Below are 81,409 nucleotides of genomic sequence, written 5' to 3' on the forward strand. Positions count from 1 at the left end.
TAAGGAAGAAAAGAAGAGAACTCAGAGGGGTTGCCCTGCAAACTTCCCAAAGAGAGGTCTACAGGGCAGAAGAGGTGGTGCCTCACTCAACGTGTCGTTCGATGCTTGATAAGATTGCCGTAGCAACGATATCGGTTTGGTGAACGATAGGCACCTTTTCTACGGCGTCATTCTGATGTTATGAGCGCAAATTGCGGTAAAACCGCCGAGGCATTTATAACTAATTGAATGAGCAACCACAGTGAATATAGCAGGAATCGTGCCAACTTATAATATAAATTTTAAACGTCTGGTTTTAAATGATTAATTTTTTTAAAAGCTGTTGAGCTGTTTTTTACAGTACTTTTTTTCGCTGTAAAATCCAGCGGTTAGTCTCCAAAGAGAGACGTTTTATCCAGCAAAAAACTGAATCTATAAATATCAATGATTTAAATGTCTCTATTTGGCGACAGATAAGTTAGCCGTTGTCGCCAAACAAAGACAGTATTAATGCTCGTCGTATCCTTCAGTACCAGGTTTTAGTTCGGTCAACTGGCAGGCAGGGCTACTCTTGTTCTTTTCATCCTGACAATCTGTAGCATCATCTTTCACAAATATATGATCGAGTATCGCGCGCATTGTCGGCCCGGCAACCACTCCATCACCGCCGCCGTTTTCCAGAATCAGAGCCACGGCAACTGTTGGATGGTCAAACGGAGCAAAGGCAGTATAGAAAATATGGTCACGCAGGCGGACCGGTGTCATTTTGGCATTGTAGTTCTGATTTTCACGCAGGCTAAATACCTGAGAAGTTCCCGATTTAGCGGCAATCTTATACGGCGCAGTGTGGAACAGCTTGTAGCCGGTGCCGTTTGGCGCATTGGCCATGCCAAACATCGCATTTTTCACAATCGTCCAGTACGGTGATTTTGGATCGCCAATCTGCGAGGTTTCCGGCATCTTGAATGGCGTAATGACCTTGCCAAGCTGCATTGAATCCATCAGATGCGGAGTCATGATCTTGCCGTTATTGATCAAAATTGTCAGCGCCTTGACCATCTGGATAGGCGTGGCAACCCAGTAGCCCTGACCGATACCGACAGAAACTGTATCGCCTTGATACCATTCCTTTTTGTGGACCTTCATCTTCCATTCACGGCTAGGCAGGTTGCCGTAATATTGTTCGTCGAGGTCAATTCCCGATGATTTTCCGTAACCAAACTTGCTGAGCCACTCGTGGATACGATCGATACCCATTTCATAGGCGACCTGATAGAAGAAGGTATCCGCCGATTCCTCAATCGCCTTGGTGACGTTCAAATAGCCGTGACCGGTTTTCATCCAGTCGCGATAATGGCGATCGGTACCCGGCAGCGTCCAGGTCGGCGCGCCAAAGAAGGTAGTTTGCGGGGTGATAACCCCGGCAAACAGCGCCGACATCGCCATGTAAGGTTTCACCGTTGACGCTGGCGGGTAAAGGCCCTGCGTCACGCGGTTAATCAGCGGTAAATCTGGATTTTTCAGCAATGCGCTATAGGCCTTGCCCGAGATGCCGTTAACAAACGGGTTAGGATCATAACTCGGGCTGGAGACCATCGCTCGCACAGCGCCATCGCGCGGGTCAACCACCACCACGGCGGCACGCTGGCCTTTTAACAGCTGTTCGATATATTGCTGCAGGCCGAGATCTAAAGTCAGCTTGATATTTTCCCCAGCCTGCGGTGGAGTTTCCGTCAGCAGGCGCACCACGTGCCCATGGTTATCAACTTCAACTTCCTGATAACCGGTTCGGCCATGCAGCTCTTTTTCGTAATATTTTTCAATGCCCTGCTTGCCGATATCATCGTCGGCCGCGTAGTTCTCGGCCAGCCCCTCTTCAGAAAGCTCTTTGTCATCGCGATCGTTTATCTTGGAAACATAGCCAACCACATGCGCCAGCTCTGCACCATAAGGATATCTACGCTGTTGATAGCTACTGATAGACACGCCAGGGAAATTGAACTGATTTACCGAGAACCGCGCTACTTCTTCGTCAGTTAACGCCAGCTTAAGCGGTATTTCATTGAATTTGCGACCGTGATACATGGCGTCTTTGAAATTGGCCAGATCGTCCGGCGTCAGATCGACAATCGGGGTCAGTGCTTTGATAGTCGCCTGTAAATCAGGAACTTTGCCCGGGATCACCTGAATCTGATAAAGGGTAATGTTCTGCGCCAGAATCACGCCATTGCGATCCATGATCAGCCCACGGCTCGGCGCGATCGGCAGCATTTTAATATCATTCTGATTGGAGCGGGTCTGATAGAAAGAGTGCATGCCCACCTGCAGGTGGTACAGGTTGAATCCAAGCACGCCAAACAGCAGCACCACCACCACAAAGGCGATGACAGCACGACGGATAAAGAGCAGGGACTCAGCCGTATGGTCGCGGATTTCTTCGTTCAATAGGGCCATTACCGGGGGATTACCTTTCTTGTCAAACGTCAGAGCTTATGCGAAAAATGCGGGGATACAGAAAGTGCGAAAGGATAACGCTTATCGCTCAGTCCGACCATAAGAACTGTGCTAAACGGCGAAGAGTAATGTTTCTATTTATGAATAAGTAAGGAAAATGCAAAGTTAAGCCATGGGGCAACAAGCAGCAAGATTTTAGCCCCAAACCCCGGTGAATTGGGCTGAGGCGGCAGGCATATTATTTGGTGTCTATTTTTACACAGTCTGCGTAAATATAGCCTTCGGTTTCATTGGCAATCACAAAGCTGTTTTGAACGTGAATATACATTAGGTGATTTGCCGTCCCTGCCTTCATTGGCTGATTATTCTGCCCAATTATATCGGTCAGCTCCGGGCTGGTAATGGTTTTCATTCCGTCTGGCGAAACGGTAAAGGTATTCCCCGCATCAGTGACTCTGGCGTCTTTATTCAGGACTTCAGCCGAATCATCGCCATCCGGGCGCTGAATGCTGTGGGTCAAAACGCATTTATAGTGAGTATCCGCAAACGCTGTATAAGAAGTTAAAGTCAGTAATACCGCAATGAAAGCGACGAGCCTGGCCATTGAAAAATCCCAACTAAGAAAAGTGAGCCACATCCTATCACTTGGCAATATTATAGAAAGTAGGTGGCAAAAAAATAGTCATAAACATTCTCTCAAGAGCTGTAATAAAAAAAGGCCCGCACAACAAATAGCGGGCCGCAATAAAGAGTCAATGCAAAAAGAATGCTAAAAAATCCAAAATTTATAATAACAAACAAGGCATTAAGCCGTTTTCACTAGAAATTTTTCGATAATATCCATTCTTGGTTCAACGCCTAATCCCGGACCCGACGGCAGGAAGGCGTAGCCATCGGTAATTTTCACCGGCTCTTTAGCCAATGAACGACTAATTTCACCCGGCTCCACGCAATATTCCATTACCAGAGCATTTTCAATCGCACAAAGGAAATGTAGTGACGCAGCGGTATTAATATCGGTAGTGAAATTATGATTACACACTTTACGGCCACGGCTGTGAGCATATTGCGCAATCTGCATCGCCTGAGTAAATCCAGTGCGCGTCACATCTATTTGAACAATATCAATTTGCCCTTCGTCGATCAGTCGCTGGAAGCCGACTACCGTGCACTCTTCCTCCCCCGCCGCAATATGTTGGGAACAGCTCTGCGAAACTTTGCCATATCCGGCATAGTCGTCCGGATGCAAAGGTTCTTCAATCCAGAACAGGCGATAGGGTTCAAACAGCTGGGCGCGGCGAATGGTGGTTTTAGCATCCCAGGCCAGCCCAACGTCGAGCATAAAATCAACGTCGTCACCTATCGCGTGACGGATGGCTTCTACGTATTCGATATCGCGTTTTTCATCGAGGCCAAACGGTTCCCAGCCAAATTTAACACCGGTATGCCCGGTATCCACAGCGTGACGAGCTCGCGCCACGGTATCTTCGATGCTGAACTGGAACATGTTTGAGGAGTAAACGCGCATGCGATCGCGCATTGCTCCACCCAGCAATTCAACAATCGGCTTGTCTAACGCTTTACCTTTAATATCCCACAGCGCGATATCAATCCCCGCCATAGCCTGAATAACTGCCCCATTACGACCGTAATAAATTGTTGCGCGATGCATTTTTGCCCACAGGCGGCCAGTCTCCAGCGGATTTTCGCCAATCAATAAAGATTTCAGACCGGTGACCATGGTGTGCGAATAAGGTGCTTCAATAATCGCTTTAGTGACGTAAGGACTGCCATCGACCTCGCCCCAGCCTACCACGCCCGCATCGGTGGTGATTTTAATCAGCAGGGCATCCTGAGAGCTGTCGGTGCGCGCTTCAATATTGGGAAGCCGCAAATAAAAGGCTTCTACATCTGTTATTTTCATGGCTTAACCTTATATTTATTCTGCCGCAGACGCCGCCCGGCGTCGGTCAGCAATAATTTTCTGATAGTCCACGTCCAAAGCCTGCACGCGAACGTGTAATTCAATTTCTTGAGTCATTTGCGCAATATCTCCGGCTGCAAAAACCTGAGTTAATTGGCAATGCTCTTCTACGATGGCGGCCATGGATTTGCCCATTGTTGACAGCCCGAAAATCACTGTGAGCTGGCGAGCTATCGATTCCCATAGATTGCTCAGCACGGGGTTTTCCGCGAAGCTGCACAATACGCGGTGAAAATCGGTATCCGCCGAGGCAAAACCGTAGACATCTCCACGCTGCATCATCAGTTCCAGCTCTTTGACGCTTGCCTCAAGTCGGGTAATTTGCAGCTTGCCGTTGCGGCCGTTCTCAATCGCGCGACGACAAGCCAGCGTTTCCAGCGGAATACGCACGTCGATGATCTGCTCCAGCCGCTGCTGGGAAATATCCATCAGGCGAATACCTTTATACGGCTCGCTGGAGACGATGCCCTGACTCTCGAGGATGCGCAGCGCCTCACGAATCGGCACCCGACTCATACCCAGCCGCATCACCAGATCCGGTTCAGAAACGCGATCGCCGGGCAGCAGCAAACCGCGCGACGCAGCAGAGAGAATGGCGTCAACCGCGTGATCTACCAGCGTGCGAGGTCTGGCCGCCTGCCACTGAACACCCTCCTCGCCAGCGGCCTGCATCAGCGGTGACACCTCGGCGTCGGCTTTATTTGCAGACTGTTTGCCCAGCGTTTTTTTTATCACCTGTTTTGCTGCCATGATGCTTCCTGATGCCCTTTCCAGGACGAATAGTTTGGATATTATTGGCTTATCGCCCGAGTGATAAACTGTCCAAAGCCCGGCTCGACCTGGGTCTTGCCATCCTTATAAACCATGACCCCACGGATCATCGTCATCGCAACCTTACCCTGACAGTTCAGCCCCTCAAACGCGCTCCACTTGCCGAGTCCGTAAAAATCGGCACCTTTTACCGTCCAGACCTGCTGCGGATTGTAAAACGCCAGATCGGCATCAGATCCTATCCTAATCGCCCCTTTTCGTGGATAAAGGCCGAAAGTTTTCGCCGGACCCGTGGCGGTCATGCGGGCAAATTCCGTCAAGCCAAGACCTCGCTTGACGTGCCCTTCGCTAAAGAACATCGGCCCCAGCGTTTCAACGCCGGTCAGCCCCATGCCCGCATCCCAGATGGATTCGTTGCCCGCCGCTTTTTGTTCCGGCAGGTACGGGCAGTGATCCGAGGCCAACATGTCCACCTCGCCGTCGAGTACCACTGACCACAGCGCATCCACAACCGGACGCGGGCGGATCGGCGGCCCGCAGCGCGCGTTAGGGCCAATGCGTACCAAATCTTCTTCATCAAGGATCAGATAATGAGGACAGGTTTCGAATGAGACCCGCGCCCTGCCGCGAGCCTTGACGATATTTTTTGCGGCCCGCGCCGAACTGACATGTACTATGTGACAACGCGCGCCGGTCTCCTCGGCGATGGTCAGTACACGATTGACAGCCTCAACCTCGGCAATTTCAGGGCCAGCCAGCGCGTGGGCGCGAATATCTTTGCGTCCGGCACGGCGCAATTCAGCCCCTGCTCCGATCAGAATGTCGTGATTCTCGGAATGAATGCCGATCAATCCGTCGAACTCGCGCAACGTTTGCATAGCGCGCAGCAGGCCGTCATCGTCAAGGCGCGGCAGCCCTTTCGGGTCAGTGGCACCGCCATCGGGATCGCCGCTGCATAAAAAGGCTTTAAACGCGATCGCGCCGGCAGCATCCAGACTCGCCAACTGATGCAAATTTTTGCCGTCCAACCCGGCCCACATGGCAAAATCCACCGTAACATTGGCGTCCAGCAGGCCGCGCTTCCAGGTGAAATTCTCCAGCGTAGTGGCTGGCGGCAGTGAATGTGGCATTTCTACCACCGTGGTGACGCCGCCCGCCGCCGCTCCCTGTGTTCCTTCGCGCAGTTCCTGCTCGGGGAAATCGTGCGAACCGGTAAAGTGCGTGTGTACATCGATGGCACCGGGCATCACGATAAGCCCGCTGGCGTCGATCACCTCATCGGCCTGCGGCAATAGGCAATCTGGCGCAAAAATACCGACAATTTTACCCTTGTCGATGGCCAGTTCGGCCCGCAGCTCGCCGGTTTCGGTCACCAACAATCCGCCGATAATCAAGGTTTTCATCAGTTTTGCTCCTTTATTAAGCTGCTATCTACCAGCGCGGCGTAAGGTGCAGCCTGCTTTAGCCAACCTGCCTGCTGTAGAATGTCCGAGAAGTGGCGAAAATCTTGTTCCGCGATCGGGGTGGATGAAGCAAAAGTCTGCGAGGCTTGATAGCCGCGGACGGCTTCTATCAATCCTTCGGCAGGATAATCAGGATAGAAAGGCGCGATAACCTGGCTCACTTGCTCGGCTGACTGTTCGCACAACCAGTTCAGGGCCAAACCAATAGCACAGTTAAAGGCTGAAAAAGCCTGATGTTTTGCAGCAATAATCTCTGGCCGGGCAATATAGGCGCTCCAAGGCACCGGGCCGGTTGCGGCCGACAGGCTTTGCACTAAGGCAAGTTGGCCGCTGGCGATAGTCGGAGCCAGTGCGTGCAACGAGTGCAAGGCATAGTCAATTTCACCTGCGGCAACCGCTGCAAAATCTTGCTGCGGATTGCCACTGCCGGGGATCAGCTTCAGTTCGTTTTCACCGATACCCTGCTGACGCAACAACCAGCGAAAACAAAGGGTTGCGGTGCCAACATTGCCAACGTCAATGACCGTGCAACCGCGCAGCGACGCAAAACTAAAATCCGGCTGAGCACTCGCAGCAGCCAAATACCACGGATTACCGGCCACCGCAGCACAAAAACATTTAAGCAACGGGCCGTTTTCTTCGTGATTTTTCATGATAACCATCGGCCCACCGATTGTCAGATCAGCCTCTCCGGCGATAACGGCCGGAACCTGCCCTCCCTGAATGGTGTGGCCGCCGGACTGGGCGGTAGTGAATTCGATTTTCACTCCTGCGCGGGCAAAAAAGCCCAGACTCTCAGCGATAAAATGCGCACAGTAATAAACTCGCGCCTCACTGGCATCGCCCTGATTAAGGCGCAAAGTCGGTAATGCCAAAGGATTACTGCTCATGACTGGCTCCCATAATGGCTACATAATCCGCGTTAAGCTCGCAGATATCGCTGACCCCGCACCAGCTGCACAAAGCCGTTATTTCATTGATTAACCCGTCGAGTAAAGACTCAACGGCCTGTTCGCCACCGGCGGCCAAAGCGGCGATTACCGGGCGCACCATGACGGCAAGCTCAGCTCCGAGGCAGCGCGCGACCAGCACGTCCGCGCCGCTGCGTATCCCGCCGTCGATGGCGAGTAAACCAGTAAAAGCAGGACCAATTTGGGCCATCGACTCAACCGGTGTTACCCAGCGCGCACTTTGCCGCAGGCCGATATTTGATACCATCAGTGCCTGTGCGCCAGATTGCGCAGCCAACATAGCGTCTTCTGGATGCAGAACGCCTTTAACCATGACGCTCAAACCTTTAACCGTCGCGTGTTGAATCACGGTTGCCAATTCTTGCCATGACCAGGCAGGAAATGCGGGTAGCGGATGCACGCCCGCTGCCGTCGAACCGATAGTTTTCCAACCCCGACGCAGTAGCTCGTCGCCAATCGAAAACCCGCCCGGTTGCAGGCCATGAACCGGATGAACCGGTGCCAGCACGGTAAGAATAATTCCCTGCGCTCCGCAGTCGGCGGCATTAGCCATCAAATCCAAGAGGCGATCCACCGGCCCGGCGGCACGCAGCTGTAGCCAGCAGTCATCGTGTTCAGCACAAATATCTGCCAACGGGGTTACGGTTTCTTCGGAAACAAACAGTGGCAGCTGCAATCGCTGGCAGACCCGTGCAATCGGCAGCAATCCTTGCGGATGAAATACCCGATCGCCAGCGAATGCGCCGACCGCCAACGGAGCGGACCAGTGACGCTTAAACGGCTGGCTGCTGATATTCAGGCTCTGACAACCTCGCATGACTCGCGGCACCAGTCGATATTGTTGCAGAGCTGCGGCGTTGGCATCGTCTGCGCCTGCAGGCAAGTCTTTGGGCTGGCCAAGCATGTAGCGAAATAGCGCCTCGCCCAGCTTTTCGCGCGCCTCGATAGCGTGCGGTAAGCCCTGTAAATGGTGATCAGCTATTTTCATGAGTCAGCTCCTGTTGCAGGAAGGCGGAAAACGCTGTTGTAGTTGGATGTTGCAAAATTTCTGGCCCGCCCTCCTCCACCAGCACACCGTCTTGCAGGAAAACAATGCGATCGGCGACGGTGGCGGCAAATGCGATGTCATGAGTGCTGATTAGCAGTGTCATGCCCGTTTTCGCCAGCGAACGGATGGTTTGATTGACCTCGCGCACCAGCTCAGGATCCAACGCCGAGGTCGGTTCATCAAACAGCAAGATACGCGGTTCGGCAGCCAGCGCACGGGCGATCCCGACCCGCTGCTGTTGCCCTCCGGAAAGTTCGTGTGGTAAAGCCACCTCAAAATTCTCGAGCCCGACCAGCTTCAACGCGCGTTTGGCCTTGAGCCGCGCCACGTCTTTTGGCATCCCCTGCACCAGCAAGGGAATGCTCATCGTGTTTTGCAGCGCGGTCATGTGATCAAACAAGGCAAAGTGCTGAAATACGATACCAATCCCGGAGTCGGCGCGATTGCCGGGCAAAAGGCGCTCGGCCAACAGCTGCCCTTTCGCGTCACGGCCCATCAGGTGACCTTCTGTTTCTATACTGCCTCCAGCTCGCGGCGTCAGCGCCAGAATGGATTTCAGCAAGGTACTTTTACCGGAACCGGAACGGCCCAGCAGGACCACCACTTCCCCACGGCGAACCTTTAAAGTCAGCCCTTTTAGCACCGCTTTGCCCGCGTATTCCACCAGCAGATTTTCTATGTCCAGCACCACGGCGGCATTTTTGCTTTCCCAATGCTGTTTCGGCAGCAGTGCCTGAGTTTCCTCAATCGGCACTTCGACGGCGTTTTTCACCAGACGCGCGCGCCGTGCCCGTTCTTCGAGATTGAAATGCTTTTCAAGCCAGTATTGGATACCTGCAAGGCCTGAAGACATGATCATATAAATGCCGCCAGAGGCAACAAGCACAGGAATAAACAGAAAGTTTTGCGAAACGATGGTTTGCCCACGCATCGTCAGTTCATTAACCCCGACGACGGAGGCCAGCGAGGTGGATTTCAGCAATCCGACGGCTTCATTGCCCAGCGTCGGCAGAATGGCGCGCAACGCCTGCGGAATAACCACGTGGATCATTTCTTTGGTGCGCGAAAAGCCAAATGCCTGCGCGGCGGTGCGCTGGTTGCGATCGGTGGCTACGATACCACCGCGAATAATCTCGGCGCAAAACGCCGTTTCATTAATCATCATCGCCAATAAAGCGCTGGAAAATGGGCTAAAACGTAGACCAAACTGCGGCAACACGTTGTAGAGCAAAATCAACTGCAACAGCACCGGCGTGCCGCGCAAAATATAGATGTAAATCTGCACCGGAAGGCGAATTATCGTATGACGGGAAGTGCTGGCGAGCGCCAGAAAAAATCCGATGATAATCCCCCCAGTTAGAGCACCGACTAACAGTTCGACGGCGATTACCGCACCCTGCCATAAATACGGCAGCGTGAGGTATTGGAAAAAATCTTGCATATCGTCGACTCCTGACGGTCAGACTGGGCATTCAAAAAATCTACTGCATAGGGGAAAACTGGGGCGGTCACAATCAGCTGCCCCAGCTCCAGGCTTTAGCCTTTATCAACTGCGGGACGTTCGGCACTGCCGCCCTGGCCCCAGAAATCCAACAGTTTTTTCTGCGCGCCGCTGCTCTGAATCACTTTCATGGCGTCCAGCACCGCGTGGCGCATCACAGTGTTGTCTTTGGCAATAGGGAAACCGACCATGATTGGCAGATCGACAGTAAATGAAGTTTGCAGCGAGGGATCGGCCTTGGCGACTTCACGCGCCGATCCGGCCTCAGTGAGATAAATATCGGCACGATCGCTTTTGATCGCCTGAATGCTGTTATCGGTGTTCTGCACCATCAGCATATCGATCTCGGGCTTGCCTTCTTTCTTACAGATAGCATTTTGCTGAGGAACCAGTGTCGCAGCTTCATAGGTTCCTGCCGCAGCGGCCACGGTTTTACCGCACAGGTCATCTACGGTTTTAATATTTTTTGGATTGCCTTTTGCTACCAGCGATCCGTCCTGCACCTGCACCGAGGCGACAAACGCTATCTGTTTCAGGCGCGCATCAGTAACGTAAAGCATCGGGCCGATATCCGCACGACCGCTGGTGATCGAGGTTAGCAGCACGTTAAAGGATCCATTTTGATAAGTGTGAGTGAAACCAAGACAGCCACCAAGACGATCGAACAGTGAAGGATCCAACCCTTCAATCACTGAAGGATCCTTTGCCGACGGAGCCTCAAAACCTTTGGTATATCCGCCAAGGCCGACCACCACCTGCTTGCCGACCAGAGAAGGATACTTGGCCTGCAAGGTTTTACATTGGGCCATAGCGGCAAAGTCTTTGGCCGAGGGTTTGATGTCATCTGCAGCCTGAGCTGCAGATATGGAAGAGAGCATAATTGCGGTGAATCCCGTCATCCAAACAGCCAGTCGCAATGCATTGTTCATGATTAAGTTCCCCTGGTGCTGAAAAAATAGGCTTTCGCCTGTGATTTATAATTTTTTAAAATAATTGCCGCTGCTTGTTATTTTGCAATCTGACGCATCGCTGTAGCTTCCATTTCCACCAGCAGATCGGGATGATTCAGCGTAATACCTACCGTGGCACGAGCAGGATAGGGAGCGGAGAGCACTTCGCCATAAACTTCATTCATGCCGGCAAACTGTGAAAGATCGGTGAGGTAAATTGTTACGCGAACCAGACAGTCCAGCGTCATATCGGCCTGCTTGAGCAAAGACTCAATGTTCGCTAAAACCTGACGTGTCTGGGACGCAATATCACTGCCAACAATATTGCCGCTGTAAGGATCAATGGCGACCTGTCCAGAAATAAACAGCATCGGTTCAGATAAAATGGCGGCTGAAAGAGGAGCAGGCCCCATTGATCGGTCTTCAGTTCCCAACCCAGGATAGGTAATCGCGGTCTTCATTGGTCATTTCCACAGCAAATCAACATGAGACCAATTTCGTATACGATTATACGAAAGTCAATCTAACCGCTTACTTTGTGAGCGGCGATATTGTGATGAAAATCACTTTTTATGACTGACGTTTTTTAGAAAATTAAACAAATAAAAACAGACAGTTAAGTTGAATTTTGAGTCTGATTTCTTGACTTTTAATGCAGTAATTAGCCTGTTTAAGCTGGGTGATTTTTATCCATACGGATTTATTATCATACAAAAGCAGAATTGTATTTTAGCGGGAGGATTAACGATTTTTGCGGTATGTTAAGTCGTACAATACAGGGGCTCAGGCCCAGCCGATGCCTTTCGGCCGTGCCATAATAAAGACTTATTGATTAGGTTTTTTTACTCAGTGCATGATTCAATTTTTCGGCAGTGAAATATGGCCAATTTGATAGTTTTGGCTGGTTGAGGCTACCTCTTGCGGCAATGTTTTCCACAGACTCAAGCCAATCAGCTGCCAATTTTGCGGATCCCAGGCAACTAAACGCGCCAACTCTTCTCCTATTTTTACTGGCTCACCTAGTGAAGAAAGACTGCTGTAAGGCCTGATTGGCTCAATCTTCCGGCAGGCGAATTTAGCCTGACGGATGTCAGGCGATAATGCCGCCGAAAGCACGGGATAAATCTTGACCTCTGGCCTGCCGAAAGCCCGCGATACCGCCGCAAACCCCGGACTTAACAGAAAACTGTTCAGGCTTGCGGCGTCCTGCCAAAGATAGAAAGGCGCATAGAGATTCTCGTCATTGGCGGTTAACCCGTCGTTCTGAATCGCATAGAGATAAGTTTTAAAAATCAGCCCCGGATAACCATCCAGCAGATGACCGTTATCGGCGATACGACGCTCGATAATGGTCATATCGTAATCGGCCGGAAGCGTGAAACTATACTGCATCGCCAGCATGTTCTTCTCCTTAAGGTCGTGGAATATCAGAGACCTTAAACAGCTTTCCACTGCCGAAAGACCAGTCTTCAGGCTGAGTAAAAGTAATCACTACCATCACGTCCTGCGGCTTGATACCTATGGATTGCCCAAGCAGTTCCACCAACTTCAAATACAATTTCTGTTTCTCCTCTGGTCCACGCGGTCTGCCTGCGGTTATCTGAAACAGCAGAAAATCCTCACTGCGGCCCTGCTCAGATCCAGATAAATAGTGGCGGTCAAAGATGCGTTCCTCCGGCTGATAGCGGTCAAAAAGTTGAAAACAGTCGGTTTCGGGGATGTCAAAACTGCTAACCAGAGTCTGTTGCAGCGCACGGGAAATTGCGTCGCGCCAAAGTGTGAATCGCTGTTCCGGGATCGCAATACGGGTCATAGGCATGATTATCTCCTGCTATTACGTTACTCAAAAAGTGTAATAAAGAAGATAAGCGCCTATGATGATTTATAAAATCAGATATAACAGCACTATCATTCCCTAAAAACAGGATGATTAATCATGGCAAAACGCCCTCTGACATTTGATGCAGAAGCATTGCGGACTTTTGTAACCGGCATTGAGTTGGGAAGCTTTGTATTGGCCGCCGACCGGTTGGGTCGTTCAACCTCGGCCATCAGCGCGCAGCTTAAAAAGCTGGAACAGCAGGCAGGCACGGCACTGATGCAAAAATCTGGTCGCCATCTGGCATTAACCGCTCAGGGCGAAATTTTGCTGGGATATGCGCGCAGATTATTGAATCTCAATGATGAAGCCTGCGCGGCAATGAGCGCCAGCACCGTTGCCGGCGAAATTCGTTTGGGTTTGCAGGAGGATTTTGGCGAAGCACTGCTACCGGCTATTCTCGGCCAGTTTTCTCGTATCCACCCAAAGGTGCAAATCTCGGCAACCGTGACTCGCAATGGCCCATTGCTTAGTGCTATCAGGCAAAACGAGCTCGATTTAGCCCTGAGTTGGCAGGGGGAAGAAACCACGCCTTTCAACCAATCATTAGGCAGCCTGCCGCTGCAATGGATTAGCGCGACTGATTTCGAAATTACGCCTTATCTGCGAGAAGGAACTCCCTTACCGCTTCTGGTTTTCGATGCGCCTTGTATTATGCGCACTCTCGCCATCGCCGCTCTGGATCATGCAGGCATCCCTTGGCGCATTGCTTTTACCAGCCGTAGCCTCAGTGGAATATGGGCGGCCGCATCTGCAGGATTGGGAATGACTTTGCGTACCGAGATGGGCATGCCAACCAGACTAAAGATCATTGATCGACCTGAACTGCCTGAGATGGGCAATATTGGCATTGCCCTGCATCAGTCAAATAGCCATCTTTCAGAAGCTACCGGTTACCTGCATAAGACCATTTGCGAAGTCTTTCCGCTGGCTTTATGAGAGTTTTATTTGGTCAGGATCAGCCTTAACCCAAGCGCCGCCATCACTCCACCACTGATACGGCTAATACTTTTCTTATAGCGTAAATAAACACGCTGTGGCTTGGCCGATGACAAGACATAGGCCACAAAGGTGTACCACAGTGAATCAATGGCAAAGCCCATTACCGGTAAAAGCCAATAAAAGTAGCCGGGGATATCGCGAGGGGACAATGCAGCAAAAATACCGGCCAGGACTAAAACCGTCTTGGGATTACATAGTTGGGTAATCAATCCGGTCATAAAGGCTTTTTTGAAACCAATCCTTGCCGATTCCCCCCCTTCTCCCAACGTTAGTTTCTGACTCGCCCCCCGGAAAATCTTGATTGCCATATAAAAAAGGTACAGGCCGCCGCAAATCTTCAGCGTGAGATAGAGCCAGGGAACGGTAACCAGCAAAGTATGTAGCCCGGAAAAAGCGATTAGAACCAGTATTGCGCAACCGATCCCCATACCCAACGCGGTCGCCAGACCATCGCGACGTGAGGAAGCGATAGCCGTTTTTGCCACAAAAATAAAACTGGGGCCGGGGCTCATCGCCCCAACCGCCAGCGCTACAGCAATGGAAAATAGAGAAAGCAGTTCCGCATGCATCATAACCTCCATGGATAATTTCACCCCGTAAGTGCGGTAACAGAAAGCAGGCATCATCTCGGGCGCGAGTTATCGATAACGAATAGGTAAGAAATAACCTATGATTTCTCCTAATGTAAATCAAGAAATTCTGCTTTGCCTGTCGCTCAAAAATCAATCAGCCGGCAAATTTAATGAATACAGGAAGTTATGAAAACCCTAAATCAAATGTTTGAATACTTTATATTTAGAAAGTGGATTGCTTAACAAGTACTCAATATGCTCACACTTACAACAAACAGGAAAGAATTAGCATCTTTAAACAATTTACTCTATTTCCAATTAAAAAAATCGAGAGTAGTATAACTTCGTTAAGATTAATCCTAACGAAGTTATATTAAAACCTTGGACACACGAAAATGATGCAAATTAAAAGCATTGATAATTGTGATTTTATAATCAGCATTGCTGAAATCTATTTAATTAAAAGCAATGGCGATAAAACGGTTTTTTTCCTTCGTGGATTTGAAAAACCTATCTACACAGAGCACAACATAAACGAAATGATCGCTTTTCTAACACAGCGCGGTATATTGAAAGGTTCAGCGCCGATAGCGAACACTCAAGAAAATTTACCAGGCAATCATTTGAAATACATTAATTTATAGTCATCTACTTTATTTTCGTATCAAGCATGATTAATTAACAATTCATCAACGAAATTCAAACCTCATAACAACTGGAGATGAAGATTAACTTAACGTCTCGAAGCACGAAATCTGCTCTAAGTTAAATTTTATCCGAAGATAGCTATCGTTCATGGGAACGGGGCCTAACAGACCAGAAACCCGGAACTGCATTGACAAATTTTTTTAACCAAAGGTTGTGAGTTGTTTTGATTGAGGAAAAAGCAAAACATGCCGCAGGCAAAGCTTTGCAGCTCTCAAAAATCGTTTTTGGTAGCGAGAATGTATGAGATATGTGACGGGAATTCTTGATCTAACGGCCTTCATAAGCCTATATTGATAAGATTATCTCAAGTGATTGGCCGTGCGTAGACCGATGAATATGAGGGTAAAGTCCCTAAAATTAGTAGGCAAACCTCATTCAAAGCATCAAGTTTGTCTGAATGTATCTAAGTAAATAAAATACGAGAGGCTATATATGATATTAACATTGGATATGATGATTCATGGAATCGCTACTTATGAAGCACCTGAGGACTTCTTTCAGTATGTTAAAACAGAACTGCAAAAACAAGTCGAGCCTGATGCATATAGAGAAGTCACCATGGAAAATGTCGTCAAGAAAACAACTATTGCGATAGACTTCTTTATAAAAGAGCTAATTGTTGATAAAGCTGTTGCTGAGACTGATAAAAGTCGAAGTGAAATTGAAAGCATAATTAATAAGATTGAAGATTATTCATTAAACTAACAATGAATACAATCAGTCAAATGATGAACACAGGGATGAAGGATAGCCATAATGTTAATATTTTTTAGCCAGCAACTTTATTATTTAGATTCTGCATGTTTTTTTAAATCATTCAACACCGATTAAGTTTTTTGAGCGCTTTCGTTGATCTAAATCAATAAAAGCGCTCAAAAAAATAATCCATTGCAGGAAATTACCATTTTCCTGCAAAGCATTTTTATTACTCGTAAACTTAAAATTAGAACGCAGCTCCCGCACTTATCGTACCCGATCCTTGAATCTTGGTATCACCTGAAGGACTCTGATACGCACAGCCGTTTAGAGTGGCTAAAATCAGGGCTAGAAGGCAGGTTTTTGCGTAAATACACTTTATGCTATTCATAAAAGTTGTTCCTTAACGTTGATAGTTTACTTTTCGACCCAGTCTATCAACGTTAGTTTCCACCTTTACTTAACGTTTTCAATTCTAAACTTTCAATTTCAACCTTCAGTTCTCACAAAAGGCTAACGTTAACCCGAGTCCATGCCCGACCTGCGCAAGGATTCGCCCCCTAACCTCGGTAAAGTGAATCTCACCGCGCTGTAAACTTTGCCGCGTGGTTTCCAGCGAATAGGTGCCAAAACTCAGCGCTATCATTTTTGCCTCATCACAATCATCCGATAGCGTGATGCCGAAAACAGCCTGAGCTTTCTCAGGAGTGATAAAGCGCACCTTGGCACCTCCGGCCTGCAAGGCAACTTCCTGAGGATCTATCTCATTAATGTGCTCCTTACCAAAAATGTCCACATACAACTGTGCAGCATGGCGGATATCTCTGGCAGAAATCACAAATTCACTAATATGCGAGACCGCATTAGGATGGGTTTGCCATTCGGCACGCCAGACCAGTTCAGGGGTTAAGTGCTGACAAAAAAAGCTCCGACCATGCGGGATGCGAGAGGCTTTAACCGGCACGGTTTGAAATCGCGCGTTGGGTTCGGTGCCATCGTTGAGCTTAACCGGGCGGAAAAAAGCTTTGGGTTCGGCTTCGGCCAACTGATGCTGCGCTAGCTGCTGATACACAGCAGCGGCGTCCCGGGTTTTCCACACCAGCCCATTAAGCCCCAACGGCGCCTGATACAGTTCCTTACGCTGTAGCGTATTGCGGTCTTCATAACCGAGTAACTCAAGATAATTATCATTGAAGATGGCTAAATGATTGCTCGATCCAAGCGAGTGATGGCCGCGAGTTGTCAGGTTGAATCCCAACCGGCGAAACAGCTGCTCTGACAGGTTAAGACCCTCGGCAACATTTATAACAACGTGATCAAGATAAGGCACCAAATCCGACATAACGCGCTCTCTTTAAAAATTTTTTCCAATAGCTTGCAGAGTAATAAGAAGGCCCCTTTTCCAGAACGAAGTTTTCTGCAAAACCAATCCCTGTTTTGAGCTAAACAAACTCATCGCTGTGCTTTTGACGTTTTTCAGATAGCAGACAGCAAACCTAACTACGTTGTTGATGATGTAGATCAACTAAAGCCAGGCACCAAGCGGCCTGACAAAACAGATTTAAGCCAAATTACCCTCTGTAAAAAGGACACTTTAGGTCATTCATACCACTATTAACGCACTTCATTCCACTTCAAAGGCATCTCATGCCTGAATCGATTCATGTCCTCAAATAAGACTTATCATAACGCCAATCTAATTGAATCAATCTCGCTCGGGAGAACCCACTATGAGTGATAAATCAGGCCTTAAAAAAGCGGCCGTCCAGCAAAGCGCTGCGATACCCAATCATAATCGCACCCGCTGGTTTACCTTGTTTGGTACCATTATCACCATGTTTGCACTCGGCTCGGTTTATACCTGGAGCCTGTTCAACGGGCAGCTTTCCGCCAAACTCGATGAACCCATCAGCCGCGTTGCCTTCTCATTCGGTTTATTAAGCCTGGGCCTGGCCGTAGCCTCTTCTGTCGCCGGTAAATTACAGGAACGCTTCGGGGTAAAAAAAGTCACCATCGCCTCAGGCATATTGATGGCCGTTGGATTCTTCCTCACCGCCCACTCGACGAATCTCGTGATGCTTTACCTCAGCGCAGGCGTGCTGGTCGGTCTGGCCGATGGTGCCGGTTACCTGATGTCCCTTTCGAACTGTGTAAAATGGTTCCCGGAACGCAAAGGCGTGGTTTCAGCCTGTGCCATTGGCGCCTACGGTTTTGGCAGCCTGGGATTTAAGTTTATCTGTGGCTACCTGTTAAGCATCGGCACGCTGGAACATACCTTTATTATCTGGGGTTTGTTAGCGATGACGATGGTGATTATCGGCGGCCTGATGATGACCGACGCACCAAAACAGCAAGCCAGAATGATTGACAATCACCAGGAGCAGCCGCGTGATTTCAGCCTGGCCGAAGCCATTCGCGTCCCACAGTATTGGATGCTGGCGCTGATGTTTTTGACTGCCTGCATGAGCGGACTGTATGTCATTGGGGTGGCCAAAGATATTGGCCAAGGACTGGTGCATCTCAGCGCGATGACCGCTGCCAACGCCGTTACCGTTATTGCTATCGCCAATCTTAGCGGTCGCCTGGTTCTCGGCGTGCTTTCAGACAAAATGGCGCGTATTCGAGTGATCTCGTTAGCTCAGGTTATCTCTCTGATTGGCATGAGTATTATGCTATTTACTCATATGAATGAAACGTCGTTCTATGTTTCCGTAGCCTGCGTAGCCTTTAGCTTTGGCGGCACGATCACCGTCTATCCTTCATTGGTCAGCGATTTCTTCGGCCTTAACAATCTGACCAAGAACTATGGCCTGCTTTATCTCGGGTTTGGCGTCGGCAGTGTTTTAGGCTCATTGATTGCCTCAATCTTTGGCGGCTTTGCCATAACCTTTAGCTTCATTACCGTGCTATTAATTATCTCACTCGCGATTTCTGCCACGATTCGCCTACCGAATAAAGAAATCGAGGAGCAAAATACGCTCCAACATGTGTAGACCCTTGTTCTGATCCTTTCTGCATGATCAACGGGAGCCATGGCTCCCGTTTTTTATTGCCAGCCTCACAGCCTCTACACAAGCAAGCAGACAATCAAACTCCCAACACCTCATGGCCAGCTCATGCCAGGTGAACAGGCGTTAACCTTAAGATTCTCGGACATACCTAAAATGACCAGCAGTAAAGTTCTACTCGCAGCAATGGTGCTTGCGGGCGCAGCATTCGGCACACAGGCTTCAGAAATTCCAATGAACACCAGTTCACAGCCTTGCGTTGAGCATTCATCATTTAACAATGTTGCGGATGCTCGCGATATGATGACCTCACCACAGCGCCCGGCTCATCAGTCGGCGACGCATTGCCTGACCAGTATCCAAAACAGCAACAGCAATAAGCTTTTTGGCAATAACGAGCTGTTTAAATAACAACCTATTAGTTGCTTATCCTGAATCAGTAATGATTAACTGATTCAGGTCCATCAATACCGTTATTAACTCCGCAAATGCATTCCAATATTGCCCGTAAGGCAGTTTCTACCTGTTGAGAAACAGAGTTTTAAATCAAATTTCCAGCCGCTATGGCCATCATTATAAGAAACCAAAAAATCTAATTTAATAATATTCATCTTAGAGTGAAACTTGGCAATTCAAGGGAAATAAGGATTATGCTACTCTCTTGCCTGAATTTTTAAGCATGAAGCATGGCCTGAGCAATGAATAAAATTTTGATTAATCTATATATTTACCAGCAGCCCGTATCTTTATCGAACATGAAAGAAATTAGCCATATATTCAGCCATAGGTTATCAGAATCACGGACATTCATACTGCTCGTGAGTATCATCCCGCTATCCAAATTCTGTCTCATTAGTATGATGCCAGTTTTTAATATTGTGACTCAGTCTCTCGCAAGAGATGATTAAATTTTGTTCACCAGAGGTTTTATGAGTAATTCTCAAGTTGACGTACTTGCCACGGAAAATACCGACGAAACAGGTGCATGGCGCAAAACGGATACCACATGGATGCTGGGACTGTACGGAACGGCAATAGGCGCGGGCGTGCTGTTTTTGCCAATTAACGCTGGGATTGGTGGACTTATCCCGCTGATTATCATGGTTATTCTTGCGTTCCCCATGACATTTTATGCCCACCGTGGACTAACACGCTTCGTATTGTCCGGGAAGAATGCAGGGCAGAATATTACCGACGTTGTAGAAGAACATTTCGGTATTACCGCAGGTAAACTAATTACCTTGCTCTATTTCTTCGCTATTTTCCCGATATTATTGGTTTATAGCGTAGCTATTACCAACACTGTCGAAAGTTTCATCACCCATCAAATGCATCTGCCTGCTCCACCGCGAGCGATATTAGCGCTAGTGCTGATTCTGGCATTAATGACACTGGTTCACTTTGGTGAGCACCTTATTGTTAAAACAATGAGTGTTCTTGTTTATCCATTTGTTGTTGTGCTGATGGCGTTAGCGCTTTACCTTATTCCGCACTGGAATGCCTCTATTTTTGAGCACGCTCCAGCGGCAACTGGAGGTACTGGTAATGGCATGCTGATGACCCTGTGGCTGGTTATTCCAGTGATGGTTTTCTCGTTTAACCATTCGCCAATTATCTCATCATTTGCCGTCGCAAAACGTAAAGAATATGGCGACGATGCCGAGAGAAAATGCTCTAAAATCCTGACCTTCAGTACTTTGATGATGGTTGTAACGGTGATGTTCTTCGTGTTCAGCTGCGTGCTGAGCCTCTCCCCGGCGGACCTGATGGAGGCCAAAAATCAGAACATCTCGATTCTGTCCTATCTGGCCAACCATTTCCAAACGCCGGTAATTGCCTATATCGCGCCAGTAATTGCCTTCATCGCCATTACCAAGTCGTTTCTGGGTCATTACCTGGGTGCTCGCGAAGGTTTTAACGGTATCGTGAGCCAATCGCTGCGCAGCCGTGGCAAAAACATTTCTCTGCCGAAAATGAACCGCATAACCGCAGTATTTATGCTGGTTTCGACCTGGGCCATCTCTACCTTGAATCCAAGCATTTTAGGAATGATTGAAACCCTGGGCGGCCCAATTATCGCCATGTTGCTTTTCCTCATGCCGATGTATGCAATCCGCAAAGTTCCGGCAATGAGAAAATACAGCGGCCATATCAGCAACGGTTTCATTGTTATTGTGGGTTTAGTTGCGATGTCGGCAATTGTTTATAGCCTGTTCGGCTGATCAATTACCACTGCTGCATAGTCGCGGCTGGTTACTCGAGGCTTACCCTGAAAAGTAAGCCTTTTTTAATCGCTAATACAAATGTTGGAAGGTAAAGACGGCGCTTTACACATCGATTCTAAAACTTACCTGACGATGACAAAACCATACATTGGCTTTGGTATCTTAAACCCATCGAGAGAAAGTGATGTCCCTGTGTAAATCTGTAGAACCCTGTAGAAACCCTGTTGTGTAGAAACCCTGTAGTACCCCTGTTATTTGCCCGCCTCTGAGCGGGCTTTTTTTTTGCCTGCTTTTCAGTGAAAACCGAGCCCTTTCTGTTCAGAGTAATTTTAGTAAACTACAGACGGCAAAAAGCCCTGTTGATCAGACAGGGCTTTCTATTTATCCCCTTTCCCGGCGCTTATCTCCGGCACTCGTTTTAAACGGTGTTAGCTCTGCAAGGCGATGAAGTGATAATACGCTTTTGTCGGAACAAGAATTAACAATTCTTGCTCTGCTAATAGTAACCTACATTATTATCACTTCAGCCTGATGAAAACAGCACTCAACGCTTAAGCAATTTTTTTACTGCCAGTCCTGCAGCAAGCACCGGGTTTATTATCGCTATAGAAGTATAAGGAGCCACCAGCGCCGCCACATCCGTTGTCGCCATGCCGGTACAAGCTAAAGCAATGACTTTTGCCCCATCTTTCTCACAGGCCAGTACCGCTTCGATAATAGCCGCTTTGCCATCCTCGGTATGGATATCGTGCGTATTGTTCACGCCTTTTGGCTGGCGATAGGTGCGCAGCCGGTCATGCAGAACTTCGTAGAATATTGCCGGTGCTCGAGGTTCGATACCAATTGCCCCGACACTTTGGCTAACAGTTAGCGCTTGCTCACAACAGGCTTGTCCGACCCCGACGACCGGTATGCTCAGCAGTTGGCGCAGCTGTTTAACCGCCGGATCCGAGGCGCAGCTTACCAGCAAAATATCGTAGTTTTTTTGCAGCTCAAGTCCCATAGCAACCAGCTTAGGCACTGCCAGCTCAAACGTTTTGGCATCGTGAATGCCATCATATTGATCCGCAAGGCAATAAGTCGTCATCGCCAATTCAGGCTGTTCAGCAATAATCAGCTGTTGATGGATATCCAGAAAACTCTGGTCCTCAGAGGTCACAACGCGAATTAATGCCACGCGCGCCTTGGTTTCTTGTTGGAGTAATTTTTCTGTCATGCTTATTTCCCCGGTTAAAACGCAAAAGGTACGGAGTTCAACCTGCTGCTCAGCGGGCCAAACCCTGTACCTTTATCACACAATTTTCCGGATTACTTTAGCGTTTTAGCGCAGCGCCATTGCTTTCAATGACGCTTTTATACCAATAGAAGCTTTTTTTACGTCGACGCTCAAGGGTACCGTTGCCCTGATCATCGCGATCGACATAAATAAAACCGTATCGTTTGGAGAATTCTGCTTTCGAAGCACTAACCAGATCGATAGGCCCCCAACTGGTATAACCCAGCACTTCAACCCCGTCAGCAATCGCTTCACCAATCTGCACCAGGTGGTCGTTCAAATAGGCAATACGATAATCGTCGTTAATCGTGCCGTCGGCATCAGGTTTATCGAAGGCCCCCAAACCGTTTTCCACGATAAATAGCGGGATCTGATAGCGATCATAAAGCTCGTTCATCAGAATACGAATCCCCTGCGGATCAATCTGCCAGCCCCAGTCAGAACTCGCCAGATGAGGATTTGGCACCATAGAAAGAATATTACCCCGCGCTTTCTGATTAAGTTCTTCATCAGTCGTGACGCAACCCGTCATGTAGTAACTGAAGGAAATAAAGTCGATAGTCGATTTCAGCGCCGCCTTGTCTTCACTGGTGACATTAATCTCGATGCCACGATCGGCGAAGTAACGTTTCATATAGGCCGGATAACTGCCGCGCACCTGCACGTCGCCAAAGAACAGCCATTCGCGATTTTGTTGCAGGGTTTCCATTACGTCTTGCGGCTTTGTCGTCAGCGGATATAGCAAACCACCCAACAGCATATTGCCGATTTTAGCGTCAGGAATAATCTCGTGACAGGCTTTGACCGCCTTGGCACTGGCTACCAACTGATGGTGAATTGCCTGATAAACTTGCTGTTTGCTGCTGTCTTCAGGCAGGCCGACTCCAGTCAGCGGCGCATGTAATGACATATTTATTTCATTGAAGGTCAGCCAGTATTTTACCTTGTGCTGATAACGCTGGAATACCGTCCGGGCATAGCGTTCAAAGAATTCGATAGTCTTGCGGCTGCCCCAACCGCCGTGTTTTTTTACCAGCCCGTAAGGCATCTCATAGTGCGACAGCGTCACCAACGGCGTGATGTTATATTTCGCCATTTCATCAAACAGGCGATCATAAAATGCCAGCCCCGCCTCGTTAGGCTCCAGTTCATCGCCTTGTGGAAAAATACGCGTCCAGGCAATAGAGGTGCGTAGGCAGCTAAAGCCCATTTCGGCAAAAAGTTGCATATCTTCTGGATAACGATGATAAAAATCGATTGCAACGTCTTTAATGCCGCTATCTCCGGCAACTCGCTCGACTACGCCGCCGAAAATACCTTTCGGCTGCACGTCTGAGGTCGACAATCCCTTACCGTCGGTCAGATAAGCCCCTTCAACCTGGTTAGCGGCAACTGCACCGCCCCATAAGAAATTTTTCGGAAACTGTTGGCTCATGGTTTTTCTCCTGAATTAGCGAATCAATGTCAGTAATGAAGTATTTTCTACAATTTCTGCGCTGTCGTTCACATCGACATCGGTAAACTCATCGCTGTTGGTGATAAGCACCGGAGTATCGAGGCTATAACCCGCAGCACGGATTGCCTCGGCATCGAACTCAAGCATTAACTGGCCACGCACCACGTCGTCGCCTTCGCGGACGTGGGGAGTAAAATATTGTCCATCGAGTTTGACCGTATCGATGCCAACGTGGATCAGAATCTCAGCCCCCAATGGCGACTCCAATCCGATGGCATGAAAGGTTTTAAACAGTGACGCAACCTTGCCATCGATCGGCGAGACAACACGGCCACCGGTCGGTGAAATGAATGCGCCTTTTCCGAGCAGGCCACCGGCAAATATCGGATCACTGATCTGTTCCAGAGGTTTAAGCGCCCCGCTCAACGGACTGTAAATAACCTCCCGCGCCTTGGCATTTTGCAGCGAAAGGTTACTGGCAGTTGAGACAGGATTTAGCTCGTTGATATTTAGCGCAGCGGAGTTGTCATTTTCGACAGCATGTCCAGCCGCAGCAGGCAGCTCTTGCTCGACAGCTCGTGGCGTGGCAAAGCAGTAGGTTAATCCGGTGGAGATAATCAACGATATAATGATACTCACAATCACTGCCACGACGGTCATATCAAAACCGCTAGGTGGAATGACCTGAGTCAGGCTAAAAATCCCAGGAAATCCAAAGGAATACACTGCACTATGGAAATAGCCGACCACGCCCGCCCCGGCTGCTCCACCGAGACTTCCGAAGACAAACGCGCGACGATTAGGCAAGGTAATGCCATAAACGGCAGGCTCGGTGATACCGCAGATCCCGGCGGCCATAGCAGAGGCTGCGTTGCCTTTGAGTTGAGCATCTTTACTACGCAGGAAGATCCCCAGCGTTGCGCCAACCTGACCAAAAATTGCCGGCACCAGCAGCGGGATTAGTGTGTCATGGCCAACAACGCTGAGGTTGTTCATCATGATGGGTACAATCCCCCAGTGGATGCCAAACATCACGCAGACTTGCCACAATCCGCCCATCAAAACGCCGGCTATTACTGAATTAAAGCCGTAAATCAGCTCATATCCCTGAGCAAGCATATTACTTAGCCAGGTAGCCGCAGGCCCAATCAGCAGAAAGGTCAATGGAACTACCACCGCCAGGCAAATCAGCGGCGTTAAAAAATTACGCACCGCGCTGTGTAAACGTGGATGAATCGCCCTCTCAATTTTTGACGACAGCCAGCTGGCTAAAATAATCGGGATCACCGTTGAGCCATAGTTAATCATCACCACCGGAATGCCCAAAAAATGATGCGGTTGCGCGCCTGGAAGCTGAGATGCGGTAAACGCCGCCAGCATCATTGGATGAGTCAGTGCTCCGCCAATCGCCATGCCGACAAACGGACTTCCGCCGAATTTTTTGCAGGCGGAATATCCTAAAAAGATTGGCAGGAAATAAAACATCGCATCACTGGCGGCGAATAAAATCTGGTAAGTATCGGTTTTCTGGGTCGTCCATCCGATGGCGAGTGCAATGGAAAGCAGCCCCTTTAGTACACCACCGGCAATCAGAATGCCGATAAACGGCGTGAATACTGCAGAAATAATGTCGATCAGACGAGCGAAAAGCCCCTCTTTCGACTGAGCATCGCCCGGCAGTGTTTCGGGGAGACTGCCTTCAAGCCTGGCCGCGATTGGCGTATAAACCTGACTGACATCATTACCGATGACAACCTGAAATTGCCCGCCGCTCTCGACCACCATGATAATACCCGGCGTCTTTTTTAGTGCCTCAGTCTGCGCTTTGCTGCTGTCACGCAGTTTGAATCGCAAGCGGGTCGCGCAGTGAACCAGGCTGATGACGTTTTTTGGGCCGCCGACCTTTTCCAGCACTTCTACGGCTAATTCATTATATTTCATGTTATTACCCTTCTTCCCTGTGCAGCACAATGCTCTGATACGAGAAAAAACCGGAATTCAGGCCAAAAAAAACCTAAACCGATTTTTGGTTACGGGCCTAAAAGCGCCATAACAAAAAAATCGGTTTAGGTTTTGCCTGCTTACCAGTAACAATCCTAAGCTCTGATTTGCAGAATGCCCTGCTACAGGGGTTTACTCAAGGCCGTGTTTAATCGGTATTAAAAATTTGTGAGCAATATCTCGAATTACTCAGATTGTAGCCGTGAAGGATTCAGCGTTTCTTTGCGCACACGCTCTATGTGGATAGCCAGAAACATTTTCTCCTCCTTGGTCAGTGCATAACCATAGGTTTGCTGAATGTGATGCTCGACTTTTTGCACACACTTCCAGGCTTGGGGATAGGAATTCATCACTTCATCATGCAGTGATTCATCTTCGTTTCGCACAAGCTTGCTGCTCAGCATCCGTTGGGCGAAAAATTTCAAATGTGTAATAAATCGATGATAACTAAGGGTATCCTCCCGATAATCCAGCCTCAGCTGATATTTCACAATATGCATGATTTGCTGAATTATTTTAGTGACTTGCACGACCTCCGACATTTCCCCCTTCAATTGCCCCTTAACAAGATGTTGTGCGATATAACCGGCCTCGTCCTCCGGCAGGCGCACGCCCAGACGCTGTTCAATAATATCTAACGCCTCAAGACTGACGGTAAATTCGCGGTGATAAACACGCTTGATATCCCACAGCAGCCCATTGGGTAGAGAAATTCCCTGCTTGAATCGTTCAATGGCAAAATGGCAGTGATCGGTCAGGGCAATATACAAATTATTGCTGAGTCGTTCGCCAAGTCGGGCTTCGGCGAGATCAATAATTTTTTCAGTGGTCGTGAGCACGTCGAGAGGTATTTCAGCCAACAGCTCGCTCAGACGGCCATTAAGCGCGTTATTTTTTAATGAGAAAACTTTCTCGACCAGCGCCACGTCCAGCAGTTCGCCGACTCTTTTTTGGAATGCCAAACCTTTACCCATCATGACTTGCTCGTGCAAGGTCTCATCGACGGCGATCACGGCATTATTATTTAAGATTTTTATAATTTTCATCGTGTTCCCTGAATGAAAAAGGACAAAATCGCGGTGTGCTTCCCTATCTGGCCTGATAGCGCATTCGTAAATTCTGCTGATAATAGCTGCTATTATTTGGATAATCCGCAGGAAAAAGCGAGGACTCGTTTCTTATTGGCTGAAATTGGGGTAGGGTTTGCCTGTTTTAAACAGGAGGCTGAAATGAGCGAAGAAAATTTATCCCAAAGAATCGATCAACTGGAACGCGTTAACCGCGAACTGTTGGTTCAAGTGTCGGCAATGCGCATTTTATTTGGCAGCGTAGGCAACACGATGAACACAAAGTTTGAAAATAGCTTCACGACAGGGGTTAAAACCTTCGTTGAGCGTGAAAAAGAAGCGCTGAACGCCAGCGAAATGGAAGAAGCATCAAAGAAATTCCGCACAGATGTTCTGAACTGCGTTTCGTCACTGCTGCCAACCGTACTGTAAAAGCACGGCTCGGCGAGACTATCCTGCATTGACAATCGTGCAGGATAGTCGCTTTCAGGCTAGCGCGACAGACAACGTTCACGACGCTGATCGACCCGCTGGGCAAACCAGGCTGTCGTCAGATTACGTGTAATTTTCGGGCTGTTAAGTTCAATTGCCGGCAGCATTTCACGCGGTACTGGCTTGCCAGCCGTTTTATCTGCTAAAGCGAAGACCTGCTTCCAGGTCGGGGTTTGCTCGAAATCAATCGACTCTCCCTGCTTCAAATCTCGTGATATCTCCGAGTCACTGAGATCCAGCCTTTTACCCAATTTTCGCACCGCCATCTCAGTTTTTCCCGGCGTGTCGCTATAGCTGACTACATCGCCGTCCAATGCTAGCAGGACGCCAGTCAAACGGTGTACTTGCTGCTGGAAGGCCGCGTTGCGACTGGCATAAAAACCTGCGTTGTAATCCACAAAGCGGTAAAGAGGCTCGGTGTAATGTGTCGGATATCCCAACAAATGAGCGATACCAAAGTACACACCGCCGCGACGAGTAAAAACTTCCTGACGGACGGTGCCGTCGATTTTATAAGGATAACCACGGGCTTTGCTTTCGGCAAAAGCAATACTGACCTGCATTGGACCACCTGTGTGCACCGGATTCAGGTTACCAAACAGTTGTTGACCCATCGGTACCATGCCAATGAAATCATCGAATATCGCACTTAACTCTTTTTCGCTACGAACGTTATCCAGACGATCGCTGTAAGATTTACCGTTAGGGGAATTGATTTTCAGGGCGGTATGCACCACGAATGCAGGGATATGCACCTCACCCGCTCGACGATCGATCTCTTTCCAGGCGATCTTACCGAGTCCGGGGATCGGTGCATTGACGTTGAAATTAGATTCCTGCTCGGTTACCGCCAAAACGGCACAAATGTTTTCTTTTGAAGGATCAATATCCTGCGCACTAAAAGCCGTACTGATATCCTTGGCCCAACCCTGCTTGTCAGATACATAGGGTGGCATCAGGCTGGCGATATCAGCACGAACTTCCTGCGGACTTTTGTTACTTACAGGCGCTTTATGTGAGCTGCAACCTGCTAACAATGTCATTAGCAGCATGCCAGCCAAAGGCACAGCCTGAAACTTTTGCTTAAAAAGCTTCGGCCGCGAAGTGGTGAAAGGTAATACGGCAATGTTAGGCGTCATCAGGTCCCTGAATAATCAAATCAATCTACTGCTCAATTATTCACAGATTAACCCGCAACAACCAGCTTTAATCTCACAGGTTCCACTGATTAAGCCGCCAGCTCGGAGTAATAGCTCAATACTTCACAGCCGACTCCCACTTCAGGGGTAGCGATTACCTTGCGTTGAGCAATATCGATGATACTTACTGTCCCGTCTTTTTCATTAGCAATCAGCAGCCGTTTATTATCCGGGCTAAAGCAGCCATCCATCGGTTTATTGCCCACGCTAAAGCAGGCAATTTCGTTAAGCTCCCCGTCGAATAAGGTAGCCACTGGTTCCTGATCGCCAATTGCAATTAAAAACTCACCTCCCTGGCTAAAGCGGACGATTTGCGCGCCTTTTTTATGTCCACGTAGAGGAATGTTTTTTATAATTTTATGTGTTTTGCTATTAATAACAATCAGCTCAGGTTTGTCAGCATTACTGGTTATTATTGACCTGCTATGAGGAGCTGCAGCAATACCATTAACAGCGCCCGGCATGGCAATATTATCAATTACTTTTCCTTTATTATCGGCTAATTCAACCACTGTTACGCTGGCATCCTCCTCATTATCGGTGAACAGTTTATCGCCCTGCGGGGTGATGCTCAGGCGATGAGTATTAGTAGAGGGAACCTTAATTTCTCGGACTATTTTATCTGTCACCGGATCGATTACCACAATGGTGGCACTGTTTTCACAGCATAAATAAACCTTACCGTCGTTGCCTAATCGACCGGTATGCGGGGATTCCAGTGGGCTAAGATCAATAAAGCCGCTAAGCTCGCGTTTGCTGAGATCTATCACGGCAATCTGATGCTGGGGATGCGGATTATCGCCATGGATCCCGTCACCAAATATCGGAACATACGCTTTGTTATGCTGTGGAATAATAAGCAACTCGTGAGGATTAGGTGGGAAACCGGTTAAAGTCTTTTCGACCTTTAGCGTATCTGCGTTAAGGAATAAAACTTTACCACCTTGCTTATCGACGGCAATAATACCGTAATTTCTTTTATTAATTTCTGAATCATCTGAGTACAACATATCAACTCCGCGATATTTAAATAAGAGACGATAATGGCAGTTCTGTCTTCATACCATTGCTAAAAACCTATATTTTAAGGTTAGTCGCTTATTACCATTATTGCGAAGTTGGTCACAGTCTAAAGGCATTATTCAGAGCAATCCGTTGCCTTACCAGTAGCCTGTCAAAGTCATTTACCGGCTTGTTTACCCGGGAAAAACAGAGTGAAGCGTGTGACTCTTTCATTGCTGGTGACCTGCCAATTTCCCTGATGCAGCCCCATGATACTGCGAACAATCGACAGCCCCAAGCCACTGGCATGCGCGGAAGTATTTCGCGAAACATCGGCTCGGTAAAAGCGATCAAACAGGCGATTAAGATGCTCGGGATCGATTGTCGGCCCGAGATTCGTAACGTGGATCCTTGTTCCCGTTGGCTCCTGCTCAGCCAGTATCGCTATCTCGCTGCCTGAATCTGCATAGCGAACCGCATTAGCTAACAGATTAGCCAACGCGCGGCGCAGTAAATTAGCATCGGCCCAAACCTCACCTTCGGCCTTTACTGTCAGTCGAACATCTCGTTCATCGGCAGGACCTTCAAAATATTCACTGACTCGCTCAAACTCTTCGCTTAACTTGAGCTGAGTACGCTCAATAGCGTGATCGGCATTTTCAGCGCGGGCTAGAAACAGCATATTGTCTGTCATTTTCGAGAGCCGCATCAGCTCTTCAAAATTTGACCCCAATAGTTTTTCATAGTATGGCGCAGTTCGCCGCTGGCTGAGTGCCACCTCGGTTTGCCCCAATAAGTTACCAATCGGCGTACGTAAGTCATGCGCCATATCGGCAGATACCTGGCTGAGTTGAGTAAAGCTAATCTCAAGCCGATCGAGCATCTGGTTAAAACTGTCGATCAGCGATAATAGTTCTCGAGGTGCCTGAGTGTTATCAATCCTGACTGATAGATTGCGAATGCCAATCGATGCAGTTTGTCCGGCCAACCTTTGTAGCGGGCTTAATCCACGACGAGCAATCCAGTAAGACATTAACGCAGTCAAAACTGCCGCCGCCGCCGCGAGCAATATAATCTGCTCGCGATAAACTTCAAGAATGCGCGTCCGCTCGGTCATTAAACGCCCACTAATAATCTCAAGCTGGTGCGGAGCATCAGAAGTTTGTGCTGAGGCGGCTACTGAAATAAACGGCGTATCATCTCGTGACATACTGTGCTGAACCGCAGCCAGTGTCAGATCTTCATTGGCTGGAACTGGGGGAACATTGGGTATCGGCGAGTGCCCTGGATTGACCTCAATCAGCGGCGGCTGCCCGGGAAAACGCACCACTAACAGAGCTTCGTGATTGCCCAGCATATTGGCAAAAAGCTGAGGTTTATCATGGATAAGATTGATGACATCTTCATCACGCAGCAGCGTGCGAATCTGCTGTACGCGAGTCAATAACGCGCCATCATCGCGAATACTAATCTGCTTTTCGAGTGTGTTGTAAAGCGTAAAACCGACCAGCGCGATGACGACAAAAGACAACAGCGCAAAAATCAGTGAAAGCCGAGTGGTGAGGGAAATTCTCCGCACATTGAGAGGGTACCAACGAGGCCTCATGATTCATTTTCACAACGGTAACCCACGCCGTGTACAGTGTGGATTAGCTTGATTTCAAAGGGATCGTCAATTTTTTGCCGCAGTCGACGCACGGCGACATCCACTACGTTGGTATCACTATCAAAATTCATATCCCAGACCCTTGAGGCAATTACCGATCGTGACAATACCTGCCCTTCATGCAACATAAAAAGATGTAGAAGGTTAAATTCTTTATTGGTAAGAGTAATACGATTCCCATCGCGAATAACTCGGCGCTTGGGAATATCAATCTGCAAATCGGCTAGCTCCAGCAGCTCTTCTTGTTTGATCTGAACGCCACGACGCAGAGCAACGCGAATACGCGCAAGAAGCTCGGCGAAAGAAAAAGGTTTGACCAGATAATCATCGGCACCGAGATCCAGCCCTTTGAGTTTATCTTCCAGAGTGCCGCGCGCGGTCAGAAAAAGCACCGGCGTTTTGACCTGTTTATCCAGCCTTTTCATGACCTCCCAGCCATCCATTTCCGGCATCATCACATCAAGAAGGATTAAGTCGTAAAGAAATTCCTGCGCCAGATGCAGCCCGTCAAGACCATTGGCCGCCACATCTACTACATATCCCGCCTCGGTCAGGCCATTGCGCATATATTCGCCGGCTTTAGGCTCATCTTCAATAACCAGAATTCTCATGTGATCTCCTACGAGCCGATAACAGCGGGCGCAAACGTTGCGCCCAGCCCCCAATCATCATCAACAATATTATTTCAGCGCGTGTTGCGCAGCCTGCTCGATCAACGCAGCAACCTCTTTCGGATGTGATTCATATACTGAATGGCTTGCACCAGGAATTTCCACCTTATGGCTGTGAGCGCGGGCAGCATACATACGCTCCAGATTCGGGTTAATAATTTTGTCGGACTCAGCCACCATATACCAACTCGGTTTTACCTTCCACGCCGGGTCTGGAATATTGGCAGTAAACACGCTGGCATTAGTTGGCATCTGCGCATGTGCTTCAAATTCTGCCTCTTTTAACGGCAGATCGGCGGCGAAATCAGCCGGGAAATTTTCTGGCTTGATGGTTAAATATCCATCGGGGGATTTAACAAAAGGCCGCGCGGTATTGGGAAATTTTTTGCCATTGCTGGCTTCTGTTTCACCGGCATCCAGAGCATGCGCAGCAATATAAACCAGCCCTGCAACGTGAGAATCATTACCGGCTTCAGTAATTATCGCGCCGCCGTAGCTGTGTCCAACCAGGATAGCCGGGCCATTTTGCTCATCAAGAATTCGTTTGGTCGCGGTAACATCGTCAGGAAATGAAGTCAGCGGCTCTTGCACCAGAGTGACGTTATAACCGTCTTTGGTCAAAATATCGTATACCGGACGCCAGCCTGAACCGCCAACAAACGCGCCATGCACCAGGACAATATTTTTAACCGGTGCTGCCAGTACGGGAGCCGCTGCGCCAGCCAATAAAAGCGCAGTAATAGAAGAGGTAATCAGACGTTTTTTAAATGAAGTTTTCATGATTTTTCCTTAATGACAGTTGATGTTTAGGTTGCTGCTGCACCATGGGGGCCAGTGTATGGACCTGGCTCCCACACCAACATGACTCAATCATTACAAAAAAATGACGACTATTGCGGGTGGATCAAAATTAACAATTTGCACTCCTCTGTTACTGTCCTCTACAAGTCTGCTGTTAAAATCCGTGTTACGCTTTAAGGCTTTTTTAGCAATTAACGCTTTTCGCAGAGGAATACTTTGCTGCCTTGGTTACTTTTCCTGGAGATCTAAAGTTTGATTAATATTCCACCAGGAACCCGACACAATATCCTGTTAGCCCTTTGTTGTTTACCGGCAATTATGCTGATTCTCGCCCTGGGTTTTTATTTTAATAGGCAGCCGCAGGCTACGCTGATGGCCAGCGGCGCACTTTCTTTATCCTTTGGTGCCAACAAAACCTGGAAAGGATCGACCTTCGTGGTACTGATGGCCACCGCTTTCGGCCTCAGTATTGCCGCGATATTAGGTAGTCTGGCAGGCAATTCTCATATGTTATATATGGCTGGTGCGGTGCTGTTGACGGGGTTTTACATAGTAATTTCGGATATCAACAGCAGCGTTGGATGGATTTTTTTACAGTCCAGTATCGCTTTTCTGGTAGCAGGATTTTTCCCCGGTTCGTTGCAACAGGCAGCAGATCGCGCAGCCTTGATGGGAATAGGCAGTGTATTGCAGATTTTCTCTCTAGGACTGTTCTTTCAGGGGCTACGATTTAACCGACATGAACTGAGCAGCTTCAAGTCTCTTCGTTTTCCCAAACAGTTGAGCCTGTTGAACCAGCATCGTATTCATCTTAAATGGTCAATTACGTTTGGCGTTATTGCCATGGGCCTGACAATTTTTATCGATCGCACCATAAGTATTCAGCATAGCTATTGGGCTGAAATGACACTCCTGATTTGCCTGCGTAATGATTACCATGAATCCCTACTCAGAGTTCCAGCGAGAATTATGGGCACATTCATTGGCGGATTAGCGGCTGGGGCATTAAGTACTTATTGGCAGCAGCCAATAATTATCGTAGTAGCCTTTCTTGCCTCGGCTCTCATCGCCATCAGCATGTCTTATTCCCTGACGCCAAAAGTCTACGCTATTTTCACATTTTTCATTACGATGATGATTATATTCATGCTTTCAAGCATTAGTATCGCGCAAGGCAATATCGCGGAACAAAGAATGGAGGCAACGTTATTAGGCGGGATAATGGCATTGGCTTCTGTGGTGCTTACCAAGCTGGTGACTTATCAGCATATTAATCAGGCAAGGCAAAACACTTAAATCATCTTTTTCCAAAATGCAAAAACCCGCCATTGGCGGGTTCTTTAGCTTGGGCTTACTTAACTGCTCGGGCTATGCCGTCATCGCTACTGTAAGTATGCCGCGCTGTTCACTTATTACAGTGCAACAACGTTTACTGCTGATGGGCCTTTAGCGCCGTTCTCGATAGAGAACTCAACTTTTTGACCTTCATCAAGAGTTTTGAAATCGCTGCTCTGGATTGCAGAGAAGTGAACGAACACATCTTTGCTGCCGTCTGCAGGAGAAATAAAACCAAAACCTTTACCAGCGTCAAACCACTTCACCAAACCAGTCATTTTAGTAGACATAATAATTTCCTTTCAATATTTAGCCGCCATAGGGGCGAGGGAGGTCTGTTTTTTTAGTTGTGATACTTATGGGGCACTAAAGAAGGAAATTCGCGGTGAAGAGATATCTAGTGAGGATAACGCTAATACAGTGAACTACTTTACTAAAATTGCTTTCATAAGGTCTGTACTACAAACCGAGGAGTGCATTAACGCACGTAGGAAAAACTTACGCAAGCATTATTTTATTTAACATACTTGCGTAGTCTTGTTAAAAAATATGAAAGCTTCTTTTGCCGAGTTTGATCTACATCACGACATAATGTCCAAATTAACGCCACTATTTGTCAAACAAATGGAGGGGTCAAAAATGAACATCGCACACATTAAAACGCAAAGCAGAGTCACCATTCAAGACGTTGAAGTGATGGTCGCCATGCTGGCAATCGTTGCCATCATCGTTTGGGAATTGATGTTCTGATCCTAAACGGTGCTCCTGAGGGTGGTTTTAAAAACCACTCGATTCCAGTACAAACGGCAGGTCAATCACTAGGTTGGCCAGCAGTACCGCGAGGCTGGAATAAATAACCAATTTCAGCATACGAACCTCAGAACAAAGATAAGGGAGCAGTCGCCCTCCTGTAACCTGGTTTTTTGCTACCTGCGCTATTAACAGTAAGTCCATATTTGTGATTAATGCCAGACTTACCGCACTAAAACATGCAAAAAAACCTTTAAAATCAAAACAATGAAAGCAAGCCAAAAGAAATCCGTCTCGCATAAAATAGAGGGGAATCTTAGGACGCTTCAGCCTCAAATTTTGCAGCTACCAACATTGGCGCTAGTAATAACAAAAAGCTTAAGTGTGATCAATATCACGTTTAATAAATGAGCACTTTTTAGCTGTTTGTTAAGCCCAAATTCAACTTCCGAGCACTCCTGTTGTTCCTCCCCCTCTCCTGATGCACAATGCCTGCGAGAACGTTAAAAGATTTTCCATTTATTTGTCATTATGCAATGGCTATCAAGACCATGCCTATCAAGGAGCCTCAGTGACCAAACTAAACCAGCAGCAGTGCATTATCCTCACCGGTTTTACCGGCATCCTGCATGGCGAATTTGAATGGTTTCATACCGATTTGGAAACCCGACTGGGTCGCGAAGTACAAACTTCTGAATTGGGCTATCCCGAATTTATGGAGCAGTGCAAGGCACTTTATGAAGAAGACTTCAACGCCCTGATGCCTGACTAAATTTTTGCAAGCTTGCTGGCCAGCTGCCCCAGCTGGTCGCAATCTCACCCTTAAATTTTCTTTTTATTCCTGATAATTATTTAAAAATTAATTAACTTCTTGTCGATATTAAACATTTACCAACGACTAGGACGAGTACGGAAATCCTTCATAACGGGTAAATATCGTTGTAAACCATTCTGCTTTGCTATTTAATACTTCTAGTTTCACAATCGAAGGTTATCTTAAAACCCTTATTTAAATGATATTAAGAGGGGTCACTCATCTTATACCTTCGTTTATTTTATTTTTAGTTTTTTGTTTATTAAAACTTAATCTAACCATTCGGATAATCACGTGAACACAAAATATCAAGTTCCTTCTATTTTATTAAATGAGCCCTTTGCAGACTTTTCGGAGATCGAATGTAAAGGAAATAAAATGACCATCAACAGTCAGTGTTTTGAAATCACGGAAAAACACAAACGATTAGTTATTTGCCTGCTTAAAGGTATTACTCAAAAAAATGATATAATAAATATCGTCTGGTATGAACAGGCAGGTATGGTCAGCGATAATAACTATCACCAGCTGATTCATAAGTTTCGTAATTTATTAGTGGAAAATAACCTTCCCAAAGCGATGCTGCGAACCATACCAAGGCATGGTGCAATGCTTGACCTCTCGTTATTACCGAAAATAGAAGAAACTGTCCAGCCAATAACGATCAGCCAGGCCAAGAAAACTTTCACTCTTGCAGCGCTAGGCGCTTGTTTTACTGCAGCTCTTTCTATGGTGACTAAATCACTTTACCGTTAATTTATTAGATTGAGTCATTCTATCCATGAAGACTGTATACTTAAGATCTCGTGAGCCTGCGCTCACGTTACCCAAGAGATAGTCTAATGATTAAATGGACTTTTCCACTGAAATGGTTGCTGTTTTGTGTTTGCTATTTTTCTCTGGCTTTTCTTTGTCTTGAAACAAGAGACAATGGAAGTCTTTCATCTGCCATTTGGCTTCCTGCAGGGCTAACGCTAGGCGTACTGTGTTCCGCTCCAATATCTCGTTGGCCGCTATGGCTGGTCAGCACTGGGATACTGCACATTTTAGTCAGTATTCTGCATCAACGTCCGATGAATATTTCCCTAGTCTTTGCACTAAATGATCTTATTATTCTGTGTTTAAGTGCGCATATCTGGAAAATAATTCTTAAAGACAGCGGCGTGACGAGTAGATTAAATCTGACAGCAATATTTATTGCCATCGTTCTGATTGCCAGTATGTTCGGAGGTATCTCCACCTTTTATTCATTACGCATACTTGGCTATCCAACCCTATTTTCTCATTTCATTATCTGGAGCATTTCAAATGCAACAGGATGCCTGGCATTTGCACCATTTTTTGCTATAAAATCATTGAGCTCTTCCTTTAGTCCAGATTCAAATCCTAAAAGCAGCCTGCTCCTGTTAATAGTAATCCCAGCGCTTACTCTGGTACTATTTTCACCGAGAATGGAAGACCTTCAGAATGCTACATTGGTTGAACCAATGATCTATTTCCTTTTTGGCTTTACTTTGCTTTCTTCTTTGTTTATTTCCACATCAAAGCTTTCGCTCCTATTTATATCTCTTGCCTTTATCATCAGCCTAACTAAAATTTATAATCAAGGAATCTTTGCGGCTGACGATTATACCGGTAATAGCGGGATCACCGCTTCACAACTCTATCTTTTAGCAATATTTATTTTCTCTACGCTGATACGCGCCGGGACAAACGATATTCATCTTTCGAGAGCACAGAGCGACCAGTTAATGCTGCTGAGCCATTGTGTGTCTTCTCATCAACGACGCTATTCTTTTCGTGTAAACATTACCCAGCAAAAATGGGTGTGGACAGAACTCATAGACAGTATTAATAATTTTCCGATTAACAATCTGACTACACCGTCGCAAATGTTAGGCAGGATGCATCCTGAAGACCGGGATATCCTCCTGCCCTGGTTTAATGGAATAAACAAAACCGGAGCGACTCCGTTCTCGCGCTCCGTTCGTCTCATATTGGATGGCACTGCTTTCAGTCAGGCTTACATTGCAATGCTCAGTGACCAGCACAGTAATGCTAATAAGATGTTGAATGGCATATTAATTGCCCCAGAGCACATCCCTTCTTCGCCTACAGGGCACATAATATGAAAACAGTCCTGATTGCCGACGATCATCCAGTCTATTTACTTGGGCTAAAAACGTTGCTGGAAACACAATTTGCCAATGATTATCGTATTATTGGTACCGCAAGCAATGTCGATGAGCTGCTGGCATCACTTAAAAGTTCTCAACCCGACCTGTTATTAACTGATTTCACCATGCCGGGTACGCAGCATACGGACGGCCTGCATCTCATCCAGTTCCTACGCCGTAATTACCCTAATTTGCCGATTATTGTGATCAGCGTTTTATCAAATCAGGCAATTGCCAACGTTATGCTTAAATCAGGAGTCATCGCGGTAATCAATAAGCAAAGCCTTAGTACCGAGCTTCATCTCTGTCTTAAATCTTTATTGCAAGGCATGGATCTGGCACGAAATAGCAAAGCTCAGCTGGCAAAAACATTGGCTGCCACAGGTTATTCGCAAAAATGGCAATTGAGTCCTAAAGAGACTGAGGTCATGCGTTTAATGAAACAGGGCCAAACTGTGAACCAGATTGCGCAGATGTTGCACCGCTCCAAGCAAACCATCAGCGGGCAGAAAAAGAGCGCAATGAATAAATTAGGATTAACTACCGATGCGGACCTGTTCGAATATCTTCTAAAGATCGACCTATGAAACTCAGGTTTGCAGTGTTGCTCCTGGCGCTGATGCCATGCCTTTCCCATGCGGAGGTGAATTTACGCGTGGCGATAGATGCCGTTAACCCTCGCTATAGTGAAATCAATACTCAAATCCAAAATGATGATACTCAACCGAGCCTGATTTCTCTGCTCAATGAAAATCTTAAAAATAGCCAGCTGAGCCTGTCTCCAAAAAATGTTGCAGCGAATTTATTAAAAAATAGCCTGCTGGAACAACACAAAATTGATGCTTTCTTTGTCGAGGGAGTCGTCACTGAAGCTGCGGCGGGTGACGTCGAAACGCAACCGCTGTATAGCACACATTGGCGAATGCTTTCACTGGCCAACCGCAGCCCTGCACTGGAAGACGACCTCAATGACTTGAATGATATAAGAATTGTGGTTGTCAGCGATGCGCCGATTCAGGCCCTGAGGCAGCGCTATCCGAAGATAACCCTTATTTTTAGCCCTTCACTAAGCGAAGCAGTGTCCCTGCTTAAAGCGGGTGCCGCCGAAGGCGTATTCTGTCGCCAGGCGGCTGCTAATGTATTGAATAATAATATTTTCCCCGGGCAGCTTAGGGTTAATAACGTGGATACTCTGGTTACTTGGACCCGCCTGCGTTTGCGTAACGACGATCCCGCAACTCTGGCAACACTCAATAGCGCCATCCAGCACTTGCCGCAGGACGAAATTAACAAACTATTGCTTCGTAATTACACCGTACTGACGCTGATGAATATTGTGCCGCTGCTTAAACAAAATCATCGCAACTTCGATATAGCCGCTGTAATCGTCAGCGTAGTTTCGCTATTTTTAATCAGTTTGCTGATAGGACAAATTGTTCTTCGACGTCAAAGCGAACGCCGTTTGAAAGATGGGGTCAAGTTTTGGGAAACGTTACTGAATAGCCTCTCTACTCCCGTTCTGGTCTGCAATACTGCTGGCATCATTACTCATGTTAATCAGGCGTTGTGCAAAAGCCTGCAAAGTTGCCGGTTATCAATTGTTGGCATTCCGGTTGAAAACCTTAACCAACAGTTTTTTTCTTCACCGGCTCTGGAAACTGCCGGGCTGGTCAAGGCCAGTATGAATGCCAGGCCGCAATTTTTTGAGGCTGATTTTACCCTGCATCAACAGCCCCGCAGCATCGCCGGTTGGATAACGCCCTATAGCAACACCGCCATGCAGCCGCAGGGGCTGGTCATTGGCTGGTATGACATGACGGAACGGATTCTGCTGGAGCAACGGCTGGAACAGGCACTAGGTCAGGCAGAAATCTCAAGCCATGAAAAAAGTGAGTTTTTAGCGCGAATGAGCCACGAAATTCGCTCGCCGATGAATGTCATCATGGGCGTGCTTGAAATTGAAAGTCAGCGCCAAATTTCGCCACAGTCGCCAATTTCCCTGGCATATCAGGCTTCGCGCGGGTTATTGCAGATCATCGGTGACGTTCTCGATTTATCAAAAATCGAAGCCGGAGAGATGCTTCTCAAACCCACGGCGGTTTCTCTATATGAATTAATGGAAAGCAGCGCGGCTGCTTATCAAACGTTGGCTGAAAAAAAAGGATTACACCTTTCAACAGCTATTGCAGAGCTGAGTGAGCAACATTTTCTGCTGGATGAAGGCAAGATGAGGCAGATCCTCAACAATCTTCTCAGTAACGCAGTGAAATATACTACCTCAGGCAGCATCACGCTCAGCGCACAAATATCAGAGCCAGCAATCCTCTCAGCCAGAGAAAACTTTCAGAAAATTATTATCAGCATCCGCGATACCGGCATCGGGATCGACGCTTTGCTACTACCTGGAATCATCAAACCTTATCGTCAGTTATCTTCCTCCACACCAGACAGCAGCGGGCTCGGCCTAACTATTTGCCATCAGTTGGTCAGCCTGATGGGGGGTAAAATGGACATTGAGTCGCAGCAGGGTCAAGGCTCCACCTTCAGCGTTATTCTCCCATTGATACCCGTGATTGTTGAGCCTGTTTCAATCCCGCCTGTTACACCGGCCAAAGTACAAAAAGCTTACCGAGTGTGGATTATTGACGATCTTGCAGCCAATCTGTTGGTTATGGAAATGCAGCTTTCGGCGCTGGGTCATCGCGTAACCTCTTTTGATAACGCGGGTGCGGCCCTCGAACATTTGCAACAGGCGAACCCGCAGGTTGACCTGATTTTTACCGACTGCCAGATGCCACAGCTTTCCGGCTATCAGTTTGCCGCCAAATTGCGCGAGCTTGAAGCCGAAACCCGTCGTCATATTCCCCTGATTGGCTGCACCGCGAACGCGTTCTCGGATGAGGAAAGAAAATGCCTGGTCGCCGGAATGGATGCGCATTTGACCAAACCTCTTACCCAGCAGGATCTCGCTGAATGTATTCAGAACATGCTGCAAAACCGGCAGATTGATCTCAAAGAAGTTCAAGCACTCTCTGCAGGCAAGCAGGATATTATTGCCCAACTTATTAGCGAGCTGATCAACAGCAGCGAACAGGATTTGAGCCTGATTGAAAAAGCCCAGGATGCAAATAATAGCGCTGAACTCAAAAGCCGTATTCACCGACTGAAAGGGAATTTTGCTATCACGCAGTTTGAGGCCGGGCTGAATACTTGTCTGACGCTGGAGCAAAAGCTGAAGCAACCGTTTCAGGGCAAAGATATTGAGAGCGACCTGCTGCGCCTGCGTCACACAACCCGGCACTTCATCAGCCTACTGGAGGATTTTACACTTTTAAGTTGATCCTAATCCTGCATTAACAACATATACCGCCGCCCCGCCCTACAGCTGTACGATTTTCGTCCTATCATGTTAATAGGTTGAAACCTGATGCCGTGAGAGAGAAAATAGGCAGGTTTATATTATCCTTTACCTTAATTATTGCCGGACCTATGAGCGCAAGTAAACCACGCCGTCCGCACGGACGTTGGACCTACTACATCATGTACCAAGATATTCTGTGGCCTTGTCCAGTCCGTTGGGAATGGGAAAATGGCTACGGCGGCTGGCTGCCGTTTTACTACTCGCCGACGCTGGAATTCGTAGTCGGCGATCCCAACAAAGCGACGAAAGTTTCGACCAGCCGCCAGGCAGCGACCAGTCGGACAAAGCATCTTTCCTATTATTCAGAGCATGAATAATCTTTAGACTCATCGACAGTTTCCGCATGGCGAGGTCCCGACTTGAACCCCCTTTTCCTCGCCATCAAGACCACCAGCAGACCCGCCAATAGCAGCAACAACATTGCCCACGGGAAAGAGACAGCGCCGCGATTTTGCAACAACACGCCGCCGATAATTCCGCCTGCGGCAATCGCCAGATTCCATGCTACCACTACCATGGATTGTGCCACGTCGGTGCTATCTCCAGCCGCGTCGGCCGAGGCGGTTTGCAATAATGTAGCCGCGCCACCAAACGTCAGGCCCCAGATAAACACTCCACTATAAAGCACGCTGGCTGAGGTGGTGAAAACGGCAAAAGCCAATGTAATCAGGGCGAACAGCAGCAGGCTCGCCAATACGGTTCTGCGCAGCCAGCGGTCAACCAGCCATCCCGTTAGCGCTATTCCCAGCAGCGCGCTCACGCCAAAGGTAAGCAATACCCGATCGGCCTGCATTTGCAGCCCATAAGTCGCCAGGAATGGCACTATATAAGTATAGAGAATATTATGGGCGGCAACCCAGGCAAAAATCACCCACAATATCGGTCTAATTCCCGGCAATCGCCACACCTGATAAAGAGAAAGCGATTTCTGGCGCGCTTCGCCCGGGAAATTAGGCACTTTTAACAAAATCCAGATAATCAACATTAAAGTCAGTGCCGACATAATACCGAACACGCTACGCCAACCTACCAGCGCTCCAAACCAGGTACCGATTGGCACGCCCAGAGCCAGCGCAACGGGCGTGCCAATCATCGCCAGCGTCATCGCTCGCCCCTGAAGCTCAGGCACCACCATGCGGCGCGCGTAACCGGCAATTAATCCCCAGGCAAGCCCCGCCGCTGCTCCGGCAAAAAAGCGGGCCACCAGCGTGAGAGTGTAATCTTTAGAGAAAGTACTTAACGTATTAAACAGAAAAAAACCAATTACTGAGGTTAGCAGCGCCTTGCGCCTCATCCATCCGCGAGTAGCAAGAGTCAGTGGAATGGCGGCCAGCAACGATCCTAACGCATAAGCGGTGACTAATTGCCCGGCCATCGAGGATGACACACCCAGATCCTGGCTGATTTGCGACAGCAGCCCGGCGGGCACAGTTTCGGTCATAATGGCAATAAATCCTGCCATTGCCAGCGCCAACAAACCGGCAACCTGTAACTTATTCTCGGCCATCATGATGCAGACTTCGCATTAATACTGGCATACACCGCATCGCGCAGCTCAGTGACAAACGCACCGGACATTCCCTCATACAGCGTATTGGTCATTGCTACCACGCTAAGCTCGCGTTTGCGGTCTACAAACCAGGAATGCCCGTAAGCCCCACCCCAGCGCCAAGTGCCTTCAGACTCTGGAGACTCCGCCGCCAGCGGATCGCGCAGTACTGAAAAGCCAAGTCCAAAACCGTAACCCGGCGCATCGGGCAACTCCGCTGCCGAAGTTTGGTCGCGCCCCATCTCTTGAATGAGATCGGCTGAAATCAGCCCGCCGCCGCCCTGACGCAGCGTTTCTAAAAATCGCAGCAGATCTGCGGCACTGCCCACCATGCCGGCTCCGGCAGAAGGAAAAGCCTGGGAGTTGAACGCTCGTTGCGGCGAAAAATAGATGCCAGCGGTGTCCTCAAACGGCGCAACGCATTCATTTTCTGCCAAAATATGCGGCTGCGGCACGTCATTGACATAAGGCGTCGCCAGTCGCTGTGCCTGGTCGGTGTAAAATCCGCTATCGTGCATTTTCAGCGGATCGGTAATCAGGGATTTTACTGCCAGGTCCAATCGCTGCTCACAGACCTGCTCGATCACCGCGCCCAACACATCGACAGCCAACGAGTAACCCCATGAAGTTCCGGGAGTGTACAACAAAGGAACGGTCGCCAGACGGCGCAGATTTTCAGCCAGAGAGTGCGCGGCGTCGTCCATACCGTCCGATACGCCAGCTCGCGCGTAAGGCCCCTGCGCATCCTTTTCCAAAAATCGATAACCCAGCCCGGCAGTGTGGCTCAACAGTTGGCGAATAGTGATCGTCGCCGGCTCTCCGTTTGCCAATCGGGGACGAAAATCAGGCAGCAATGAGGCAATCGGCTGATCCAGCTTTAAACGCCCTTGATGAATCAACGCCATCGCCGCGGCAGAAACAATCGGCTTGGAGACAGAGGCAAGGCGAAAAAGCGTATCTTGCGCCATAGGCTGCGCCAGCTCTCTGTCGGCCAATCCGGCCGCGTTTTGATAAAGCGTTTTCCCTTGATGGGCTACCCTTACCACCGCCCCTACCAGCCGTTTGTCACGCAACGCCTGATCGATGACGGCATCCACGGCGGCAAATGAAGTTTCTGTAAATGACGGCATTTTATTTTGAATCATTTCCAAGGAATCGCTCGACATGATTTTTTCCCGCTAACAATAAAAGATGAGTCAAAGATAGACCGCTAGTGGTTGCGGAAAAAGTGGGGTAAATTTCTCTTATCTACGGACGTTTATGTCCGTAATCGGAGAGCAATAATGGATAGCCTCAGCAATCTCAATGTCTTTGTTCAAGTGGCCGAAACCGGCAGCTTTGTTGCAGCCGGCGGCGTGCTGGGCGTTTCAGCTTCGGCAATCGGCAAAAGCATTTCTCGACTGGAAAATCGACTCAGTGTTCGCCTGTTTCATCGCAGCACCCGCAGCCTGACGCTGACCGCCGAGGGTTCGCTGTTTCTTGAACGCAGCAGAAGAATACTCGCCGAGTTTGAAGCGGCCGAGCAGGAACTCAGTCTGGCCGCGCAGTTTCCGCAGGGGCGTTTGCGCATCAGCCTGCCGATGGTCGGCTCCCTGATGCAGCCGGTGTTAAGCGAATTTATGCGACATTACCCGCAGGTCGAGCTAGAGCTAAACTTCACCGACAAAATAGTCGATGTGATAGAGGAAGGTTTTGATGCAGTGATCCGCACAGGCGAGATGACTGATTCAAGACTCAACCTGCGTAAGCTGGGGGATTACACTAAATTTATGGTCGCCTCGCCGGAATATTTATCCGAACGCGGCATTCCGAGAAATCCTGATGAGCTGGCTAATCACAGCTGTTTGCATTACCGGTTTAGCCGTAGCGGAAAAATCGAACCCTGGCCGCTTGTTGGCGCGCTGCCGGTTAATCTTCCACTGTCGATGGTCTGCAATAATTTGGAAGCACAAGTTTATTTTACTCAACAAGGCTGTGGCATCAGCTGCCTGCCAGAATTCGCGGTTCGCGATGCGCTGGAACTCGGGAGGCTGCAAAAAATCTTGCCGGATTTTGTCTCCCATAGCGCATCGTTTAATATTCTTTGGCCCTCTGGCGGCTATATGACCCCAAGGCTGCGGGTATTTATCGATTTTCTCTGTGAACATACTTTTGCTGGGAGTCGACCATGAACAGCAGCCCACATTCGACATTGCTCATCCTCGACAGCGGCAGTGAACAGCCTTTTTATCAGCAGATTTATCACCGGGTCAGAACCCTTATTGCCGAGGGCATGCTCAAGCCTGAGGATCGCCTGCCCTCGGCGCGTCAGCTGGCAAAAGAGCTGGGATTGGCTCGAGGCACCATTGAGGCCGCTTACTCACTGCTGGCGGCAGAAGGTTATATACAATCCCGTGGCCAGGCAGGAACCCGCATCGCCCAAGGCCTGCAAGCCCAGCCTGCGCCACGGCAAGTGTCTTCAATCGAGCCAAAAAATTCACACGGCATGCACCCGACTCAGATTATGCCGCTACAGATGGGGCTTCCCGCGCTGGATGCCTTTCCGCGTAAAATCTGGGCCAGGCTTGGCGCCCGCTATCTGCGAGCCATGCAGCCCGGCGATATGAAATATCCGAGTCTTTTCGGCTTCCCCGAGCTGCGCAATGCGATTGCAGCTTATCTGCATATGTCGCGCGGCATCCCCTGTACCGGCGAACAGGTGTTTATAACCTCAGGATATCGTGGAACTTTACAGCTGATTATTCATACCCTGTTGCAGCGCGACGATCGCGTCTGGGTTGAAGACCCCGGTTTTCCATTGACCCGCGAACTGCTGCACAACGCTCAGTTAAAGCAGGTCCCCATCCCCGTAGACGCTGAAGGAATCGAGGTGGTGAAAGGGATACAACTGGCGCTTGACGCACGCGCGGCAATTGTCACCCCGGCTCATCAAAGCCCGCTGTGTGTCACGCTTTCCCTGCCGCGTCGGCAGGCCCTGCTGGAGTGGGCCACAGCTCAACAGGCATGGATAATTGAAGACGATTATGACGGTGAGTATCGCTATGTCAGCCGCCCGCTGCCTGCATTGAAAAGTCTCGATAACGAAGGTCGGGTTTTATATTGCGGCACTTTCAGTAAAGTGCTTTTTCCGGGGATCCGCCTGGGTTATCTCGTGGTTCCACAACAACAGGTTTCCCGTTTTGAGCAGGCTTCGATCGGATTTTTCGAGGGTATGGCCGAAATGACTCAGTCGATCGTCAGCGCTTTTATGCAGGAGGGGCATTTTTCGCGCCACATTCACCGCATGCGCAAGCTTTATGCCGAAAGACGTGAGATGGCGGCAGCGGGACTCACCAAGGTGCTTGGCCAGCACGTACTGATCGACCCACAGCCGGGAGGTATGCATCTGGTGCTCAGGCTGCGCGGCCAACACAATGATGCTGAAGTAGCCGCACGGATGCGCGACCATGGGCTTTACACCCATGCCCTGTCGAGCTGGAGCAGCTGCTCCGAGGGCGAAAAAGGGTTGCTGATTAGTTTTACCAATATTCAAACAGCGCAGCAGGCTGAAGAGATCGGCGAGCGTATCCTCAGCCTGCTGTGAATCATTAGTTAAGACCCGCTTTATCCAGGCCATAGGCCGCATCCGCCGAGCCAGGCTCGGTGCGAAATGCGATGCTAATACGGTTCCAGCCATTAATCGCCACAATCAGGAAACTTAGGTCAGAGATTTCCTGTTCGGAAAGGTGAGTACGAACCTGGTCATAAATCTCATTCGAAACCCCCTTAGGCGCCAGCGTGGTCAGGGCTTCAGTCCATAAAAGCGCCGCTTTTTCACGCGGAGTAAACAGCGGTGACTCATGCCAGATAGCAATGTGATGCAGGCGTAATTCTCGCTCGCCGCCGATTTTCGCCTCTTTGACATGCATATCAAGACAAAACGCACAGCCGTTGATCTGTGATGCGCGAATGTCCACCAACTGTTTGAATTCTTTAGCCAGAGGATTTTTACCCACTGTTTGGCTGAAATCGAGATACTTTTTAGTGAGATCCGAAGAAAGTTTATAGTAGTCCACACGCTGAGTCATAGTCGATCCTGTAATGGTGATAATGAGAGTCGATGGGTATCGCGGGCAATCCTCCGCGATACCTGATGCCACTATCATCTCGAAACTTGGCCTAGTCAGAAAGCGCCAAGAAATGCATTTTCAACTAGTCCATGATTAGGCGACTTTTATCTATCTGGCTAGCAAATTAATCAGTTTTGAAATAACGGTTTAATTTTTTAAATCTGGCACAAAAAGACTTTGCATAATTGTTATTCTTTAATCATGCTTATTTAGTGAAATTCACTTTTATTAAAGCTGGAATTATTTTGCAAAACCTCAGAGCCTCCGTGCTCAACGCTATCAAGCGTACTCCCTGGTACCCAAAACGGCGTTCCTATCGGACATTGTTCTGGCGTGAAATTACGCCGCTGGCAGTGCCTATCTTCTTCGAGAATGCCTGCGTACTGCTGATGGGGGTATTAAGTACCTTTCTTGTCAGTTGGTTAGGTAAAGAAGCCATGGCCGGAGTCGGTCTGGCAGACAGCTTTAATATGGTGGTAATTTCGTTCTTCGCCGCTATCGATCTCGGCACCACGGTGGTGGTTGCTTTCAGCCTCGGCAAGCTCAATCACGAGCGTGCCCGTGACGCCGCGCGCCAGTCGCTTATTATCATGACTTTATTCGCGGTGCTGCTGGCTTTAATTATCGAATTCTTTGGCCAAGATATTATCAATATGATTGCCGGGAGTGCGGCACCAGAAGTAAAAGTGCTAGCACTGAGCTATTTGCGAGTCTCGGTATGGAGTTATCCGGCGGCGGCAATTGCCTTGATTGGCTGTGGCGCATTGCGCGGGGCCGGTAATACCAAAATTCCGATGCTGATCAATGGCGGGATGAATATCCTCAATATTGTGATTACTACCGTGCTGATCTATGGCTGTTTTTCCTGGAAAGGGTTGGGCTTTATCGGTGCTGGCCTTGGTTTAACGATTTCACGCTATATCGGCGCGGCAGCGGTCATCTTTGTATTGGCTATCGGCTTTAATCCCGCTCTGAAAATTTCCTTAAAAAGTTATTTTACCCGTATTAATACCAGTATCCTGATGGAGGTTCTTGGCATCGGCGTACCCGCCAGCATCGAATCTGTGCTGTTTAACGGCGGAAAGCTGCTAACTCAGGTGTTTGTCGCCGGAATGGGCACCAACGTAATCGCCGGTAACTTTATCGCTTTTTCTATCGCCTCTTTAATCAACTTGCCGGGCAACGCTCTGGGATCTTCGGCAACTATTATTGTCGGCACCCGTTTAGGTAAGGGCGAAATTGGTCAATCTGAATTTCAGCTGCGCCACGTTTATTGGCTATCGGCCATCGGCATTTGTACGCTGGCATTATTGTCAGTGCCATTGGCGGGACTACTGGCTTCTTTTTACACACGCGAAGAAGACGTTATTCACGTGGTAAAAATCCTGGTCTGGCTCAATGCCGCTTTTATCCCCTTCTGGGCTGCCTCGTGGGTATTGCCTGCTGGCTTGAAAGGCGCTCGCGATGCGCGTTTTACCATGTGGGTGTCAATGCTGGGAATGTGGGGGTGCCGTATCGTCGCGGGTTATACCATGGGCGTGGTGCTAGGCTTTGGCGTGGTCGGTGTCTGGCTGGGAATGTTCCTCGACTGGATCGTGCGAGGCGCATTCTTCTATTGGCGCATGGCCAGCGGACGTTGGCTGTGGAAATATCCACGACCTGAAAAAACAATAGCCAAAGAAGAAGAGCAGCTTTCGGTGCAGAACTAATGGCCAACAACGATCGTCCGCCGTTTATTCTCTCTGGTGAACGTGCGGTGATTTACGATGGAGTATGCCGTTTATGCAATGGCTGGGTTAATTTCCTGATACGCCACGATAAAAAACACACAGTACGTTTGGCTGCGGTTCAAAATGTGGCCGGGAAGGCGCTGTCAACATGGGCGGGACTGTCCCCTGAAAAAATTAATACCATCGTGTTAATCGATAATGGGCAAATATATAAACGTTCTGAAGCAATCATCCGCGTGATGTCATTGCTTCCTTGGCCATGGCGAGCATTGGCTGTGCTGCGCTATTTTCCACTGCCACTCAGAGATTCGGCTTATAACCTGATTGCTTTAAATCGCTACAGGCTGTTTGGTCGTTATGACAGCGTGAAACATCAGCAGGCGGATCACGACAGGCGGTTTATCAGGGATGATGAAACGGGGGAAGAAAGTAGAGACCACTGATTACTCAGTGGCCAGCACGCAGTTATTTATTACTTTTTATAAATAACTATAACTTTTATATAAATAACAAGTTAGTTATGAAGTTTGTACTCAAGCGTAATTTCCGCTTTTAGCAGCTTCGACACTGGGCAACCTTCTTTTGCCTTTTTGATCAGAGTGTCAAACTTGTCTGCCGCAATACCTGGAAGTTTAACCGAGCTATCTAGCTTGATGGCCGTGATGGCAAAACCACCGTCAACTTTATCCAGCGAAACCGTTGCCTTGGTATCAATCCCTTCTGGAGTAAATCCTTCTTCCCCAAGAATCAACGACAATGCCATTGAGAAACAGGCAGCATGTGCCGCACCAATCAACTCTTCAGGATTTGAGCCGACTTTTCCCTCAAAACGGGTGTTGAAACCATAAGGCTGTTCTTTCAAGGCACCACTTTCTGTTGTGATGGTACCTTTGCCTTTCTTGATATCGCCTTCCCAATGAGCCTGTCCATACTTATGAATAGTCGCCATAATTTCCTCTGGTCTTGTTTAACACAGCCATAAGTATAGACGCTGATTGGCAGAGAGAAAGGCAGGTACAGTCGTAGATCGCAGGAATTCCCCCTTCCGGCGCTTATCTCCGGCACTCGCTATGAACGGCGTTAGCTCTGTATAAGGGGGTTTGAAAGCATCTTAGCATTTAGGATTAATCTCACGAAAGCACTTTTACGATTAATAATCATTATCATTTAAGCTGAAACTGTTTGTCCGGCAATAATTTTTGCGGTAGCGGCGATTCGTTATTCATTTCTCTGAGATTGATTTCAATCGCATTGCAAATTGCGTTTAAAGGCAGATCGTTAGGCGCGGTTCCAAACGGATCTTCCAGTTCTTCAGCCAATGCATCGAGGGAGATAAAGGTATAGGAAATAAATACCGACACCAAAGGCGTCATGTAATGTAAATCAGGTACCAGCGCGAAAGGCAGTAGCGTGCAAAACAGATAAACCGTGCGATGAACAATCAGGCTATAGGCAAAAGGAATTGGCGTATTAGAAATACGCTCGCAGCCCGCCTGCACGGCGGCTAGTTTATTAATATTCTCATCGATACTATGAAATAGAATATCCGAAACCTCCCCCGCCTGACGTTTTTCACCCAGCAATTCACCAATCAATAACACAATTTGATTACACGGCGACGCGCTGTTTTCCAGCTTCGACAGATTATGTCCCGGCAGCAAGCGTGCCAAATCTTCACGCATTGAAGTGCCGCGCAGGTGGTGCTTGAGGGAATAGGTAAACGCCATCAATAGCGCAGCAAACTCGCGAGCCAAATCCGGGCGTTGCGGAAAAATGCTTTTCACCTGCCGCAGCAGCGAGCGGTTGACTATCAGCAACGTGCCCCACATCACTCGCGCTTCGGTAAAACGTGCATAACTTACACTGTTACGAAAACCCAGAAAGATAGCGATTGCCACTCCGAGCAGGCTAAACGGTGCCAGCGTTAACTTGACACCAAGTTCCTCATACCACTGAAAGCAAACAATCGCGATGATAGACATGCCCAGATTAAGGCTAAGACGGAACAAGATTTCAGAAAGCACAGAGCCGTGCCAGTCAAAAAGCCTTCTAAACCAATGCTGATGGGGTCTGACAATCATAAAGTGGCTGATGTTAAGAGGATTAAGTTTTCGTTATAACAGATTTAATTGTCCGACATCAATCAGACATTTAAGGCCATTAAACATGACATTAAGGCATCATTCAGAAATCCACTTTGTGCTTATGATTTATGAAATTCATTATCACAATCTTAATTTAAGGCTCAAGGCAATGCAGCAGTAGGTAAACGGCAGTAAAATTCTTGCTTATTAATTACACTTCAATAAGTTAAGTAAATTATGAAAATCAGTTTCAGAGGTAACGTGTGGCTTGGCATATTATTTTTAACGCTGATATTTTGGTCAGCCGTGGGTTATGCCACCTACGCATTAATAAACTTCTAGCGGCTAAAAAACACTCTTTTATGCCGCTTATTATTGTAAAAACTCACTACTGCGAGAGTTTTCCTGATAAGCATTATCTCGGTTTGAAACTGCTCAATGAACGTTGTCGATCTGCCCTTGCACGCCGGGCGATTTCAGCGTCGGATGAACCGCTGAAACCGTGAAAAGCGCCTGGATAGACGTTTAGCTCCAACGCCACGCCACCACGCGCCAATCGCCGTGCATACTCCATATTTTCATCAAAAAATAAATCTATGGTCCCGACGCTTAGCCATGCTGGCGGCAGCCCGCTTAGTTCAGTGGCTCTGGACGGTGCAGCATAAATTGAAACGTTTTCTCCACCAGCAGCATTCTTTGAATGTTTTACTCTTGCAGATTCTGTTTTAGTCCAAGCCTGTTCTGAGTGAATTTGCGGCAGCCGCTCTCCCGTCAAATAGGCATTCCAGGCATAGTTATTGGCTTCGCGAGTCCAGACAAATTCCCCGGTAACTGGATTTGGATCAGTTTCGAGCACAGTTCGATCATCAAGCATCGGAAACATCAGGTTCTGAAAAGCCAATGCCGGTCCGCCACGATCACGCACATACAACGCAAGTGCGGCGGCCAGCCCTGCCCCTGCGCTATCACCCATCACGCCTATATGCTGTCGGCTAATCCCCAGCTCGCCAGCATGCTCACTCATCCAAATCAATGCTGCGTAGCTGTCGTTAAGCGCTGCCGGGAAAGGTGACTCGGGTGCAAGACGATAATCCACTGAAATAACAACACAATCTTGCTCGGCGGCGGTGCTGCGGGTCAGTGAAAGTGACTGCTCCGGGCTGCCAAAAATGTAGCCACCGCCGTGGAGATGCAGGATTCCCATGCGTAATTTGCTGTCTGCTGGCGGTGCAATAATCAATAATCTGACCTCCGGCTCGCCTGGTAATCCAGAGATAAGCTTTTCTGTTACCGACAGCTTTAAGCCATCGTTTAACTCCATAGCGCCAAGTGCGGCAGCCTGACGCTGTTCGCGCAGGGCAAGCAAAGCTGAATATTCCAGCTTAAAATCGACATAATTCTTTAACAACGGCTGCAACTCTGGATCAACCAATGAGTAGGTGTTCATTTTTAGCTTCCTGTCTAAAATGTTGCCTGAATTTTTCTAAAAAAATGGATTTTCGAAAAATCATTTTCAGTGCAATGATGCCTGCTGCCAACATAGCTTTTTTGATATTTTAAAAAAACAGAAATCACGAGCTCGTCACAAAATTCAGCATGTAAATCACATCAGTAAAAATAAAATCATTTATTAACAACAAGTTAAATTGTTAATTATAATTTTACGTCTCTTTGGCATTTTGTAGCCTCCCTCACATTAATGAAATGGATCATTCACTAATATTCATTTGCGAATTTTTATTTCAAAAATAATTTTAATAGAACATCTCATCAATCTGACAGAAACCTTTCATCCCCCGCTGAGTAAATCGGGGGTGAAAAGGGAGGGTAAAATGGCTACAAACAAAACTCATTACAACCTGGTTTACCTGATGCTCTGTTGTACCGTCGCCGCCTTTGGTGGCCTGCTGATGGGGTACGACAGTTCAATCATTTCAGGGGCTATTGAACCGTTAAGTACTTACTTCCAGTTAACTCCAGCAGAAACCGGCTGGGCCGTGTCCTGCATCATGGTATCAAGCCTGGTTGGCTGCCTTATTGCGCCAAAGGTTTGCGATCACTTTGGTAGAAAACGCTCTTTGGCTGTTACCGCAGTGGTTTTTGCTGTGTCGATTATCGGGACGGCGCTGGCACACAACTTTACCGCCTTTATTCTGTTTAGATTGGTGGGTGGATTCGCAATTGGTTTAGCCTGTGTTATTTCACCAATCTATCTGGCTGAACTTTCTCCTTCAAAATACCGAGGAAGAACCACTGCGCTCTACTCTATCTGCTGCGTAGGGGGTCAAAGTGTGGTGATGCTGACCAACTTCTTTATCAGTAAGTCCATGACTTCAGAAGTGTTGGTGGATACCGGCTGGCGTTATATCCTTTCTTCGGCACTGGTTCCCTGTGCTGCGCTGCTGGTGTTTATCGCTTTTATTCCTGAATCTCCACGCTGGAGCGTGTTTAAAGGCCGCGATAAAGAAGCCATGGCGACACTGGGTAAAATATCCAACCCTGAGCACGCCAAAACGGTTTACGGCGAAATAAAGGAAAATATCAAAGTTGACCCTGCCAACATAAAAGGCAAGTTGAGACTGAATAAAAAAACTATTCCACTGCTGATTATCGGGATTGGCTTAGCTATTGGTAACCAACTTAGCGGTGTTAATGTCATCCAGTATTTTGGTCCAACGTTGATGAAAAACATCACTACTGACAACAACACAGCCATGTTTATGGCCTTTGTTCTGGCCTTCGCACAGTTCCTCGGGGTGGTCGTGGGCATGGGCTTGCTGGATAAAGTCGGTCGCCGTAAGCTGCTGCTGTGGGGGGCGCTGGCATCAACAATTTGCCTGGCCTATTCGTTTGGCGCTTTTTATCTGCGCTTCCCTGGCGTCTATTCCGTACTGGGCCTGTTTGCCTTTATGTTCCTGTTTGGCATCACCTGGGGCCAGGTTATCTGGACTGTGCTGGGTGAAATATTCCCGATGGAAATTCGCTCGATTTGTGTCGGTATTTCAGTGTGTTCGCTTTCAGTTGCCAACTTTGGGGTGAGCACCACCTTCCCAATCATGAACAGCAACCCTTACTTGCAAGAAGTCTTCCACGGTGGCTTCCCATTGCTGCTGTTCTCAGGTTTCTCACTAATTATGTTTTTCTTTACCTATCGCTTCGTTCCAGAAACTGCCAACGTTCCTTTGGAAAGAATCGAAGCTATTGCGCTGAGAAAATTCTATGGCCGCGATATTGAAGAAGACGTTCAGCCTATAAACGCCAAAATTATCAGCAATTTGGGCGACGGTATTAAATAATTTCGGTGGCTGTTTTTACTTAAAAGCCTGAATTCTTTAATCAGAATTCAGGCTTTTTTACTTGCAGCGTTGAGTAGACGCACGAATAAATTTTCAGTAGCCAATCGGCGACAAGAGTTTAGGTTTGCCCTTATCGATTTACGACTGATACCTAACAGCATCAACTCCCCCGGCTGCGAATTGCTGCACGTTACCTTCAAAATGACTGGCAAACTCCAGCTCGCTGCTGACAGCGGCAGGAAAAAGGTCGATGCTAATTAGCAGCATAGAGAAGTTCAAACGGAGATCTGGGTTTGCGCTAAAAAATGAAAACTAAAAACCAAAAAAGAAAATTTCGTTTCATTTTGCTTACTGCATCACAAAAACAAACAAATTCATTTACTTTCAATAAATTAAAAACATAAACCTGTTTTACCCCTCACTTGAAATTGCTATTTTGTGAGCCAAATCATAAAAATAGTGCATTATAAAATTTCATTTTTATTGAAAATGAAATAATTAATCCTTAATATAATCTAAAGGCCAATCAGCATGGGTTGAGGATAGGATCAATGAACAACACACAAAAGAAACTGGACGTTATCTGTTTGGGACGTATTGCCGTCGATCTCTACGGTCAGCAAATTGGCGCACGTCTGGAAGACGTCGGCACTTTTGCCAAATACCTGGGTGGATCATCAGGCAATGTGGCATACGGCACGGCAATTCAGGGGCTGCGCTCCGGGATGCTGGCTCGCGTCGGCGACGAACATATGGGCCGTTTCCTGCGCGAAGAATTAATTCGCGTAGGCGTGAACACGGATTACCTCATCACCGATAAAGATCGTCTTACTGGTCTGGTGCTGTTGGGAATTAAAGATCAGGATACTTTCCCACTGATTTTCTATCGCGATAACTGTGCTGACATGGCGCTGACTCCCGATGATATCAATGAAGACTACATCGCCTCATCAAGGGCGCTGGCCATCACCGGGACTCACTTGTCTCATCCGCACACTCGCCAGGCGGTATTGACTGCGCTGAATTATGCGAAGAAACACGGCCTGCGCCGCGCGCTGGATATTGACTATCGTCCGGTACTGTGGGGCCTGACCTCACTTGGCGACGGCGAAACTCGATTTGTTTCATCCGAAAAGGTAACTAGTGAAATTCAGGAAGTGCTGCATCATTTCGACCTGATCGTCGGCACGGAAGAAGAATTTCATATTGCCGGCGGCAGCACCGACACCCTTACGGCTCTGAAACGCGTACGTGAATTGACTGACGCCACGCTGGTTTGTAAACGCGGCGCGCTGGGCTGCTCAGTGTTTGAAAAGCAGATCCCCTCTTCCTGGGATGATATCAAACTGCAAACTGGCGTCCGCGTCGAAGTGCTTAACGTACTCGGCGCAGGCGATGCCTTTATGTCAGGCTTGCTGCGTGGTTACTTGAATGACGAAGGTTGGGAGCAGGCATGCCGCTACGCCAACGCCTGCGGCGCTCTGGTGGTATCACGTCACGGCTGTGCGCCTGCAATGCCGACCAAACTGGAGCTGGATGATTATCTGCTGCGTGACAAATCAGTACCCCAGCCTGATAAAGATGCTCGTCTGAATCACCTGCACCGCGTGACCACGCGCAAGCAGCAATGGCCGGAGTTGTGCATTTTTGCCTTCGATCACCGCAAACAGCTCGTGGATATGGCGCAGGAAGTGGGGGCTAATATCAACGAGATCCCGCGTTTGAAACTGCTGCTGCTGGAAGGTGCTCGCCAGGCTGCAAGCGAGGCCGGTTTGCACAATAACAGCGGTATTCTTGCCGATACCACTTTTGGCCAGAATGCGTTGAACGCAATAACCGGCGAAGGCTGGTGGATTGGTCGTCCGATTGAGCTACCAAGCTCGCGCCCGCTGCGTCTTGAACACGGCAACATCGGCTCACAGCTGATCGACTGGCCGCTGGAACACGTAGTGAAATGCCTGATTTTCTATCATCCGCAAGACAGCGCGGCGCTGCGAGAAGAACAGGAGGCGCTGGCGCTGGAGGTTTATCAGGGATGCTGCAAAACCGGTCACGAGCTGCTGCTGGAAATCATTTTGCCCGCCGACAATCCTGATCAGGATGAAAAATATTACGCGCAAATCGTTGAACGTTTTTACACGTTGGGCATTCAGCCGGATTGGTGGAAGCTCCCGGCTCAAGGCGTCGAGAGCTGGAAAGCCATTAGCCAGTTGATTGATAACAACGATCCACAGTGTCGCGGAATATTGATTCTTGGCCTTGATGCGCCGGAAGAAACATTGAAAACCGGCTTTGCCGCCGCAGCTGATATTCCGTGGGTCAAAGGCTTTGCCGTTGGACGCACCATCTTTGGCGAATCATCTCGCCAGTGGCTGGCCAACAAGCTTAACGATCAACAGCTTATCAATGATGTTAAGCAGCGCTATTTGACCTTGATAAACTACTGGCGCACCTACCGTCCTGCCAGCAAGCGCTAAGCCGTAACGCCAGGCAGGCCTGATTCCTTAAGGATTCAGGCCTGCTTTTTTATGTGTTCTACATCACACTTTCTATAATTACCTTTCAGGCTTTTTTAATTCATTAACCATTACGGTATCGCCGATGAGTATTTTAATTCAGGAGCAACACCCACAACGCCTTTTATTACGCATTAGCATCGCGATGTTTATTGCCTATCTTGCCATCGGGCTGCCGCTCGGCATTCTGCCTCTTTATGTCCACCAGCAGCTGGGCCTCAACGACGTATTGGTCGGTATCGCCATCGGTGCACAATTTATTACTACCTTAGTGACTCGCAGTACAGCAGGTCGCCTGGCGGATAGTCACGGCGCGCGTCGTACCGCACTTTCTGGCATGGCATGCTGTGCAGCATCCGGTGTCGCCACTCTGGCTGCCGCGTTGATGCCATCCGAGTCGGTTTATCTGGCCTTCAGCCTGTTGATTATTGGGCGAATTTTACTGGGTGTTGGCGAGAGCCTGCTGCTCACTGGAAACTTGACCTGGGGTATGGGCCTTGCGGGCGAGGGATTGGCGGGCAAGGTGATGTCCTGGAACGGCATGGCGACCTACGGGGCGATGGCTGTCGGCGCACCGCTCGGACTGGCGCTATACCGCTCTCAGGGGATGGCCACCACTGCCGGTCTGATGCTGCTATTACCGCTGATTGCACTTTTGGTCGATCGCGGCGTGCCTGCGGTTGAAGCCCATGCCGGTAAACGCCAGCCGCTGAGTACTATCTGGGTTCGCATCTGGCGACCGGGGTTGGGCCTGATGCTGCAGGGTATCGGATTCTCGGTGCTCAGTGTTTTTATCACCCTGTATTTCAACCAGTTTGGCTGGTCGTATGCCGGATTCGCACTGACCGCCTTTGGTGCCGCATTTATCGCGGTGCGACTGATGCTAGGTAATCTGCCAGATAAATTTGGTGGCATCAAAGTTGCACAATATTCGCTATTGGTAGAGTGCGCCGGATTATTGCTGATTTGTCTGGCGGTTAACCCATTGATGGCGCTAGCCGGTGCAGCACTGACCGGCTGTGGCTGCTCGCTTATCTTCCCGTCGCTCGGCGTCGAAGTTGTGCGTCGCGTTCCACCAGAAGCCAGAGGCACGGCGCTCGGAGGTTATTCAGCGTTTCAGGATTTAGCCTATGGCGTTACCGGGCCTCTGGCAGGAATTTTATCGAGCTTTGCTGGTTATCGCAGTGTGTTCCTCCTGGCCGCAGGCTGTGCCTTTGTCGGTATGCTATTGGTAAAAATCGGATTGCCGCGAGGTAAAAACCCGTCAAATTACGCCACTTGCCACCAGCGGCATAAAAAAACAGCGAAATGAACTTTTTATACCGATAAAATGAAATATATAAGGTTATGCCAGTCATGAAGATTTTCTCAGGACTGGCCTCCACGCCTGATATCTCCCCACGCGCCCTTGGGAAAAATTAAATTATATAAATCAATTTATTATATAAAAACCTTAATCGTTCAAGAACAAAATAATTGTTCCCTTCCAACCCAAAACTCTGCCACCGATCACGGAAACATAAATTCCATTAAATTTAATTTGAAACATTTAGTTCAAAGTAATAAGGTTATTTTAGTCGGGCGGCCCTTAGAGGGTCCTGCAAATTCATCACGGTCCTGAGGTAAGGTAGAGAAGATGGAAATAATCGCGAATTTCATAAACGGCCAGCGCACTACGAGCAGCAGTAAAGAAACTTTGCCGGTAACGAATCCGGCTACCGGTCAGGTCATCCGCCAGGTGACTCAGAGCACAGAGCAAGAAGTGTTGAAGGCGATTGAACATGCACACAACGCTTTCCCGGCATGGTCCAACACTCCGCCACTGCGCCGTGCGCGCATCCTTTTTGAATTCAAGGCGTTGATCGAAAAAAACCGCGACGAGCTGGCTGAGCTGATTGTCAGTGAACACGGTAAAGTATTTTCCGATGCGCTGGGTGAGTTAACCCGTGGTCTGGAAGTGGTCGAGTTTGCCTGCGGTATTCCAGAACTGCTGAAAGGCGAGTTCTCAAACAATGTCGGCGGCGGCGTAGACAGCTACTCGGTAATGCAGCCGCTGGGTGTTGTTGCGGGAATTACTCCATTTAATTTCCCGGCGATGGTGCCAATGTGGATGTTCCCGGTGGCATTGGCCTGCGGAAACACCTTTATTCTCAAACCCCCGGCCCCGGCACCTTCTGCCTCTATTCGTTTGGCAGAATTATTGAAAGAGGCGGGACTGCCAGACGGCGTATTCAACGTGGTGCACTGCGGCAACGACGCAGCCAGCCTGCTAACCACTGATGAACGCATTCAGGGAGTGAGCTTCGTCGGCTCATCCGGCGTCGCTCAACATATTTATGCTACCGCCAGCGCCCACGGTAAACGCGTGCAGGCCTTTGGGGCAGCGAAAAACCACGCTATCGTCATGCCGGATGCTGACCTCGACGCTACTGTGCAGGCAATCATGGGCGGTGCATTTGGTTCTGCCGGTGAACGCTGCATGGCGCTGCCAATCGTGGTTGCCGTAGGTGATGACACCGCTGACAAGCTGATTGCCAAACTGACGCCGCTGGTTAACGCGCTGCGTATCGGTCCGGGAAACCTGCGCGGTAAAGAAGAAAATGAAATGGGCCCGGTTATCTCCAAGGCTCACCAGACCAAAGTCCTCGGCTATATTGATCATGGCGTATCAGAAGGTGCAAAACTGGTTATCGATGGTCGTAACTATAAAGTCGATGGCCATCCTGAAGGATTTTACGTCGGCGGTACGCTGTTCGATAACGTCACCACCGATATGAAAATTTATCGTGAAGAGATTTTCGGACCCGTTCTCGGCATCGTGCGTGAAAAGGATTTCGAGTCTGCATTACGCACGGTTAACGGCCACGAATTTGGCAACGGTAGCGCGATTTTCACGACCAATGGCCACTATGCCCGCGAGTTTGTGCAAAACGTTGAAGCCGGGATGGTTGGAGTAAACATTCCAGTTCCGGTGCCGGTTGCCTTCCACTCGTTCGGTGGATGGAAACGTTCCGTATTTGGTGCGCTTAACGTGCATGGTCCAGACGGCGTTCGCTTTTATACTCGTATGAAAACGGTTACCACCCGTTGGCCGAGCGGTCAGCAAACCGTGGCGGAGTTCAGTATGCCGACGTTGGGTTAAACACTTACAAGGAGAGGATTATGTCCCGCTTGCTCAGTAAGCACGCGCCGTCACAAGACGGTCGTATTCAGCATATTACGCCAGAAACTGCGGGCTGGAAGTACGTGGGTTTTGACGTTTATCAGCTCAAAGAAGGCCAGTCCCTGACTCTGCCTGCGGATGATAAAGAACGCTGTCTGGTACTGGTATCGGGCCGGGCAAGCGTGGTCACTCCCACAGAAACCTTTGAGCATATTGGCGAACGTATGAGCCCGTTCGAGCGTATTCCAGCCTGGTCGGTTTATGTGCCGCACAATACTCAGTCTGAAGTTAAGGCCGAGTCGGCGTTAGAGCTGGCAGTGTGCAGTGCACCAGGCTTTGGCGACCTGCCTCCACGCCTGATCGCGCCGAAAGACGTTGGGGTTGAGCATCGTGGCAAGGGTCGCAATAAACGCCTGGTGCACAATATTCTGCCTGACGACAAACCTGCCGATAGCCTGCTGGTAGTCGAGGTTTACACCGATGAAGGCGACAGCAGCTCTTACCCGAGCCATAAACACGATACGCCGGTGGCGGGGAAAGAAACCTATCTCGAAGAGACCTACTACCACCGTTTCGATCCGCCGCAAGGCTTTGCTTTACATCGGGTTTATACCGACGATCGCAGTCTGGACGAATGCATGGCGCCTTACGATCGTGACGTGGTGCAAGTGCCTCGCGGCTACCATCCGGTAGCGACCATTGCCGGTTATGATAATTATTATCTTAACGTAATGGCTGGTCCCGAGCGCAAATGGCAGTTTACCTGGGAGAAAGACCATGCCTGGGTCAATACCGACGCTTATCCGCGCAATAAAGAATAGCTTTCCAAAAATTACCCATATCGCTTAAACACAAAAGCAGCCTGCAGGCTGCTTTTTAAGATTTCAGTGGAGGAAAAATTATGTCTAGCCGCGTTAACTCCCCTTTCCAGCTTGCCGTTTGTGCCGAAATGGTGTTTCTGGACCTGCCATTTGTTGAACGCGTAAAACGAATTCATGAGGCCGGATTCGCAGTCGAGATTTGGGACTGGACCCAAAAAGACATCGATGCGCTGGCGGCCACCGGGGCACGTTTTACATCAATGACCGGCTATATCAGCGGCAATCTTCTCGATGATGACCAAATTGAAAAACTTTTGGAAACCGCCGAAATCTCGATAGAAATCGCCCAACGTTTGAACTGTCCAAGCCTGAACCTGCACGGCACCGGTCTAGACAGCCAAGGCTTACCGGTTAAGCCGGTGATAGAAGTCACGGGGGCAATGTGGATCAAGGCCTATCAGACACTGTGCGCGATTGCCAAACTCGGCGAGCGCCATCAAAAAGTATTCTTGCTTGAAAACCTCAATACGCTGGTTGACCACCCCGCTACGCCTTTCGCCAAAGCGCGCGACACGTTAACGCTAATCTCGGCGGTCAACAGCCCTTGGTTGAAGATGAATCTGGATCTGTACCATGCGCAAATTGGTGAAGGGAATTTGATTGAGCTAATCCGCGAGTCTGCCCCTTTTATCGGCGAGATTCAGGTGGCCGACGTCCCTGGAAGGAAGGAACCAGGGACGGGAGAAATTAACTATCCAGCAATCGCGCACGCCCTGTATGAGACGGGGTATCGCGGGGTGGTCGGTATGGAAGCCTGGGCATCCGGGGATTCCAGTGTGGCGATTGAACGCTTCCAGCAGGCGTTTACAGTCAGACTGTAGTTTTCATCGCCAATGATACCGCGATAGTTTGCGCCAGACACATTGAGGCCACCTGAGAACGGAAACCGTCGAGCTGGGCCTCACGCACCACAAAACAGACATCGCTAAAGGCGGCAAGCGGGCTGACCTGGCTGTCGGTAATGGCAATCTGACGAGCACCGCGACGTGCACCAAGCTGAACTAATTCCATCGCCTCGCTGGCATACGGCGAGTAACTGATGGCGATCACCACGTCTTTTGGACTCACCATGCTCAACTGCTCCGAGAACATTCCGCCCAACCCATCGATTAGAAAGGCGCGACGCTCAAGATGGCGTAAAGCATAGGTCAGATAGCTGGCGACGCTGAATGAACGACGTAAGCCAATGATATAGATGTTATCGGCCTGTGAAAGCAAAGCAATCGCTTCGTCCAGTTGTTCAGCGCTGATATGCGTCGGCAGCTGCTGTAGAGCCTGTGCGTTAACCATCGAAAACATATTCAGCACTTCATCAGGCTTTTCCGGCGCAGCTGTGCCCTCATCCACAGAGGATTTTCTAAATAACCGCGCCCTTTCTGTATAACTCACGGTTTCTTCCATCAGATGCTGACGGAATACCTGTTTCATTTCATTGAAACCGCTGAAACCAAAAGCGCTGGCAAAACGGATTAGCGTAGAAGGAGGAACATCTGCACGCTGCGCTATGGATGCCACCGTATCAAATGCCACGCTGTTACTATTATCAAGTATATAGCGTGCCACCTGTTTAAGACGCTTGCTCAAGCTGTCATAACGGGTGCGAATGTCTTCCTGTAAAATAGACAATTGAGTTGTATGTTTTGACACGGGAATTCGCCCTCTAGGACATCATGAAGAATAGTTAAGTCTACCAAAATGAACAAAATATTTCATTCATAGACTCCGGGCAGGATCCCATTTTATGAACATACCAGTTCAAACACGTTCCGTTAACGGCTGGTCCACGCAGTGAGGCTTTCATAATTGTCTCGACCAATCTGCCACAGGTCATCTTCCCAATGAGTTGGGCTGAGCTGTTCCGGGCACCACACACCGTCGTAGCCCGTGGCGCGCACTGCCTCTATCCAGGCGGCGATATCAACCTCCCCCTCACCCGGCCGGTAGTCACGTTGTACCCATTCATCCCACTCTTCACCCTGACGCGCGGCCCGACCATCGCAGAAATGAATGCCGTATATCAGGTTAACGTCCATCTGCGCAACTTCTTCGGGCCGAGTGTTGCCACCCGCGTGCAGATGCCAGAAATCAATCACCAGGCCAACGTTGTCGCGGCCTGCACGTTTAATAATCTCCAGCCCCTGGCTCAGGCTGTTAAAGCGAGTGAAAGCCACCACTTCAATCTGCAATTTTATACCGTACTGAAGCGCAATATCGGCTATGTCACTGATATTTTTGATTAAAATTTCATTTCGCGCGTCTTCGTCCAGGTGATCCAACTCATTGAGCGCCATAATCTGCACCACCGGGCATTTCAGCACCTGTGCTGCATGACAGATTTTATGCGCCTCCTTTAACATCGCCGCACGCTCTTCGGGCTGATGCCGACCAATACGTTTAAGAGCATTGATACAGCTAATTTCAACGCCAAACTGTTCGGCAAGGGTATGAAACTTCTCGAGCGATCCGCCGTTATCGACATAGCGGAACAGATGCTCAGGCAGGATCTCCAACGCATCGAAACCTGTTTCACTGGCGAGACGCAGTTGTGTGACTGCGTTGCTGTACCAAACCGATACGCCGTGGAATGCTTTTTTCATTACAGCTCCCTAAAAACCCATATTTTTTAAATAAGATAAACTTGCCGAAACATCAGCCAAACTTCCCGCTACATCTCGAGGATCGCGTTCCTGCTCGATGGTTATCCACCCCTGCCACTGATGGCTTTCGAGCGTAGCTTTCACCGCCGCGTAATCAATATTGCCCTGCCCCAGCGGGCACATTACGCCTTCAGCACAGGCGGTGAAAAAATCGGTGCCCCGAGCAATAACTTTCTGGAAAATGGCTTTGTTAACATCTTTAAAATGCAGGTAGTCCAGACGGTCAATGTAGCGCTCAATCCACTTTTCTGGAGACAGTCCGGCGTAATATAAGTGCCCGGTATCAAGACATAATCCCGCCTCAAAATGTGGAATGTCATCGGCTATCTGCGTTATTTCGTCTGCAAACTCGATGCAGCCTCCGGCATGAGGATGGATTACCGGCCTGACCTGATATTCCTGCATCGCGATATGCGAAATCTCGCGAATATGATTGACCAGACGTTGCCAGTCGTCGCAACTCAGTCGCGGAGCTTTGCCAGACTGGCCGGCAAACCTGGCTCGTTTCGGGTTACCAAAATCAATAATCACCAGATAAGGCGGAGCAAACTTCCCAAGTGCGCGCGCGATGCGTGTATTACGCAACGAATGGCAAATCTTGTGAGTCAACTCGACCATTTTAGAAAAGTTGCTTTCTGAAACCAGATCATCAAACAGTGTCCCCGCTACCAGTGAAAGCTGATGTTCCTCCAGCGCCTGAGTCAGTACGGCGGGATCTTTCGGTAAAAAGCCCCACGGGCCAAGCTCGAGGCTTGAATAACCGGCCTGACGAGCTTCATCAAGCACTTTTTGCCAGGCAGGCAAGTGGGGGTTTTTGGGGTCATCAACGCCCCAGCTGCAGGGCGCGTTGGCTATGTCGTACATAGTTAACCTCATCAGTATTTAACTGCTGCTGGTAATACTCTGCACAAAACGAAACAAACAAGCCATTTCTTTATATAATGAAATTATGATATCGTGACAACCATCAAATTAACCGATGGATTTCCATCAATATAACGCTGGACTTAGCGCTCGCCACCTATCGAGACTGGCTGAAACGGTCGCTCAATCTGACACACAGTACATAAAAACCCTCGAGCAGCTCTTCTAACCGTGACTCTTCGTCAAAACAGTGATCGTCTACCAGGGCTTTTAATTCGTAACCCTCACTTCCTTGCCCCAATACCGGTTGCCCGGTCACGACCCAGCACAGTGCAGCTTGTAACTCCTCCCACAGTTCTGCGCCCCAGGAAGTAAAGGTAGAGCTGTCCATCCAATCTAATGCGCTCCATAGCCAGAGCCGATCATCGATTACTGAAAAATAGAGGCTGGGGATATTAGTAAAACTGATTTCGATAGTGGAATGGGCGTCAAACTGACTGGACTCAACCGGATAACCCATGTTACTCAGGGTCTTACGCAAACGTTCGGCAATGTTATAGTGCATGTGTTCTTTCCTTGGAATTGACAATTTTTTAATGTGAAACAGTGAGCAGATAGCGTGTACAAACTAGAACGGTTCCGTTCTACAAACAGCTATAAATCGCTCAAATTGCGGAGGAAAAATGCACCCAGAACTAAAATTGAGTTTTTCTGTCGAGATCCAGGTTGATAAACCAGTCATTGTTAACGCGACAGCCGAGGGCGGCAAACGTCAGCTGATTTCCATTCTTGAAGGGAAAGTAAGCGGAAAAATTAATGGTGCTGTGCTGCCGGGCGGCATCGATAGCCAGATTATTCAACCAGACGGTATCTGTCATCTCTCCGCCCGCTATGGTTTACAAACAGATCAAGGCACTGTTTACATAGAAAATAATGGCATACGTCGTATTCCTGCAGAGTGGCGCGATCGTCTTTTTGATCAAGATATGTCGTTTTTTAATCAGATCCCGCAGGAGGATATCTACTTCAGAGCAGTGCCTAAATTCGAAGTATACAGTGATGCATTACGCTGGATGATCGAATCGATTTTCATCTGCATTGGCCAACGCACCGCACAGGGCGTATCGCTGAAATTTTATGAATTATTATGAGATTACCTGCTTTTATTGCGCTTTTTTGCCGTTTAATTGCAAAGCTAAACGGGTAGCGAAGAGTTCAGCGCTACCTTCGTCAGTCCCCTTGGCAAAGCAGGATACAGTGACGGGATCGGCGCAGTCGGGGAAGTGATACACCGCGTTAATGCAAAATGGTCCACCGCCAGAGTGGCCAATTGCCCGCTGTCCCCCGCCTACCTCGCCGCTCATCAGGCCCAATGCATAGCCGCATTTCGTCCATGGGCGGCCAGCCAATGCGCCCCCTAGCGGATAATGTTCCAGCATTTGCTGCAGCGTGCTTCCAGTTGCCTGATTATTTCTGAAAATTTTCTGATTAAACAGTGCATCTAAAATACTGGCAGCATCATGCGCGGTGCCTATCAAACAGCCATGATAGACCCATCCGGGATGATAACTGGCCGCAGCTGGCCAATGCAGAGTGCTGAACTGCAACTGCGTGGTGGCAATTTCCACGCTTTTCAGCCCTAGCGGCGTGGTAATAAATTCAGCCACCAGTTCAGCGAAGCTTTTTCCAGCTACCTCTTCAATCCTCTCCCTCGCCAGCATATATCCCACATTAGAGTAGCTCCAGCCCTCTCCTGGCAGGAACAGCGGATCATTGGCCAACACTGCATCCAGCATTTTATCCCGTGACCATGGCGGCAAATTTGCCGCTACGTCATGGTGATAATCGGGTAGCTGCCCGTAATCTGCTACTCCGGCTGTGTGCTGCAAAAGTTGCCGCAGGGTATATTTTTGCCCTTGCAAAAACGCATCCAAATTCAATGAGCCATTTTCGGAAAGTTTTAGAGCACAAACAGCGATTACCGATTTGGTAAAGCTCCAATAAGGGAAACGAACATTGTGTTCTGCACTTGAGGCATTAAGACCACTGCGGGTGATCCAGCTCCAGTGATATTCTTCCTGCATCATTGGCTCCTGACTATGTCGTTACCTTTAATCAAAAATTCATCGTTTCATAATAGTTGCCCTTACCGCAAGGCAGGCTCATTATTTAACATCAAGAGGAGAAATATAATATTTTCCAGCGCATTTCTGATGACTTTAATTGAGGATAATACATTGAGAATCATGTTTTATTTCGCTGTATTATTAATCTCATCCACTCTTTTCGCGGCTGAAGCAGCCGACAGTTTTTATGTTAATCCGAATTCTACCGCCGCCGAATGGGTAAAACAGCACCCCAATGATCCCCGTCAGGCTGTAATACAGCAGTCCATAGCCAATGTTCCGATGGCGCGCTGGTTTACCGGTTCCCTTCGAGATAAAGATAATCTGAGTCAGCAAGTGTCCTCTTATGTCTCCGCCGCCGTGAAAAAACATCAAGTTCCGCTGATGGTGGCCTATAACATTCCCCACCGCGATTGCAGCGGCGTAGCCTCGGCGGGCGGAGCGGCAACACCCGAGAGTTACAGACAATGGGTTAATGAGTTTGCCAATGGCGTTAAAGGCAGAAAAGCCGTTATTGTGCTTGAACCAGATAGTCTGGGTGACATTGGCTGTCTTGATAAAGAGCAACAATCTGTCAGGCTTGGTTTATTAAAATATGCCGTCGATACCTTTAACTCTAAGGCACCCGCCGCTCAGTTATATCTTGATGCCGGTAATGCGCGTTGGAAACCTGCTGCCGTAATGGCTGAATATCTTGATAATGCAGGACTTAAAAACGCCAAGGGTTTTGCGCTGAATGTCTCTAATTCCTATTCAACGCCAGAATCTATATCCTATGCAGATAGGATAAATATCATCCTGCTAAAAAATTATGGCTATAAAAAAACCATCCTCATTGATACCAGTCGCAACGGTCAAGCAGCAAAAGCGGGTGAATGGTGTAATGCTGCAGGTCCAAAATTAGGTATTCCGACACAGCAGTTATCCGCAAACATATTCGCCGCATGGATAAAAGTGCCGGGGAATTCCGACGGCGATTACTCCCCTAAAGCTGATTGTCATGGCGGACCAAAGGCAGGCGTATTCAGTGCCGATTTAGCAATGCGATTAATTATAAATTAGGGTTTAATCAGGTTCCATCCAAGTCGTTTTAAAGTCGAACCAACCCAGATTATTCAGGTGAATTCCCTGTGCCTGGCTGGGACCTTTTAGACGCATCCAGTGATGGAACAGCGGCTGAAGCCAACCCTCGCCAACGACATTTTGCACTAACTGCTGAGAGCTTAACTGCTGACTGCGCCACTGCTGAAGCCATTGTTCAAACAGCACGCCGTTTCCACCCGAGATATTATTTTTCAGCAACGGCATTCCTAATAACCAGGCTCCGACATTCCATTCTTCCGGCACTGGAAAATTCACCGTTCCCAGCCACAAATCGGCTTCAGCTTCTCCGGTAGCCCAGAGTTCGTAACCAAGCTCGATAAGTTCCAACTCCACTCCCGCCTCTGCCAAAACCCGCTGCATATCTCCAGCCAGCATGGTGTATTCCGGATGCTGGGCATGGTAAGCCAGCCTTAAACGGCAAGGGGCTTTTGGAGCTTGCGATTTTCCGGCATCCATACAATGAAACCAGGAGGGTAATAAACTGCCGGTGGGCACCCAAAACTGGCGAATAGGTTCAATCAGTTGCTGGATCAGCAGGTTAGGATTAAGTTTTTCCCTTAACCAGCGCCGAGTTTCAATGGACTTCCAAAGCGAAGAGCGGCTGTCACACAACAAGAAATAGCCGCCACGTTCCAAAAACATTTCTATTGAAAAGTCCGAGGGCTTACCGGTAAAACTCACCGCGTGACCCGCTACATAATCGACGTCACTAATGCTGGAGCTCAACCAAGCAGCGGACTGCCCCGGTAATGTTTGTGATGAAGAAACAGGTTCCTCTTTTTTCGGCAGCGTAGACAGATCCGGCCACATTAAAACTTCAACCTCATCAAGCAAGGCGCGAAAACCAAAGTAATGATCGAAAGCTTTCAACAACAGATGCCAGTCATTATTTTCACTAACCTGATAGGGACCCGTGCCTATCGGACGCGAGGAAAAATCAGCACGAGACTGATGATCCGCGGGTAAAATAAGCGCCGTAGGGTGAGATAATAAAAGCGGCAGCTGATTGTCAGGTTCAGCAAGCTCCACTACAACACTCAATGTTCCGCTTTGATAGACTCGGGTGATATGTGAGAACAGTGGCTGCAATCGACAACGGTTAACAGACACAACAATATCCTCGCTAGTCAGCTCGCGACCATCGTGGAACTGCACACCCGGACGCAGATAAAATCGCCAACTCAATGCATCAAGCTGTCGCCAATGGTGCGCCAGGTCAGGTTCTGGCAACCCATTCTGCTCATTGACGCGCGTCAACCCATTAAATATTTGCCGGACCAAATGCACCTCAGAGCGCCTTAATGGTGTACCGGGATAGAGATTGGGGATCGAACGATAATAAGGAACGCGTAGCGATTGATAATCGTCGCGAATGCTATAACCCAATTTGCTGCGCAGCAAAGAAGTTACCAGCTGCTTTTCTTCTCCCAATAGATTGATCGCCTCGTCATAACTGCCCTGATCCAGCAATTTCTCCGCTTTTGCCACTAGCAACTGATGCGAGTTTCTTAAAAGTCTCAGCTGCGAGCGATGCCCACGGCCCGCAACCGATAACCAGTCAATCCATCCAGCATCCTGCATCTGGACTAAAAGACTGCGCATATGGCGCTTACTACAGTGCAAATTATCCGCGAGTTGCTGCAGAGTGATGCTTACATTTTGCGTCGGAAACAGCTCCAGCAAACGCAGATATTGCTGTTCGAGGCGGCGACCAGTCATAAAAGAGGAACTCCAAATATCGAAACTCAGCAGTTTTTAATCTCACCTTTTTAGGCCATTATTTTTGAAACTGCAACAGGTGACAGCAAAGCGGATGCGCTGATCTACCGATTGCCATTCAGGAATATTGATTCTTAGGAAGATTGTTATGACCAAGTATTTAAATAAAGACACCATTGTTTGTATGTCACTGGCCGCAAGACCAAGCAATTTCGGCACGCGTTTCCACAATTATCTCTATGACGCGCTGGACCTCGATTATCTTTATAAAGCTTTTACCACCAAGGATTTAAAAGGGGCTATTGCTGGTGTCCGCGCTTTAGGTATTCGTGGCTGTGCTATCTCTATGCCGTTCAAAGAAGAATGTATTCCGATGCTAGATGAATTAGATGCTTCGGCTCGTGCAATAAACTCCGTCAATACCATCGTTAATACCGACGGCTATCTGAAAGCTTACAATACCGATTACATCGCCATTGCCACCCTACTCAAACAATATAACGTACCCACCGATTATTCTTTTGCACTGCACGGCAGCGGCGGCATGGCAAAAGCCGTGGCCTGCGCCTTGAAAGACGCGGGTTTCAAGAAAGGATTTATCGTCGCCAAGAATGAAAAAACCGGTCCAGAGTTAGCAAAACTCTATGGATTCGAATGGCGTAAAGATATGACGGACCTTAACCCTGACCTGTTGATTAATGCCACGCCTATCGGCATGAGCGGCGGTGCAGATGCCGAAAAATTATCTTTCAGCGAACAGCAAGTGAATCACGCCAAGGTGATCTTTGAAGTTGTTGCCCTGCCTGCTGAAACACCGTTACTGAAATATGCCAAAAGCCAAAACAAAACGGTAATAACCGGTTCTGAGGTCTTTGCTATTCAAGCAGTGGAGCAGTTTGTTCTTTATACCGGGGTTCGCCCTGATGATGAACTCTTCCAACAGGCAGCAAAATACGCGCGACAAGGAGCCTAAGCCTAATAAGTTCAACCTCAGTCTTTTATATAAAAAAACCTGTCGATACACGTTATCCGATAACATAAAAAATAGAAGGCGTACCCTATGAGCAATAACGTTTATAAGCATCTCATGACCGGCGTGTCACATATGTTACCCCTGGTTGTCGCAGGAGGTTTGTGTATCGCTCTCTCCTTTGTATTCGGCATTCAGGCATTTAAGGAGCCTGGGACCCTTGCCGCAGCATTGATGAACATTGGCGGTAAAGCCGCTTTTGCTTTAATGGTGCCGGTGTTGGCCGGATATATTTCATTTTCCATCGCTGACCGACCTGGACTGGTGCCAGGTTTAATCGGCGGTATGCTTGCCAGCCTGGGCGGTGCAGGGTTTTTAGGCGGTATCGTTGCTGGTTTTCTTGCTGGCTATACTGCCAGGTTCCTGGTTGAGAAGATCAAACTTCCCGCTGAAATGGAAGCCCTTAAACCGGTGCTTGTGGTGCCTTTGCTAGCCACATTATTTACCGGACTGGTGATGATTTATGTCGTTGGAGGCCCGGTCGCCTCAGTCATGAGTGCATTAACCACCTTCCTGGCAGGAATGACCACCGCCAATGCCGTATTGTTAGGAATAATATTAGGCGCAATGCAGTGCTTCGACCTGGGAGGACCGGTTAATAAAGCAGCCTATACCTTTGGCGTTGGCCTGCTGGCCTCGCAAACCTATGGTCCAATGGCAGCGATTATGGCCGCAGGTATGGTTCCCGCACTGGGAATGGGGGTGGCAACTTATTTGGCACGGAAGAAATTTAGCCAGCAGGAACGTGAAGCAGGGAAAGCCTCATTTATCCTCGGGCTATGCTTTATCTCAGAGGGGGCAATACCCTTTGCGGCGAGGGATCCAATGCGTGTTATCCCTTCCACTATGTGCGGCGGTGCATTGGCAGGAGGGCTATCAATGTTCTTTGGCTGTGCGCTGATGGCACCGCACGGTGGCTTATTTGTCCTTGCCATTCCACATGCAGTAGGAAATGTCGGGATGTATTTGCTATCGATTATTGCCGGAACAGTGGTGACCGGTGTGATGTATTCAGTATTAAAACCTTCAATAGTTATTAGCACGGATGAAATAGAAACAGCAGAAGGGAGTTCCGCTTTTAATCAGCAAAGCTCACGATAAAATCATAATTTGCCGCCGACATTAATAACGAACTCGCAGGGAAGCGAGTTTATATAGGTACTATCAGGTGCAGCAAAGCGGTACGCCAACACTTAATCCCATTGGTATGTTACCTGGAGCCACGCTTATTTTATAATTACGGCGAAATTTGAGTGCTTTAATGCTATTTAGTTTTTTCTGACTTACCCAACTAAAAAGCTGAATCGTTTTCAATTTTGATACAGTCACCCTCCTTAAGTCACAGTCCTCAATGAAAATAACAATATTAATCATCATTATTTGTGATTAATCTCATACTTACGTAGATACTTAACCCTAATTACCCTTCAAGTGATTCGCTTCACGTTTTTATCCCGCTTAACTTTGTAGTCTGACGTTGGTTTAAGCTAAATCAATTCAGCTAAAGGGAAGGAGTGATGAAAAAGCATATTCTGGCAGGCGCAATTTTAGTGTTGATCAGCGGTCATGCAGCAGCAAAAACCTGGGTGCTGACCGATGCTGACACCAGTACGGAGCTGGGGAACTGGCATATGAGCAGCACGCAGCTGAAATACTCAGGAGAGGATTTCAGCATCGATCAAAAGGTGCTGCACGGTGGCAAGCAGGAAGGGTCTAAGGTCATTACTATTACCAGTAAAGATGGCCTGACAATTATGCTAAGCCCGACTCGGGGCATGGATCCTTTGAAAGTGACAGGTCATGGGATCCGATTGGGTTGGGATTCTCCGGTTAATGAAGTTGTTAATCCGGCCTATATCAATCTTGAGAGCCGCAATGGTTTAGGTTGGCTGGAAGGTTTCAATGAGATGATGGTACGTGCAGGCTTCGAATGGACGGGTCATCCTGTCACTAAAGACGGCGTAATTTACACTCTGCATGGCAGAGCGGGTAATACACCGGCTTCAAAAGTTGAAGTCACGGTAGAAGACCAGGCTCCACACGAGATCCGCATTCGAGGTCTGTTAAAAGAACATGCATTTAAAAAATCCAATCTCGAAGTCTGGACTGAGCTGCGCTATATTCCCGGCCAAGACTCTTTTACCATCCACGATGTGCTAACTAATAAAGCTGATTATCCGCACGACTATCAAATTATTTATCACAGTAATTTTGGCACACCGATATTGGAAAAAGATGCCCGATTTATTGCACCACTAGAGTCGGTCTCCCCTTTCAATGATTACGCTAAAAAGGGTCTGAATAACTGGGCAACTTACAGTGGCCCGACCAAAGATTTTGATGAGATGGTTTTTAACCTAAAACCCAAAGCTGATAGCAACGGCAAGACTATTGCAGCAGTAATTAACAGCAAAGGTGATAAAGGTGCCTCAATCGAGTTTGATATCCATCAATTACCGCTGCTCACTATGTGGAAAAATACAGATACTCTTAAGCAAGGTTATGTTACAGGCATAGAGCCCGGTACAAATTATGCCTATCCAGTCACTGTGGAAAAAGAGCAAGGGCGAGTAAAACAGCTGCAACCGGGTCAAAGCACTGAATTTACTCTTACCTACAGTCTGTTAAAAGATTCAGCAGCCGTTCAAAAAGTTGAGCAGCGCGTTAAAAACATTCAGGGTAATGAAGCGGTTAACATTGATGGGAAGCCAATCGCAGTAGAATAGTAAAATTCTTAACGTGGAAACAAGGGCCAGATATATTTCAATGTTTGGCCCTCTACTTATTTGTCAGTTTTTAAATTGTTTTCATGTCGAGAAATTAAGAAGGTAATATATCTTCAATTGATAGCTCATCTCGATACATCTCGCGAATCATAGCTTGTTCGAATTGCTCACTAAACGATGGCGAGGACGGTCGCGACCGTTGGATTAATTCAGTTTCCTCTTTTGGAGGCTGCGATACCAAGTTATTCTTTTTAATCGCTTTTCGTAAATTAGTGATACTTACTCCTGAGAGGGCTGCGTTGTCTTTAATGCTAAGTTGCGGGTGCATCTTTAACAGTCTTATAGCATAAGGGATGTTTTTCTCTTGGGGCTCACGCGGTGTCGCCAAGCCGGCAAGTCTTCCGTTTTCTGACAATCCTATAAACTCACGCCTTATGCGCAGCGCATATTCATTCAAGCCAGAAATTGCCGCGATAGTATATGCCCCCAATGCGGGATGAATAATTTTTAGCCGCAAAGCATATTGCAAATTGTTTTCGCCAGGATTTATCGGGGTTAGTAATTTAATCCTCTCACTAAACGGTGAAAGTTTTTTAAACCCAGGCATAGAACGAAGATAGTCTTCACTAACCTTGGCAATTCCTGCAATATCTCTGACACTGAGGTTGGAATAGCAAGCTTTAAGACGTCGTGCATAGCTTGAGTTAGACTCGCTCAACATTTGTGGTGTAGCTAATAATATTGATTTAGGATTTGGTGTTATTTTTTCAAACTCTGCAAGTCGGCCTATTGCATTTACATGACAACCGGCAATAATCGAAAAGTTAACTACCTTGAGATGAGGGTAATGAATTTTTAGACGCCGGGCATTATCACTATGGCTCTCAAATTCTTTGCGCTCACAGGGTGCTGAGTATTGATATGATTCTTTTCGTCCGGCATCTATTAAACAAGATGTTGGCATTTTCTGATTTTGGGAGACCTGAATAATATGCTCTCCCAAATTCGAAAATGACGCCGAAGGTTTAATAAGTGGCCTCGCAGGTAAAACAGTGTCGGAAGAAATTGATAAAATGACCGATGGATAATTATTAACTGGGATATCAGTCATTGCGGCTTACTCGAACAGATTGTTGTTGTGCCCATGAAATCGGTCTGACCAACGTCCTTTTTTTGTTTTAAATCTTTAATATTCATACGCTTACTCCCTTTCTATGTTGCGAAGACAATAGCAAAATTGGAGAAGCAAAAAATCTGAAAAATAAAGATAAAAAAACCGGCATCGCGCTATTACGCTCTGCCGGTCTTTAAAGGGATTGGCCTGACACTCAGTTCAATCAAACTTTGTTTATGGCCTTATCAAATCATCCCCATAGCCGATCCACTTGTAGGTGGTTAAGGCTTCGAGCCCCATCGGGCCACGAGCGTGAAGTTTTTGCGTACTGACCGCCACTTCTGCGCCGAGGCCAAACTGGCCGCCATCGGTGAAGCGAGTGCTGGCGTTGACGTAAACTGCCGATGAATCGACCTCATTAACAAAGCGTTCTGCACTGCTGATTGAGCGGGTCAAAATCGCATCGGAATGCTCGGTGCCGTACTGACGGATGTGGGCCACGGCGGTGTCGAGATCTGCCACCACGGAAACGTTAAGATCTAAAGACAACCACTCATCCTGATAGTCTTCTTCTTTTACTTCAACCACTGCGGCCGGGCCATTTTTTAAATGCGGCAGCGCCGAGCTGCTGGCATGTAAAGTTACGCCCGCAAAATGCATTTTCTCGCTCAGCGCGGGCAGGAAGCGGCTGGCAATCGCTTCATGAACCAGCAAAGTCTCAAGGCTATTGCAGGCGCTTGGACGCTGCACCTTCGCGCTTTCGATAACTTTCAGCGCCTGGTCGAAATCAACGCTTTCATCCACAAAGGTGTGGCACACGCCAATCCCGCCAGTAATCACCGGAATGGTAGATTGCTCGCGGCAAAGTTTGTGCAACGCGGCACCACCGCGCGGGATGAGCATGTCGATATATTTATCAAGACGCAGCATCTCGGCGACCAAGGCGCGATCCGGGCTTTGAATCGCCTGAACGGCAGCGGCAGGCAGCCCACACTGCTCCAGAGCTTGCTGGATGACATTAACGGTCGCCAGATTGGTGTGATGAGTTTCTTTACCACCGCGCAGAATGACCGCATTACCGGTTTTCAGGCACAGGCTTGCAACGTCGATAGTCACATTTGGGCGCGCTTCATAAATCACGCCAACTACCCCCAGCGGCACGCGGCGACGTTGCAGTTTTAAACCACTGTCCATCTGCGCACCGTCGATCACCTGGCCGACCGGATCGCTTAAGCGGCACACGTCGCGCACATCGTTGGCAATGGCAGTAAGACGCGCCGGAGTCAGCAGCAGGCGATCGAGCAGCGAATCTTTCATGCCACTCTCACGGGCGGCGGCCATATCCAGCTCGTTGGCTTGAACAATGCTCTGGCTGTTGGCCTCGAGCATATCGGCAATCAGCAACAGCGCAGCATTTTTCTGAGCGGTACTTAATGTAGAAAGCTGGTAGGACGCCTGTCTGGCGGCTTTGCCCATTTGCTCCAACATATATAACTCCTTAACTTACGATCATATCGTCGCGGTGAACGGCAACGGGACCGTATTCGTATCCGAGGATATCGCTGATCTGCTGGGAATGGTGTCCGGCAATCATGCGCATGGCATCACTGTTATAGCGGCTGACCCCGTGAGCCAAATCGCGACCGGTCAGGTTGCGGATGCGGATCACTTCGCCGCGCGAGAAGTCACCTTTCACGTCGCGAATACCTTTGGGCAAAAGCGAGCTTCCGCGCTCAAGCATGGCCGCAACCGCGCCGTCATCAACGGTAATTTCACCGGCAGGCGGTGCGCCAAAGATCCAGCGTTTACGGTTTTCAAGCGGCGTTTCCATTGCGTGGAAACGGGTGCCCACCGAATTACCGGCGATCACATCACCCACCACGCCCGGCAGGCTACCCGCGGCAATAATAGTGTCGATACCGGCGCGGCAGGCAATGTCGGCAGCCTGTAATTTGGTCGCCATCCCGCCGGTCCCCAGCCCGGAAACGCTGTCACCGGCAATACCACGAAGCGCATCGTCAATAGCGGTTACTTCGCGGATTAATTCGGCTTCTGGGTTAGTGCGTGGGTCGGCGGTAAACAGGCCCGGCTGATCGGTCAACAGCAGCAGTTTATCTGCACCGGCTAAAATCGCCGCCAGAGCAGAAAGATTGTCGTTATCGCCGACTTTAATCTCGGCGGTCGCCACAGCGTCATTCTCGTTAATCACCGGCACAATGTGGTTGTCGAGCAACGCGTTCATCGTGTCACGGGCGTTAAGAAAGCGCTCGCGATCTTCGAGATCGGCGCGGGTCAGCAGCATCTGCCCAATATGGATCCCATATATAGAAAACAGCTGTTCCCACAGTTGGATCAAACGGCTCTGACCTACCGCCGCCAGCAGCTGCTTGGAGGCGATGGTTGCGGGGAGCTCGGGATAGCCAAGATGTTCGCGTCCGGCCGCAATCGCGCCAGAAGTGACGATAACAATACGATGCCCTGCCGCATGTTGCTGAGCGCATTGGCGCACCAGTTCAACAATATGGGCACGGTTAAGGCGACGTGAGCCACCCGTGAGCACGCTGGTGCCCAGTTTTACAACCAGTGTTTGGCTGCCACTCATAATCTTTCTGCCGTTTGTCTTGAATGTGAGAATCGAAAGCCCGAATCATTCCGCCAGTTGTTTTTAAACAGGCAGCACGCGTTATGCCAGCCGGCATAACGCTATAATAATGACATACTATCGGGATAGAAAAAATCTTGGCGTTACGCGGGAAGCTTGATGGGTTCTCTGGGGAGATTTGCTGCCGGGACGAGCTTGAGTTCCATACCTTCAATCATGGCGTTAAGATTTTTATAGAAAGTTTGCAACGTAGTTTCGAGTTTCTCGACCACTTCAGCATCTTTAATCTTTTGCGCTTTCCAATGCCCGTCTTTATCGAACAATCCGTACTCGTAGACATAGGTAAACCGATCGCTATCAGCCTGTAGCTCAATCCACCAGCCCCAGAACTCGCGTTTCTCTGGCGCAGGCTTCACATTTACGCAAACTGCCAGACAATCAAAGAAGAAACGCTCGTTTTCACATTTCGCTTCACGGATATAAGGTCCCAACGTGCCGAAACGTTTCATCAGCCTGCTTTTAGGATGACCACTTGGTAACGTCATGTACAATCTCCTTATTTAAGCATCCATTTGTAGCAAACCTCCGGGAATTAGCAATCACTTTCGTTAGGTGATTTTCAACTTCAACCACTGGCTGATATCCTTCAGCGCCTGGTCAAAACTGCCATATAGCGGCTTCGAAGGAATTTCGATAACTTTGCCATTCGGGCTAGAACCCGCAATAAGACTGGATTCCTGCTTCGGACTAAACGGATCGTTGTCCCAGTAGGCAGAAAGCATTGGCACAGGTGTTCTGCGGCCAAGCAGCCCCTGCATTTTCAGAGAATACCTATTAAGTTCAACCCTTAACGCTTCGTTTGAAGCATTGGGCATCCCTATACGACTTGCCAGCACGTCCATATACATGTCGGGTATGCGCTTTTGGCATTCAACGTCGGTAAGCATTTGATGTACTACCGGTCCAAGACAGGCTACGGCCTTGATCCTGTGTGGCTCGAGATAGGCAAGACGCACGGCAATATTACCGCCAAATCTGGTGCCCAAAACGGCAATGCGCGTTGAGTTCACCCAGGGGATCTTGTCCAGTTGAGAAAGTACCTGCTGATGCAATACGCTGGTATCGGGGGTCAATTTAACGTGAGAAGAGAAGCCAACCGACGGCATATCGATAGTCATCATTGCGATACCCAACGGGGCAAGATAGCTGCGAAAAAGTCGATGATAATCGCTCTGCACAGTATCGAGTCCGCCGCAAACCAGCACTGCAGGGAATGGCGCCTCGCCGTTGTTAGGCAGGTGTACGAATCCGACAATCGGCTTTCCGCCTTCTCGTGGCAAAGAGAACTCTTTTAAGCCATAGGTCGAACTTTCGGCTGATTTTTCGAAAGCTTTATTACTCAACACCTCAGCCTGTTCCGCCAGCGAATCGCCTTTAATGTGCGGATAACCAGCAATGCTGTAGAAATTGGCGGCGCGCAGCCAATACTCGCTGGCCTTTTGTGCATCCTGCTGCTCCTGGGCTTGCTGCTGCCAGTACATCCCCTGATGCGACCACTCGTAAATCCAGTTACCGTTACGATAGCCGATTACGGTATCCAGCAACTGTTGATCGCTGCGCTCGGCAACTGAAACGGCAATTCGCGATAAAACCTCTTCAACTTCCAACGGATTGATGCCACGCCACAGCCACATCAGGCGATTGATAGTGCGATACCAACAGGGTAAAGAATCCCCTTCCAGCGCAGAATGAACCAGCGGCGAAGAGTGGCGATCGGATCGGGCAACCAGCGTCGAGGTTTCGGGATATTTAAAACGCGGTTTAAACAACGTTTCAGAAAGGTTAGCAGGTGCCATAACAGTGAGCGTCCTCTTTGACAGGCAAAAAGGCGCGGGCGCACCTTCTCCAGACTCGGATTATAACAAAGTCTGGCTGGCTCGACGCACGACATAAATCAAAAACGCCCGCAGAAGCGAGCGTTTAAAATTATAAAAGCTTAATGCATCATTCGAGATGCAGGTAGGCGTCCACTGAATGAATCCCCAGGAGCTGACATGAGTCAGTGACTGGGGTGAATGAGGACAGCCAACAACCCTGCATTTTGAAGGATGAAGAGTGAAGAGCATCCTCTAAATCATTCGAGATGCAGGTAGGCGGCCACTGAATGAATCCCCAGGAGCTGACATGAGTCAGTGACTGGGGTGAATAAGGCAGCCAACAACCCTGCATTTTGAAGGATGAAGAGTTAAGAGCATCCTCTAAATCATTCGAGATGCAGGTAGGCAGCCACTGAATGAATCCCCAGGAGCTGACATGAGTCAGTGACTGGGGTGAATGAGGACAGCCAACAACCCTGCATTTTGAAGGATGAAGAGGATTACTTGCCGACGAGAGGCGGGACAAACACCACGCCCATATCCCAAGGTTGTTCAATCCAGGTATTCTGTGGGATATCAACCACATAATCATCAACCAGTGGGCGACCGGCCGGCTTGGCGAATACGGTCACAAAATGCGCTTTTGGATACATTTCACGGATTGCCTGAGCAGTGCCGCCGGTATCGACCAGATCGTCAATTACGATAAAGCCTTCACCGTCGCCTTCTGCACGCTTAAGTACGTGCATTTCGCGCTGATTGTCGTGGTCATAGCTGGAAATACACACGGTATCAACGTGACGAATATTTAACTCACGAGCCAGCAACGCTGCTGGAACCAGGCCACCTCGGCTAACGGCAATAATGCCGGTCCATTGTTCTACCGGCAGCAGGCGCTTAGCCAGCGTACGGGCGTGAATTTGCAGCATGTCCCAAGTTACAACGTACTTTTCGCTCATTTTTTAACTCTCAAAAAAGGGATATCCCAGCCTGTAAGATTAACGGCTTTTAAAAAAATTATTCAGGGAAAATTTATTGCGCGAGATTATAGTGACTCCTGAGTCTAAAAACCAGCAGTTATCCGGCACAGAAAGCCCAAAATTAGCGGATTATCCCCTTTCGCTCACGCGCACGGCGTCGGAGAAAGTGTTATTCTGTGCTTCATTTCGTCATATCTTTTCGTCATCCAAAATCGGGAGACTTACAGTGTCTGAACTGTCTCAACTTTCACCACAACCATTGTGGGATATTTTTGCCAAGGTTTGTTCTATTCCTCATCCTTCTTACCATGAAGAAGCACTGGCTAAGCACATTATTGACTGGGCCGCCGAACAAGGCATCCATGCCGAGCGCGATCAGGTTGGCAACATCTTGCTGCGTAAACCTGCCACCGCCGGCATGGAAAACCGTAAGCCTGTGGTGCTGCAAGCCCACCTGGATATGGTTCCGCAGAAAAATAACGACACCGTTCACGACTTCCTTAAAGATCCTATTCAGCCTTATATCGACAACGGCTGGGTAAAAGCGCGCGGCACCACGCTTGGCGCAGACAACGGCATCGGTTTAGCTTCTGCCTTGGCGGCACTGGTTGCTAAAGATGTTGAGCACGGCCCGCTGGAAGTGTTGCTGACCATGACAGAAGAATCTGGCATGGACGGCGCATTTGGTCTGCAACCAAACTGGCTGCAGGCAGAAATCCTGATTAACACCGACTCGGAAACCGAGGGTGAAATTTACATGGGTTGCGCGGGTGGTATCGACTTTATCACCACTCTGCCTCTGCAGCGCGAAGCGGTTCCGGCTGATTTCACTACGCTGAAACTGACCTTGAAAGGCCTGAAAGGCGGTCACTCCGGTGCTGAAATTCATCTGGGTCTGGGCAATGCCAACAAACTGCTGGCTCGCTTCCTTTGCGAACACGCCGAAAAGCTCGACGTACGTCTGCTGGATCTTACCGGCGGTACTTTGCGCAATGCTATTCCACGCGAAGCAGTCGCTCAGCTAGCGGTTGCTGCCGACAAAGTTGAAGCTTTCAAAGCAGCGGCGGAAGAGTTCCAGTCTGTGATTCAGTTCGAACTGGCCGCGGTGGAAAAAAACATCAAGCTGGTGATCGAAGCTGCACACAGCGATGTAAAAGCCTTGAACAAAGACAGCCAGAGCCGTTTCCTTGGCCTGTTAAACGCAACGCCAAACGGTGTGATCCGCATGAGCGACGACGTTAAAGGCGTAGTTGAAACCTCGTTGAACGTTGGCGTGGTGAGCATGAAAGAAGGTGAAGCAGAAATCATCTGTCTGATTCGTTCACTGATCGATAGCGGTAAAGACTACGTGGTCAGCATGTTGACCTCAGTCGGCCAGCTAGCAGGCGCGAAAACTTCGCCAAAAGGCGGTTATCCAGGCTGGAAGCCGGATCCGGAGTCTCCGGTTATGGCGCAAGTACGTGAAATTTATCAGGGTCTGTTTAATAAAACCCCGAACATCATGGTGATCCACGCGGGTCTGGAATGTGGTCTGTTCAAAAAGCCTTACCCAGAGATGGACATGGTTTCTATCGGCCCAACCATTACCGGCCCTCACTCACCGGATGAGCAAGTGCACATCGGCAGCGTTGACCTTTACTGGCAGTTGCTGACCGCACTGCTGAAAGCGATTCCAGAGCGCGGCTAAAATCCTTTAAACGGCAGCAAGGCGGCAACTGAAAGAATCTTCAGGAGCTTACACAAGTCAGTGACTGGAGTGATGAAAGGAAGCCAACGCCTCTGCCGTTTAAAGATGCGGATAATCAATATCCTGTAGATTTCAGACGGCAGCAAGGCGGCAACTGAAAGAATCTTCAGGAGCTTACACAAGTCAGTGACTGGAGTGATAGAAGGCAGCCAACGCATCTGCCGTTTGAAAGGTTTGGATAATCAATATTCTGTAG

72 protein-coding genes and 1 pseudogene are annotated in these 81,409 nt (G+C 48.6%); 30 read left to right on the forward strand and 43 right to left on the reverse strand.

Translation table 11 applies throughout. From position 1 onward, the window contains the following. Positions 1 to 486: 486 nt before the first annotated feature. From mrdA to SPM24T3_RS14570, 12 genes are all read right to left on the reverse strand, one after another. The gene (gene mrdA / locus SPM24T3_RS14515) at positions 487 to 2,433 is read right to left on the reverse strand and encodes a penicillin-binding protein 2 (protein ID WP_009637533.1); all 1,947 of its coding nucleotides are present in this window, start codon (positions 2,431 to 2,433) and stop codon (positions 487 to 489) included. 238 nt (positions 2,434 to 2,671) lie between these two features. Continuing rightward, entirely contained in the window at positions 2,672 to 3,037 is a 366-nt protein-coding gene (locus SPM24T3_RS14520) for a hypothetical protein (RefSeq protein ID WP_009637534.1), read from the reverse strand. A 201-nt stretch (positions 3,038 to 3,238) separates the two neighbouring features. Beyond that, entirely contained in the window at positions 3,239 to 4,357 is a 1,119-nt protein-coding gene (locus SPM24T3_RS14525; RefSeq protein ID WP_009637535.1) for a mandelate racemase/muconate lactonizing enzyme family protein, read from the reverse strand. Between the two features lie 15 nt (positions 4,358 to 4,372). Then, a complete protein-coding gene (locus SPM24T3_RS14530) occupies positions 4,373 to 5,167 on the reverse strand; it encodes a GntR family transcriptional regulator (RefSeq protein WP_009637536.1) in 795 nt (264 codons plus the stop codon). Positions 5,168 to 5,208: 41 nt separating this feature from the next. Beyond that, the gene (locus SPM24T3_RS14535; RefSeq protein ID WP_009637537.1) at positions 5,209 to 6,591 is read right to left on the reverse strand and encodes a dihydroorotase family protein; all 1,383 of its coding nucleotides are present in this window, start codon (positions 6,589 to 6,591) and stop codon (positions 5,209 to 5,211) included. Beyond that, complete coding sequence (locus tag SPM24T3_RS14540; RefSeq protein ID WP_009637538.1) at positions 6,591 to 7,541, reverse strand: ABC transporter substrate-binding protein; 951 nt, start codon at positions 7,539 to 7,541, stop codon at positions 6,591 to 6,593. Before SPM24T3_RS14540 ends, SPM24T3_RS14535 begins: the two co-directional genes overlap by 1 nt. Further along, positions 7,531 to 8,610, reverse strand: coding sequence for an alpha-hydroxy acid oxidase (locus SPM24T3_RS14545; RefSeq protein ID WP_009637539.1), 1,080 nt, complete (start codon positions 8,608 to 8,610; stop codon positions 7,531 to 7,533). The genes SPM24T3_RS14540 and SPM24T3_RS14545 overlap by 11 nt, the downstream gene beginning before the upstream one ends. Then, complete coding sequence (locus SPM24T3_RS14550) at positions 8,597 to 10,111, reverse strand: amino acid ABC transporter permease/ATP-binding protein (protein WP_009637540.1); 1,515 nt, start codon at positions 10,109 to 10,111, stop codon at positions 8,597 to 8,599. Before SPM24T3_RS14550 ends, SPM24T3_RS14545 begins: the two co-directional genes overlap by 14 nt. Positions 10,112 to 10,206: 95 nt before the next feature. Then, positions 10,207 to 11,100, reverse strand: coding sequence for a transporter substrate-binding domain-containing protein (locus SPM24T3_RS14555; RefSeq protein WP_009637541.1), 894 nt, complete (start codon positions 11,098 to 11,100; stop codon positions 10,207 to 10,209). A 77-nt stretch (positions 11,101 to 11,177) separates the two neighbouring features. Beyond that, positions 11,178 to 11,582, reverse strand: coding sequence for a RidA family protein (locus tag SPM24T3_RS14560; protein WP_009637542.1), 405 nt, complete (start codon positions 11,580 to 11,582; stop codon positions 11,178 to 11,180). Between the two features lie 397 nt (positions 11,583 to 11,979). Further along, positions 11,980 to 12,522 (reverse strand): DUF4865 family protein, encoded by a 543-nt coding sequence (locus tag SPM24T3_RS14565; protein ID WP_009637543.1) that lies wholly within the window; start codon positions 12,520 to 12,522, stop codon positions 11,980 to 11,982. A gap of 10 nt (positions 12,523 to 12,532) precedes the next feature. Beyond that, positions 12,533 to 12,940 carry a tautomerase family protein gene (locus SPM24T3_RS14570; protein WP_009637544.1) on the reverse strand — a complete coding sequence of 136 codons (408 nt, stop codon included), beginning with the start codon at positions 12,938 to 12,940 and terminating at the stop codon, positions 12,533 to 12,535. Between the two features lie 117 nt (positions 12,941 to 13,057). Here SPM24T3_RS14570 and SPM24T3_RS14575 point away from each other — a divergent pair, with 117 nt between their 5' ends. Beyond that, a complete protein-coding gene (locus tag SPM24T3_RS14575) occupies positions 13,058 to 13,939 on the forward strand; it encodes a LysR substrate-binding domain-containing protein (protein WP_009637545.1) in 882 nt (293 codons plus the stop codon). A 5-nt stretch (positions 13,940 to 13,944) separates the two neighbouring features. Here the strand turns inward: SPM24T3_RS14575 and SPM24T3_RS14580 are convergent, their stop codons facing one another. After that, the gene (locus SPM24T3_RS14580; RefSeq protein WP_009637546.1) at positions 13,945 to 14,571 is read right to left on the reverse strand and encodes a LysE family translocator; all 627 of its coding nucleotides are present in this window, start codon (positions 14,569 to 14,571) and stop codon (positions 13,945 to 13,947) included. A gap of 398 nt (positions 14,572 to 14,969) precedes the next feature. On the opposite strand from SPM24T3_RS14580, the gene SPM24T3_RS14585 reads away from it, so the two are divergent. Together SPM24T3_RS14585 and SPM24T3_RS14590 are read left to right on the forward strand one after the other, a co-directional pair. After that, positions 14,970 to 15,218, forward strand: a complete 249-nt coding sequence (locus SPM24T3_RS14585) for a hypothetical protein (protein WP_009637547.1) — start codon at positions 14,970 to 14,972, stop codon at positions 15,216 to 15,218. Between the two features lie 496 nt (positions 15,219 to 15,714). Next, the gene (locus SPM24T3_RS14590; protein WP_009637548.1) at positions 15,715 to 15,987 is read left to right on the forward strand and encodes a hypothetical protein; all 273 of its coding nucleotides are present in this window, start codon (positions 15,715 to 15,717) and stop codon (positions 15,985 to 15,987) included. 487 nt (positions 15,988 to 16,474) lie between these two features. Here the strand turns inward: SPM24T3_RS14590 and SPM24T3_RS14595 are convergent, their stop codons facing one another. Next, positions 16,475 to 17,320 carry a VOC family protein gene (locus tag SPM24T3_RS14595; RefSeq protein WP_009637549.1) on the reverse strand — a complete coding sequence of 282 codons (846 nt, stop codon included), beginning with the start codon at positions 17,318 to 17,320 and terminating at the stop codon, positions 16,475 to 16,477. Positions 17,321 to 17,708: 388 nt separating this feature from the next. On the opposite strand from SPM24T3_RS14595, the gene SPM24T3_RS14600 reads away from it, so the two are divergent. From SPM24T3_RS14600 to SPM24T3_RS14610, 3 genes are all read left to right on the forward strand, one after another. Next, positions 17,709 to 18,971 carry an MFS transporter gene (locus SPM24T3_RS14600; RefSeq protein ID WP_009637550.1) on the forward strand — a complete coding sequence of 421 codons (1,263 nt, stop codon included), beginning with the start codon at positions 17,709 to 17,711 and terminating at the stop codon, positions 18,969 to 18,971. Positions 18,972 to 19,142: 171 nt separating this feature from the next. Beyond that, a complete protein-coding gene (locus SPM24T3_RS14605) occupies positions 19,143 to 19,397 on the forward strand; it encodes a hypothetical protein (protein WP_037378674.1) in 255 nt (84 codons plus the stop codon). A 518-nt stretch (positions 19,398 to 19,915) separates the two neighbouring features. Then, positions 19,916 to 21,208 carry an HAAAP family serine/threonine permease gene (locus tag SPM24T3_RS14610; RefSeq protein ID WP_009637552.1) on the forward strand — a complete coding sequence of 431 codons (1,293 nt, stop codon included), beginning with the start codon at positions 19,916 to 19,918 and terminating at the stop codon, positions 21,206 to 21,208. 547 nt (positions 21,209 to 21,755) lie between these two features. On the opposite strand, the gene SPM24T3_RS14615 is transcribed toward SPM24T3_RS14610, so the two are convergent. The 4 genes from SPM24T3_RS14615 to licT form a co-directional block, all read right to left on the reverse strand. After that, entirely contained in the window at positions 21,756 to 22,427 is a 672-nt protein-coding gene (locus SPM24T3_RS14615; protein ID WP_009637553.1) for an aspartate/glutamate racemase family protein, read from the reverse strand. 97 nt (positions 22,428 to 22,524) lie between these two features. Continuing rightward, positions 22,525 to 23,922, reverse strand: coding sequence for a glycoside hydrolase family 1 protein (locus tag SPM24T3_RS14620; protein ID WP_009637554.1), 1,398 nt, complete (start codon positions 23,920 to 23,922; stop codon positions 22,525 to 22,527). A gap of 15 nt (positions 23,923 to 23,937) precedes the next feature. Beyond that, the gene (bglF, locus tag SPM24T3_RS14625) at positions 23,938 to 25,884 is read right to left on the reverse strand and encodes a PTS beta-glucoside transporter subunit IIABC (protein WP_009637555.1); all 1,947 of its coding nucleotides are present in this window, start codon (positions 25,882 to 25,884) and stop codon (positions 23,938 to 23,940) included. Between the two features lie 245 nt (positions 25,885 to 26,129). Next, positions 26,130 to 26,990, reverse strand: coding sequence for a BglG family transcription antiterminator LicT (gene licT / locus SPM24T3_RS14630; protein WP_009637556.1), 861 nt, complete (start codon positions 26,988 to 26,990; stop codon positions 26,130 to 26,132). A 12-nt stretch (positions 26,991 to 27,002) separates the two neighbouring features. On the opposite strand from licT, the gene SPM24T3_RS14635 reads away from it, so the two are divergent. Next, the gene (locus SPM24T3_RS14635; protein WP_009637557.1) at positions 27,003 to 27,443 is read left to right on the forward strand and encodes a hypothetical protein; all 441 of its coding nucleotides are present in this window, start codon (positions 27,003 to 27,005) and stop codon (positions 27,441 to 27,443) included. A gap of 59 nt (positions 27,444 to 27,502) precedes the next feature. Here SPM24T3_RS14635 and SPM24T3_RS14640 read toward each other — a convergent pair whose 3' ends face one another. The 5 genes from SPM24T3_RS14640 to SPM24T3_RS14660 all read right to left on the reverse strand — a co-directional run bounded on the left by SPM24T3_RS14640 (position 27,503) and on the right by SPM24T3_RS14660 (position 32,821). Beyond that, positions 27,503 to 28,555, reverse strand: a complete 1,053-nt coding sequence (locus SPM24T3_RS14640; RefSeq protein ID WP_050956169.1) for a DUF1615 domain-containing protein — start codon at positions 28,553 to 28,555, stop codon at positions 27,503 to 27,505. A 176-nt stretch (positions 28,556 to 28,731) separates the two neighbouring features. Beyond that, complete coding sequence (locus SPM24T3_RS14645; protein WP_009637559.1) at positions 28,732 to 29,712, reverse strand: hypothetical protein; 981 nt, start codon at positions 29,710 to 29,712, stop codon at positions 28,732 to 28,734. 170 nt (positions 29,713 to 29,882) lie between these two features. Beyond that, positions 29,883 to 31,310 (reverse strand): heavy metal sensor histidine kinase, encoded by a 1,428-nt coding sequence (locus tag SPM24T3_RS14650; protein ID WP_009637560.1) that lies wholly within the window; start codon positions 31,308 to 31,310, stop codon positions 29,883 to 29,885. Then, the gene (locus SPM24T3_RS14655) at positions 31,307 to 31,981 is read right to left on the reverse strand and encodes a heavy metal response regulator transcription factor (protein WP_009637561.1); all 675 of its coding nucleotides are present in this window, start codon (positions 31,979 to 31,981) and stop codon (positions 31,307 to 31,309) included. The genes SPM24T3_RS14650 and SPM24T3_RS14655 overlap by 4 nt, the downstream gene beginning before the upstream one ends. Before the next feature lie 69 nt (positions 31,982 to 32,050). Next, entirely contained in the window at positions 32,051 to 32,821 is a 771-nt protein-coding gene (locus SPM24T3_RS14660; protein ID WP_009637562.1) for an alpha/beta hydrolase, read from the reverse strand. A gap of 339 nt (positions 32,822 to 33,160) precedes the next feature. Between SPM24T3_RS14660 and SPM24T3_RS14665 the strand changes: the two genes are divergently transcribed. Next, positions 33,161 to 34,138 carry an FUSC family protein gene (locus SPM24T3_RS14665; RefSeq protein WP_009637563.1) on the forward strand — a complete coding sequence of 326 codons (978 nt, stop codon included), beginning with the start codon at positions 33,161 to 33,163 and terminating at the stop codon, positions 34,136 to 34,138. Positions 34,139 to 34,254: 116 nt separating this feature from the next. Here SPM24T3_RS14665 and cspA read toward each other — a convergent pair whose 3' ends face one another. Continuing rightward, entirely contained in the window at positions 34,255 to 34,467 is a 213-nt protein-coding gene (gene cspA / locus SPM24T3_RS14670) for an RNA chaperone/antiterminator CspA (protein ID WP_009637564.1), read from the reverse strand. A gap of 1,031 nt (positions 34,468 to 35,498) precedes the next feature. On the opposite strand from cspA, the gene SPM24T3_RS14680 reads away from it, so the two are divergent. The 6 genes from SPM24T3_RS14680 to SPM24T3_RS14705 all read left to right on the forward strand — a co-directional run bounded on the left by SPM24T3_RS14680 (position 35,499) and on the right by SPM24T3_RS14705 (position 41,656). Continuing rightward, entirely contained in the window at positions 35,499 to 35,699 is a 201-nt protein-coding gene (locus tag SPM24T3_RS14680) for a hypothetical protein (protein ID WP_009637566.1), read from the forward strand. 336 nt (positions 35,700 to 36,035) lie between these two features. Then, a complete protein-coding gene (locus SPM24T3_RS14685; RefSeq protein ID WP_237713072.1) occupies positions 36,036 to 36,497 on the forward strand; it encodes a hypothetical protein in 462 nt (153 codons plus the stop codon). Between the two features lie 86 nt (positions 36,498 to 36,583). Further along, the gene (locus SPM24T3_RS14690; RefSeq protein WP_009637568.1) at positions 36,584 to 37,873 is read left to right on the forward strand and encodes an MASE1 domain-containing protein; all 1,290 of its coding nucleotides are present in this window, start codon (positions 36,584 to 36,586) and stop codon (positions 37,871 to 37,873) included. Then, positions 37,870 to 38,505: a response regulator gene (locus SPM24T3_RS14695; RefSeq protein WP_009637569.1), complete on the forward strand. Its 636-nt coding sequence runs from the start codon at positions 37,870 to 37,872 to the stop codon at positions 38,503 to 38,505. Before SPM24T3_RS14690 ends, SPM24T3_RS14695 begins: the two co-directional genes overlap by 4 nt. Beyond that, on the forward strand, positions 38,502 to 41,258 hold the full coding sequence (locus SPM24T3_RS14700; protein WP_009637570.1) for an ATP-binding protein: 2,757 nt from the start codon (positions 38,502 to 38,504) through the stop codon (positions 41,256 to 41,258). Before SPM24T3_RS14695 ends, SPM24T3_RS14700 begins: the two co-directional genes overlap by 4 nt. 149 nt (positions 41,259 to 41,407) lie before the next feature. Further along, positions 41,408 to 41,656 (forward strand): hypothetical protein, encoded by a 249-nt coding sequence (locus tag SPM24T3_RS14705; protein WP_009637571.1) that lies wholly within the window; start codon positions 41,408 to 41,410, stop codon positions 41,654 to 41,656. Here the strand turns inward: SPM24T3_RS14705 and SPM24T3_RS14710 are convergent. Further along, positions 41,638 to 42,849, reverse strand: a complete 1,212-nt coding sequence (locus tag SPM24T3_RS14710; RefSeq protein ID WP_009637572.1) for an MFS transporter — start codon at positions 42,847 to 42,849, stop codon at positions 41,638 to 41,640. The two genes, SPM24T3_RS14705 and SPM24T3_RS14710, sit on opposite strands and share 19 nt — an antisense overlap. Next, positions 42,846 to 44,033: a serine hydrolase gene (locus tag SPM24T3_RS14715; RefSeq protein ID WP_157135314.1), complete on the reverse strand. Its 1,188-nt coding sequence runs from the start codon at positions 44,031 to 44,033 to the stop codon at positions 42,846 to 42,848. Before SPM24T3_RS14715 ends, SPM24T3_RS14710 begins: the two co-directional genes overlap by 4 nt. A 138-nt stretch (positions 44,034 to 44,171) precedes the next feature. Here SPM24T3_RS14715 and SPM24T3_RS14720 point away from each other — a divergent pair, with 138 nt between their 5' ends. Next, on the forward strand, positions 44,172 to 45,059 hold the full coding sequence (locus tag SPM24T3_RS14720; RefSeq protein WP_009637574.1) for a LysR family transcriptional regulator: 888 nt from the start codon (positions 44,172 to 44,174) through the stop codon (positions 45,057 to 45,059). Further along, positions 45,056 to 46,471 carry a PLP-dependent aminotransferase family protein gene (locus SPM24T3_RS14725; RefSeq protein WP_009637575.1) on the forward strand — a complete coding sequence of 472 codons (1,416 nt, stop codon included), beginning with the start codon at positions 45,056 to 45,058 and terminating at the stop codon, positions 46,469 to 46,471. The genes SPM24T3_RS14720 and SPM24T3_RS14725 overlap by 4 nt, the downstream gene beginning before the upstream one ends. Positions 46,472 to 46,475: 4 nt before the next feature. Here the strand turns inward: SPM24T3_RS14725 and SPM24T3_RS14730 are convergent, their stop codons facing one another. Beyond that, the gene (locus tag SPM24T3_RS14730) at positions 46,476 to 46,955 is read right to left on the reverse strand and encodes a carboxymuconolactone decarboxylase family protein (RefSeq protein ID WP_009637576.1); all 480 of its coding nucleotides are present in this window, start codon (positions 46,953 to 46,955) and stop codon (positions 46,476 to 46,478) included. Positions 46,956 to 47,224: 269 nt separating this feature from the next. On the opposite strand from SPM24T3_RS14730, the gene SPM24T3_RS14735 reads away from it, so the two are divergent. Further along, a complete protein-coding gene (locus SPM24T3_RS14735; RefSeq protein WP_192807954.1) occupies positions 47,225 to 48,706 on the forward strand; it encodes an EmmdR/YeeO family multidrug/toxin efflux MATE transporter in 1,482 nt (493 codons plus the stop codon). Then, positions 48,706 to 49,170, forward strand: a complete 465-nt coding sequence (locus SPM24T3_RS14740; RefSeq protein WP_009637578.1) for a thiol-disulfide oxidoreductase DCC family protein — start codon at positions 48,706 to 48,708, stop codon at positions 49,168 to 49,170. Before SPM24T3_RS14735 ends, SPM24T3_RS14740 begins: the two co-directional genes overlap by 1 nt. A gap of 71 nt (positions 49,171 to 49,241) precedes the next feature. Here the strand turns inward: SPM24T3_RS14740 and SPM24T3_RS14745 are convergent, their stop codons facing one another. From SPM24T3_RS14745 to SPM24T3_RS14755, 3 genes are all read right to left on the reverse strand, one after another. Next, positions 49,242 to 49,676 (reverse strand): OsmC family protein, encoded by a 435-nt coding sequence (locus SPM24T3_RS14745; RefSeq protein WP_009637579.1) that lies wholly within the window; start codon positions 49,674 to 49,676, stop codon positions 49,242 to 49,244. 214 nt (positions 49,677 to 49,890) lie between these two features. Continuing rightward, positions 49,891 to 50,808, reverse strand: a complete 918-nt coding sequence (locus SPM24T3_RS14750; RefSeq protein WP_009637580.1) for a bestrophin family protein — start codon at positions 50,806 to 50,808, stop codon at positions 49,891 to 49,893. A gap of 418 nt (positions 50,809 to 51,226) precedes the next feature. Further along, positions 51,227 to 52,258 carry an alpha/beta hydrolase gene (locus tag SPM24T3_RS14755; RefSeq protein WP_009637581.1) on the reverse strand — a complete coding sequence of 344 codons (1,032 nt, stop codon included), beginning with the start codon at positions 52,256 to 52,258 and terminating at the stop codon, positions 51,227 to 51,229. A 367-nt stretch (positions 52,259 to 52,625) separates the two neighbouring features. Here SPM24T3_RS14755 and SPM24T3_RS14760 point away from each other — a divergent pair, with 367 nt between their 5' ends. Further along, on the forward strand, positions 52,626 to 54,107 hold the full coding sequence (locus tag SPM24T3_RS14760) for a sugar porter family MFS transporter (RefSeq protein ID WP_255346523.1): 1,482 nt from the start codon (positions 52,626 to 52,628) through the stop codon (positions 54,105 to 54,107). A 138-nt stretch (positions 54,108 to 54,245) separates the two neighbouring features. Here SPM24T3_RS14760 and SPM24T3_RS26050 read toward each other — a convergent pair whose 3' ends face one another. Next, positions 54,246 to 54,374: a hypothetical protein gene (locus SPM24T3_RS26050; protein ID WP_255346524.1), complete on the reverse strand. Its 129-nt coding sequence runs from the start codon at positions 54,372 to 54,374 to the stop codon at positions 54,246 to 54,248. Between the two features lie 284 nt (positions 54,375 to 54,658). On the opposite strand from SPM24T3_RS26050, the gene iolC reads away from it, so the two are divergent. The 5 genes from iolC (at position 54,659) to SPM24T3_RS14785 (ending at position 61,488) form a co-directional block, all read left to right on the forward strand. Next, positions 54,659 to 56,584, forward strand: coding sequence for a 5-dehydro-2-deoxygluconokinase (gene iolC, locus SPM24T3_RS14765; RefSeq protein ID WP_009637583.1), 1,926 nt, complete (start codon positions 54,659 to 54,661; stop codon positions 56,582 to 56,584). A gap of 124 nt (positions 56,585 to 56,708) precedes the next feature. Beyond that, complete coding sequence (locus SPM24T3_RS14770; protein WP_009637584.1) at positions 56,709 to 57,935, forward strand: MFS transporter; 1,227 nt, start codon at positions 56,709 to 56,711, stop codon at positions 57,933 to 57,935. 324 nt (positions 57,936 to 58,259) lie between these two features. After that, positions 58,260 to 59,765: a CoA-acylating methylmalonate-semialdehyde dehydrogenase gene (locus SPM24T3_RS14775; RefSeq protein ID WP_009637585.1), complete on the forward strand. Its 1,506-nt coding sequence runs from the start codon at positions 58,260 to 58,262 to the stop codon at positions 59,763 to 59,765. Between the two features lie 20 nt (positions 59,766 to 59,785). Further along, positions 59,786 to 60,607, forward strand: a complete 822-nt coding sequence (gene iolB / locus SPM24T3_RS14780; RefSeq protein ID WP_009637586.1) for a 5-deoxy-glucuronate isomerase — start codon at positions 59,786 to 59,788, stop codon at positions 60,605 to 60,607. 80 nt (positions 60,608 to 60,687) lie between these two features. After that, the gene (locus SPM24T3_RS14785) at positions 60,688 to 61,488 is read left to right on the forward strand and encodes a TIM barrel protein (RefSeq protein WP_009637587.1); all 801 of its coding nucleotides are present in this window, start codon (positions 60,688 to 60,690) and stop codon (positions 61,486 to 61,488) included. On the opposite strand, the gene SPM24T3_RS14790 is transcribed toward SPM24T3_RS14785, so the two are convergent. From SPM24T3_RS14790 to SPM24T3_RS14805, 4 genes are all read right to left on the reverse strand, one after another. After that, complete coding sequence (locus SPM24T3_RS14790; RefSeq protein ID WP_009637588.1) at positions 61,478 to 62,314, reverse strand: MurR/RpiR family transcriptional regulator; 837 nt, start codon at positions 62,312 to 62,314, stop codon at positions 61,478 to 61,480. The two genes, SPM24T3_RS14785 and SPM24T3_RS14790, sit on opposite strands and share 11 nt — an antisense overlap. A gap of 122 nt (positions 62,315 to 62,436) precedes the next feature. Continuing rightward, on the reverse strand, positions 62,437 to 63,264 hold the full coding sequence (locus SPM24T3_RS14795; RefSeq protein ID WP_009637589.1) for a sugar phosphate isomerase/epimerase: 828 nt from the start codon (positions 63,262 to 63,264) through the stop codon (positions 62,437 to 62,439). Between the two features lie 9 nt (positions 63,265 to 63,273). Then, the gene (locus SPM24T3_RS14800) at positions 63,274 to 64,188 is read right to left on the reverse strand and encodes a TIM barrel protein (protein WP_009637590.1); all 915 of its coding nucleotides are present in this window, start codon (positions 64,186 to 64,188) and stop codon (positions 63,274 to 63,276) included. A gap of 157 nt (positions 64,189 to 64,345) precedes the next feature. Beyond that, a complete protein-coding gene (locus SPM24T3_RS14805; protein WP_009637591.1) occupies positions 64,346 to 64,753 on the reverse strand; it encodes a type III secretion apparatus InvB in 408 nt (135 codons plus the stop codon). Between the two features lie 118 nt (positions 64,754 to 64,871). Here SPM24T3_RS14805 and SPM24T3_RS14810 point away from each other — a divergent pair, with 118 nt between their 5' ends. After that, positions 64,872 to 65,339: a DUF3237 family protein gene (locus SPM24T3_RS14810; protein WP_009637592.1), complete on the forward strand. Its 468-nt coding sequence runs from the start codon at positions 64,872 to 64,874 to the stop codon at positions 65,337 to 65,339. Positions 65,340 to 65,351: 12 nt separating this feature from the next. On the opposite strand, the gene SPM24T3_RS14815 is transcribed toward SPM24T3_RS14810, so the two are convergent. Next, positions 65,352 to 66,275, reverse strand: a complete 924-nt coding sequence (locus SPM24T3_RS14815; protein WP_037378686.1) for a serine hydrolase — start codon at positions 66,273 to 66,275, stop codon at positions 65,352 to 65,354. 126 nt (positions 66,276 to 66,401) lie between these two features. On the opposite strand from SPM24T3_RS14815, the gene SPM24T3_RS14820 reads away from it, so the two are divergent. Then, positions 66,402 to 67,376: a glycoside hydrolase family 6 protein gene (locus SPM24T3_RS14820; RefSeq protein ID WP_037378689.1), complete on the forward strand. Its 975-nt coding sequence runs from the start codon at positions 66,402 to 66,404 to the stop codon at positions 67,374 to 67,376. A gap of 3 nt (positions 67,377 to 67,379) precedes the next feature. Here SPM24T3_RS14820 and SPM24T3_RS14825 read toward each other — a convergent pair whose 3' ends face one another. Next, complete coding sequence (locus SPM24T3_RS14825) at positions 67,380 to 69,137, reverse strand: SgrR family transcriptional regulator (RefSeq protein WP_009637595.1); 1,758 nt, start codon at positions 69,135 to 69,137, stop codon at positions 67,380 to 67,382. 148 nt (positions 69,138 to 69,285) lie between these two features. Between SPM24T3_RS14825 and SPM24T3_RS14830 the strand changes: the two genes are divergently transcribed. From SPM24T3_RS14830 to SPM24T3_RS14840, 3 genes and pseudogenes are all read left to right on the forward strand, one after another. Beyond that, a complete protein-coding gene (locus SPM24T3_RS14830) occupies positions 69,286 to 70,110 on the forward strand; it encodes a shikimate 5-dehydrogenase (protein ID WP_009637596.1) in 825 nt (274 codons plus the stop codon). Between the two features lie 99 nt (positions 70,111 to 70,209). After that, a pseudogene (locus tag SPM24T3_RS14835) lies at positions 70,210 to 71,268 on the forward strand (fructose-specific PTS transporter subunit EIIC); the annotation flags it as partial. Positions 71,269 to 71,684: 416 nt separating this feature from the next. Beyond that, complete coding sequence (locus SPM24T3_RS14840) at positions 71,685 to 72,893, forward strand: aldose 1-epimerase family protein (RefSeq protein WP_009637598.1); 1,209 nt, start codon at positions 71,685 to 71,687, stop codon at positions 72,891 to 72,893. Positions 72,894 to 72,987: 94 nt separating this feature from the next. Here the strand turns inward: SPM24T3_RS14840 and SPM24T3_RS25505 are convergent, their stop codons facing one another. The 6 genes from SPM24T3_RS25505 to gpt all read right to left on the reverse strand — a co-directional run bounded on the left by SPM24T3_RS25505 (position 72,988) and on the right by gpt (position 79,445). Then, positions 72,988 to 74,004 (reverse strand): hypothetical protein, encoded by a 1,017-nt coding sequence (locus SPM24T3_RS25505; protein WP_009637599.1) that lies wholly within the window; start codon positions 74,002 to 74,004, stop codon positions 72,988 to 72,990. 237 nt (positions 74,005 to 74,241) lie between these two features. Continuing rightward, positions 74,242 to 75,495, reverse strand: a complete 1,254-nt coding sequence (proA, locus tag SPM24T3_RS14850; RefSeq protein ID WP_009637600.1) for a glutamate-5-semialdehyde dehydrogenase — start codon at positions 75,493 to 75,495, stop codon at positions 74,242 to 74,244. Positions 75,496 to 75,505: 10 nt separating this feature from the next. Beyond that, positions 75,506 to 76,609: a glutamate 5-kinase gene (gene proB / locus SPM24T3_RS14855; RefSeq protein WP_009637601.1), complete on the reverse strand. Its 1,104-nt coding sequence runs from the start codon at positions 76,607 to 76,609 to the stop codon at positions 75,506 to 75,508. Positions 76,610 to 76,752: 143 nt separating this feature from the next. Continuing rightward, positions 76,753 to 77,154 carry a sigma factor-binding protein Crl gene (gene crl, locus SPM24T3_RS14860; protein WP_009637602.1) on the reverse strand — a complete coding sequence of 134 codons (402 nt, stop codon included), beginning with the start codon at positions 77,152 to 77,154 and terminating at the stop codon, positions 76,753 to 76,755. Positions 77,155 to 77,217: 63 nt separating this feature from the next. Beyond that, on the reverse strand, positions 77,218 to 78,465 hold the full coding sequence (gene frsA, locus SPM24T3_RS14865; protein WP_009637603.1) for an esterase FrsA: 1,248 nt from the start codon (positions 78,463 to 78,465) through the stop codon (positions 77,218 to 77,220). A 521-nt stretch (positions 78,466 to 78,986) separates the two neighbouring features. Continuing rightward, positions 78,987 to 79,445: a xanthine phosphoribosyltransferase gene (gpt, locus tag SPM24T3_RS14870; protein WP_009637604.1), complete on the reverse strand. Its 459-nt coding sequence runs from the start codon at positions 79,443 to 79,445 to the stop codon at positions 78,987 to 78,989. Between the two features lie 247 nt (positions 79,446 to 79,692). On the opposite strand from gpt, the gene pepD reads away from it, so the two are divergent. Continuing rightward, positions 79,693 to 81,153 carry a beta-Ala-His dipeptidase gene (gene pepD, locus SPM24T3_RS14875; protein ID WP_009637605.1) on the forward strand — a complete coding sequence of 487 codons (1,461 nt, stop codon included), beginning with the start codon at positions 79,693 to 79,695 and terminating at the stop codon, positions 81,151 to 81,153. Positions 81,154 to 81,409: the final 256 nt, after the last annotated feature.

This window comes from Serratia sp. M24T3, assembly GCF_000257645.1.
Lineage (GTDB): Bacteria > Pseudomonadota > Gammaproteobacteria > Enterobacterales > Enterobacteriaceae > Rouxiella.

Bases quoted from the DNA above. Each gene is read 5' to 3' on its own strand.
- gpt (WP_009637604.1), bottom strand. From the start codon at position 79,445: ATGAGCGAAAAGTACGTTGTAACTTGGGACATGCTGCAAATTCACGCC.
- SPM24T3_RS14830 (WP_009637596.1), top strand. From the start codon at position 69,286: ATGACCAAGTATTTAAATAAAGACACCATTGTTTGTATGTCACTGGCC.
- cspA (WP_009637564.1), bottom strand. From the start codon at position 34,467: ATGTCTACTAAAATGACTGGTTTGGTGAAGTGGTTTGACGCTGGTAAA.
- SPM24T3_RS14715 (WP_157135314.1), bottom strand. From the start codon at position 44,033: ATGATTCAAAATAAAATGCCGTCATTTACAGAAACTTCATTTGCCGCC.
- SPM24T3_RS14775 (WP_009637585.1), top strand. From the start codon at position 58,260: ATGGAAATAATCGCGAATTTCATAAACGGCCAGCGCACTACGAGCAGC.
- SPM24T3_RS14605 (WP_037378674.1), top strand. From the start codon at position 19,143: ATGACCAGCAGTAAAGTTCTACTCGCAGCAATGGTGCTTGCGGGCGCA.
- SPM24T3_RS14810 (WP_009637592.1), top strand. From the start codon at position 64,872: ATGCACCCAGAACTAAAATTGAGTTTTTCTGTCGAGATCCAGGTTGAT.
- SPM24T3_RS14590 (WP_009637548.1), top strand. From the start codon at position 15,715: ATGATATTAACATTGGATATGATGATTCATGGAATCGCTACTTATGAA.
- SPM24T3_RS14525 (WP_009637535.1), bottom strand. From the start codon at position 4,357: ATGAAAATAACAGATGTAGAAGCCTTTTATTTGCGGCTTCCCAATATT.
- SPM24T3_RS14665 (WP_009637563.1), top strand. From the start codon at position 33,161: ATGCTGATTCTCGCCCTGGGTTTTTATTTTAATAGGCAGCCGCAGGCT.
- SPM24T3_RS14655 (WP_009637561.1), bottom strand. From the start codon at position 31,981: ATGAGAATTCTGGTTATTGAAGATGAGCCTAAAGCCGGCGAATATATG.
- SPM24T3_RS14720 (WP_009637574.1), top strand. From the start codon at position 44,172: ATGGATAGCCTCAGCAATCTCAATGTCTTTGTTCAAGTGGCCGAAACC.
- mrdA (WP_009637533.1), bottom strand. From the start codon at position 2,433: ATGGCCCTATTGAACGAAGAAATCCGCGACCATACGGCTGAGTCCCTG.
- SPM24T3_RS14615 (WP_009637553.1), bottom strand. From the start codon at position 22,427: ATGACAGAAAAATTACTCCAACAAGAAACCAAGGCGCGCGTGGCATTA.
- SPM24T3_RS14710 (WP_009637572.1), bottom strand. From the start codon at position 42,849: ATGATGGCCGAGAATAAGTTACAGGTTGCCGGTTTGTTGGCGCTGGCA.
- SPM24T3_RS14600 (WP_009637550.1), top strand. From the start codon at position 17,709: ATGAGTGATAAATCAGGCCTTAAAAAAGCGGCCGTCCAGCAAAGCGCT.
- SPM24T3_RS14725 (WP_009637575.1), top strand. From the start codon at position 45,056: ATGAACAGCAGCCCACATTCGACATTGCTCATCCTCGACAGCGGCAGT.
- SPM24T3_RS14530 (WP_009637536.1), bottom strand. From the start codon at position 5,167: ATGGCAGCAAAACAGGTGATAAAAAAAACGCTGGGCAAACAGTCTGCA.
- SPM24T3_RS14585 (WP_009637547.1), top strand. From the start codon at position 14,970: ATGATGCAAATTAAAAGCATTGATAATTGTGATTTTATAATCAGCATT.
- SPM24T3_RS14560 (WP_009637542.1), bottom strand. From the start codon at position 11,582: ATGAAGACCGCGATTACCTATCCTGGGTTGGGAACTGAAGACCGATCA.
- SPM24T3_RS26050 (WP_255346524.1), bottom strand. From the start codon at position 54,374: ATGCTGCTAATTAGCATCGACCTTTTTCCTGCCGCTGTCAGCAGCGAG.
- SPM24T3_RS14550 (WP_009637540.1), bottom strand. From the start codon at position 10,111: ATGCAAGATTTTTTCCAATACCTCACGCTGCCGTATTTATGGCAGGGT.
- proA (WP_009637600.1), bottom strand. From the start codon at position 75,495: ATGTTGGAGCAAATGGGCAAAGCCGCCAGACAGGCGTCCTACCAGCTT.
- SPM24T3_RS14555 (WP_009637541.1), bottom strand. From the start codon at position 11,100: ATGAACAATGCATTGCGACTGGCTGTTTGGATGACGGGATTCACCGCA.
- SPM24T3_RS14755 (WP_009637581.1), bottom strand. From the start codon at position 52,258: ATGAACACCTACTCATTGGTTGATCCAGAGTTGCAGCCGTTGTTAAAG.
- SPM24T3_RS14640 (WP_050956169.1), bottom strand. From the start codon at position 28,555: ATGCTGCTAATGACATTGTTAGCAGGTTGCAGCTCACATAAAGCGCCT.
- SPM24T3_RS14570 (WP_009637544.1), bottom strand. From the start codon at position 12,940: ATGCCTATGACCCGTATTGCGATCCCGGAACAGCGATTCACACTTTGG.
- SPM24T3_RS14645 (WP_009637559.1), bottom strand. From the start codon at position 29,712: ATGTTGTACTCAGATGATTCAGAAATTAATAAAAGAAATTACGGTATT.
- SPM24T3_RS14805 (WP_009637591.1), bottom strand. From the start codon at position 64,753: ATGCACTATAACATTGCCGAACGTTTGCGTAAGACCCTGAGTAACATG.
- proB (WP_009637601.1), bottom strand. From the start codon at position 76,609: ATGAGTGGCAGCCAAACACTGGTTGTAAAACTGGGCACCAGCGTGCTC.
- SPM24T3_RS14820 (WP_037378689.1), top strand. From the start codon at position 66,402: ATGACTTTAATTGAGGATAATACATTGAGAATCATGTTTTATTTCGCT.
- crl (WP_009637602.1), bottom strand. From the start codon at position 77,154: ATGACGTTACCAAGTGGTCATCCTAAAAGCAGGCTGATGAAACGTTTC.
- SPM24T3_RS14660 (WP_009637562.1), bottom strand. From the start codon at position 32,821: ATGAAAACTTCATTTAAAAAACGTCTGATTACCTCTTCTATTACTGCG.
- bglF (WP_009637555.1), bottom strand. From the start codon at position 25,884: ATGAAATATAATGAATTAGCCGTAGAAGTGCTGGAAAAGGTCGGCGGC.
- licT (WP_009637556.1), bottom strand. From the start codon at position 26,990: ATGAAAATTATAAAAATCTTAAATAATAATGCCGTGATCGCCGTCGAT.
- SPM24T3_RS14795 (WP_009637589.1), bottom strand. From the start codon at position 63,264: ATGAAAAAAGCATTCCACGGCGTATCGGTTTGGTACAGCAACGCAGTC.
- SPM24T3_RS14580 (WP_009637546.1), bottom strand. From the start codon at position 14,571: ATGCATGCGGAACTGCTTTCTCTATTTTCCATTGCTGTAGCGCTGGCG.
- SPM24T3_RS14700 (WP_009637570.1), top strand. From the start codon at position 38,502: ATGAAACTCAGGTTTGCAGTGTTGCTCCTGGCGCTGATGCCATGCCTT.
- SPM24T3_RS14610 (WP_009637552.1), top strand. From the start codon at position 19,916: ATGAGTAATTCTCAAGTTGACGTACTTGCCACGGAAAATACCGACGAA.
- SPM24T3_RS14825 (WP_009637595.1), bottom strand. From the start codon at position 69,137: ATGACTGGTCGCCGCCTCGAACAGCAATATCTGCGTTTGCTGGAGCTG.
- SPM24T3_RS14770 (WP_009637584.1), top strand. From the start codon at position 56,709: ATGAGTATTTTAATTCAGGAGCAACACCCACAACGCCTTTTATTACGC.
- SPM24T3_RS14545 (WP_009637539.1), bottom strand. From the start codon at position 8,610: ATGAAAATAGCTGATCACCATTTACAGGGCTTACCGCACGCTATCGAG.
- SPM24T3_RS14695 (WP_009637569.1), top strand. From the start codon at position 37,870: ATGAAAACAGTCCTGATTGCCGACGATCATCCAGTCTATTTACTTGGG.
- SPM24T3_RS14785 (WP_009637587.1), top strand. From the start codon at position 60,688: ATGTCTAGCCGCGTTAACTCCCCTTTCCAGCTTGCCGTTTGTGCCGAA.
- SPM24T3_RS14635 (WP_009637557.1), top strand. From the start codon at position 27,003: ATGAAAAAGGACAAAATCGCGGTGTGCTTCCCTATCTGGCCTGATAGC.
- SPM24T3_RS14705 (WP_009637571.1), top strand. From the start codon at position 41,408: ATGAGCGCAAGTAAACCACGCCGTCCGCACGGACGTTGGACCTACTAC.
- frsA (WP_009637603.1), bottom strand. From the start codon at position 78,465: ATGGCACCTGCTAACCTTTCTGAAACGTTGTTTAAACCGCGTTTTAAA.
- iolB (WP_009637586.1), top strand. From the start codon at position 59,786: ATGTCCCGCTTGCTCAGTAAGCACGCGCCGTCACAAGACGGTCGTATT.
- SPM24T3_RS14520 (WP_009637534.1), bottom strand. From the start codon at position 3,037: ATGGCCAGGCTCGTCGCTTTCATTGCGGTATTACTGACTTTAACTTCT.
- SPM24T3_RS14840 (WP_009637598.1), top strand. From the start codon at position 71,685: ATGAAAAAGCATATTCTGGCAGGCGCAATTTTAGTGTTGATCAGCGGT.
- SPM24T3_RS14690 (WP_009637568.1), top strand. From the start codon at position 36,584: ATGATTAAATGGACTTTTCCACTGAAATGGTTGCTGTTTTGTGTTTGC.
- SPM24T3_RS14750 (WP_009637580.1), bottom strand. From the start codon at position 50,808: ATGATTGTCAGACCCCATCAGCATTGGTTTAGAAGGCTTTTTGACTGG.
- SPM24T3_RS14730 (WP_009637576.1), bottom strand. From the start codon at position 46,955: ATGACTCAGCGTGTGGACTACTATAAACTTTCTTCGGATCTCACTAAA.
- SPM24T3_RS14620 (WP_009637554.1), bottom strand. From the start codon at position 23,922: ATGAGCCAACAGTTTCCGAAAAATTTCTTATGGGGCGGTGCAGTTGCC.
- SPM24T3_RS14740 (WP_009637578.1), top strand. From the start codon at position 48,706: ATGGCCAACAACGATCGTCCGCCGTTTATTCTCTCTGGTGAACGTGCG.
- SPM24T3_RS14540 (WP_009637538.1), bottom strand. From the start codon at position 7,541: ATGAGCAGTAATCCTTTGGCATTACCGACTTTGCGCCTTAATCAGGGC.
- SPM24T3_RS14535 (WP_009637537.1), bottom strand. From the start codon at position 6,591: ATGAAAACCTTGATTATCGGCGGATTGTTGGTGACCGAAACCGGCGAG.
- iolC (WP_009637583.1), top strand. From the start codon at position 54,659: ATGAACAACACACAAAAGAAACTGGACGTTATCTGTTTGGGACGTATT.
- SPM24T3_RS25505 (WP_009637599.1), bottom strand. From the start codon at position 74,004: ATGACTGATATCCCAGTTAATAATTATCCATCGGTCATTTTATCAATT.
- SPM24T3_RS14650 (WP_009637560.1), bottom strand. From the start codon at position 31,310: ATGAGGCCTCGTTGGTACCCTCTCAATGTGCGGAGAATTTCCCTCACC.
- SPM24T3_RS14745 (WP_009637579.1), bottom strand. From the start codon at position 49,676: ATGGCGACTATTCATAAGTATGGACAGGCTCATTGGGAAGGCGATATC.
- SPM24T3_RS14815 (WP_037378686.1), bottom strand. From the start codon at position 66,275: ATGATGCAGGAAGAATATCACTGGAGCTGGATCACCCGCAGTGGTCTT.
- SPM24T3_RS14800 (WP_009637590.1), bottom strand. From the start codon at position 64,188: ATGTACGACATAGCCAACGCGCCCTGCAGCTGGGGCGTTGATGACCCC.
- SPM24T3_RS14565 (WP_009637543.1), bottom strand. From the start codon at position 12,522: ATGCTGGCGATGCAGTATAGTTTCACGCTTCCGGCCGATTACGATATG.
- SPM24T3_RS14595 (WP_009637549.1), bottom strand. From the start codon at position 17,320: ATGTCGGATTTGGTGCCTTATCTTGATCACGTTGTTATAAATGTTGCC.
- SPM24T3_RS14575 (WP_009637545.1), top strand. From the start codon at position 13,058: ATGGCAAAACGCCCTCTGACATTTGATGCAGAAGCATTGCGGACTTTT.